Raw genomic sequence first — 113456 nt, 5'->3', positions numbered from 1 at the left:
CTCCCGCTCGGAAGCCGCGATGGGTCGGACGATGTCAATTAGACTTCGGCCGGGTGGCGAAAGCATGGCCGGCGCGCAAGCTTCGCCCACGCAAGGGCGCCGCCAGGCAGAAACGCGTGCTTGGCGGGGCGCTCCTTCTGCAGCCTTGTAGCTGCTACCAATCCGGATTGTTATCGAGCCAGTATGCTTGAAAACAGCCGAATTGGGGCGACAGATCAAGCCGTCGTTTGGCGTCAAATTCCATCTCAGAGAGAGACCACGATGAGCTGTTATCGGTCACATTGGGCACGATGGTGTACCCGTCCTCCACCAACATCAGTCTCATTTCCTGGAAGTGCCTTTTGAAACCGCTCTCAATTTGGCTTCTCGGATACCGTCGACCTTGCAAGCAAGCTCGCCTCAGAATGTCGGAATACATCTGGGTGCTGACAACTCTCACAGTTTCTTCGGAGATTCGCTTGTAAGGTAGGCCTTCCTCGGACCAGCATTCTCCTGCCGACGCTACCAGCATCGCGGCCAACGGGCCTGCCAAAAACCTCTCCACTTGGTCCCTTCCGACCTAGGGTGGTGCATTAGCCGCAGTTAAATATTTATCGGCAATATCATCTTGCGCCAATCGCAAAGGTGTCCCGTAATGGCTCAATAGGGTTGGCACCGCAATTACACTGTCAGCAATGCCGGGTCAAACAACACCACGGCAAATCGGGGGGTAATCGGGGGCCCCGCCGCTTCGCAAATGGAGCGGCGGGTCTTTATGGCTGATTTGAAAGCCGCCTAACCAAAAATGTTGGGTGCTGGGCAACTATATATTTTCCGCAATTTCTGGTGGGAATGTCTGCAAGGCGACCACGGTCGCAATCTGGGCTTACCTCGAAACTGGATCCATCTGGACGGCGCTGGGCTGGACAATCCTTGCCCTAGTCATCCTGCAGGTTGGGTACGTCGGACTAGTCGTTCGCTTGATATTCAGGCAATCATCAGAAGCCGTGGACGCGGGGACGGAGTCGGTCGACCGCACGTCACCGCTGGTGTTCCGGGATTTCTAGGATCTTATGACCTACAAGCCAGAGACCACGACCTGAATCGTCAGCGTCTTCGAGAAGCCGCATTGGCGGACCGTGCTGACCACCAAGGACAAGGCCAAAGCGCTGGCGATGGCAGATCACGCCGAAGCGCTGAGATTTTAGCTGCCCCCTGCCTTGCTGAATACAACCGTGCCATCCTCTTTGCGAACTTCCACAGCTACGATACCGGACTTTCGATCTGCAAAGGTCGCCAGCGCGTGATCTCTTGCGGCTTTCTCGGTATCGAAGGGCGTCATCTCCGCGATGCCCCTTTTCCCGTACCAGATCACCGTGTAGGCCACTGCTGCGGCGCTCCCTCTATAGGCGCTTTGATCTTGCCGGCTAGCAATTCAACGGGTGCATCCAGCCCTTTGACGGCAGCGTGAAGGGCAGCAATAGCCGCCGCCAGATGGTCTTTAGGTTTGCCATTGTCGTTCGCTAGATCGGCGCGTTGAGGCAGCGACATGAGCTAACTATGCGCCTTAGTCGTGGCATCGGTCTATGGCTTTGGCTCGCGACTAGCCTTCCCCACTCGGCGCACTCGCGCCGATGGTCCCGGATATATCTTTCAGCCGACGGAACGTTTGTATCCCGCCCGGTGTTATGACCATGATCCCCCGCACAGGGATCATAAAGGGCCTTGCCCCTCTTGGCCCTAGTTTGTCCGCTGTCTCCCCGGCAGCGGACCCGACGCATTTCCTTAATTTCCGCAGCCCACGGCACTTGCCGGCGCCAGCGATATCAGGAATACATTCCTCGTTGCGGCGAGCCCTTCAATGGAGATCGCCATTCGAGTGGGCCATCGCGTGTAATTCCAGCAGCTTCTCGCATCTTGCCATGTAGTCGCGATTGGTCGGCAGCTTGTAATTATTCCTGGTGAGCTGGATCTGGAAGACGACAAGATCCTGCCAGCGGAACGCGGCTTCGGACGCGGCCAGATAGAACTCCCACATGCGGCAGAAGCGTTCGTCGTAGATGGCTTTGGCCTTGTCGCGATTGGCAGCGAAGCGCTGGCCCCAGTGTTTCAGCGTATCGGCATAATGCACGCGCAGGATTTCCACATCGGTGATGACCAGTCCGGCCTTCTCGATGGCTGGCACCACTTCCGACAGAGCAGGGACATAGCCGCCCGGAAAGATGTGTTTGCGAACGAAGGCGCTAGTTGTCGAAGGAGGGCCGGAACGGCCAACCGTATGAAGGAGGATGACCCCATCCGGGTTCAGCAGTTCTGCGCATTTGGCGAAGAAGGTGTTGTAGTGATTGACACCGACATGTTCGAACATGCCGACCGAGACGACGCGGTCGAAACGCTCGCCAAGTTCCCGGTAGTCCCTGACGTCGAACCGAACGCGACTTGCCAGTCCTTCCGAACGCGCCCGGTCCGTCGCGGCCGCGTGCTGTTCCCTCGACAGCGTCACCCCCAGAACATCCGCCTTGAACGACCTAGCGAGATAAAGAGCAAGCCCGCCCCAGCCGCATCCGATATCGAGCACCTTGAGATCGGGCTCCAGTTGCAGCTTTGCTGCGATGTGGCGTTTCTTGGCCGACTGCGCCTCGTCGAGCGTCATTTCTGGTCTTTGGAAGTACGCGCATGAATACTGCATGTCGTCGTCGAGAAAGAGCCGGTAGAGGTCGACCGAAAGATCGTAGTGAACTGCGACATTGCGGCGTGAACGCCGGGTCGTGTTGATCTGCTGGAAGCGTCGGAACGCGAGCCGCACCCCGTCGATGGCCCTGGTCCAGGCCGTATCGATACCGGCATCGCCGATATTCTGGAAGACGATACGCATCAGTCCAAGTACCCCGCCTTCGGGAATATCGACTTCGCCGCGCATATAGGCTTCCGGCAAGGCGAGCATCGGATCGAAGGTGATTGCCCGCTCGGCCCCGAGGGTCTTGATGTGGATGTGCGCCGGCGCTCCTGTGCCATCACCAAACGAGTCGATCATGCCATTCGGCCCGGAAACACGCAGGCTTCCCTGACGCACCAGACTCTCGAGAACATGACGCAGCAGTATATTCATGACATTCGACCTCACATGTTCTGCCAAGCCGGCCGACTAAACATGCACTCAAGCTAATGGACGCGCAATCCTGAGCCTTGACGTCGTAACAGGAGGACAATCCCCTCCAGGCCGCCGCCGTTCTTATGCACGGCCGGAACCCATCCGGTTTCTAACCGATCTACAACTGGTGATTTTCCCGCCTATTAAAACTGTTCCGAGTGCTATGCGCTCGTGCGCGCTAATAGATTCCTCACATTCGGAACCTGCCACCGGCCGTTCCGTGCTGTCCGAACGCCGCGGTTGTTCAAGGCAGTCGCCACCCCGCGCAGGCTGGTGATGCCGGAGCGACGGATGGAATCGATGACCGGAAGAACAGTCTCAGCGAACCGATCGGCCGTCTGCACTGAGATCTGTCGTCCCTTGGCGGCTGCCTGCGCGTAATTGATTGGGTTGCCAAGTTTCGTTCCGGTCATCTTGCGAGAGGCGAGGGCGGCTTTGGTGCGTTCCGAGATGAGACGCCGCTCTTTCTCGGCGAGCGCCGCATAGAGGTGCAGCATGAACGGGTCGGCATCGGCTCCAAGTTCAGCGACGATCAAAGGAACGCGCTGAACCATGAGACCGGCAATGAAGGCGACGTCGCGTGATAGTCGATCGAGCTTTGCGACAATGACCGGACATTTTGCCTGTCGAGCCTGGGCGAGCGCGGCTGCCAGCTGTGGGCGCCGGTCCAGGGCATCCGAGCCCTTGCCGGTTTCGACCTCGGTAAACTCGTGGCAGACCGCGATGCCTTCGGTTTCGGCGAAGCGGGCGACGGCTGCTCGCTGGGCGTCGATGCCGAGGCCTGATCGACCCTGCCTTTGTGTTGAGACCCGATAGTAGGCTACTGCGGTCGGCATGATGCAAATCCTCCGGGTGTGCAAACTGCAAACCACCGTTTGCAGTTTGCTCAGTCGGCAACAAAAGCCAAGTTCTTTCAACACGATAGCTGGAAATTGCAGCTTTCCGCGTGCATCCCTCACAATAATAGATCGTCGTTCGCGGAACTTTTGCGAGGTCGAGCCCTTCTCCATCTGAACCGTGGAGGAGACCAATGGCAAATCTGGGAAAATTAGCGATCGCTATGCTTGGCGTCCTGGCATACCAAAATCGCGACAAGATCGGCGACATAATCCGTGGAGCGGGAGATCGTAATCCAAACGACCCGCAAGGCGGGATCCTGGATCACCTATCCAAAGGCGTTTCGGGGACGGCCCTCGGCGACATCCTCGACCGGTTCAGAAGTGCAGGGGCGGGATCAAAGGTAGACTCGTGGGTTGGCAGCGGGCCGAACCAACCAATCGAGCCCAAGGACGTGGAAACGGCAATCGACGAAGATACACTCGCTTCCCTTTCGACGCAGACGGGTCTTTCGCGCGATGAGCTGATTGCCAGGATCACAAGAGATCTACCCGAGGCAGTCAACAAGCTTACGCCAAATGGTGAATTGCCAGTAGCTGAGCCGACGCAAGGCTCGGGTGAGACGACCCTGCTCGACGACGTGCCTCCGCGTACGACGCAAGCCAAAAATCCAACCGGTTAGAGCGAAGTCTAGCGTGACAGATCTGCAAGGAGATCTGATAAATCGCACATTCCCCGCGCCAGGGATGAGTGGGCAGGACTACCGCGAGTCCGAAGTAGCGAAAGCAATTGCCGAGTTGGATCTATTGGCCGCTCTACTGGATTCCCGCTGGGTCATTCCGGGGACGTCAATTCGTTTTGGATTGGATGCCTTGGTGGGTCTGGTACCCGTTCTCGGGGATGCAGCAACAGGCCTGGTTTCGGCTTATATCGTTTTGCGAGCCCGAAAATGCGGGGCTGGAAATGGCTTGGTCGCCCGCATGTTAGGCAACGTGCTGTTCGATACGGTCGTGGGAAGCGTTCCTATTCTCGGCTCGATCTTCGACGTATATTTCAAGGCCAATAATCGCAACATCAGGCTGCTTCGCCGTCACCTCCAACGGCAAGGCGCTGCGGTGATGCCTTCCCCAAGGAGGCGTAGTCGCCCTCCTGGATGGGTGGTTTACCGATCAGGGATCGAGCAGGTAGTTACCTGCTGTTCGGAGAGGGCCCTCGGTCATCCATTTCGGTCGCTTGGACTTGCCCGGGACTCTCAATTAACACCCTCGGGCGTGCGCCGACCGGCTCCCATTCGGCCGGCTCAGGCTCAAGAGTGACGGCGCGGTTTGCCCGGAGCGTTTTGGGGTCAGGTGGCGAGATGATGATCCGAGTGATCTTATGCACTGGCTGGCCGCTATGCTCGTTGACGATCGTCTCTTTCCAGCCCATGCGGGTTTTAGCCCAGAAGATCGCCGCGGTGACCGACTGAGGGCCTTCGCCTGTCGCTTTGCGGAACAGGCTTTGCGCCACAGCGGAATTGGCCTTGGTATGGCCAATCCTGAGTTCCTGTCGGTAGTGCTTGCGCAGGGTCTTGGGATCAATACCGATCATGTCGGCAATGCCGGTCTCGGGTACTCCATAGCCGGCCAGGGCTTCGACCTGGCGGCGCGAGGCGTCGTCGGGCTGGTGGGTCGGGCGGGCCATGTCAGGGCTCCAGATCGATGCTGCCGGCGACAATGGCCCCGCTTTCCCCAAAACTCGCGTGTAGGAAGCCATTTCTCGAAGGCGAGGGCATTTGGGCTACCTGAGTGCCCTTTGTAGTTCCTTCCTCGAAATCCCCCGTGTACACGGGGGATTTGGCGAAGCCGCGAATCCGGCTGGGGTCGGGGTCCATCCCCAACCTGAATAGCCACAAACCGCACGTGCTGACGGGACACTCGCGAACCTCGGCCGGTTGACAGCCGGAGCAGTCCAGACATTTTTGGCGTATCGCCTGCAGGATCGCAGTCTTGGTGGTCATGGCCTTGTCTCGATCCGCTCAAGCTTTGCCTCGGCGAAGCTCTGACCGTCGCATTCCAGCACCGCTGCCTGGCCGGTGAAGTCCTGCCAGCGGGTCACGGCGACATCGACATAGGCCGGGTTCAGTTCGATCGCGTGACAGCAGCGGCCGGTCATCTCAGCGCGATGATCGTCGTGCCGGAGCCGCTAAACGGCTCGTAGACGGCTTGGCCGGGCGAGGAGTTGTTCTCGATCGGGCGCCGCATGCATTCGACAGGCTTCTGCGTGCCGTGGCCAGTGTCCGACTTCCGGTGCGGGATGGCCCAGACGGTGGTCTGCTTGCGATCCCCCGCCCAGTGGCCCTTCTTGCCCTTCCTGACGGCGTACCAGGCCGGCTCGTGCTGCCAATGGTAGTCGCCGCGGCCGATGACCAGCCGGGTCTTGTCCCAGATGATCTGGGAGCGAACGGCAAAGCCGCTGGCCTCCAGGCTGGCGGCCACTGTGGCGGCATGAAGGGCGCCATGCCAGACATAGGCAACGTCACCGGGAAATAGCGCCCAGGCCTCGCGCCAGTCGGCACGATCGTCGTTCAACACGGTTCCCTTGGCGAGGTTGGCCCCGTCACCGAAGCGCTCGCGCCAGGCCGGGTCATAGCTGACGCCATATGGTGGATCCGTCACAAGCAGATGCGGCTTCACCCCGGCGAGCACGCGTTCGACGTCAGCGGCGTTGGTGCTGTCGCCGCAGATCAGCCGGTGCTTGCCGAGGATCCAAACGTCGCCGGACAGGGTGGTTGATAGCGCTGGGGTCTCGGGAATGTCGTCCGGGTCAGTCAGTCCTGAATTGCCGGCCCCAGTCAGCACGGCGATCTCCAGATCGTCGAAGCCAGTCAGCGACAGATCGAAGCCAAGTTCGCCGAGATCTGCGAGTTCCAGCCCAAGCAGTTCATTGTCCCAGCCGGCATTGAGCGCCAGCTTGTTGTCGGCAATGACTAGCGCGCGTTTCTGAGCGTCCGTTAGGCCGGCGAGCTTGACGACCGGCACCTCCTGCATGCCGAGCTTCCTTGCCGCCAGCAGCCGTCCATGACCGGCAATGATGCCGTTCGCACCGTCGACCAAGATCGGGTTCGTCCAGCCGAACTCGCGGATCGATGCCGCGATCTGCGCCACCTGCGCATCGCTGTGCGTGCGGGCGTTCTTCGCGAACGGGATCAGAGCCGCGGCAGGACGATACTCCACAAAGAGAATGCCAGGAGGAACGCGGTCACCATCCGGCGGACTGGCGCAGCGAGGCGACGCGGACGGGCCGTTCTCAACAGGCCGAACATGAACTCCGCACCCATCTGTTTGCTGCTCCAACTGCAGGCTCCTGAAATAATCTGATGTCTTCCACCTTACCACGCAGCAACGCCAAAGTATTGATGACGTAAGGCGACATTCCTAGACATCAGGCGACAGGGATATCTCTCAGTGCAGATGATGACGCGCAGTGACAGACAAAACTGTTTTTCTCCCTACGCGTGCGTGTGAAACAAATATGGATCTGTCCGTCATCTCGCGTCATTCCCGTCACCGGGCCAGCGCTCTATCGGTCTAGAGCCAATCTTAGCGGATCGGTTAAGCAGTTAGATAGGAGCGGGTTGCACTCTGCCCTTTTCCAATCTGGGCTGCTAACGCGATGGGGCACATCCGCCTCGGCCGGTTGCCGAAATCCAAATCATGGCGTGCCGTCGTCGGCCTCCTCACCAAAGGCGCTCCGGAAGACAAGATCATTTCGGCGACCACTCGTGCGATAGAGCGTGAGCTCGCATCGGCCGTAACCGATCCGGTTTTCGTCGAAGCAGTCCGGCTGTTATGCCTCATCCCGCAGGCGGCCCGCACAGGAAATTTCGGCGTCGGACTTCGCGAGCTTGGGGTCGACGTTCCCGATCACCCCGAGCTGACCCAGGTGCTTACGGCGGTCGGTCGTCACCTGGACAATCGTACTGCCCGGGCCGGCAGAAGCGACTTTGCCGAACTCCGTGCGCGAACCCGATTTCTGGAGCCGCGCCGACGTGACCGAAGCGCTGACTGATGCGACCGAATTCATGACCGACGATGATGTGGACTTCGAATTCAGTCGGTCGGCTGTGCGCGCGAGGTCATCTATCTTCCTCGATTTCGATCAATCATCGGCCTTCATGGCCGACGAAGTCATCCTGTTCTCCGGGGGACTGGATTCTCTTGCCGGCGTCGTCGAGAAGCTGGCCACAACTGATGCACGCCTGGCGCTCGTGACTCATCGCTCGGCGCAGAAGCGGATGCCTCACCAGGACTGGCTTGCAGCCAGACTGAAGGAGCGCTTCCCCGGACGGATATTATGGATCCCGATCAAAGCGCGCAGGTCGGCAGGAGAGGCGTCCGAGACAACCCAGCGGTCGAGGCCACTGCTGTTTGCCGCGCTCGGCTTTCTCGTCTCGCATATCCTGGACACCAGACAGCTGCTTCTCTTCGAGAACGGTGTGGTCAGCCAGAACCTACCGATCAGCCCCCAGGTGATTGGCTCTCTGGCCACCCGAACGACCCACCCGCTCGTTGTCCACCGCCTCGGTCACCTGCTCCGACTGATGACTGGGGAGCCGTTCGAATTCTCGAATCCATATACTTGGCTCACCAAGACGCAGGTGGTGTCCCGGCTGCGCGATCACGGCGCAACGGACCTGATCGCCGAAAGCGTCAGTTGCAGCGAGGTCCACAACCGCACCGTCGTCAAAACCCATTGTGGCGCCTGCTCGCAATGCATTGACCGCCGCTTTGCCATGATTGCCAACGGGATGGGCGAGTACGATCCGGCCAGCATCTATGAAACCGAGGTTCTGACCGACACGCGAGAAAAGAGCGAGAGCCGGACCATGGCACTGGACTGGACCCGTCACGCTCATTCCCTGGCAAACATGGACGACCTCACGTTCCTCGAAAGATTTGGCAGCGAGATCGGCCGCATCATTGAAGGCTTCCCTGATCAGCCATCCCGCCAAACCGCGCTCAATATCATGGAACTTCAAAGGCGACATGGACAGGCTGTGCAGGAGACGCTTGCCTGGGGCGTCAAGAATTACTCGGCCGAATTGATTGCCGGAGCTCTTCCGGCGACCTCGCTTCTTCGCATGTTTCTGAGTGTGATGAACGGACAAGCGACCATGCCGGACACAGCCACTCTCAAGGATCGCTACGCCATACAAGACCAGGATCTCAAGCAGGCTACGTCAAACAAGCAGAACGGCATCTTTCCGCTGCGGCTCACACTTTCAGGCGAGGAGAAGTCATGTCGCCTGACCGTAGCGGGATTGGGCGAGGTGAAAGGCGTCAATGCCAGCGTCGTGGTTCCCATGAGGCCCGTCCACGATGAAGATGTTGGAGGCGGCCGCGTTGCGAAGGAGTTCAGGTTCACGGCTTCTGGCGCCGTCGCCGCCGCCCTGAATCCAACAAGTCGGTTGTGGAGCAGCGCATTCTGCGCTGCAGGCGCGAACTCGAAGAATTCTACTCTGTGATTGAGGGCGTGCCACCGGCCAAACCACTTCTGATCGAGACCCGCCCCCAAAGAGGTTACCGGCTCGACCCGGAAAGCCGCTTCGTCGAATCAGTTATCACCACGGACTAAGCCCTGACGCGCAGCTCAATCAGGCCCAGTCGGATGGCCTGTCAGGATGCGGACCGGTTTGTCAGGAAGAGAAGGCTTGAGCGACAGCGATTCGGTTTGGGTCTGTCACTGATTGTCATGAAGCGGCCCTCTGGCGTCAGGGACCGATCATAGAAGCACCCGCCGCGCATATCGGAAGATGACCCCATTGAAAACGAGGTCAGCGGACGCGGCACATGACATTGATCAACTCTCACCGTCCAACCGGGCAAAAGCCAGCGGAACATCTCCTCGAGGCCGAACTCGCCGCTCGGTGGCGCTTATCGCAACGAACACTCCAGCGCTGGCGCGGCTCAGGGCAGGGGCCTGGATTCCTCCTGATCGGCAAGCGCGTCCTGTATCGGCTGACCGATATCGAAGCATTCGAGGCAGCGGCCCGCCATATCGAAGGGGGCGGCAAATGAGCTCGCTGCATTCTGATGGGCCAGTTCCGGACCGCCATGCGATCGCCACTCACCTCTCGGTTCTCTTCGACGGGTTGGAGGGATACGCCGCGATCCGTCTCTTCGCCGAAAAGGGAACCCCCTCGCGCCCGCCAAAGACGCCGTTCATCAGGACTGGCGCCGATCTTGTCAATCAGGTCAGCCCCTTGGCAGACGAGGCGCTGCGGGCCGGCGTTGGATTGTTCGTCGTCCCTGGCCTAGTGGACGCGCCGGGCAAGGCGACGGCCAGCGATGTGTCGGCGACGGCCGTCGTGCTCGTAGACCTTGATGAGGGCGACATCGAGGCCAAGGCTGCTCATCTTGCCAACCACCTTGGGGCGCCAACACTCGATGTGCTGTCCGGCGGCCGCACAGAAAACGGAACCTGCAAGAGGCATCTCTACTGGCGGCTCACAGCAGTCGCTCGAGGCGAGCAGCTCGCTGAGGTATGCAGGTTGCGCTCGCTTCTGGCTTCACTGGTCGCCGCGGACCCGGCCTTCGGCAGCGCCCATCAACCAGTGCGGATCGCCGGAAGCGTCCATGGCAAGCATGGCATACTGTCTCCGGTCACCATCAGGGACATCAACGCAAATCGCTATGACCTTTCCAGCCTAATCGAATTGGCTGGCAAGCTTCCTCATTTTCCGGGCCTGCGCACCAAGGAATTTCAACTGCACGAGGGATTCAATGCTGGTCGCCCCTCCGTCACGGAGCTTTTGACGCTTCCGGTTCGGGAGGGAGGTGCCGACGGGATAACCCGCTTCAATGCTGTTTCGACCGTGATCGGACACTTCATCAGGGAGGCTCGGCTATGCAGAATTTCGTTGGCAGAAGCCTGGGACAAGGTCCGGGCATACAACGCCGGGCTGGTCATTCCGCCATGGCCGGAAGAACGGCTAAAGGTCGCGTTCCGTTCTCTCCAGCACAAAGATGGCCTTCGGCATGACTGGCCCAGCAATGTGCCCGGAGCCAATCCCGAGTCGAGCCTTTCGCCGGTCACAGAAGACGCTCTGGCGGATCGTTTCTCGGAACTGAACGCCCCCGACTGGCGGTATGTCGCCGTCTGGAGCGCCTGGCTCAAGTGGGTCGGAACCCGATGGCAGATCGATTCGGCGGACGAGGTCTTCGAAGTAGTACGGCAGATCTGCCGGGCCGCGGCAGTCAGCGCGCAGGCAGCCGATATTCGACGCATTTGCAGCGATCGGACCATCAGGGCCGTCGAGCGGATAGCCAGGAGCGATCCACGCCACACGGCCCTTCCGGAAGAGTTCGATGCCGACACGATGGTGCTGAATACGCCGGCAGGAGTGGTAGATCTTCGGACGGGAGAGATCGGACCTCACCAGCGTGGAGCAACGATGACGCGACAGACCGCAGCGTCGCCCGGCAGGAACTGCCCCATATGGGAAGAATTCCTCGACGAGATCACAGGTGGCGATCCCGTCCTCCTCGCCTATCTCGCCCGTGTCGCGGGTTACTGCCTCAGCGGCGACACCTCGGAACAGGTTTTCTTTTTCCTTCACGGCGCGGGGGCCAACGGCAAGTCGGTCTTCCTGTCGGTCCTCGCAGATGTGTTGGGAGACTATGGCGTCACGGCTCCGCTCGAAACCTTCATGGCCGGGAGGGGGGAGCGTCACCCAACAGATCTCGCAGGGCTGAGAGGCGCACGCCTGGTCACGGTCAACGAGACCGAAAGTGGCCGGGCATGGGCGGAAAGTCGCATCAAGTCGATTACCGGTGGGGACAAGCTGCGCGTGCGCTTCATGCACCGCGATTTTTTCGAGTTCCAGCCCACATTCAAACTCCTCATCGCCGGCAATCATCGTCCCCGCCTTTCAAGTGTTGGCGAGGCCATGCGGCGGCGCCTCCACCTGGTGCCCTTCGAGGTGACGATCCCGCCCGAGCGCCGGGACAGGCAGCTGCTGTTAAAGCTGAAGGCAGAGCGCGACGGCATCTTGGGTTGGATGCTGGAAGGTTGCGCTGACTGGTTCAGGATTGGGCTTGCACCGCCTGCGTCTGTTGTCGACGCGGCGCACGAGTATTTCGAAGACGAAGATGTCATCGGCCAGTGGATCGACCAGGAGTGTCACCTCGATCCTTCCAAGGCATCTGCTGCATCGGCTCTCTTCATGAGCTGGTCCACCTGGGCAGATCGCAACGGAGCGGAGCGCGGGTCACAGCGAGAGCTTGGAGAAGCCCTCAAGGCCCGAGGCTTCGAGTCCAAGCGATCGGCAAGGTCGCGAGGGTGGCAGGGTATAGTTCCGATGCGTGTCCCTGCAACGTCTCGGGGAGACGCGGCATGAATCCGATCTCGCCCGACCGGCTTACCGCGGCCGAGCGCCTGGCCGAACTAGGCACCATCCTGGCGGCCGGCGTCAGGCGTCTGCGAGCACGACAGTCAAGCAGACAATCTGGCGAGCGGGAGAATAGTTTCGTGGACTTCACCGCCAACCAGAGCGGTCATGCAGTCGAACTCGAACCGGCGGAGAATGGGGCATGACGGACGCAGTGATCGGCAGGCTGGCAGCGATTAGGACCATGGACATCGTTGCCCTGAAGGGGATGTGGCGCGACCTGTTTGCAGCGGAGCCGCCGCCCTACAATCGCAAGTTCCTGGAGAGCAGGCTGGCCTACCGGGTGCAGGAACTCGCCTATGGCGGGCTGAAGCCGGAGACGCTGAAGCGACTGGCCGCACTGGCCGAGGATCTGGAGCCCCGCTCGGGGGGCACCCGCTCTGATAACCGACCTGTCGCCGGCACCAGGCTGATGCGTGAATGGCAGGGCGTCGAGCATTGCGCGACGGTCCTGGCCGACAGTTACGAATATCAAGGTCGTCCCTACAAATCGCTCTCGGCCATCGCTCGCGCGATCACCGGCACGCGATGGAACGGCTGGTTGTTCTTTGGCCTGCGCAGTCAGAAGGGAGCAGGCCGATGAAAGCCGCGGCCCCGACGTCGAAGCCGATCGTGCGAAAACTCCGGTGCGCGGTTTATACGCGCAAGTCCTCGGAAGAGGGGCTCGACATGGAGTTCAACTCGTTGGACGCCCAGCGCGAGTCCTGCGAAGCCTATGTAGCGAGCCAGCGGTCCGAGGGCTGGGTGCTGGTGCCGGATCGATACGACGATGCGGCATCTCCGGCGCCACGCTGGAGCGGCCCTGCCTGAAGCGGCTGCTGCGCGATGTCGAAGCCGGTTTGGTCGATGTCGTTGTCGTCTACAAGATCGACCGGCTGTCTCGCTCGCTGATGGATTTTTCCAAGCTGGTCGATGTGTTCGACGCCAACGACGTGACCTTCGTCTCGGTTACCCAGTCATTCAGCACCACGACCTCAATGGGCCGGCTGACATTGAACATCCTGCTTTCCTTCGCGCAGTTCGAGCGCGAGGTGATCGGAGAGCGCATCAGGGACAAGTTCGCTGCATCCAGGCGAAAGGGCATGTGGATGGGTGGCAACGTGCCATTCGGCTACCGGGTCGAGAATCGGAAGCTGCTTATCCAGGATGAAGAGGCTGCCATTGTCCGCTCGATCTTCGAACGATTCCTGCAGATAGGTTCCGCGACCATTTTGGCACGAACCCTGAATGCGGAGGGCCTCAGGCGCAAGAATGGGAAGTCGTTCGACAAAGGCCTTCTCTACAAGCTGCTCAGCAACCGGGTGTATATCGGCGAGGCCGTGCACAAGGGCACGAGCTATCCCGGCGAGCACCAGCCGCTCATCTCGCAGGATCTCTGGGACAATGTCCGCTCGATCATCGCAGAGCCACCGCGCAAGCGGGCAGGGCACTGCCGCAGGCAGACGCCGGCATTGCTCAGAGGCCTGATCTTTGCTCCCAGCGGCTGTGCCATGACGCCGGCCCACACGCGCAAGAAGGGGCGGCTGTACAGGTACTACGTCACCACCAGCGTGCAGAAGCTCGGGCCGGAAAGCTGCTCGGTACGGCGCCTGCCTGCCGGCGAGATCGAGGCCGCAGTGATCGATCAGGTCCGCGTCCTGCTGCGCTCACCAGAGATGATTGTGAAGACCTGGGCGACCGCGCGCGAGGACGGCGACGAGATCAACGAGACCGAGGTGCGCGACGCCCTGGTTCAGTTCGATGCTCTTTGGGAGGAACTCTTTCCCGCCGAGCAGGCGCGCATCATCCAGCTGCTGGTCGAGCGCATCGACGTCGATGTAGGCGGCATCACCATCCGCCTTCGCACCGAAGGCATAGCCAGCGTCATCGCCGAGCTTTGGGAACGACCAAACCTTGGATAGGGCAGCATGAAGAACAACCGCGAGATCAGCCGCGATGGTTGTTTGCTAACGGTCTCCATTCCAATGGCGATCCGCAAGCGTGGCGGTCGCAAACTTGTCGTCACTCCGGCTGGAGCAGAGGCTTGGGCACCGTCGCGCCCGCGCATCGACAACACGCTGCTGAGAGCCCTCGTCCAGGCATTCCACTGGCAACATAAGCTGGAATCAGGGCAACACGCGACGATCAGCGAACTCGCTGAGGCTCAGAAACTCGACCGGTCGTTCGTCTCCACATGCTTCGACTGACGCTCTTGGCGCCGGACCTGGTTGAGGCAATCCTCGACGGGCGACAGCCTCGGACGATGCAATTGCAGCCGCTGGTGCGCGGGTTTCCCGTTGAGTGGGAGCGCCAACGGCGCAGCGCCTGCGAAGGTCTGGTTTTAACCCAACGGTGATCCTCATTGTCCGCGTTGCGAATGGCAGCAATGCGCCTATGTCGGCCGTTGAGGTCAGCTTTGCCAATCCTGACAGCAGACATTGCCGACGGCCACGCGGGAAGGCTTCGATGCATGGCAGAAACATAGAAGCCTCCCGGCTTCAGAGGGCATGAGAGACGAATATTCTCCAAAATCCTAACGAACAGTAGCCCGCATCGACGTTCGCCTTGCGGCTTGTGATATCCTCTCCAGGAGGATAGCATTAAGCTATGAGCGATCTGCCACACATCCACGAAACTCATCCTGATATCGTCAAGCGTCTGAAGCGGGCCGATGGCCATCTCAAGGGCGTGATCGAAATGATCGAAGCGGGCCGGCCCTGCCTCGACATCGCCCAGCAGCTTCATGCTGTAGAGAAGGCCATCTCGCAGGCTAAGAAGACGCTGATCCAGGATCACCTCAACCATTGCCTTGAAGACGTCGTCGGGCCGCTGGCGCGCGAGCAGCGCCGCTCGATCGACGAATTCAAAGACATCACGAAGTACCTGTGAGAAGCGCCATGCTGGACAAGGTACGTGACTGGTTCGGCTTCGGTCCGATGACACTAGGGTTCGGCGGCCATGGTCACGATCATAGTGATGCCGGTGGCCATGGCCACACGCACGGCGTCATCGATCCGACAATCGCGACGACCGACCGGGGTATCTGGGCGATCAAATGGTCATTCGTCATATTGGTCATCACCGCAGCCCTCCAGCTCGTGGTTGTGTTCATCTCGGGCAGCGTGGCGTTGCTGGCCGACACGATCCACAATGTCGGCGACGCGGTCACCGCCATTCCGCTGTGGATCGCCTTCATGCTGGCCCGCGGCAAACCGAGTAAGACCTTTACCTACGGCCTCGGTCGGGTCGAGGATCTGGCCGGGATCATCATTGTTCTCATCATCCTGTTCAGCGCCATCGTTGCCGGCTACGAGGCGATTGACCGGCTGATAAACCCCAGGCCGATCGCATTTCTGGGCTGGGTCGCCGTCGCCGGCCTCATAGGCTTCATCGGCAACGAACTCGTCGCGGTGTTCCGTATCCGAGTTGGCCGCGAGATCAACAGCGCAGCGCTGATCGCCGACGGTTACCATGCGCGCACCGATGGCTTTACCAGCCTGGCGGTTGTGCTGGGCGCCATCGGTGTCTGGTTGGGCTTCCCTCTTGCTGACCCGATCATCGGGTTGTTGATCACAGTGGCCATCTTCGCGATCGTCTGGCAGTCTTCGAAGGCGGTGCTGACGCGCATGCTCGATGGCGTCGAGCCCGGCATCGTTGATGAAATCCATCATGCTGCCGAGCATGTGCAGGGCATCGAGCGGGTTCGTAGTGTGCAGGCGCGCTGGATCGGCCACCGCCTGCATGCAGACGTTGCCATCAGCGTGCCGAACACGGCGACGGCCACAGAGATCATGAGTGTGACCGAAGCCCTTAAATCGGAACTGTTCGAACACCTGCCGGCCTTGGCGGAAGCGAATATTCGACTGGAAAGTTCAGTCGGTCCTGGTGCAGGGCGCGCGGAAACTGCGCATGCTGAACAACACGCGCCGGAGCCCTTCAAGGTTGCCTGCGATCTGGCTACCGGGACTTTGGAGATCGTCGACACGCCTGCCGGGGAACGAATGCGCCTCACGGTCGATCAACATGCTGATGATTTGATGACGGCCACCGTGATTATTGACCGCTTCGGCGGTCCGGAGACGCTGCCCCTGCAATCTGTCGCCGGCGATCACCATCGTCTTGAGAGCACCGTGGCCCCGGCTGAGCCTCACGAGTTTCAAGCGAAGCTGATCCTGGTAGCCAAAGACCGACAGCAGGAAGTGCCGTTCAAGATAGACGGGAGCAGACGGAGCGGCTGATCGAACAGCTGAAGCGGATCGCCGATGTACTAGAAGACAAGAACCTGGCCAAGGTCCAAGACAGTGTCGGGGAACTGGCCGAAAGGTCGATCCTGGGCCTAAAAGCCGCCCGCACCCAAGAGGTACCATGGCACTCGTGTGCCGCCAACGCTCACGGTCCATCAAAGCGCGGAAGAGCGTCCTGGCGTGGTCCGCCCAACGCTCTTCTGCGAGCTTGGTTTCTCTCACCGATGTTCTGAAGGCATTGCTGCCTGCTCTGCGACGTCACCAACGTTCGGCTTTGGGGTACGAGAATGCCGAACCCGAGCGGTGGCTTGCCGCCAATATTGAGCCGACACGAGGTGTCGCCCGCCAGATAGTAGGCGAGGCAGAAACACCTTCGGTCCCGGGTGGTTAGATGGGCTGGGCTGGACGGTCATGGCGCTCTCTGGGCCACTGCACGATTCCGCAACAGCGCACGATTTTCGAATTCTCTTTCACGCATCCCTTGCAGCCAGGTAGCAGGCGGTCATTCTCTAGGAAGAGCCGGCCAGGCGCTTCATAGTTTGCGATACCAATCGGCGATGTTCCAAGTCTCGGAATCCCAAGACGTGGGATCATATCCGCCTATGTCATGGGCAATTCCGGAGGTGTCGGCCCAGTGGACGAGCGGGATCATAGCGAAATCGTGGACTAGGAGATCGTTCATCTCGATGAAAATCTCCTGCCGCTTTTGCGGGTCCATTTCGATCGTTGATCGCTCGTAGAGCGCGTCATAGGCGCCGTTGCAATATCGGCTAATGTTCTTGCTCGACCAGCCGTTCTTCACCTGGGCGATCTCCGAGCAGATCCACGCGCTCATCTCCGCGCCAGGGTCCGGCACTTTATTCCCGTGAGCATATTCCTCCATGTCGGCATAAAACTGTCGGCTGGTGTTGGTCGTTTCGTTGGTGGAGCTAAAGAATACGCTGCTGTCGATCGTCTTCTTCTCGACATGGACGCCCAATGATTCGAGGGCTTGGCTCACAATCTCTTGCGTCTCTTGTCGGACCGGATTTACTGAGGTTTGATAGACGACGCTGAGTTCAATGCCGTTCTTGTCGCGAATCCCGTTCTTGTCGCTGTCCACCCAGCTGGCATCGTCGAGTAGTTCCGCCGCCTTGCTCAGGTCGAACTTGTAACTGGTGTGTTGGGAACTGTAGCGCGTCGGCGCTACGAGCAGATTGCTCGCTGGCTGACCGGTGCGTCCATAAAGTGCCGCGATCTTGTCCCGATCTACCGCATAAGCAAACGCTTCCCGAACGAGCTTGTCGCTGAAGAATGGATTGGCGAACTGCGTGCTCGAACGCTCGCCATCGGCGGTTTCCTTGTTGGGGTCGGAGAAGTTAAGCGCAATTCGTTCGACGTAGGCGCCGAACAGCGGTACGACCTTTCCAACCCCTTTGGCTTCCATCTCCTTCAAGGTCTCGTCGTCCACCTGTAGGTTCCATGAATAGTCAACGACGCCGTCGCGCAAGACGGCCTTTGCGGCGACAGTTGCATCCCCGCCGCCCTGAAGAGTTACACGCTTGAAATGACGCTTTCCGGCGTCGCGATAAAACGGGTTCGGCTCGTAGAAGATCTTGATCGTGTTGACGACATCCTCGCCTATCACCAATACGTCCTCTTTCCGAAATTCCTTGGCGATGTAGGGCCCCGTGCCGACAGGTGCGAAGTTCGCCGGAGCCGCGGCGGCATTCGAATTGTTGTAAGCAGCGAAGACATGTTCCGGCAAGATCATGCCTCTTACGCCGACAAAGGGTACCGCCCAGGCCGGGTTTGATCGCTTGAACGTCACCTTAACCGTCAAGTCGTCCAGCGCTTCGACATTGTCGACAATCTTGTAGTTGTCCCCGCTCGTGGACTCGACATCGGGGTTTGTGATGTACCGGTAGGTGAAGACCACGTCCTTCGCTGTAAACGGCTCACCATCCGACCACTTGACGCCTTGCTTCAGCTTCCAGACAACTGATTTGCCATCGACCGCAACCTCGCCATTCTCCAGGGTCGGTACTTCGGCCGCCAGGAACAGCACAAGATTCCCTTTTCGGTCGAAACTCGCGAGCGGCTCATAACTTATGCGACTTGGTATTTGGTCCTTGCCCCCATCGGCAAAGTGTGGGTTCAGAGTCGTCGGGGCCTGCCACAACAGGAGCCGCAGTGTATCCCTGTCCAGTTGGTCCGACCTCGCCGGGCCGGCTGAGGCGACGAGCACCATCAAAAGGGCGGCGGCGGAAACCAGATGAACGCTCGATCGCACGATCGAACCTACAGAAAGCGTCGGCTTCATATTCTCCCTCCACTTGCTCTGGCCCGACCAAGCCGGACCACACGCCACAACCCATGAGTTGTCCGCCGATGACCGGCCCAACCAGCTGCAATTGACACATGCGCCTTCCCACTCGCTAGGTTCGAGAAGGGCGTATTGGAGCCGCCTGGGTGAAAGGCGGCTTTTCGCCGTGTTCCGCTGGCCCCTGCTTTTCTGTCAGGTTGCACAGCGTGTGACTTCGCCGACGCGCCCTCCCTGAAGCCCTGTCGACTCATTATACGCTCAAGAAGGCGCCAATCCGCAAGAGGAAGGCTAAGCGGCAAACCGTCATGGCGCAAAAGCGGATGCTAGCCGTCTCCCCCACCTCTCACAGCGTCGCGTCGCCGAAGGTCTGGTCCTCCACGGGGAGAGGCTCGCTGGGGGAGCACTTTGCGAAACGCCCGACTGGGGCATGCTACGGCGACATCAAAGTCCATCCGCCCTGACCGCTAATCGCCCGGATAGCGCGCACAGGCAGTATCGGCCGCTGGCGCAATGGGGGCCGCTGCATGCCCGGCTGCTGGACCGCAACAGACGCCAGCTCCGGGGGGCGCCGAGCGTGGCTTTTGAAACGGCCCAGTTGCGCTAAGAGCTGCCACTCTTTCTCCGGCGAACTACCGCGTTCGAGTGGGCTTCAGGTGCAGCCTCAATAGATGTTGCCAAGAGCTCGCATTGGGATCAACTTGCGCCGTGGTGGAGTAAGGAAGGGGCCCGCAGGCGGCTTCAGAACTGCGGCTGGAATAGGGTGGGAGGAGCAAATGCAAGAAGTATCCCAGCGGCGGGTAGCGTCGCCGCACGCGTTGAATTCGATACGCCCGTTGTTCTTGGCGATAGTCGCGGCTCTCCTTGTCAATGTCCCCCAACATGCACTGCCGGCGGAGTTGAGCAACGAAACGCTCAGATTGTTTTTGTGGCAAGCGCCAAGCACCCTCAACCCGCATTTGGCACCCGGCATCAAGGATCAGACTGCCAGTCGCATAGTCTATGAGCCGCTGGCGAGTTTTGATATCGGGGGCAACCTGGTTCCCTTTCTGGCCGCCGAGATTCCGTCGATCGAGAATGGGCAGGTCGCTCCCGACGGTAGGTCGGTGACGTGGAAGCTGAGGCCGGATGTCAAATGGTCCGACGGCGTACCCTTCACGGCGAAGGATGTCCTGTTCACTTACGCCTATATCGTCGACAAGGACGTAGGTTCGTCGAGCGCCGGCTCGTACAAGTCGGTCGAGAAGGTCGAAGCGCTTGACGACCTGACGGTGAAGGTCACGTTCAAGAACGTCAATCCCGCATGGTCACTTCCCTTTGTCGGCGTGCAGGGGATGATTATCCCGGAACACGTATTTGCTCCATACAACAACAAGAACGCCGCCGACGCTCCAGTCAACCTGGCGCCGGTAGGTACGGGCCCTTACCGACTCAAGGAATTCCGCACGGAGGATGTTCTGCTCATTGGCGAAGATGTCGTCAACACGGTCAAGATTATCTTCGAGCCAAACCCGGAATATCGCGATCGTGACGGCCTGGAATTCAAGGAGGTGACGCTGCAAGGCGGAGGCGACGCCAGAACCGCGGCCAATGCCGTGTTGAGCGAAGGGATCGTCGACTACGCTTGGAACCTCCAGGTGGGCGAGGCCGATCTAGAAAGGCTTGAAACTAAAGGCGTCGGGAAGGTCGTCCTGTACTGGGGGTCCTATGTTGAGCGCGTCATGCTCAACTTCACCGATCCCGGCAGGGAGACGGCCGATGGTGAACGCTCGAGCACGCAGTTCCCTCATCTGATCTTGACTGACAGGCGTGTTCGGCAGGCCCTGGCCGCCGCGATCGACCGCCAGAAAATTGCCGAGCTTTACGGTAGAACCGGCCGCCCCTCGGCTAACCTCCTGGTGGCGCCGGCCCCCTTCGTTTCGCAAAATACGAAATGGGAATTCAATCTGGACAAGGCTCGCGCGTTGCTCGACGAGGCTGGCTGGCGGGACAGCGACGGCGACACCATTCGCGACAAGGGTGGTGTCTCGCTAACGTTGGCGTTTCAGACGAGTCTGAACACGGTGCGCGAGGCAACCCAGGAAATTATCAAGGGTGACCTCGCCGCGATTGGAGTTCGGATGGAAAGCAAGTTGATCGACTCCAGCATTTTCCTGGGATCGACCCCGGATAATACCAACACCAGGCGACATTTTTATTCCGACATCGAGGAATTTGCCTATGGAGGCAAGAGCCCTGACCCTGGCAGCTACATGGTCGGTTGGACCTGCGCCGAAGCAGCCCAGAAGCAGAACAACTGGTCGGGGTCGAATTGGGCCCGCTATTGCAACGCTGACTATGATGCGCTGTTCCAGGCGTCGGCGACCGAGGTCGACCCGGAGAAACGCCGCGGACTCTTTGTTGCGATGAACGATCTGTTGATCAGCGACGCCGCGGTCGTTCCGCTGGTCGAGTGGGCGTATGTTTCAGGCTTGGGTAACGATATTGTCGGCTACGATCCCACGCCTTGGGATGCCGAAACGTGGAATATCGCGAACTGGCATCGTAAGAAGTGAGCAGCCGGGCCCGGAGGAGGTAGAGGGCATGACCTCTGAGGATCCGGTGATTGCAAAGAGTCACTCAGTGTACCTTGCCCCCTGGCAGAAGCTGACTCAAGCTGTCGCGCCGGCCTTAAGAAAGCTCAACATTGGCGGAAAGCTGACCGTTGGCTTTGGTATTCTTGTTGCGCTGATGCTGCTCGTCGTCGGGTTGAACTATCTGGGCAGCATAGAAGCCGTCCTCAACATAAACAGAACGACCAATTTGAGCGCACCGAGCGCGGTTGCATCGGCACGGGCGCAAGCGAATCTGCTGCGCATGCTGGGCGAAGTCAGGGGCTACCTGGCCCTGGGCGATGAATCTTATCGGGACGGCTACCGCGCGGCCAATGAAGCGTTCCTGTCTGACATGCATGAACTAGACGTTCTGTTGCGCGCAAAAGGCGAGTCGGTGGCCATCACCGGGAGCAGCAGTGCTGAGCTGGGCATGCAGGAAATCGCCGAGCAATTCTCGGCATGGCAACCACTGCCCGAGCAACTCTTCGACCTGCGCGATGATCAGCTGCGCAGAGAGCCGGCGCTCAAGATTCTTGTGATGGATGCCAACCCGCTCATCGGCAATATCGTGGCGTCGGCCAAGGGGGTGATGCTGGCCCAGCAAAACAAGGAGCCAAGCCCAGCAAACACGGCGCTTCTCGTCGAGTTGGCGTCGTTTCAGACCTCTTTTTACGCAATGGTAGCCGGATTGCGCGGCTACGTGACAACCGGAAGGGACAGTTTCAAATACGAGTACGAAGCCAACCTGACCATCAACGAAACGGCATGGTCCGACATCGCCAAGAGCAGCACAGTACTTTCGCGCAACCAGAATGCATTGATCGAAAAGATCACCAAAAGCCGCGCCGCTTTCCTGGAGCTTCCAGCTCGTATGTTCGAGGCGGTGGAAGGCGAGCATGCCCGTGAGGATCTTTATCTTTTCCGCACGCAAGCTGTCCCGATCGCCGAAAGAATGCTTGCACTATTGGACAAGGTTGCCACCCAGGAGCAGCGGCGCCTGCAGATCGATCTTGGGAGCGGGAGGGACCAGCTCGAAGGAGCACAAAGGATAATACTGTCCGTCGGCGCAGCGGCGGTCCTGCTGGGGTTGCTCCTTGGCTTGATATTTCGAGAGAGTATTGCCGGACCCGTGCAGCGATTGACGAATGTGGCTGATCGGGTGCGCAGGGGCGATCTTGCAGCGCGCGCGCAGATCGAATCTGGAGACGAGATCGGAACACTGGCAACGACGTTCAACAGCATGACCGTGCAGCTGGGTGCGAATCTCGGAGATCTGGAGAACCGTCGCAAGGAGCAGGAGAATCTGGCCCGGCGATTTCGCCGTCAAAGCGATTATCTGGGTGCCTTGCACGACACCTCGCTCGGCCTTATCGCTAGGCTGGACCTCGCAGAACTTTTATCGGACCTTACGGCTCGAGCTGCTCAATTGCTCGGGACTGAGCATGGCTACGTTTATCTCGTTGACGAGTCGGGTGAGGCTCTCGAACGTAGGGTCGGGGTGGGCGTGTACACAACCCACATCGGACAGAAGCTAAGCAGGAGTGAGGGAGTGGCTGGTGCGGTTTGGCATACAGGGGAAGCGCTTCTGATCAATGATTATCAAAACTGGTCTGGGCGCGCCGCCGCGGCGGCTCAGCTGGACGTCACTATCAGGGCAATCATGGGCGTGCCACTCAAGTCTGGCGAGATGGTCGTCGGAGTGCTTGGAATTGCGTATGACGACGCTTCCGCTCTCGAATTCGGTGAGGAAGAGGTCGAGCTGTTGAAGCGTTTCGGACAACTCGCCTCGATCGCATTGGAGAACGCCCGGCTGCACATGGCAACGGGGGCGGCCAAGCAGCTAGCAGAGGAGGCGAGCAAACGTGTGGGCGAGCAAAACCGGATGCTCGAATCCTTGTCCAGCAAGCTGTCGAAATATCTTTCTCCGCAGGTTTACGCGTCCATCTTCTCGGGCAGACAGAATGTCGAGATATCATCGAAGCGAAAGAAGCTCACGGTGTTTTTTTCGGACATCGCTGATTTTACCTCAACGACCGACAAGCTCGAGTCAGAAGAATTGACGGGGTTGCTCAATCATTATCTGACCGAGATGACGAAGATCGCGCTAGAGCACGGCGCAACGGTCGACAAGTACATTGGCGACGCTATCTTGGCGTTTTTCGGCGATCCCGAGTCAAAGGGTACCAAGGAAGATGCGCTTGCATGCGTTAGGATGGCGATCGCGATGCAGAGGCGAATGCAGGGGCTGCACGCAGAATGGGCCAACGCTGGCGCCGAACTGCCGTTCCAACTCCGCATGGGCATCAATACCGGCTACTGCACTGTCGGCAATTTCGGCAGTGAGGATCGGATGGACTACACGATTATTGGCGGCGAAGTGAATCTTGCGTCGCGCCTTCAGGCACATGCCGATCTGGGAGGCATTCTGCTGGCGCATGAAACCTATGCACTCGTCAAAGATGAAATAGAGGCTGAAGAACTGCCGCCCTTGGCCATCAAGGGCTTCTCACATCTCGTGCCATCCTATCGGGTGCTTGGCATCCGCGAAGATCAACCCAGTGGCGCCGGAGTGGTTTGCCACATCCAGAAGGGACTTCGGCTTGAGGTTGATGTCGCCACCCTGGATAGCGATAGTCGAGCTGAAGCAATCAAGTTGCTCGAGGAAGCTATAGAGACACTGCGGAAGTGACTTTCCGGGGGGAGCATGGCCACCCTCTCCAATGTGTGGTCGATGGCTTAACCGGCGATCGGCCTGGATGCCTGAAGACCCAGTTCGCTGAAAATGGGATCGTGGCACAATTTCGGCGGGCCGGAAGCGGGCTTTCCAGATGTTCGCTTTTTCACACTTTAGCCACGCTGCCGTCGTGCAGTGGCAATGACCGGTTCGGGTCAGATCAAGTCGATGCGCGCGACGAGCCTGAAGGTCCGCTTCTAAAAATCCGAGCCTCAAAGCTGCCCGACTGCTTCCGGCCCAAAAGTGGCTTGGCGATGTCCGTAGCTGGCGCAAGCCGGACAGCGAGCGACGACTTTAGTTGTGGTCTTTCTTGACAGGCGAGCGAGCTCGCCGGCTCGGCCGCCTATGCCGTCGCGGAGATGTTCCGCTGGCCAGAGGGACTGGATCGGCGTCCCGGCGAGGCCAAGGCTTTCTATGCCACGATTGCCGCAGCGACCCTCGGCAGCGTCGCTCTCAGCTTCACCGCACTCGATCCAATCCGCGCGCTCTACTGGACAGCGGTCATCAATGGCATACTTGCGGTCCCACTGATGGCAATCATGGTGATGATGGCTAGTAGCCCGCGCGTCATGGGAAGGCTGACCGCCCCGCGGTGGATGGTCGTGGTCGGATGGCTTGCGGTGCTGATCATGGCTCTGGCCACGATCGGGTTCTTCGTGCTCTAAGCACCCAGGTCGCAGCGAAAAGAGGTTCGTGGCGCCTGTTCCATGGGCTATAATGCGGTCAATTGCTGTTGCGAAGCATTGAGGTACCGGCATGCCGGGTTGGCTCGTATCGATCGTCCTTATGAATGTCTCTTCCGCTGTCGGAGGGACATCGTGAACGTCCTGATTGTCTATGGAACGACTGAAGGGCAGACGGGGAAAATTGCCGCACGGACGGCAACGCATATTCGCGAGCGCGGGCACCAAGTCGAGCTGCTAGATAGCGCAGCGCTCGCATCCGATTTGAAGCTTGGACACTTCGACGCGTTCGTCATTGCCGCGTCTGTCCACCAGGAGCACCACCAGGAAACCGTCACGAACTTCGTATTTGCGCATCACGAACTGCTGAACACTAAGCCTGCGGCCCTCATATCCGTCAGTCTGTCGGCGGCGTTGCAAGACCAAAAGACGGAAGCTCAAAAATATGTGGATCGCTTCGTCTCCGTGACAGGGTGGCGACCACGCATGACCCTCCTTCTCGGGGGTGCTTTGCGCTTCACCAAGTACGATTACTTTCAGGAGCAGTTCGTCAAATTCGTGGTCATGAAGACCGGCGATCCGGGCCCCGAGCGCGATCACGAATTCACTGACTGGAACGCACTCGCTAACTTCGCTGATCGATTTCTTGAGACGGCCGGCTAAACAAGGAGGCGCCTGAGTCCGCGCAGCGCTTGCATCGGCGCACCCTTCGCCGTCTTTGCCGGCGTGGCGCATGGAATATGGCGTATAGTAGCCCCCGCGAGCGATCGCGAATCCAGTGGAAGCAAGAAGTCCGCTTCAGCGGCATCGAGATGCACAGAGCGAAGCTGGCTCTTTCACCAGGGGAGTCCCGTGATCATCAGTGAGATGACCGCCCAAGAATGCAGGATGCACCTGGCCGCGAGCCGGGTCGGGCGCCTCGCTTGCGTAAGAGACGGGATGCCGTACGTCGTGCCAATCAGCTTCGTTTACGAGGGCGGCCACATCTACAGCTTCTCCCTGATTGGTCACAAGGTCTGGGCGATGCGGGGACATCCTCAGGTTTGCTTCGAAGTCGACGAGATTCGCAGCCCTCGCAGCTGGTGCAGTGTCATTGCCTTCGGTCGTTACGAAGAACTCTCCGAAGCGGGCCCCCGGCAGAATGAGCGCGACCATGCATGGTCGCTGTTGCAGAAAGCGCGACCCAACTGGTGGGAACCTGGCAGCGAGACGCCTCACTCCGGAGGCGCTGAATTTCGTCGCGACCGCCATGCGGCTCAACCCGAACTATCCAAGCCACTACGTTCTCGCTCGTGGATTGGCGCTTTTTGCAATGGGCGATCTGAAACAAGCGGCTGAGGTGTTCGGAGAAGGCGTCAGCCGAAACCCAGACGCAACTGCGCTCTTTCTACCTCTCAGTTCCGTGCTGGCGCAGCTCGGTCGCCGAGAAGAAGCGAGGCAAATGCTACTGAAGTTCCGACCGGGTGTAGGCCAGAAAGGGCTCGAAAACCTTCCCGACACCTTACACCTCTCGTTCAAATGGGATCATGAACATGCAAGCGTCCGGCAGGGCCTGAATGACGGTGTCCGTGTCGCTGCGCTGCCGCTGGACGTCACCATTACGAGCCTGGAAGCAGAGCTTGAGACCGGCAATCCCTTTTCCCAGCAATATGCAGTAAAACGACTGGGCTGGTTTGGAGCTGCGGCAGCACAAGCCGTTCCGGCAGACGGTCGCGAACGTCTGCATTGCGCCGCCATTTGCAGACCTCCACAAGTCTATTCCGGAAGGCCCGCCATCCGCAGCCCGGTCAAATACCGATCGAGATCCTCTCGATTCGCATACGGAGCCTGGGCTGCGTAGCGACTGATCGAGAACTCAGGATTTATCTTCAGCAGTTCGGCGCCTGCCTGCCTCGCATCGTCCGGTCGCCCGAGTCGGGCATAGGTTGCCGCAATAAGCCGGTAGGCAGGTCCTGGCTGCGCTATCCTTTGCAGGTAGTGCATCGCCTCGTTGTAATCGCCCAGCAGGTAGTAGCCCGCACCTATGTCCCAGAGGTACCAATCGGGCGGGTTCGGGTTTAGCCGCACAGCCATCTTCCCGACCTCAATGGCCTCTTCAGGTCTCCCTGCATAACCAAGCATGTCGCACATGTCGGCGAGCAGATCGGGGTGGTTCGGACTGATTGTTCGCGCCCGCTCATAACAGGCTATCGACTTTGCGTGGTCCCGCTTCCAAAGATGAATCAACCCTAACATCCAGTGACAGTCGGCGTCGTTCGGGTCCAACGTAGTCGCGGTCGTCGCAGCATCCAGTGCCCGAGCGAGCGCGGCGTCGGGGTCGGATGCCTCACCCCATTTGAGCCTGCGGATATCCAGCCACGCGAGCTCGATATATCCCCGCGCGTATTCGGGGTCCGCCTCGATGGCCGATAAGAACATGTTTCGCGCTCGCAGGCGGTCGCTGCGGTGGAAGCTCCTTCCCAGCTGTCGTCCCCGGAGGCAGTAGTCATAGGCATCCAGGTTTGTCGGCGGCTTGGTCAATGCATGGTGATGTTCATGCTCCTCGACCTTGATTTTCAAGGCCGCAGTTATGCTTCGGGCCAATTCGTCCTGAACTGCAAAGACATCGTTCAACTCAAAATCATATTTATCGCTCCACAACACCTCCCCCGAGGGGCTCGTTAGCTGAGTCGTAGCCCGGGCGCGATTGCCTGACCGGCGCACGCTTCCCTCGAGCAGAAACGTCGGATTGGCCCGAGGCGTTCTGTGTTCGGATTGTGGCCGCCCGATGCGCGAAGCTCCTGATACGACCACTGTCCCGGAGACGCGCAAGAGAGCTGTCACGACGTCCTCGGTAAGACCATCTGAGAAATATTGTTGCGTGGGGTCACCGCTCATGTTGACGAAGGGCAGGACGGTAACCGCGGGCCGGTGGCTGCCTTTGGAGAACGTATCGTTCATCCGCGGGAGCTTCCCATGGAGCGAGAGGCTGTAAACCCTCAAAGGTCGCGCTATGTTTTTGACCTGATGCTCACCCCGATCGTCGTACGTGTATCGCAGCTTGTCTCGGACCTCCTCGTAGACTTTGGCCGACACGCAAATGCCGCCCGGGTCCGCCAATTGCTCGAGACGCGCCGCTACGTTCACGCCGTCTCCGTAGATGTCTCCGTCTGGCTCGATCATGACGTCACCGAGATTGATGCCGATTCGAAGCTGAAGCATCTCCGCGGTGAGGGAACCTTGGAGCTCTACTGCGCACCGGACCGCCTCCACGGGGCTCGAAAACTCGGCTAGGAGCCCGTCGCCGGTCGTCTTGAACACACGTCCCCGATGCTCGGCCAGCTTGGGTTCGATCAGATCGTGCCGAAGACTTTTTATCCTGGCGAGCGTGCCCTCGTCGTCCCGGCCCATCAGACTCGAGTAGCCGACCACGTCCGCTGCGAGAATCGCTGCAAGACGCCTTTCAACCTTCTGGTCGGCAGAATTGGTCATCTCAGCTCCGAGAACCGAGGTATTTGTAGGACCAAACGTTGACGACTCGGAGGGGCTTCGTCCAGTGCCTATTTCGCGAACCCTTGAAGCTCGCAGTTGCCAGGAGTGCCCCGCTAACTATGCGACATGATCAGAGCGTCGCTCCCGCTGCGGCGGCTGCGCTTGCGGTTAGGCGCCTTAACGCCCGCGTAGGGCCAGATGCTGACCTTCGCGAAAGTCAGCTTCGCGCCGCATCTCGGCCATTGGGCGCCGAATTTGGCGACCTCGAAAGCCGACGTTTAACCGGCACTTCTATATATACTTTCCGATATCTGCCTCATTCACCGCTCGAACAGGCGCCAGATCATCCTCGTTTGGGGTCATCCTCCCATTTCTATTCGGGAAGGCCTGCCTTTCGGAGCGCCGACGCAAATCCCTCCATCAGTTGCGGGCGCGTAAGTTCCATTCGAACGAAGCTGCCTATCGTCCAGCCCGGGGCCACCTCCAAGAGACGTGCAGCGGCGGCCCGGGCTGCTTCGAGGCGGCCGAGGTTCACATAACTGGCGACAACGGTTGCATGTAGTAGGCTGAAACCTGCGTTCGACTGAACCGCCAAGCTCGCGTAGCGGGCTGCTTCCGCGAATTGACCTTCAAACCATTTCACCCAAGCCAGAGCCAGATAGGAATGGTAATTCAGGGGATCAAACGGACTAAGCCGCAGCGCCTTCAGGGCATCTTCGTGAGCCCGCTCGTAGCGTTCTCCAAACATGTGCACCAAGGCGCTAAAACCGAAGGCAAGCGCCGAATTGGCGTTCATTTTTAGTGCACGGTCGAGCGCGCTGATCGCGCTCTCATAGTCGTGGGTAATGTTGGCGTGCACGAAGGCCCCAATGCACAACGCCTGTGGATCGTCGGCACCGAGGCTGAGGGCGATGTTGGCGTGCTTAAGCGCGGCGGCTCTGTCCTCGGGATGGAAGCCACCGCGAAGGAAGCGCTGTTCATGCCCCCAAGCGGCATATCCATGTGCAGCAGCGTAGTTGGGGTCGAGGCTTAGGGCCTCATTGAGCAGGCGCAGCGCTTCGGTAGTGTCGCTGGGCGAATTTGCGTAAACATAAGGCATCGCTCGCAGGTAGAAATCGTAAGCGTCCAGTCTGTCCGGCCGCTTGCAACGAGCACGCTCTATCTCAGCGCGCCGGATATTAGGCTCCATCGCCCCGACGATGCTCTCCGTCAGCCTATCCTGTAGATCGAAGACGTCTTCTACGGCTCCCTCGAACTTGTCAGCCCAGACGTGTGTTGCATCCGTCCCTTCGACTAGCTGTCCGGTGATGCGCAGCCGGTTCGCCGCCCTGCGGACGCTTCCTTCCAGTACGTAGCGCACTCCGAGTTCCTTGGCGACATGGCGGATATCGGTCATCTTACCCTTGTAAGCAAAGGTGGAATTTCTGGCGATGACGAACATCCCCGGAATCTTTGACAGGCTTGTGATCAAGTCTTCGACAAGCCCATCGGCAAAATACTCTTGCTCGGGGTCGCCGCTCATGTTGGTAAAGGGCAACACCGCGACGGACGGCCTGTTCGGCAGCGATGGCGGAGGAGCCGCCGAAATCGTAGATTGGTGGTTGTCCAAAACGACGCGATAGGCGGGGATCGGTTCGGCGATATTCTTGACCAGCTGATCACCCATCGCTTGGAATCCGAATGCTAGCTTCTTCTCAACCTCCCGCGCGACTTTGCCGGAGACGCAGATGCCGCCGGGCTCCGCAAGTTGCTGTAGCCTTGCGGCGATATTCACGCCCTCGCCGTAGCGATCCTTTCCGTCGACGATCACCTCACCAAGATTGACTCCAATTCGAACCTGCATACGTTCGCCATCGGTGACATTTGCATTGCGCTCCGCCAGACCGCGCTGGAGCGATACGGCGCATTCCACCGCGTCGACCACGCTGCCAAATTCGGCAAGTAGACCGTCGCCCATGAGCTTGAAGATGCGCCCATGCCGCTTGGCAATTTCTGGCTCGAATAATTCCTTTCGCCCCGCAATCATTCGGCCGAACGTTCCTTCTTCGTCACGCTCCATAAGCGCCGAATAGCCGACCACATCAGCCGCTAGAATGGCCGCGAGCTTGCGCTCCATGAAGGAACCTCCCCTCAGTCGGAACCGAGTGGTGGGAAGAGTAGCACATAGGGTCCCGATGCCGCTAACCACTGATGGGCCAGTCGAGTAAGGGTTAGGGTTTGAGCCGGGTTCAAAACCCGATGCGAGCCTCGCCGGTTCTGATCCAAAGCCGAAATTTGGTGGGCATATGTAGGACGGCCGTTTCGCGCCAGAAGTGGACATCAGTTCTGGTGTGGCCGCGACAGTGTTGTTGCAGCACAGGTCTGTTAACATCACATGGGTTTTTCGAGAGGTGTCGTATGCCGAGAGCGCGAGGCCGAATGGCGCTGACCGCAGATTTGGTCGCGCGCGCCTATCGGGCGATTGAGAACACCGGCCCGGCCCAGGATATGGTTCGGAATACCGAAACCGAGTGGAATGCCACCGTTCGGGAGATGCTGGCGTCGCGTCCTGCAGGACAGGATGTGTGGATCTTCGCCTATGGCTCACTTCTCTGGAAGCCGGCTGTGGAGCATGTGGAGCAGCGTTCTAGCGTCGTGCGGGGGTGGCACCGTTCATTCTGCATTCGCATGAAAGATTGGCGCGGAACCCTCGACCAGCCGGGCCTCATGATGGGGCTCGACAGGGGTGGGCAGTGCAAGGGGATGGTTCTGCGGCTGGCCGAGGATACCGTTGAAGACCAGCTCGGAAAACTTGTTCGGCGCGAAATGCCCGTGAGACCCTCCAGCAAGCCGTCCACCCAAACCTCGCGATGGGTGCAGGTTCAAACGGCCCAAGGGGGCTTTCGAGCACTTGCCTTCGTCGTCAGTCGAAAGGGGGTCAACTATGTGGGAGGCCTTACGCCGGATGAGACGGCCGGTATTTTGGCTAAAGCATGTGGTCACGGAGGGTCGTGCGCCGAATATCTCTACAACACAGTCTCGCAATTGGAGGCTTTAGGCATTCGGGATCGCAACTTGTGGCACTTGCAGTCGCTTGTCGCAGACAAGCTTGTTTCATTGCATCCGTGACGGGGCCGCTGGCGGGCCTACAACCGGCCGGGGTTAGCACTGAAAGGCCGCGCAACTACCACCTTTACCGAACCACCAGCCGTCCGGTAAGGGTCGACACCTGCCGAAGCGCGTGAACGGCTGGTTTGAAGAAACGCCATGAATGTCGGGAAATGGCGCAGTCGAGGCAAAACCCGCGTCAGTTCCTCATCAGGCCAATGACAGCTCCGAGTGACCAGTTCGGGTCGTGAGCTGAATGGCTGCTTTTGCCAACTAGATGCTCGAAAGCCGCCGATCTGCTTCCGGGGCAAAACACGACGTCCCAGTAGTTGCGATGTCCGTAGTTGGCGCAAGCCGGACCTAGCGAGCGACGACTTAGTTGTGGTCCTTCTTGACAGGCGAGCGAACCGCAAAACCGCCCCCAGCAAGGCCGGCGCTAAGGCATTGATATTGCTGTTGTCAAAACCTGGGGATTTTTGGAGCTACTCCCCAGCTTCGGAGAATGATGGGCATTCAGAGAGCAATTTGCACGCTCACGCGCGGCGGCACTCCCCAGCTTTTGGCCACACACCCTGCAAACGCTGGGCTTCAGAGCGCCTGCCAGCGGAGCAGAGAATTGTTTGGACTGTGAGGGTGGTAGAGGGAGAGGAGCCGGGATCCAACCTTCTCCGCAGGATTCAATGCAATTGCAGTTTGTGCGTGGGTTTCCCGTTGAGTGGGAGCGCCAACGACGCAATCGCGGCTAATGCTGAAGGTCTGATTTTGACCCCATCCGCGACACCTCGATTAAGTCGATAAACGGCTGCTTCCTTTGCGTATGCGACAATGATCGCGTACATTCAGACAGCCTGTGCGACAGGATTGCACGAAGGGGGAGCAAATGGAAAAGGGGTTCACTCGGCGTAGCGCCATGATCAACTGGGTGGCTCTCACCGCCGCCTTCGTCATCACTGGGGCATTCGCGATAGCACCTTCGGCAAAGGCAGAAGAGCAGATCGAATCGATCACCTGGGCGCTGCCCAGCATCCCCGACACGCTCTTCGTTCCGCATGCCTGGACGACGTATACTGGCGCGATCATGTCGCTCGTCCAGGAAGGGCCGCTAGCCTTCGGCGACGATCTCGCTCTCGAACCCGCATCGGCCGACAAGTGGGAGCAGATCGATCCGACGACGATCAAGTATCACCTGCGGAGCGGCGTAAAATTCGGTGACGGAAGTCCGTTCACGGCTGACGATATCCTCGCCACCTTCAAGTATCACATGAACCCGGCTTCCGGCTCGCAGCTCGCCTCCTTCTACAGTTCGGTGGCGACTGTCGAGGCGACGGCTCCCGATGAGGTGACCGTCAAATTGAAGGCGCCGAATGTCCAGTTCGCCTACACGGCCGCTCACATGGCGGGTTTCGTCTTCAAGAAAGAACAGCTCGCAGACAAGAACATCGGAACGCCTGAGGTTCTGCCGCTGGGGACTGGCCCCTACAAGCTTGTTGAATTCGTCCCGACAGATCATGTCATCCTCGAAGCGCGCGACGATTACTGGGGGCCGAAGCCAGTGGTGAAACGGATCACCTTCCAGGCGATCCCAGATCGGCAGGCCCGGCTGCTGGCCATGCAGAGCGGCGACATCGACGGCACCTTCGATCTCGCCATCTCCGACGTCGACCAGTGGAGGGCGCTAAGCAACGTCGATATTGTCACCAAGCCGTCGCTCGGCGTGTTCGCGCTCACTCTCGATCACTCGACGCCGCCGTTCGACGATATCCATGTGCGCCGTGCCGTAGCCTATGCCGTCGACCGGGAAGGCCTGGTCAAGGCGCTCCTCAAGGGCAACGGCGAGGCGGCGACGGCATTGAACCCGCCCGAGATATGGTCCGGAGTTCTAACTCCTGACGAGGTCCGCGCGTTCTACGCTACCTTGCCGAGCTACCCATTTGATCTGACAAAGGCGAAAGCCGAGCTGGCACAATCCGGCCATCCGGACGGCTTTGACATCACCATTCCCGCATCAACCGACGATCCCTACATGGTCAACATCATGCAGTCGGTGGTGGAAAACCTGAAGCAGATCGGCATCCGTGCAAGCATCCAGCAGATGGATAACAACACCTGGCTCGCGCAGTACTTTCGGCATGAGAATCTTGGCATGCAGATCTCGGCGTACTATCCGGACTTTGCCGATGCGGCCAACTATCCCTACCTGTTCTTCTCGAGTGCGACGGCAGTGAAGGAGGGCATGAACGCATCGAACTTCAAGAACGACGAAGTCGATGCCTTCCTGAAGATCGCCAACGAAAACGCCGACCCCAAGGCGCGCGCCGATGCACTGAAGGGCGTGTTCAAGATCGCCAACGAGGACGTCTCGCTCGTGCCGATCTTCTGGCCCGCCTCGGCGATGGCGATCAACAACAAGTACAGGCTCACCGGCTACACCGCCTTCTGGTACAGCATCCCGTGGGCGATCAGAGGTTTTGGCTTAAAGTAAGGGATCGCGGGGCCGCTTGGCCATGGCCATTCTCATCGTTTTCGCATCGACCGGCGCTTGCGCGCGCGTGCGTCAGCCCGTGAATCGCTGAAGGTGTCGGCCGATGGACTTTTTTGAAGCGAGTCTCGCACGACTTCATCAACTGCGCTTTCCTTCGGATCTGTCCTTCACCCGCGATGGCACGGCGGTCGTTGCAGCTGTTCGCCCCGCCGCGCACGAGCTGCGGCAATCCCCGCAGAGCCGCATTTGGCGCTTTTCACTCGATGGAGCAGAAGCGGTGCAGTTGACCAACGGGCCGGGCGGCGACGGCCTGCCGCATCTGTCGCCGGTCGACGGGACGCTGGCGTTTGTTTCCGATCGGGCTTTGCAAGGAAGAATGTCGCTGTTCCTCAAGGACGATCACGGCGAGCGGCCAGTAGGGGAACTCGCCGGCACCATCGAGGACATGAGGTGGGCGCCGGATGGTCGGAGCCTCATTGTCATGGCCGCGGATCGCGGCCTCGACGGTGGCGCGACCAATGGTGCGCAGCGCCTGACCTGGGGAGAGCCCGAGGATCCCGCGGTGACGAGCCCGGCGAATGCGCGGCGCCGTTTGTTCCGCGTCAGGGTCGACGACGGGTCGACGGTCGAGGTCGGGCCGTCCAAGTTCAGCGTCTGGGAATTCGAACTTGTCGGCGATGATGCCGCCCTTGCAGTCGTCTCCGTCGACCCGAGCGAGCGCGGCTGGTATCACGCCGAACTGACCAGGATCGATCTTGCGACAGGTGCCGCGACGATCCTGCACCGCGCGCGCTGGCAGCTCCTGGCCCCCGCGGCAGATCCGAGCGGCAAGCGCATCGCCTTCCTTGATGGGTGGTCCAGCGACCGTGGCCTCGTCGCCAGCGAAATCAGCATCCTCGACATCGCCACAGGCAAGATCATCACCGTCGCCCCGGGCGGCATGTCGAGCATTACGTCGATGAAGTGGCGCGACGACGACAGCCTCTGGTTCACCGGCTGGTCGCGGCTCGGCTCCGTCTATGGCGTCACACATCTCGACGGCAGCGTCGAATGGATGACGCAAGAAGACGCGATCATCGGCACGAGGACCTTCAGCGCTGGCATAACGACCGCGCCCGACATTAAGGGGTTCGCGGCGGTGCGCGAGAGCGACGGTGCGCCGCCTGAAATAGTATTCAAGTCCGGCGCGAAGGCTTCCGCATGGTCGGTGGTCTCCAATCTGAACCGCGACGTGGCTAGGGACTTCAACGCCTACCCGGAGGTCCGCGCCGTTGCCTGGAAAGGGGCAGATGGCGTAGAACTGGAGGGGCTGGTGCTGCTGCCACGCGACGGCGCCAAGGGGCCGAGGCCGACCATCGTGGACATCCACGGCGGCCCGAGCTGGGCGGTCAGGCATGCCTACAATCCGGGTGACGCGCTGCCGTTCGCGACCGCCGGTTACGCCGTCTTCCTTCCCAACTACCGTGGCAATGTTGGCTGGGGCAAGGCGTTCGGCATGCTGAATGTCGGCGACCCGGCGGGGGCCGAGTTTCAAGATATCCTCGCCGGCCTCGACAGATGTGTCACAGCGGGGATTAGCGACCCCGACCGGCTCGGCATCACCGGCGCCAGCTACGGCGGCTATCTTACGGCCTGGGCGGTCGCAACGACTAACCGGTTCAAGGCCGCGGTGATGGTCTCCGGCTTCGCCAACCAACTCTCAAGCCACTATTCCTGCAACCACGACTTCCATGCTTTCATCAACGGCGGGCCGCTGTCTGAGGAGCGCTTTCGCCGCGTAGCGGTCGACCGCTCAGCCATCACGCGGCTCGACAGACCCACGACGCCGACATTGATTATGCATGGCGAGGGCGATCGATGCACTCCGCTCGGCCAGGCGCAGGAGTTATATGCGGCGCTACTCGAGCGCGGCGTCGAGTCCGAGCTGGTCGTCTACCCGCGCGAAGGCCACGGCCTGCGCGAGCGCGACCATCAGCTCGACGCATGGCGCCGCATGATCGGCTGGTTCGACCGCTACCTCGGGTCGCCCCGGTGACCGGCTCGGGAGTTGTCGTCTTCGTCATGCGGCGGTTCGCCGTGGCGGTCCCACTCCTCCTCATAATATCCTTCGGCGTCTTCGCGCTGGTCCACATCGCACCCGGCGATCCGGTGCGTTCCCTGCTCGGCGCGCGCGCGTCAGACCCGGCAACGCTTGCCGCCATCCGCGAGCACTATCACTTGGACGATCCATTCCTCATTCAATACTTCAAATGGCTATCGAAGGTGGTCCAAGGCGATCTGGGTGTCTCCATCCTGGGCAATCGGGCGGTGACGAGCACCATCGCCGATCGGCTCGGTGTAACCATCTTCCTGAGCTTGATGAGTGCTGTTCTCGTTCTCGGCCTTGGCGTCGTGCTTGGAGCGGTCGGTGCTTTCCGCCGCGGCACGCGGCTCGACCGGGCGGTTGTCATGTTCGGGGTGTTCGGCATCAGCTCACCGGCCTTCGTCACCGGCATTTTCCTTCTCTATTTCTTCGGCGCCCTGTTGCACTGGTTCCCGATCTTCGGTCCGGGGACCGGATTCCTCAACCGTGCTTGGCACCTGACGCTTCCGGCGCTTGCGCTTGCGATCTCGGTCATGGCCATAGTCATCAAGATCACGCGCGCGGCGATGATCGAGGAGCTGGACCGGGACTACGTCACCTTTGCGCGGGCACGCGGGCTGAGTTCGCGGCGCATCACATTCGCCTATGTGCTCAGGAACGCTCTCATTCCCGTGGTCACGGCCGCTGGGCTCATCGTCGTCGGGATCGTCTCCGGCGCGATCTACGTCGAGGTCACCTTTTCCTTGCCAGGTCTCGGCGCTTTGACGATCGATGCGGTACAGAAGCGCGACATCCCGACGATCCAGGGCACCACGCTGCTCTTTTCTGTCTTCGTCGTGCTGGTCAACCTGGCGACCGACGTGATCTACATGCTGATCGACCCGCGCATCCGCTTCGGCAGGGTCGAGTCATGAGCGCCCCAGCCATCAACGAGACGCGAAAGACGAAGCTGCCGCAGCGCCTGCCGATCGTCATTCTCATTGCTGTGCTGATTATCGCGGTGGTGGTGAGCTGCGCCGTCCTTGGGGAAGGGATAGCCCCTTATTCGCCCTTCCTCCAGCGTCTCGGGGTCGGCGATACGCCGCCTTCCGCCGCCCACATCGCGGGGACGGACCTTCTTGGCCGCGATGTCCTGTCGCGCGTGATCTACGGGGCAAGAACTGCCTTGGTCGGCCCGGTCGTCGTCGCCGGCGGAGCTTTCGCGATCGCGACCCTGCTTGGCCTTCTTTCGGGCTATCTCGGCGGCCTGGTCGATTCGGCGATCATGCGCTGGGTGGATTTCATGTTAGCGTTGCCGGGACCGCTCGTGGCGATCGTCGTCGTCGGCGTGGCAGGTGGCGGATACTGGACCGCCGTGTTCGTTCTGGTCGTCCTCTTCACGGCCCCCGATACGCGCATCGTTCGGAGCGCGGTCCTTGAGCAGCGGCCGCTTCCCTATATCGACGCCGCCCGCACGCTCGGCATCTCGAAGACCCGTATTCTGTTCGTCCACATCCTTCCCAACGTGCTGCCGATCATTTTGGCCTATGTCGTCCTCGACTTCGCCTTCGCGCTTGTCAATCTCGCCGGGCTGTCGTTCCTCGGCCTTGGCGTTGAACCGGGGACCCCCGACTGGGGTCGAATGCTGTTCGAGAACCGCAATATCCTTTTCTCCAATCCGGTTGCGCTGCTCCTGCCCGCGGGAATGATCATCCTTACTGCGGTCAGCATGAACCTCATCGGCGACTGGCTGCTCGAGCGGTTTGCAAAGTGAACACACACGTAGCGAGCACTGGTCACGAGAATCCGCTCCTCAGGGTCGAGGGGCTAGCAATCTCACACGGCGCGGTGCCCATCACGACGCCCTTGAGCATCGCAGTCGAGCGGGGCGAGACCATTGCGATCGTCGGCGAATCGGGATCCGGAAAATCGCTCACCGCACGAGCGATCGCCGGCATATTGCCGCCGGGCATAAATGCCACGGGAACCGTCACGCTGGACGGCATTTCCCTGATGGGTCTCTCCGAGACGGAACTCCGCAAGATCCGCGGGTTTCGCGTGTCGATGCTTATGCAGGATCCGTTCACGATGCTGAATCCGCTCATGCGAGGCGGCGACCACATCGACGAGATGCTGCGCGGCCGGCCTGAATTCGCCTCGCGCGCGCCGCGTGCGGCAGAGGTGAAACGCCGCCTGGCGGAAGTCGGCATCGTCGAAGACGATGTAGCCCGCCGCATGCCATTCCAGCTGTCGGGCGGCATGTGCCAGCGCGTGGCGCTTGCCGCAGCCCTTGCTCGCGACCCGGAGCTGCTCATCGCCGACGAGCCTTCGACGGCGCTCGACGTAACGACTCAGGCCGAGATCATCAGGCTGCTGCGACGTATCCAGCGCGAGCGGCACATGAGCCTGATCCTCATTACCCACAACCTGAGGCTGGCATTCTCGACCTGCGAGCGCATCTATGTGCTCTATGCCGGCTCGCTGCTCGAAGTCGGCGACGCAGCCGCTGTCGAGCGCCAGCCGTACCATCCTTACACCCTGGGACTTTTGCTGTCGGAACCGCCGGCCGATATTCGCGTGCCGCGGCTCGTCGCGATCCGGGGCTCCGTGCCCCAAGCGGCCGATGTAGTCGGCCGATGCGGGTTCGCCGACCGCTGCGACTGGGCGAAGCAGATTTGCCGCGCCGGCAAGCCGCCGCTGGTCGCCCGCGATATCGGCCGGCTCACCGCATGCGTTCGCCAGGACGAGATTCAGTGCGAGCTCGATGCGCTGCGCACGGCGGCGCTCTGCGCGGCGCCGGCAACGCCGCGCCGTGACGAGACCGAGGGGGCGCTCGTCCGCATCGACGCGCTCGTCAAGACGTTCGACGGTCCTCGGGGCCATCCGATCTGTGCGGTGAAGCACGTATCGCTGCGCATCATGCCCGGTGAAAGCGTCGGCCTTGTCGGCGAATCCGGCTCGGGCAAGACCACGCTCGGGCGCTGCCTTGTCGGCCTCGAAACGCCGACTGCAGGCGACATCCGCATCGACGGCATCGCGGCAGCAGATTTCGGCGCCATGGCGAAGGCCGACCGCGCTCGTGTTCGCCGGACCATCCAGATGATCTTTCAGGATCCGTATTCGACACTCAATCCGAGGCACAGCGTCGGCCAGGCACTCAGCGAGGCGCTGCGGGCCTCCGCGGGCGCAGCCAGCGCGTCGACGCCGGAGCGGATAGCGGCGCTGCTGGCCGATGTCGGTTTGTCCGCCGCGTACGCCACGCGCCGGCCGGCGTCGCTCTCGGGCGGCGAGCGCCAGCGGGTCGCCATCGCGCGCGCGCTTGCCGTCAAACCAGCGATCCTCGTCTGCGACGAACCGGTATCAGCCCTCGACGTCTCGGTGCAGGCGCAAGTGCTCAACCTCTTCAAGCGTCTGCAGGCTGAGCACGGGTTGTCATATCTCTTCATCACCCACGACCTTGCCGTCGTCCGCCAGATCGCCGAGCGCATCTATGTCCTCTATCTTGGCGAGATCGTCGAGGAGGGACCGACGGAGCGGGTTATCGATGACCCGCAGCACCCCTATACGCGACGCCTCGTAGAATCGATCCCCCGTTCAGCCAACCAACATGCGCCGTGACGGGGCCTGCGAAGAGCTTGGGAAAGACGTCCTCGATGGCCGAAAGAGCCATCTCCACTCGACTCAACCGCATCAAACGGGCACCCTTGTGGATGTTCATTGAGCCCCTCCGGTGGGTGCTGAAGCTAGGCAATTCCAGTCTCCTCTGTCTGGTCCGCATGAACAACCATTGGGACGCTCACAGCTAGAGCGCGCCAGAAGCGAGTGCTATGGTCACCGAGAGTTACCCAACGGAAGGCCTGAGATGAAGTCTGGCGTCCTCGGACCCCTCGAAGTTAGAGCCGACCATGGCGTGCAGGCGCAAGCGATCCTGGGCCAGGGCGCAGCGTTCCAACCCGAAACGCCGGCGAGGCCGGGGGCGGCTTCCTCGGCTCCGGCTAGGCCGGCCGCGCCGGAGGCGCGGGAGCCAAGGCCGGACGCCCGCAAGACGGTCACGATCCTCTTCACCGACATCGTCGATTCCTCGCGGCTCAGCCTCTCCCTCGATCCCGAAGCGCTCCGCAATATGCTCACCCGATACTTCGGCGACCTGAGCGCCGTCATTCAGCGGCATGGCGGAACCGTGGACAAGTACATTGGGGACGCGATCATGGCTGTGTTCGGCGTGCCGCTCCTCCACGAAGACGACGCGCTGCGGGCCGTGCGGGCGGCCGTGGAGATGCGCGACACACTCGCCATCCTCAACCATGAGCTCGAAGCCGGTTGGGGAGTCCGCCTTATGAACCGAATCGGCATCAACACCGGCGAGGTGATCGCCGGCAACCAAACGCAGGGGTATTCGTCTCTCGCTGGAGAGGCCGTCATAGTCGCGAAGCGCCTCGAGGAGGCAGCGACGGCGAATGAGATCCTGATAGGGGAGTCGACGTACAAGCTCGTGCGCGATGCGGTCGTCGTCGAGCCGAGTGGGCCGCGCACACTCAAGCACGGCGCGACCATCCGCGCCCTCGTCGTGATAGAAGTCCTCGCTTACGCTCCCGGAATTGCGCGCCGCTTCGACTCGCCTTTCGTCGGGCGCGAACTCCAACGAGCCTTGCTCGAGACCGTCTTCCGAAATGCGGTCGATGACAGGACCTGTCGCCTGGTCACCATTCTCGCCGACGCGGGTGTGGGAAAGTCGCGGCTCGTACGGGAGTTCACGAGCGACCTTGCCGAGGATGTCACGGTCTTGCACGGCCGCTGTCTACCTTATGGCGAGGGCATCACCTATTGGCCGCTGGCCGAAATCGTGCGGGAGCTCACGCGCGCGGATGGACCGGACTCCCGCGAGCAGCTTGCAGCGGTGATCGGGGCGCGACTGGCAGGCGACGAGAAGGCCGGGCTGATTGCCGAGCGTGTGACCGGGGCGCTCGGGCTTGGCGGCGCGGGACAAGGGACAACCGAGGAGACCGCCTGGGCCGTCCGGAGGCTGTTTGAGGCGCTCGCGCGAGCTGGGCCGCTCGTCGTCGTGGTGGACGACATCCATTGGGCCGAGCCGACGTTCCTTGACTTGGTCGAGCACGTCGCCGACTTCTCACGCGATTTTCCTATCGTGATCATCTGCATAGCGCGGCCGGAGCTCTTCGACACGCGTCCTGGCTGGGGGACCGGCAAACGCAACGCGACGTCGATCGTCCTCGAGCGGCTCAGCGACGCGGAATGCCGTGAGCTGATCTCCAACCTGCTTGGCCGTGCGCCGCTGGCGCCGGCGGTCGAATCGAGGATCTCCAGCGCGGCCGAGGGCAACGCGCTCTTCGCCGAGGAACTCGTGGCGATGCTCGTCGACGATGCGTTGCTCAGGCGCGCGCCCGACAGCTGGGTCGCCACGTCGGACCTCGCCGAGCTGCCCGTTCCCTCGACGATCAACGCGCTTCTCGCTGCCCGTCTCGAGGGCCTCCCTTCCGTCGAGCGAGCCATCCTGACGGCCGCAGCGGTCGAGGGCACAGTATTCCATCGGAGCGCCGTCAGCGAGCTCGCCGGCCCCGGGCTCGACGCACTTGAGGATGGTTTGCTCGCGCTCGTCCACCGGGATCTGATCCGCCCGGAGGCGCCGTCGTTCCCCGGCGAGAAAGCCTATTGCTTCCGTCACGTCCTGATCCGAGACGCCGCGTATCGCTCCCTGCCGAAGAACGCGCGCGCCGACCTGCACGAGCGCTTCGCCGCGTGGCTCGAGCTAACGGCCGCGGACCGGCTACGCGAGTTCGAGCAGATTGTCGGCTATCACCTCGAACAGGCCTTTCAGTACCGTGTCGCGCTCGGCCCGCGTGACGCGCACGCGGCCTCGCTTGCCGCCCGGGCTTGCGAACGGCTCGAGGCGGCCGGGCGGCGGGCGCTTGTCCGCAGCGACCTGCCGGCGGCGATCAGCCTGCTCGAGCGGGTTTCCCGGCTGCTTCCCACCGATGATCCAAAGCGGATCGCGCTGTTGGCCGAGCTCGGCGCCGCGCTGATTGAAAGCGGCCGGCTGGACGATGCCGGGCGCGTGCTGGATGAGGCGGAGCGGCTGGCTATCGCCACTGACGACCAGCGCATGGCAGCGCATGTGCTCGTCCAGCGGCACTTCCTCCGGGTCCTCCTCGGCGAAGAAGGCGGGCTGGAGGATGCGGCACGGGCGGCGGCCAAGATGATCCCGGTCTTCGAGCGTTTCGGGGACGACCTGGGCCTGTGCCGCGCACGGCGGCTCCAGGCGTGGTTATTTTTTAACGGGGCTCGCGGCGAGGCGGCCGCCGCGGCGTGGGAGCGCGCGGCTGCCCACGCGCGACGGGCAGGGGCTCGGCATGAGTACCACGAGATTCTCACGTGGATCGCGTCCGCGCTCTGGTTCGGCCCCACCCCGGCCGCCGAGGGCATCCGTCGTTGCGAGGCGATGCGTGCAGAGGTGCGTGAAAGCCCGCAGTCCGAGGCAGCGATTCTGCGCCAGCTCGCATGCCTCAACGCGATTGTCGGCCGCTTCCCGATTGCACGCGAGCTGATCGCAACGAGCAACGCCACCTACGCCGATCTCGGCCTCACGCTCTACGTGGCGTCCTCCGAGCACGAGGCCGTCGTCGAGCTGCTCGCCGGGAACCCCGCTGCGGCCGAGAAGAGCGCGCGCTCGGCGTATCGCGCGCTCGAGGAGATGGGCGAGCGCGCCTTCCGCTCCACGATGGCCGCATCGCTTGCCGCGGTGATCCTCGAACAGGGACGCGACGAGGAGGCCGAAGACTTCGCTAAGCTCAGCGCCCAGCTGGCTGCGAGCGGCGACCTGGTGACACAGATCCTCTGGCGTCGCGTGCGTGCACGCGTGCTCGCCCGGCGGGCAGAGATCGAGGCGGCGGAGGCGCTGGCGCGCGAGGCAGTAGCGATCGCCGAGGCGACGGACTTCATCAACGACCGGGCCGATGCACTGATCGACCTGTCGCGCGTGCTCAAGGCCTCCCGCCGCGGCAACGAGGCGGTCGAGGCCGCGTCCCGAGCGCTGCATCTCTACGAGCTGAAGGGAAACGTGGTTGCCGCGGCCGCGACCCAACTCCGCCTAGGTAAACTCGCCAAAATGTGACTGCGTAGGCGGCAAGGGGGTACCGCCGCACCTCCTTTGTGGACCGCCCGGGATGTAATGCCAACAGACTTGACAGGTGTGGCATGATTTAACCGGCACAAGCGCACGTTTCCTTCTGTTCGATGAACAGCCGCTTCTTGATCGTGTTTCATTCCGAACCCAAGTCCGACTCCCGACGGAGCTCAAGGGCTGCCTTTGGGTCGCTTCTGCCGCGTGACTTAGGCACCACTCACTTCTTTCGCGGGAACACTTGCTCCCTAGAGTTCCCGGCTTGCACTTCCCCGAGTTTCGTGTTGGCTCTTTTAATCGCCTCCACCGTCCCAACCTGCAACGTCTCAAGGAGCTTGATCTGGTTCTGGAGTTCCTCCTCAAGTTTCTTGTCGACTTCCTTGTTGGCGGCCATTTCATTCTCCATCCAATCATTGAGGCGCAAACAGACGCCTACGTCACTTCCATGCGGGGCGGGTTCCTCGCTCGCCAGGTTTCCGCGAACTACTAATACAGATCGATGGGGTCGAGCCACCAGGCTTGCTTGAAAGCGCCCGTGTTATCCCGATAAGCTACGAGAGCAATTCCCAAAGCCAACCCGGGCTGGAAACTTCCGACTTTCCACCCCGGCGGGATTCCGTCAGCAGTCCAGCGCCCCGGCGCCCAACCTGACCACTGAGTGGTCCTTTGACTGGCGCCCGTGCTGTCCTGCACAACCCAAGCCTCGAGCCACAGGGGTGTCCAGCCTTTTTGGGGAAATGTCACCCCCATGTCGTCTGTCAACGGACCCTGCGGCCACTCGACCGCCTTCGAGCCGGCGTTTATGTTTTGAGAATCATCCCAATTGTGTGGCATGACATATCTCCAATCGCTTGAACAAGAGATCGTACGGCTCGTCGACTATATCATTTTTTGCGGCGCGATCCCACCAGGGAAAGCCCGGATGGTGTCACCCGACGGTCAGAGCGTCTTTTCCACTTCTGCGGCCGGTACAACAGCCTTTTCCGCGTCCGGTTCTGCTATCTTCTCCATAGTGTTTATGCTCACATGCGGCCACCGGATCGGTCCCGGCAGTCCGTCTCGCCGCGTAAAGAAATCCAGCAGCACGATCTGCAGATACTGCATGATAAGGCGCGGATTGCCGTAAGTATCGGTCTCTTCCAGTTCGTAAATCCAGAACGTCGATATCATCTCCGCGGCATTGGCCTGCCTGACTATAAACGGGATATTGACGATGCCACCCGTTTCGACCCTGGTGCTGACCTCTAGCTTCGTCGTCCACTTCACGGTGCCCGGTATGGCGCCGACCAGAAGCTTGTGCGGTTCCGTCGGATCAAAGACTCCCTTGAATGGATTTGCGTGGAAGTGAGCGTATGGGGCCAGATATGGGTTAGTGAGAGTCTGGTTGACACCAATTGGCAGCCCGTTGATCGCCGGAATCTTGGGCGGCGCGACCGACCGAGTGCCTGCGCCAAGGGCAAGCAGGGAATCGCCGTGCGGTATCGTACCCAACCGCGAAATATTGCAGTGCGGCTCGGCTTGATTGGTCATGAAGAGCCATAGACCAGGCTCATGGTGAATGGTGGTGTCCCGCCCGCCCTGTAGACCGCTAGCGGGAAAATCGTCAGCAGCGATCTGCTCGATCCGCTGCTCGTAGTCGAGCGCTACCACAATCTGGTCTGTATTAAAAGAAGGAGAGCCGCGCTGGATGCCACGGTTCTTGACCCCTTTGTCCACGAGAGTGAACTTCAACACTTCATTATATTGGTTCACCAGAAGCCGATAGTCTATGCCGCTCATGTCGGATACAAACGGAAGTGCGATTGCGTTCCAACCACGACCGATCAAGTCAGGCACGTTGCTCCAAGTCCCTGGAAGCACCTGAAGTACACCGAGATCGGGATCCTTGGGTCGCGAAAGTTCAATATGCCGAGATTGATACTTGAGTTGTTCTACTCTTTCAGTTGAGATCATCGCTGCCCTCAAAGAAATCTATACGCCCTTTAGAATAAGGCTATCTCTGGTGAAATATATCCAATGGTGAAGGCCCCAACTCATTTTCTGCAATAATAGGTGACCAATAGATGAAAATTTGAGGAGGTCTTACCTTGCGAAGCACGAACCATCCTGCTCGCAAAGCACCTACATGTAGGACTTCAGTTTGCCCCGGCACTCACCAATCGCAAAAACGAAGCAAACCTCTGCGCCTAGGCAGAAGATTGTATAATATACAAGGACTTTAGCCCAATTTCAAGTAAATATTGTCGATCCGTCTACCGCTTCGGTAGGCAGAGGTCTTTCTGTATCTGACTTCGAGCGAGAAGTAGACACTCAACACACTAAAGACAGTAGGTAACCATGAAAAATTGCGACCGCGTAATACCATGGGTGATGCGCTGACTGAAGAGATCGCGGTCCTTCGTTGCATTTCGTTTCGAGAAGCACCAACACGATCTGAGCAGATTTTTTGCAGCTGCGACCTGTCGCCCCACGGTCCGATGCCTTTACTACTGGCTATGTCTGCTTTCGAGATGCGATTGCCAAGGTCCCCTCGTGATCCGATCCGGGATCTGCATGGTCTTTCCGTGGAAAGGTAGCTTCGGGGTCATGGGCGTGAGTTCGGCTGAGCGCGAAAGAGCTTCCGCTAATGAGATGGATCGGCTGCTTCCCCGGCGGGTTAGTTTGCAAAGACTGTTGCCCGCGAAGACAGGGGCCGGTAGCGTCGGCGCGGGGGAACCGGCGTTGGCACCAATCCAACCAATCCGACGAACCCCAGCATCGCGTCCAATCCCATCGGCTCTCGGCCACCAACGGTCATTAGCGAACGTTCCACGGAGTTGCCCGGTTTAGTTCCGCCGAAGTGGCGCCCTCTGCTTGGTGCAGCAGATCGTCCATGGCCCGACGTTTCGATCCTTCGCGAGGCTTTCCTAAATTATCCATTACTGCCCGCCGAATTCGCTCTCGGTTTGATTTCGATACCCGTCGCCTCGATCGCCCTACGAACGGCTTTCTCGAGTTGAGACACGGCATTTTCAAGGGCTTTGATGGAGGGCTGCTTTCGCCTGTCTTGGCCCTCACGCAATACGAAGTGGTAGCGGATTTGAACGTAGTCGCCCCTCTTCGTGCTGGACCGGATGAAGTCTTCCACATCCTTGCCCACAGAAAGGCCTAGGGCGGTGCTGTCATTGAGCATGGCAACAAAATTATGGCTATAGCGTCGGATCTCCTCGGGGTTCCTGCCGCCGAGCCGAAGGAAGCTGCGAAGGTAATTCCCGAGCGCCTGGAAATAGAGGAGACGCAGGGGATGATCGGAAAACCGGAAGTGCCAGTCACTGGCAGACTTCAGAAAGTCTGCGCTCACGTGGTAGGATTCGGCCAAAAGGTAGATGCCGTAAGGCGATACTCCGGCTCCGTAGACTTTTCGCTCTGACATTGCCCCTCTTGCCCGTTATTTCAGCAAAGGGTTTCGCAAGCTTTCCCGTCACCGTCACGGTCCAACTTTCGGCCCCATGAACAATTGCTCAGATACCACTGGGCCTCATCGCAAGAGCCAATTTGGGAGCAAGTCCGTCGCGGTTGGCAGGAATAGCTCTCCGCCAATTGCTTGTTGGTGAACCCTAGAGGTTGGCTGACCGCCGGCCCCGGATTGTTCGCGTGCCTGGCGCGCCATTCCCAGGGCGCCTGAAACGTTCCGACCCATATCCCGATCTTTGCCGCCTCGGCTTTCGCCTGCTGCGCGGAGTAGGCTCCGTGGCTATAGCGGGGCCATCCAATGCCTGGCCATGCTCGACCATCCATGACGCGACACTGGCGCCGTCCGCACGCTGGCAATCGCCGACATATCGGCCGTAACGATCCCACGAAACGAACGTGCACTGGACCGGTTTGGAGGCCGATAGGAAGCTATCCAGCGCTTCAGCCGATCGACGGCCGCAAGGATATTCGAAGCCCTTGGCGTCGTCGCAATACTGCCGGGTCTCTGGTGCGTCGATGCCATTGAAACGGATGCGCTGTCCGTGGATCTCGATCGTATCGCCGTCGATGACTGAGGCGACGCCGGCAATCGGTCCCGGGGTTGACCCGATCCAGTGAGAAACGTTCAGGTATGGTGCTTGCTCGCTGTGCTGAAGGACGAACTGCGTCACTAAGGCGACATTGGGGCCATGGTCGCTATGACCAGCCGCTTCGGAACGCCAGCCAGTTGGCGGGCACGCCGCAGCTTAGCGCCAGTCTGTTGGCGCCATTGATCAGACCGATTGTCGTATCGGTACTTGTCCACGCGCTTTTCCCACTGTTCGCAAGAATAGCGATATCAATCGTCCAGCGACACAACCCAGTCTCCACCTTTGTCCTCGAAGTTGTAGGTGTAGCTGTAGTGATTGCACGTCACCGAGAACCCACGAGACATCAAGAACGGGAGCATGGCGGAGATGCTGTCACATCGCCAACCATTGGCTCGGATCATGCCTACGGCCGGCTCTATGAGGGCGGGGAAATTGATACCTCCGCTCTGATTGATGTGGGCGTCAGCCTCGATGGGTGGGCTTTGTGACCAAGCAGATGAGACCGACAATAACATAGCTATGGCGAAGGTGAGTTTCTTCATTGTTACCCCCTAAACTAAGACGGATTAAAGCCAGCTGCCCTCAGTTGCCCGCCGAGTTTCGCTCGAGTAGCGCAAGATACCTTATCGCCGGCACCGCATTTTTTATTCGCGTCCGACCAATCAAGCAGGGCCGTGTTTATCCAACTGCCGGGTGCGCGTGCCACGCCATAGGGAGTTGGTGGCGCCCCGGTTGCAACAGCTGAAGCGGCGGCCGCGCCCTTGCCGTGCGGGGCTCGCTTCCAGCCGCTGACGATCAGACTGTTGTTCATGTACTGATCTTCGGCTATCGCATTGCCGAGAGCGTCACCAAGGCCGGCGCCGGCAACAAAGCCGGGAGATCCAATGGCAATGTAGCCTTGGTCTACGGACCCTTTCTGCATTTCGCACTGAGCATGTGCTACGTCGAAACTAGGCCCGTATCCGATTTGCATGTAGTCGGCTTGGTTGCTTGTTTGGCATCCGCAAAGCAGCGCGGTGGCACCAAGTGCCACAAACAATTTACTTTCATCCCCCCAGCCCTCCCAAGGCCGGAGATTAGCATCTCCTAAAGCGAATATTTTCGCAAGAGACCCCATCTATTCTGGTAAATTTCCGCCCACATGGAGCCTCCAAAAGTATATTCTCGACCACCGCAATAGGTATGCCGGTTATGATTTCTGGGGCTCGCACAATGGCGTCACCGGCATGGCGGCGGCTGGACGCTTGGCCGGTCTAGGACAGCAGCAAACGCTGGCTTGGGGTCAATGCCGACGGCTGATCAAAGCACGTATGAAGCCTACTACTTTATCCACCCATGGCGGGTAATCGGGCGCTGGCGGCGGCGTACCTGACCTTGCCGGTAGTGTCCTACTTCAAGGCTACCGGTGTCCCGATGCCTGACCCGGCAGACGATACCACGACGCTGGCAGCGGCATTCCTCATTGGCGTTTCAGCCAAGTGGATTTCGGACATCCTGTTCGAGATGATCGTCCGGAAGTTCAGGCCGGCGGCTGAAGACTGAGGCGGCACCTTCAAACCACGCTATCGGCGTTCTCTCAGGGGTGACGGTAAATTTTATATTTAGGCTTTATTTGGCGATAAGCCCGATTTGGGTAAAGGCTTTCATTTTGTATGAAATCGGAAATCCATATTCTACCGTCATAGATAGCCATGTGTCCAGAAAGATGCCCATCTATTCCCTGTATAACTACAACGTCTCCAGCAATTGGCATGGTTGTATTTGTCTCAGCAAATCCAGCGTTTGTTAGATTCCGTCCGTAATCTTTCGCGTCACCAGTTGGAACCAACGTTATGCCGCCACGCTCAATTGCCTCCCTTACAGATTTTGCACAATGACTTTTGCCATGGCTTCCACCAGCACCAGCACGATCTCGTGCAAAGGAAATAGCTTTATTTTTATCCCAAGGCATAATAATGCTCCGGTAAGCGGTATGAGCCTAGAGTAATTTACCCCAATACCGGCCCTTTGAAAATCGGACACCGCGCAGGGCGGCGGCCATCGCTTACCACCGCCGCGCTGAGCGTCATCCCTCGTTTGTAGTTCGCAACCAATCCCCTCTGCCGCTCGTTTACTGTCGCAGAAGGTGAAGTTCTGATCCTGCTCGGCAGTCACTTCCCGAGCACCCACACAACTTCCCGCCATCGTTTCCCGGTGGCGGGCTCTTTTGTGTTTTAGACGCAACCAATATTTCCGCAGAAAGTTACCTCTCCGCCAGCTAATGTCCCTCTGCTGGCGACTTTGGAGCCCGTCACCTTTTACCCAAGGTGGCGGGCTTTTTGCGTTCATGGCCCGAGATCGGGCTGCCCAATTGTGTTTTGACTATTTGGCTGCTCGGGCGCGTAGAATATCGGGTTCGCCCGGCTGGGGCGGACTAAACTCAGGGAGGATGTTATGAAGATGAATCGACGTAATGCTCTTGCCCTTGGTGCCGCCTCGCTGTCGGCCCCGCTATTGGTTGCAAAGCCCACTCCGGTAGCGGCCAAGGCCTATGGTCCTACTGATGGCAAAGAGATTTTTCCCGGCGTTCGGCTCATCGAACTGGGAACACGGGACTCCCATATCAAGGGGTACAAGACAATCGCCATGGAAGACGTCGTCTATCAGCCAAAGGGCTCCAGCCCGCTGGGGGATGTCATGGCTGACGACATGGTCTGCACGGTCACTGAAGGCGAGTTGGAGGTCACGGCCGGCGAGAAGCAGTTCAAGGCCAAGGAAGGCGACGTATGGAGCTGCGGCAAGGGAAGCACGAAGGAGGCCGCTACGAACAACGGAACAGTGGTTGCAGTTATGCGGGTGATAAACCTGAAGGCTTCATAATCTGCCAGACCACACTCTGGCCACCGCAGACCCTCCCGCTGGCTTCGGCCGGCGGGCCCTTTTCAGCATTTCAGCATCAGCCAACGGAACGGAAACGACCGTACGATATTGAATCAAATTCGATGTTGCGGGGCGTTCTATGCGTAAGCTTGCCAGCGGGGTCCGCCTGGAGTTTATCGAGCCGCTGATGCCGACCTTGGTGGAGAAGCCACCCGAGGGCGATGGCTGGTCCCACGAAGTCAAGTTCGATGGCTACCGCTCTCAAATTATCAGGGATGCCGGCGGCGTGCGCATCTTCACTCGGCGCGGACTGGACTGGACGTCGAAATACCGCGACCTGGCAAAGGCTGCCGCCGGACTGGAGACTGAAGGCGCCATAATCGACGGCGAGATCATCGTTCTGAACGACGCTGGCCTGTCTGACTTCGGCGAGTTGCGGAAAGCAATCACCCGCCGGCAACATGACCTTTATTTCGTTGCCTTCGACCTGCTGCACCTCAACGGCCACGATCTGCGCGACATGGCCTGTGAGGAACGCCGCGAGATCCTGTCCAGCATGATCGAGCCGGGCGGGCGTATTCAGTTCAGCGAGGCTCTGCCAGGCGATGCAGCCAGCATATTTCACCTGGTCGACAAGGCTGGACTGGAAGGCATGGTTTCCAAGCGGCGGGACAGCAAATACCGCAGCGGTCCGTCAACGAACTGGTTGAAGGCGAAATGCTACACGATCGACGAATACGAGCTGCTCGGCGTCGAGCGCGAGGCGGGCAAGCCGGCTTTCGCCCTGATGGCAGAGCGTGGCACCGGGCGCTATGTCGGCAGCGCCTTCATCACCTTGAACCGCGAGATGCGCGAACGGCTCTGGCAACGCGTCCAGGAGCGCGTAGGCGCCGCGCCGAGGGGCATGAAGCGGACAGCCCCGCAATGGGTCAAGCCGGGGCTGATCGGCCGCGTAAAGCACCTGCGGCGAGGAAGACCTTCGTCATGCCTCGCTGCAGGATTTCCGGGAAGAGGATTAGCCATGCCGATCAGACGAAAAGCTGTGGATGCCGGGATTTTTGATCCTGCCGAATTGGCCTTGCTGGGCCGTGGCTCGGGATCGCCACAGGCACCGGCGGCTTCAGCCCTGTTTGTAGCCGGCGGTAACCTCGTCTTTGTGGGCGGCGAAGGCTGCAAGGACCTCTGCCTTCTCGGGCTTCGGAACCTTGAAGTGGTCCAGGGTCCGCCCGAGTTCCGCTGCGACCTCATCGAACTCTGCGGGAGAGATCCGCAAGTCCCGGTGGGCCTCTTCAAGACCGAGCGGCGTCGTGCCGGGCTTGGTGGCGACGAACTTGAAGGGGCCACCGGAAACGTCGCAGACCCACAGCGTGCGCATGAACTTGAGGCCGGGCAGCCTGCCAAGGTTCTTGGTGTGCCATTTCCGCAGCTGTGGGTTCTTGGACTTCTGGCCGACTATGGGGTTTTTCACGACTGCATCGCTAAAGTGGTCCACCACCGCTGCGATGGCGAACACGCCTCCCAGCCGCTCGTAAAGACTTTTCTCAGGCGTGGTTTGCTTGGCCTGCGCTTGCGCGTTGTCTGCAGCCAATACGGCCGTCGATGCGGCGGCTACCGCCAGCCCTGCGACGACGCTTCGTCTTGTGAAAGAGGTCGAAACAGCCGTTTTCATCTCTGGGTTCCTTCGAGTTGAGCCAGAGCAAGCCGCAGCCTGTCTGGCGGCTTCAATGAAGTATGTTCCTACTTTGCCTTAACCCGGCACTGTCTGAGGAATTAACGAAGCCTCCGCCCGAATTATTCCGATTAATCGCATTCCCGCCGTCGAGATGTGTCAACGAGGAAGACCCACGCCACGCTTCGCTGCTGGATTTCGGGGAGGAGGAGGAAAATGGTTGCGCCCAAAAAGGACCAGGAGCGCGTGGGATATGCCTCGCTCTACGGCGCGCAGGCCCGCAAGGAAGGTGGGGAGCGCGTCGTGCCGGCGTGTTCTGGCACGAATACGCAGACGCATGGCTGCAGGGCTTCGATGGTGAGCCTATAACCGGTGGCGGGAAGACCAAGCCCATAGGCGAACAGATGGACGCGGAGATCGACGAAGCTGGCGTCAGTAGGTCTTAAAGCCGCTTGCCGTCGCGTATCATGGGGCGCACGATTGCCAACTCTGCCTCCGTTTTTATCTCTTTCTGGGTCATGTTGTCGGCGGCAATGAGCCGCTTCAATGACCGCAGGATCTCGCCGCGTGTCCAGCCGACCTCAAGCATGCAATCGACAATGGCTTGAAAGCCGGGCTCAATGGCCTCCTGGCATTCGATCGATCGATCTTGATATTCCTCCTGGTGCCTAGGCGGGTTGATCATTCGTCATTCCATGTGTCGGGCACGTCGCCGTTGGTGAAAAGCACGGTCGGAGGGCCATAGTGTCCTAGCGCTGGATAGGCATCACGGCTCCACGCTATGACGCCCACATGTTGCCCGGCAAGCGCCTTCGCCGTGCAGATCGAAGGGATCACGCCGAAGGTGAAGAGGCGCTAGCCGCCCACAGAAGCGAGGACAATGGAATGAGCAGACATGTATTTGCCGTCCTGACGAATCCTGTCGAGGGACGCGAGCCCGAGTTCAATGCGTGGTATGATCGCCACCTGCATGACATTCTGAGGCTGCCAGGGCTAGTTTCGGCCCAGCGTTTCCAGCTTAGCCGTAACGGGGTCGGCGAAGCCCGGTTGAGATTCATCACCGCAGGAGCCGCTCCTGGTCCAGGAGGCGCCGGTCAGCGACGACTGGCTGCACGAAATCAAATATGACGGCTTCCGCACTCAGATCATCCTCGATTGGGCAGGCGCCCGCGCATTTACCAAGAACGGCACGATTGGTCCAAGCGACACGGTGGTTGAAGGGCAAATGAACTACGCACTATCCATTGTCAGTGGCGTGCGACCGAAAGACCAGATCGAAGCTACTCTGGGCATCCAGATGGCCGCCATCCACCTGGCTACGATGAATGCAGCCGCCAACATGGGGGCCGCTAAAACATGGGAACTGAGAGAATCCCAAGAGCGGACATTGAACCGCCTCGCGCGAACGTTTGTGGCCCAGGTCGAGGCCCTGAAGCGCTACCGCAGCACAGGCAATCGTCGGCAACGTCGCTCACGGGGGTGGGGTGGAGCAAGAAAAATGATCGATAACCCCATGAACCGCGCGCCTCGTTGCACAGCTCGCAGTAAGCGGACTGGAGTTGGCTGCAAGGCGTTTCTGGCCAGTGATCGACGCGGTCGAAAAGCTTCCGGCAAAATCCTTCATCGTTGATGGCGAGATGATCGCACCGGAACCGGACGGCACCCCGAATTTCCATCAAATGCACTCGCGCATGACCTATAACGCCGAACTGATGGCCTTCGTCGCGTTCGACATCATGCACCTAGACGGCCAAGATTTGCGCCCATTGCCAGCGATCGCAAGGCCAAGCTCTGGAATCTCGTCAAGCCGGCACAGGGGTCATCCAGTATTCCGAGCATGTCGAGGGGGGCGGTGCAGCATTCTTCCAGGCGGTCGAGAAAATGGGCCTAGAGGGCATGGTCTCGAAGAGACGCGGCAGCCCTTACCGCAGCGGACCGTCTGATTCCTGGGTCAAAACCAAGTGCTGGGAAGTTGGCGACTTTCAATTGCTCGGCTTGAAACGAGAGCCTGGCAAGCAGACTGTCGGGCTCATGGCACGGGAGGGGAAATATGCCGGGCCGGCTACCATCGCTCTTACCAAGCAAATGCGGGAACGACTGCTGCAACGTGTGCAGAAGGGCCGAGCGGCGCCGCAGGGGCTACCTAGTGCTGTCACGAGTTCAGACGTGGAATGGTTGAAGCCCGGCATCACTGCCCGCGTCCGGTATCTGAGGGGCGAGGCTAAACTGAGCCACGCTTCGCTACAGGATTTTCGGGACGAGGATTAGCTATGCCTATCAGACGAAAGCTGTGGATGCCGGGATTTTTGATCCTGCCGAATTGGCCTTGCTGGGGCGGGTTTTCGAGCAGCTCAAACTCGCTCACCCGTCAGCTGATGCGCAGGACAGACTGGCCTCTCGGATCATCACCAACTATATGGCCGGCATAGTCGATGAACCGGAGCTGATTTCGCTTTCACGGCAGCCTTTGGGCCGCTAGTCATCACGCGGTCTCGCCTTCGCCCTGTCCGCTGGCGTCGTACTGGCGCTGGCGGGGTGGCCTGTGTGTAGACGGCTCGGCTGCCGCACAGCTATGGGTGACACAGGGGACAGCAACCGGGCCTTCCGGGAATGGAGAACCCGGCCGCCAAAATATGCGCTCAAGCTAATGGAAGCGCAATCCGCAGCGCCCCTATCGGGCCTCGCAGCTTGGATGAGTCTGTGCTAAATAAGGAATTGCGCGCTTGGAATCTCTATCCCACCAGCGCGCCTCTTAAGCGCCGGCCGCCGAGCCTTCGATCTTCCGGTAAGCCGGCGCCCTTTTCATACCCAACAATAGCCAGGCGAGCGCATCAGGCGCGCTATGCGCATTGTCGAGTAAGATGGCAGGAAATGCCGCGCATCGCATTTATGAGCAATAGCTAATGTGATATACGCGTATGTTGAGGGGCTCTGCCATGAGACATTCGCAAAGGCGTATTGCCGTCCTAGTGGGCCTTGTTGTTTCTTTTGATGCTGAGGCCCATGATTGGTACAGCGGTAAATCCGACCCCGTTCTTCATGCCAAATGCTGCGGAAACCGCGATTGCCATCCGATCGATTCCAGCGACGTGAGGGCGACTAAGGACGGCTATTTCGTAAAACAGCCTCAACCCTACTCTCGGAACGATCCGCCGATAGGGGAGTGGTTTATCCCGCGAGGGCGCGTCCAAGCAGCCCCGGACGAGCGGTTTCATATCTGCGAGTCTTTGTCGCCAACGTTTCGTGTCGGCAGACTTAGGATGCGCTGGACGTGCTTCTTCGTGCCGATGACCACAGGTTCAATCGCGCTGCGTCGCTAGGTCGTGCATCACGATGCCGGGGTGGCGGACTAGGGAGCCGATCGCATGGCCGAGAATGCCGAAGGCAACCTACATCGTAAGCGTTTTCGAGAAGCCGCATTGGCGCACAGTGTTGACCACGAAGGACAAAGGCCAAAGGCGTTCGCTTTAGCCAAAGAGATCGGCGACAAGGTGCGGATCGAGGAGATTACGCCGAAGGGCGCTGACTGCGACAAAATTAACCATGCAAACGAGTAGATTGAAGCGCGAAGATCCGCAATGCGTGATCGGGAACTACGCCTGACTAGATGCGTTGCATGAAAATGCCTGCTCTTCCTGCAGGCGAGAGCGGGAGGTTTGTATGGATCGGCGATCCTTCTTGACAGCAATGTTTGGCATTGCAGGGGCAGCGGCCTTTGCAAGCGCAGTTCGGCCTATCGACGCAGTGGCGGGTGTTCCAGGCGCTCGAAGCGGCATTCTCGATGAACTCGAGGCGCCAGAGGCCGAGACCTTCGACAACGAAGGTACCCCGGCAGAAGTGGATCAGGTCTACTATCGGCGCTACCACCGCCGCTATTACCGCCGCTACCACCGCCGGGGATGGAGAAGGGTGTGCCGTAGTTATTGGCGACATGGTCGTCGGCGCGTCCGATGCTACCGCAGGCGTGCTTGGGGCATGTATCGGTATTAGCAACTAGCCCGTGACTTCTAACGATGGGCAGCGGCCCGAAATCGAGTCCCTGATCGATGAAAAGCCCGCCCGGAGCGACCTGTGGCGGGCTTTTTGGAGCGGCTACTGAAGCGCTGACGGGAGCGGATTTTTATCGGCGCGGCACAGCGGCTTGAGTCGCAGGTGGTTTTTGGTGGAACCACTGAGCATCTTCACCGTTCTCTCCCAATGGCGGTCATCATTGGAGCGTTGCTTACTGTCGCTGGCGTTGTGTACATTGCCAGCGCGGTTCTATGGCGCGGGCGACTGAGCGATCCGGTGCCTTCTGCTGCTAGGCCTGATCGCCCAACGCCAAATCTCGCAACCCCAGGTCCGACACTTGAGCCGCGTCGGCGCGGCCTCGGTTTTCTTGGCCTGTCGCACAACTGGCCAGGCCTGCTGATGATGGGGATCGGGTTCATCCTGCTGTTGTCGGCAGCGGTCCTCTGAAGGGCAGCCTACGCCCATCCGTCTCGCTTTCCTCATAGATCATCCGCACCGGCAGATAAGCATTCGTTTCCAGCCACTCCCGCAGCACGATCTGAATGAGGTCCGACCGGCCGATCTTCATCTCGGCGGCGATTGAGTTTAAAGCGTCTTCCGCCGGCGGCTCCAGGGGCACGCCAGCGACGTTCCTGAGCACCAAGGCAGCGCGCCGAAGGACGATCTGGAGATCGGCCCGCGACTTGGATGGCGGGCGCCCTTGGGCGGGGGCGTTGGGAGTAAGGCGCCGGGCAGTCCGCCGCTTGACCAACCTAGCAGGCGGGCCGCTGGCCCGTGTGGTGGGATTACGGGAGCGGAAGTTTTCGAAACGGTCCCTTTCCAATACGTCGATAGGGCGCATAAAATGCTCGGCGATGTGTAGGTTGACCCTCGCTCTCGCCGTCGTGCTCACCTGTAGCACCGTGTCCGCAGCAGAGCATTGGTTTGCTCATGACGGCGACACGCTGTGGCATGACAAGAATCGGGTTCAGTTGCTCGGTATCGATGCCTACTTTCGCAGGCGTGTTTTGATGCCGCTGACAAGATCTGGCCCTGTGGCAGGTATGCGCGTGACCACATTCGCCATCTCATCGCTACGGGGGATGTATCCTGCACCATCGAAGGCAAGGATCGCTATGACAACGATGTCGGGGTCTGCTTCGTGGGAGGCATCGATCTCGGACGCGACCTCGTGAAACACGGATTGGCAGTCGCCGACAAACAAACGCCTCGATACCTTGCCGAAGAGCGAGAAGCCGGATTGCGAAACGTAACTTGTGGGCAGGGAACTTTATCGATCCCGGCGAATATAGACCGGGTGGACGCCGATAGGTGCTCCTCTGCGGGCGAGAGGAAGAACGCGTGAAAAAGCCAAAGGTGTTGGTGCTCGAAGATGAGATCATTATCGGCATGGATATCGAGGCTTTCCTTTGGGACGAAGGCTTCGAGGTAATGCTGACCACAGACTGCGATGTCGCAATTCAATGGCTGTCCGCTGAGACGCCCGACGTGGCAATTCTAGACGTCCAGCTGAAAAATGGGGTGTGCACGCCCTGGCGAAAAAGCTGGTGACAAAAAATATCCCGTTCATCGTTCACACCGGAGCCGGCATCGAAGGCCGTGACCAGGTTTTCCGGAAGGGAGTGCTTATGGTCAAGCCGGTCGGGCATTCCGATTTGGCCGACGCTATAAAGGCGCTGCTGGCGCCTACAACCAATAAACCTCGAGTTCGGTAGTCTGGCGCCTACAACCAATAAACCTCGAGATCGGTAGTTCCCGCCTATAAAAGCAGTTTCGACAAAACCGGCTGCTATTGCTGACGCGCCAAGATGTTGCGAACGTTCGACACCTGCCAGTGCCCATTATCAAGTCGGAAAGCTGCTACCGGACGAAGCTTCTGCTGACGCACCGGCGCAATCTGAAAGCCAAGTTCCTCGATCTCGAGAACGCCATTCGCCATTCGCTGAAGGCATTCGGCATCCGACTGGGCAAGGTCGGGCGAGGGGCTTTCGAGCAGGCTGTGCGCACCGCGGTGGCGGAGGATCCACTTTCCTCCGAGCTGATGGACGCCATGCTGTCGGCGCGCGCAGCGCTGTGGAGGCAGTATTGCCGGCTGCATGATCTGGTCGTCAAAATGGTGGCACGCAGCGAACTGTGTCGACGCTTCATGGCCATCCCCGGCGTCGGCCCCGTCACAGCACTTTCGTTCATGACGGCCATTGACGATCCGTCGCGCTTCCGCCGCTCACGCGACGTCGCGGCCTACTTCGGACTGACCTCGCGGCGCTGGCAGTCGGGCCTCGATCGACGTTCAGGGTCGCATACGAAGGCCGGCGACGCGGACGTGCGACGCTCGCTTTACGAGGCGGCGTCGGGGTTGATGACGCGCTTCAAGGGCAGGGACAAGGTCAAGAACTGGGGCCAAGCGATCGCCAAACGCTCCTGCCACCGCAAGGCCTGTGTCGCCGTGGCGCGCAAGCTGGCGGTGATCATGCACGCGATCTGGACCGACGGAACGTTCTATGTCGGCGATCCGGCGGCAAGCCAGGCGGATGCCGGCCGGCGTGCCCATGACAAGGCCCGCAAGCTGCTCGGAGCGCATCGATGAACAAGAGGACCGACAGTTGAAACGCATGGCGCCGGCACGCTGACGGGTGCCACCTGACACAAGAGAGATCCGCTCCGACGGATGAGGACCGATGCAGACCAGGAACGACGGAACGCACGTTATCTTGCCTGCGGCCGCGCCGATCGCGAGACGGCCGGACCGCGCCGGATTGCCTGTGATGATGCTCCGTCAGCCTGATGGAAAAGTGCGCCACGACGGTTCCCGTGCTGCAAATAAGCAGCGCTGCTACGCCGTCGCAGAGCGCGGAAGACTGCACGGCGCATCGGAACTCAACGCAAGAGTACGGGATCGTGGTCTAGAGCATAGAATGGTGTATTATCGTAGTTTGGAAGAGGAACGACGATGGATAGAAAGTCGCGAAAAATACGACCGATTAAGACGGCGAGATAAAAGGCCGCGAGGTGCGGGCTGTGGCGGTCGTGTTATTCCAATAGGTTATTCCCAGTTTTCGCGAGGTGCGGGTTCTCCTTGCACCTCCCACAATTGTCGATTTTCTTTCTTCGTCAGTAGCTTAGTGCGATGTGTGGCCGCCCGGCTGGCCTTTGTGGGGGCTGAGCCGAAAGGGAGGGCGTGGTCAAAGACTGTTCTTGAGGTAGCCGCTCGTCGGTAGATAAAGAGCTGTTGAATAGACGACGTTAGAACCTCGCCGACCTAGCCTGAGGTGGCCCGCGATCGGCGAACGGCTCGCTGCAGCAGAGGAGGCTTCACCTCGGCCTATAGGGCGAACCTCGCCAGCGTCGGCCTTAGGATGGCGGCCGAGCGCAGGCTTGTCGGCTGGCGCCATCCTCCGCACGGCGATGCACAGGCTCACGGCTCCAATGGAAGCGCCCGGTCGCGACAAGCCGGCGCCCAAGTCGAAGTTTCGGTAGGGCGGTCGGGCGCGGCATCCTGTCGGAGATGCAGGCGATGTGTATCGCCGAGCCACACAGGCTCTCGACTGCTTGGGTCTGTTCATCCTGACACGAATGCGCAAACCATCGTGTTACCGTCTAGTGGCTTACGTCACTGGCCTGATCGCCATCAACGCAAATGGGAGAGTTTGTCACGTCTAGGATCAACCGCCGCGCCCTGCTCCTCCACTCGGGCAGCGCAGTCGTCGGTTACGGCAACGGCGCTCGGCGCAGAGCCGTCGAGCCGAGACTCAGAGCCGTCCAATTATCTGCGAGCGCTGATTGAGGCCCACAAGACAGCCTATACTGAGTTCGGCAAAGCCTTGCACGAGATAGGCGGTGGCAGCGGCGACCCCGCTAGAGCCAGCCGGGAAGAGGAGAGGGCGCTGCTCGCCATCTGCGGCTATCCTGCCGTTAGGGAAGGCGATCGCTTGGCCAAGGCGCGATATCTTTTAGAGATCGAGGCGCGCGGCGAACTCGACCTCGCAGAGCATATGCAAGCCGTTCTCCGATCGACGATGTTGAAGGGTTGATGTGACCGGCGCGCGGATGGTCAGGTAATGAATGTCTGGTATGCGCCTCATGCACGAACCCGCTTCGCGGGAGGGTCGCCTCGACCTGAGATGGCGCGACAGGCATTTGACTTGAGCGGGTAGAGGCGTCGATCTGACCATGGAGTTCCCTTCAACGAGAGGAACTCGCCATGGCTACCCTGTCGACCGATGCACCAATCTCTCCGCTTCGCCAGCGCATGCAGCACGACATGCTCATGCGTGGCCTGGGCTCCCATACCCAGCAGGACTACGTTCGTCACGTCCGGCGCTTCGCTGTGTTCCTTGGCCGCTCGCCCGACACTGCGACGGCTGAGGACATCCGTCGATTCCAGCTGCATCAGCATGAGAGCAGCGTCGGCCCAGCGACGATCAATGGCGCGGTCTCAGCATTGCGGTTCCTGTTCCTCGTGACGCTGAAGCGGCGAGATCTGGCGCGTGCGCTGGTAATCATGAGGTATCAGCGCAAGCTGCCCGACGTGCTGAGCGTGGAGGAAGCGGCGCGGCTGCTCGAAGCCGCACCAGGCATCAAGTACAAGGCCGCACTCGGCGTCGCCTATGGCGCGGGCTCGTCGCGGCAATTGCACCGCGCGGTCCAGGAGGCAGCCGAAGTCGCCGGCATCCGCAAACGCGTCAGCCCGCACACGCTGCGCCACAGCTTCGCCACCCACCTGCTCGAACAGGATGTCGACATCCGCGTCATCCAGGTGCTGCTTGGCCACAGCAAGCTCGATACGACCGCGCTCTACACCAAGGTCTCGACGCGGACGATCCATGCGGTCGCAGGGCCGCTCGACCGGCTGATGGCACTGATGGAGGGCAAGACGCCGCCTGGCTGAGCCGTGCGCGCCTCGATCGAGGTCGCCGACATCTTCCGCGCAGCAGGGCCTGCCTACCGGGCCGCCCATGCAGGTCACATGAGCCTCGCCCAACTCAAGGTCATGTCGGCGATCGAGCATTGCCGCACCGCAGCCCTTGGCGGTCACGTCGAGGCCTGCGAGGACTGCGGCCAGTGGCGGATCGCCTACAACTCCTGCCGCAACCGGCACTGTCCGAAGTGCCAGGGTGCGGCGGCGCGGACTTGGCTTGCCGAGCGCGAGGCCGACCTCCTGCCGCTCGGCTACTTCCACGTCGTGTTCACGTTGCCCGCCGAGGTCGCCGACATCGCGTTCCAGAACAAGGCGCTCGTCTACGACTTGCTGTTCAAGGCGGCGTCGGAGACGATGCTGACCATCGCGGCGGATCGCAAGCACCTCGGAGCCAGGATCGGCATCACCGCGGTCCTCCACACCTGGGGCTCGGCGATGACCCACCATCCGCACGTGCACATGATCGTGGCGGGCGGCGGCATCTCGCCGGACAGGAGCCGCTGGATCTCGTCCCGGCCGGCCTTCCTTCTTCCGGTTCGAGTGCTCGGCAAGCTGTTCCGCCGGCTGTCCCTCGCCCGGCTGGTCGCTCTGCACGATGCCGGCCGGCTCGGCTTCTTCGGCGCCCTTGCTCGTCTCGCCGAGCGGCGGGCATTCCTGCGCCACCTTGCTCCCGTCCGGAAGAAGCGCTGGGTGGTCTACGCCAAGGCGCCGTTCGCCGGACCGGAGGCAGGGCTCGCCTACCTGTCGCGCTACACCCACCGGGTCGCGATCTCGAACCGTCGTCTGTTCGCCTTCAACGCGAGCGGCGTCACCTTCCGCTATAAGGACTACCGTCGCGATGACGCCGACCGGCAGCAGGTCACTCGCGACCGGCGAGTTCATCCGCCGCTTCCTGCTCCATGTCCTGCCGCGTGGCTTCCATCGCATCCGGCACTACGGCCTGCTCGCCGGCTCCGCCCGCAAGGCCAGCCTCGCGCTGGCGCGCGAACTCCTGGACGTCGCCGCGCCACCCGACCCCGGCGACTCCGAAGAACCGAACGGCTTCCGCCTGCCATGCCCCTGCTGCGGCGGACGCATGATCGTCATCGAGACGTTCGAACGCTGGAGGCAGCCCCGCGGACCGCCGCACGCGACGGCACCGAACCGGGAGAACGCCCCATGACCCGGCATGGCATGGTCCAGACATCAGCTGCAGGCGTTGCGCCTCCGGCAACGGGCCTGTCCGCGTTGTTCGCGATGATCGGCACCGCCACGATCGCACCCGGTCGAGTGACGGGCCGACTGTCTCACGCCGAGGTGCAACGAAGTGGCCTGACAGCTCCCAATCCGGTGCATTCGGGCAAAGCCCCAGCCTTCGACGACATCAGCCGCAGATCGAAATCCCCATAGTCCCGGATCGTGGCCCGCGGGTTCCTGCATGAGAGGCTTTCGTACGCCTGCCGGCACCCGAAACCCTTCACCATGTCGGTCATTGCGGACTGTTGTGCAGAAGCAGACGCCAGAATTGCTTCGAATTGTCCGAGAGTGTGAAATGGGACTTTTACAGTGAGACCGGGGCCACGAAAAATGCCGCGTCCTTTGGGATGCGGCATTGTTTTGGTGTCCCCCTCATGCCACTGGCAAGGAATAGCCCAACGGCGCAACGGTCTTCATGGAGTGCGCGTCGGTGGCTTATGGACCAGCTCACCGTGTCCAAAAAACGGAGGCAGATGGCAGAGCGCGATGTGCCCCCGCGCGACCGTTCCTCCTCACGCCCGACCTGCCACGAACCCGCCTTGAAGCGGGTTTTGTTAGATGATGCTCTGCAACATAATGAAGGGCGATTTCTTCGCCTCGCCTCTTCTCATCTGCGAGAGGTACATATCGAAGTTATGGACGATGCAGACCCTGAATTTCCGCTTTGCGAAGCCCTTTAGCGCCTTACTTGAGGTCGCGGTCAGATATCCCAGTGTTATCAGCGAGGGCGGGCAGTGGTCGTCAGGGGGCAGGCCGGCCTTCAGCTTTTTCAGCCTTGCAGGAGAGATTTCGTGCACAATCCCGATGACTGGGCGAGCAGCATCGGGTACACGACAAGCTTCTTGACTTCCGCGAACGTCGCCAGTGCCTTGTTATCAAGCGCTACCCATTTTTGCTTCGGTTTGGATTTCGGCACCTGGTCGTCGCCTGTAACGACGGCCACGTCGACGACGTAGACCGCCTCATCTTTATGGCCACCCATTACCGACAGGTTGGAGTGTATCTCGTATAGCTCGGCACCCTTTACGCACCTGAACCATGAGAAATTGTACGGATAACCGCGAGACGACAGCTTGGCGGCGAACAGTCCGTTGATAGCGTTCTCAACCGTGACGGTGTACCCAGCCAACCGGTAATGCTCGGTCGCCATGGTAAGGACGCCCAGCTCAAGAAGCGCCGTCTCCCTGACAGCCAGGTGCTGGAATTGAACCGAATGCTTGTTGATGAAGGCTTTAAGCTCTTTCTCGATCTGTGAGACGTTCAATCTTGCCTCGCAAACATTCTAGCCGCCACATCACTCAAACTGGTGGTTTCCGCAACGAGGTCGGCGATATCGAGCTGAGCGATGAGCTTGTAGAGTTCCTGACGGAGGTTCCTCCCCTCCACAAATGCCGAGGAGTCCTGGCTTATTTCATCTCGACCTATACGGAATCCAGGCGTTTGGGGAGCCCCGTCTAAACCATCAGGTGTGCGCGTTGCCACGCTGATGCAGTCATTCATGATCCAGTATTGGCTGTTTACGTTCGACCAGATCCTACGGATGGCGACGATGAGCAGAAATTGGTCAAGTCTGTCGCCGCTGATTTCGACGCGGGCGTCTCTCGCAATATCAGGAACGACCGCAGCAACGGCATCGACGTAGCCATTGACGCCCTCCCGCAGTGAATACGGAAGTCTTTCAGTCATGCTCGATATTTGTCGGTTTGGCATTAGCTCCCCAAGGCGCAGCAAGTTGCTGGAGGCGGACTACTATCACACAAGTCGGTTTTACCGTCATCCAGCACCGCGTATGAACCACCGCCCCACAGTGTCAGGAACTCTTGTGCCTCTCTGTTCTCCAGCAGACCGGTGAAGGCCAGCATGTCGAGGGTGGCGGGTATGAGCCGCATCAGTTGCCGTAAATGATGACCTGGGTGAACACGCCATCGACGAAGCCGGACTGGAACCCCACCTCCCAGCGTGGTCTTATCCCCATGCGTCCGCGGATGTATGCGGGGCAGCCTTCATGCGCGTCTCAATCTGCAGCTTCCGCTTGGCAATCAACTCGTTCGAGAAGCCGATGGGCAAAAGGCCAGCTTCAGCGCGTTCCCGCTCGGTCAGGGTTAAGACCTCGTCGCGGGTGTAGAGGTTGCCGTTGCCGGCGATGAACATGATCCCGTCCGGCATCATGTTGGCGAGATCCATGCACTCATCCATGTACTTATGGGTCCGGTGCTGGACAGCCCTTCTCGGAAAATTCAGGGTATTTCGACAGCCAGGTGTAGACTGTATCTTCGCAAGGCATCTCCTCGATGGCGCCAATCTTGCGCACGGAAGCCCCTTTTATGATTTCTACGCAGATGGCGTCGGCCAGCTCAGGGAAATAGTCCGTTGGGCGCCCTCGCGGCGCAGTGTCGGCTACAGCGACCAAATTGCTTTTCGAGCGTCCCTGTTTAGTCCCTTGGATTATAGGGCCGACCGGAATTGGCTGGCAAGGATTAAGGCAGCACTAGCTGTCCTTCTTCCCCCTTATAGCGGCCACGATCTGCACGACCATATTCACGATCTGCGGGTCAATCTGTGAAGAGTCCAGTGAGGAAAAGGTGGATGTCCGATCGATATTCCAGTGCTGGAACACTTTTCTCGGATTTCGACGGTGGTGGCCTTGTTCCCATAAGCACGCAAGAAGAACCGCCCGAATTGAATCGCATGAATCCGGTCTGACGACTTAAGGGATTCGCTCATATACGATTTGCCGAGCGAATAGGCATATCTAGCTAGCGCCGCTAGAATGGCGATTGCGATGACGTTGAGTAGAGAGACGGAGATCGCACGTGGATAGTCCGGCGAGGCGGTTTGCGTATTGATAACTGAGTACGCTAGGTAGGCAGTCGTCGCCAGTCCAAGGACCAGGCTTCCATATCCTATCAAATACCAGTTTTGGGCGGAGTTCTTGTGCGTCTTCTCGTAGTCCTGTTGCGTTTTGATGGCATCATCAACAAAGTCCGCCAAGTTGACCTGAACGGCCTGCTGAATTTCCTTCAATTCGACTTCTTGCGCGGCTCTCCGGCCCTCGAACGCCGAGATGGCCTGCTCGATTTGTGGCAGCAATTGCTGCGGCTCTTGCTCGCGAGCGAAAATGACCTGTATGTCCTGAACAATCGTCGGAAGCGCTAGGTCGCCCAGGACGATTGGGAGAATCAGCATTTTGCCCGACGTTTCAGCGTAAGCGCGGGCGGTGCCTAGCTCCATCATCGGGTATTGTGAGTGCATCGTGCTCCGCGAAATGAGGATGATGAACACCTCGGCGGCCTTTAGTCCTTCGTTGAGTTCGGCTCTCCAGTTGATGCCGGCAGTAAGCTTCGTTCCTTCAACCGTTATCTGATGACCTTCGGCACGAAGCGCCATCATCAGCCCTTGGGCAAACTCATCATCCGGCGTAGTGTAAGAGACATATATTTTAGACATGTCGGCCCCCGTCCCTTTGGCACTCTTACACGATTGGTTCGTCAAATGAAGCAATGGGATGTGTTCATTTCACATGCCTCGGAAGATAAAGAGGCGTTCGTTGAACCGCTAGTAATCGCCTTAAGAAGCGTGGGGCTTCAAGTTTGGTACGACAAATTCACCTTGAAGTTGGGCGACTCTCTTTCGCAAAGCATCGATCTAGGCTTGGTGCAAAGCGAATATGGCATCGTCGTCATCAGCCCCGCGTTCCTGTCGAAGCCTTGGCCGGCGTATGAGCTTGCCGGGCTGGTCACACGGGAGATCGGGGCACGCAAGGTCATTCTCCCTATCTGGCATCATGTGACCCGTGATGACGTTTTGAACCGCAGTCCCACGCTGGCAGACAAGCTCGCCGTTAACACCGCACATTCCTCCCCAAAAGATATCGCGATGCAGATTCTTCAGGTAGTTCGGCCGGACCTTTATGCAGGTACAGATCGCGCGGCTTTGATCGCACGAATGGACGGGACGGCACTTCGCAATATAGAGGCGGAGCTTGAGAACATGCGCGACGAACTGCGGGAATTCCTGTGTCCCGACTGTGGCGCCCCTTTAACTGAAAGCATGGAGGTGCCGGTAACGGATGATGATTCCGACAATCTACGAAGCTTTGAATGCGGACGACGTCAGATAGGGAGCGATATAACTGACCCGTGCCCCTCAAGTCCTTCGTTCCCAAAGTTCGATGCCATACCCATTCAAACGTACCGCAACGCCAACCTCTGGTCGGCCCTCGTCGCCCCAGGTGCGGTGCCACGCTTCTGGTTGAATCCGAGCGCTGGGCGAACGGAAGAAGAGGCGATCGCATCGCTTAAGGAACAATATGACCGGCGCGCCAAGAAATACGACAAGGACCGTTGGCGGCGCGAGCAAGCCATGATTGATGGCTACGAGAGCCAGAGGGATCAAGAGGATTAGCCCATGCCGCCTGCCATGGGTGGCAAGCGGCATGAAGCTTCGTCATTCGCCAAACGGGGCGGTGACCAAGATTGTAACGAGCGCTGTCAGCGCAGTCCCGAGGACATAAAAGAGTCCAGGGTTCGAAGGCGGATAGCGGATCATCCAATAGCAAATTACCACGACCAACGTGGCCGAGGCGGCAGTATGGAGAGGCATAAATAGCTCCGATCTGGGTTGGAGCAGGTTCGGGCTGCGACGCGCGAGTGCCTGCCCCAACCCATTGCAAGGGTTGAAACTGGCCTCGGCGGCGTCCTCATTGACCGTTTTTACGCGGCTCGCACTGCCTAGGTTTATTCACCAGAATATGGCCGGCTATCGATGCGATGTGCGGGCATTCCTGGCAAATATCTCGCAAATGGGCAACTTAACGAGCTGTTTCGGGAGACGAGGAAACCCGGCTCACGTTACCCTTGCGTGAAATCGTAGCATGGACCTAGGAACAGGTTACTGCACTGTCAAGGCGATTACGGAAGGCCGGGCAGATAGGCCTTCGAACCGCCGATCCAGTCTGCAGATCAGCAACAGCACGCCGACGGCCGCAGCCACGGTCAACGACACGAAGCTGCAAAGGATGACGGCGTCGTTCATTTCGCACCCACGCGCTTGACTGCCCGCCGATCGCCCGCCTTCGGCTTCCAGCCTGACCAATAGTGCAGCCGGTGCTTGCCTTGTCCCGAGCTGTTGGGAATCTCGATAAAAGTGGTTTGCATACAAACATTTCGACAGCGGCGTGTCGGGATGTCGAAAATCACACTGGCGAAGGCGCACGCGGTGGACGGTCACCGTGGATGGGAGCAGTCATTACGCCCAAGAGGTTGGCGCGACGTCTGGTCAACTTGCACCGGCGCCGTAGCAGTTAGACAGCGGAAATCTGGGAGACGTAGTCCGGGGTTCTGGTCATTTCCCATCCACTCGACGGGCAAGCCGAACGCCCGGTCCCCCTCCATTCTGTGAAATGAATTCGATCCCTGCGGCCTCTAATGCCTTGGCCAACGCTTCAAGCGTTGTTTGTCTAGGTATCGTTTGAGAACTCTCAATTCTGGCAAGCGTACGAACTGTCAAACCGGATGCGTTTGCCAAGTCGTCTCTTGTCCAATCGATCAATGCTCGTGCTGCGCGAACCTGCTGAGGCAGTATGTCCCTTTTCATGACATTCAACTTGCTAAAAGTCACAAAAAGTGACATTAATGATGACTGCACACGGCCGCACAGGTGCTCGTCACACCGGCACGACCTGACCACGCCTAAGCTTCTGGGAGCTCGGATCATGGCTGATTCCGACAATAGCACGACTTTGCCTTTCGTCACCCGCAGGAAGGTGCTTGCGGGAACAGCAACCGCAATGGCGGCGACGCAGGCTACATCGTTTGCTCGCATCGACTTGGAGGGTGCCATTGATCCTGCGGTGGCGGTGTGGAAACAATGGCAGGCGGCTTGGGAAGAGGCTGAACGGCTTTGCAATCAGCAGCAGCGGCTGGAGAGGGTACTTATCGAGACCGTTGGCTTCCCTTGCACAACAGTTACCTTGTCCGATGGAGAGAGCGTGACAGTTCACTCCGTTGAAGCCCTCCAGGAATTGCTCGGTGTTCGTCCGGCCAACACAGTGGCCCGCACCCAGGCTGAAGCTGAAATCGTAGCCAATCAGGCGCGCTGGGATGCCGCCGCTAGGGAGATTGGTTATTCGACAGCCTTTCTTGTTGAGCGCGAAGCTGGCGAGCGGGCGAAGGAATTACTCGAAGCCTTATCCCACGTTCCTGCAACGTCGCTCGCCGGTATAGCCGCCAAGCTAAATGCAGCGCTTAGGGAAGGGGAGTATTCGCTACATGACAGTGAGCCCCCGTGGCCACAGATCCGCTCGGCCTTAGACGATATAACTCGGATTAGAGAGCAGAAAATCTCGAGCTGAACTTCGGCAATAAGGTACCGAAATCGCGATCATTCGTCGGTTTGGTGATCTTCGCGGGGCTTACCGAGACAAACTCTCTACACATGGAGCGACTGATGCAGTTCCGAAAAGCATTTGCGGAGCCAGGGCGCCGCAGCGTCTTCAACGCACCGGTAAACGATGGAATCGAGAGTGGCCCGCACCCTGCTGATCAATATGTGGGCAGGCAGATCGCCGCGGTTCGCGTGCAGTCGGACGTATCGCAGGCCCAGCTTGCCCGATCTATAGGCATCAGTTTTCAGCAGCTTCAAAAATATGAGAACGCTAGAAACCGCGTGAGCGCTTCCATGCTCTACGAGATCGCTAGTTCACTAGGTGTTCCGGTCGGCCGCTTCTTCGAAGGCCTGCCGGGCAATGAGACCGATCGTGGTCCTCCTCCGCTGCCGGTCGACGAACGCATCAATTTTATTGCCAGCGCGGAAGGTCGACGTCTGATTGAAAGGCTTGTGCATCTCCATCCGCGAGTGCGAGGTCGGGTGTCGTCTTTAATCGCAGCATTAGGAGAGGAACTGGCAGTCATCGACCGAAAGCAGGAGAGCGCAAGGTCCAGCGAGCTCCTGCCGGTCGAATGCAGGCCGGCTTGACCGGCAGTTATGGCAAAGCTCAACGAGTTCCCTTCGACGGCTGGAATGGCGAAGTTCGTGCTGTCGCTTCGATCCGCACCGCCAAGGAGGGGATGGTCGAGCGAGTGTTTCCCGAAGAGACCTCGACAACGGCTACATCGCCGCAGGCACGGAGAAAGTGGCCCTGTCGTTGCCTATGGCGATGATGGGAGCGTTGCATGAAAAAAGCTTCCGAACGCATCCCAAGTTCCTGCCATAGGCTTGCCAGCAGCACGGCTGCAGCCCGTGCGATCTAGATTCGCCAGTTCGGCGACTATCCGATTTCCGCGCCGAAGGGTCCCAAGTGCACGATCGAAGGGGTGTGCCCCTTTTATCGCCGGTCGTGTTAGTGATGCTCGGCTTCGTGAAGTCGGCACGACACAGACGCGATGGTGGATTGCTGCGCGAAACCGCCCCAGCGGTAACGCCGGAGGAGCTTCGCACAGCCATGCTTAAGTTTGTCGAAGCACTCGCCATCGCCGATGCCAGAGGCGATCATCTCAAATCCGTCGGCGCTTCGGCTGGCCGAAATGCTGCCATGGATGCAGATCGCTGCAAGAAGAAGGCTTCCGACACATGAGGCGGGCCGCTGTCTACGCACGCTTTTCGACCGAGCTGCAGAACGAAAAATCCACTGAAGACCAGATTGCGCTGTGCCGTGCTTACGCAGCGCGCAACGGTCTGGCTGTCGTTGCGGTCTACGAGGACAAGGCGCGCTCCGGCTCATCTATATTGGGTCGCGACGCGCTGATGCGCCTGATGGAAGCTGCGGGCCAGAACGCGTTCGACATCGTCGTCGTCGAGGCGCTCGATCGCCTATCGCGCGACATGGCGGATCTCGCAGGTCTTCACAAACGTCTCTCTTTTCTCGACATTGAAATCCAGGCTGTTCATGACGGTATCGCCGATGCGGTGCTCATTGGTATTCGTGGACTTGTCGGTCAGATGCAGAGGGAGGATGGCGCAAAGAAAGTCCGTCGGGGTATGGCTGGAGTCGTCCGTGATGGACGTCATGCCGGAGGCCGGGCCTATGGCTATCGACCGGTCTTGGGCCATCCTGGCGAACTCGAGATCGTCCAAGAGGAGGCAGACGTTATCCGGCGTATTTTTGCCGCTTATTCGGCCGGTCGCGCTCCACGTGACCTAGCCGGTGACCTCAACCGGGATGGGATAGCGCCACCGCGGGGGATACGGTGGAACGGTTCCACCATCAACGGAAATGCACAGCGCGGCGTAGGTCTGCTCTTCAACGAGCTCTATGTCGGTCGGATCGTCTGGAACAAGGTCCGAATGGTGAAGAACCCCGATACTGGCAAGCGTGTCTCCAGGCCAAATCCAAAGGACCAATGGCAGACGAAAGAAGTTGCGCATTTGCGCATCATCGAAGACGAAACTTGGCACAAGGCGCAGGCTCGCAAAGCAGTGAGGGTGAACGCAACCTCTCATGTCAAGCGTCGGCCAGCTCACCTGTTGTCCGGTCTGCTCCGCTGCGGCGTTTGCGGTTCAGGTCTGTCGGTTCACGATCGTGATAAGACAGGCAAGACGCGTATTCGGTGCTCGGCAGTTCGAGAAAGCGGGAGCTGCTCCAATCGGCGCATCATCTATCTGCCCGAGATCGAAAAGGCGGTCCTTGATGGCATGCGCGACCAACTAAAAGCCCCCGACCTCATCGAGGCATACATCCGCAGATACAACCAAGAGCGCCGAGAATTGTCCGCACAGGCGAATGCGATGCGCACAGCGCTGCAAGGCAAGCGCGATCGGATAGAAGGCGAACGGCAGCGCACGATCGATCTTGTGATCAGGAGCGTCATTGCTGAAGAGGATGCCAAGCAGCGTATTGCAGAACTCAAGACGCAGCTTTCCGAGGTAGAGGCACAGCTCTCCGGTCTCGATGAGCCGCCGTCACCCGTAGCTCTCCACCCTGCGACCTTGCAGCGTTACATCGAAACCGTCGACGGCCTTTCAAAGGCGTTGGCCGACCACGCAACTGCTGCTGACGACCGTGGCCCGCTGATCCAAAACCTTCGAGGACTTGTTCATAGTGTCACCGTGCACCCCAAGCGGGCACGTGAGGGCTTCGAAATAGAGGTCAAGGGCAAGCTTGCCGCCCTTATAGGCGGGGCCGCATTTCCCAATGCACGGTATACTGAAAAGCCCACCGGACTAGGCAGCCGCTTCAACGCTGCCGTTACGTACGATAGTGGGTTGGAAGTGGTAGCGGGAGACCGTTCTCTCCGTTTTCAACACTGCCACCGATCCTCTTTGAACTCAGGGTCCCTGCATAGCGTCAGCGGCTTGACGGCAAACCTGTTCAAGGTGTTCAGCTGACCAACTTGACCATCGGTTATATGCCGGGGGGGCAAGGCTTGGGATCACGAAGACAGTTGTGCCATCTGCCATCACCTTTACAGGATCGCCGGGTTTCTCGGGAGGTTTCGGCAAGGTGCACCCTAGAACCCGCCCTAGCTCCTTGGCCGTGTCACTTCCATGGGCGATAATGACGCGAGGTTTGATGAGGCGAAACAAGGTCTCGAATATCTCCCGACCTTGGTTCGCACCACCAGCATTCAATGGCTTTTTGAGATCGGCGCTCATTGGGGTCGAGTAGCAAATCACGTTGGTTTCGAGGACGTCTGTCACCCCATTTCTGCCCAACATGGCCACAAGATCATCAGTGTGACGGCGCGTGGGTGATGGTTTGTCGGTAAGACGATCATAGAGCTGTCGGCAAGTCTCAGACCCACGATTGAATAGTGCGTCCAAATAGCGGGCATGCGACCCAACCGCGCCGATGTCAAAACCGTTGCGCTGGTTCTTGCCCACGGTGAACAATCTTGCAGAGGCTGGGGACGTTAGAGATGTCATCCAAGGCCGAGGATATTGACCGTTTATAGGTTGCGTCAGCGTTCTGACCGCCGCCTCTAACTGGTCCGATTTCTGGATCAAACTCAACGAGTGGTTCATTGTGGGGACATGGGGACAGTTCGAGTTTGGCGGTTTATAGGCGTCCACAAAAATATAGCGTATTCAGCGAGTTGACCTTTAGATCACCGTCCGCACTCTCTAGTCAACCTTAGTGTCTTTTGCGTGAGAATGGAGGCCGGGGGCCGTGAGAGACATCTGAAATGGCCAGAAGACAGCGACTGTGTCCCCGGAGCCTATTCCGCGCTCTTCGCGTCTGCCGCCAACAGGGTCCGGTTGAGTTCCTCAAGCGCGGCACGGATACCCGATGCGTTGTCGAGCAGTTCCCAGACAGTCAGGAACGTGCCGTCGGTCTTCTTGGCGTAGGCGGTCTTCGGCGTCTCGCGGAAAACGGTGGCGGGAACCGCGTTCACGACCTTCTGCACGAAGCCACGGGTGAGGTCTTTGATCCCGTAGGTGTAGCCCATATCGACGGTGCCGTTGGCGTTGATGACGAAGACGAGCACTCGAAATTCGCCAACTGTCATGCGGACGATGATTGTCTTCTTGACCTCCCAGCGGACCTGAAGGTCCTCACAGCCAGCCAGGAAGGCTACGAGGCGGTCCGATGTTCCGGGCACTCTCGCATCGAGGGCCGCGAATATCTCGTCCTCAGACAGCGTCGTGGGCTTTTCTGACCGTGTAGTGGGGGCAGGTGGAACAATCGACACACGACCGTCGTCTATCTGCACAATGCCACGTACGATGTTGGTAGTTCGCAACGGGATTGAAGGCACGACGATGCGCTGATCAGTCCCCGGCAGATCGTGGATGGAGAGCTGGACCAGCACCAGCGCGAAGTGCAGCCCTGCATGTTGCTGTAGAAACTCGGTCAGCCCTTCCACGTTCTCGGTGATGCCATCGCCAAGGATCACCAGCAGGCATCGACCACGCCGCAGGTTTCTGCTCACGGCGTCGATGAAGCGTGGTTCGTCCAGCGCGCTCTCTGTTTCTTCGTCGCCTGAGTTAGCATGAGCGTAGAGGCTGAAACTCGGTTCGTTTCGAGCCTTTCGTATAGCCGTTTGCAGGTCCTCGTATGTCAGCAACTGTAGGTCCTTGGCATAGTCGATAATCTGGGCAATGACCTCGCGTCGGGCCTCGACGTTTCGCCATAGCTTGCATTCGACCGCGACGAGATCGCCGCGCGGTGTCACCAGCAGATTGTCCAGATACCCAGACGCGAGTGGGAGTTCCATGCAGACCGCCGCCAGCGGTGTGAACACGGGTTCGACTTCGGCCACAGGAAGCACCGTAGGACAGTGATGGACAAGCTCCTGCACGAAGCGTTCGTCATAGCCGCTCGCTTCGCGTGAACGCATCTCTCGGCGAGGCAATGGCATTGCAGTCGCGGGGGAAGTTGTAACTAGCAAGGGGGTCGCTGTGCGGCGCATAATGTTTCCCAAAAAGACTATGCAGGTTCTAAATTGTAGGTCGAGCAACAGTGGCGGCATAGAAAATCAAAACAGCCGAGACTTTGATAGTGGCTTTCACCGTGCCTGCGTGTCTGCGCCTAAAACCCGCTCGGAAATAAGTAAATAATGCTCGCATGCTCGGCTCTAGTCTGCCATGCCTGATGGTGGGAAACAGGTTGTGGTCCTCCCTTGAAACAGGGAGTTCGGAACATGTCTTTTCCTCTTTTCGATGCGGGTAGCTCGACGTTCCAGGCGCTCGCATCCGACCACAAAGCTCCATCCGTCGAACCTCTCAGCGTGTCGCTGTGGCTCGCGATGAGCGCACTGCAAAAAGGCATCCGCCGGGGTGACATTGATCTAGCCACCCGTGCTGCCGCGACCCTACTGAAAGCCGATCCGGCGAAGCTGTGGCGTCGTCTCTCGGGGATAGTGTTCGAGGACATCGGCCTCGCCAATCTTGATGCTGTTAAGCTGGTCATGGCTACCACGGCTGGCAAGAACTTCCGTCGTGACTTTGGCGGGGAGCACAGAGTGGCCAGTCTGGTTGTATCCCGCATGTGCGAGGCCAAAAAATGTCGGGCCGTTGACGATCTGCTGATAGCCATTTCCCATCATCACGAGGTTGAAGCTCTCCGGCGCGACATTGCGCACGAAACTCTCACGGAGCATCTTTCCCGCGTCGAAGGGAGTGGTGCCCTTCTTGGGGCTTCCCTGGCCGCGCTACACGCGTCCGGCACACGATGGAATGGACAGGTCGCGGGAGCCGCCACCAATCCCAAGGCACTGTTCGCCGCGATGCGCTCCGCTGGCATCGACCACGACATTGTTGTGCTGGGCGAGCAGGGTTGGAAACGGACGCGGGAGGCATTGCCTATTCTGCTGCCACTCGTCAGTCGCGCCCGTCCTGGCGGGGTACTTCCCGTCGCCGATGATGAGTTTCCGCCGGTCATAATTGCCAGGAACGGAGTGCCTACTTATTGCCTCGACGGGTTCAGCCACGAGGGTAAGGCGGCGCTCGCACGGTTTCTCCGCCGTGACAGGGCGAGCACCCGCTGGCTGCGTAAGCATGTCCGCGCCGAGCGCCGTGTGGCGATTTTGCATGGCGCGATCTTCCGCGTTGAAGGCGGACTGGTTCGGCAGCGTGTCCAATGGCCATGCGCCGCCACGCTGAGACGGTTAGCCGACAGCGGGTATCACGGCTTGAACTTGGCCGACCCCGCTGGGTTTCTCGACATGGTTCGCGCCGACCTCCCCACGCTGGACGAGGTTCGCTATGATGTTCGCTGAGCGCCACACCGACACCGAAAACCTCCCGTGCGTCCCGGCGAGCCACGACATGTTGCCAGCGGCGCTGCCTGACGATGTGCAGCGCCTCGTCACCGCCTCGCTGGCCGATGCGAGCAAGAGGGCCTACCGGCTGGACGTTGCGCATTTCGAGGCTACCGGCAGGCAGCTCCCCGCGACCCCGGAAACGGTCGCGGCGTATCTGGCCGAGGGCGCACAGACGTATGTTGTGGCGACGCTTCAGCGGCGGCTGGCTTCGATCAGCAAAGCCCATCGTGCGATCAGTGCGGACGACCCGACCAAGAGCGAATTGGTGCGCGCGACATTGCGCGGTGTGCGCCGGACCCTCGGGGTCAAGCAACGGCAGGCACAAGCCCTTCTCCGCGATGATCTATTCGCCATCCTCGACCGGCTCGGAGACCGTAAGAAGGATGTTAGGGACCGCGCCGTGCTGTTGTTGGGTTGGGCCTGTGCTTTGCGTCGTTCCGAATTGGTTGCGTTGGATGTGGAAGACATCGTGTTCACGGGCCAAGGCGCTCTGGTCACGATCAAGCGCAGCAAGACCGATCAAGAGGGGGCAGGACGTGAAATTGCTATGCCCTACGGACGTACGCGCCATTGTCCTATCGCCGCCCTGAAACGCTGGCTGAAGGTCGCGGGGATCGAGACCGGCGCGATCTTCCTTGGCATGGACAAGCACGGCCACACTCTTCCCGAGCGCATATCCGGGGAGGCCGTGAGCGATGTGGTTAAGCTTCGTGTCGGTGCAGCCGGCTACGATCCTGCCATCTTCTCCGCTCACTCCCTACGCAGCGGCTTTGCGACCTCCGCAGCGATGGCAGGCGCGACAAGCTATAAGATCAGGCAGGTGACGGGGCACCGCAGCGAGGCCGGTCTTGCGCCCTACCTGCGTACCGTCGATTTGTTCGAGGACAGCGCAGCGGCTCGACTGATTTAAAGGAATTACCCCTTAATTGGCCCGACGCGTTTAAGGATTTCACTGACGATGCGCGCCAGCTCTTTCGGGCTGGCTGTCGGCTCCGAAAGTGCGGCAAGCTCTTGATCAGTGGGCCGAATAGCATTTGCACCCTTTGCGACAAGTGTTGAGCCAAGAAGCCCTGCTGAAATTTGAGCAGCCGCGCCTCCGGTGGCTCCGACGGGGAGCAAGAAGCATCCCGCGTTTTCGGCAAGCTTAGCTTCTTCCAGAACACCATCTGCTACGCCGCCCGGCTTTTGACCTCCTACAAAGACCACGACACCGGATAGGCGAGAAAGTTCCTGTCTCAAACTGGTCCACTGGTCCTTGTCGGCCTTTCCCTTGCCGAACGGTTGAGGAAACGGCCTCGCGATCAGCCGTCTCTCAACATCCCAAGTTCCCGCTTCTCTCATCTGATCTAGAAAACCTGCGATTGATGCCGGTCCCACAAGAAAACCGGACCCGCTGACCAGCGTCCGCCCTAGCTTCGCGATTTCACGCCCGATCCTGCTCGCAGTCTCGTATGAGCGCGCTGCCTCTGTGCCAGCGTCATCTAGCGGCCAGCTTCCGCTGACCCATACTCGGTGGGCGGCCACCTCACGTTCAATTTCTTGGAGCAAATCTGGCACTTCGTCATAGCTGTCGATTTCGACCGCCACTAATCCGTATCGCCTCAGGTCCTTGGCCCAAAGCTTGTGTTGCGCGAGCCGTGCGGCGTGTTCCGCCTCGGTATCGAAGTCTTCTCTTTGTGGCGGCCTCACAATCGCGAAATGCTCGGGTGGGGCTTCTGTGAAGCTCTCCCGCATTAACGACAGCACGTGACGGATGTTAGGGTCTGTTAGGCTCAAACCAACGAAAAGCATCGACATGCTCGTCAGGTGAGCCTGTAGAAGCGGCAGGAACGCGCCACGACGCTTTCGGAAGAGTTCGTAGTCGTCTGTCGAAATAACTACATCGTCCAGACGGTCAATCGAGCCGTGCATCTTGTAGAGGCGTGTTGCGCCCGGCGTAATCCTGAGTGCTAAGTCACTGGCAGCAGAAACGACGTCCAGGGGACGCCGGATTGATGCGAATGCTCGCTCGATAAGCCTATCGTAATTTGTTGTCCAAATATGCCGCGTGGGTAGACGCGCAATAGTTTCCAAAACTGATGGGACCGGATGGTCAACGCCAATTTGCTCCTTAATCACGGAACGAACCCGTGTTGCGCCGCCGCTCTCTTGGATACTCCATTGAGCAAGCGCCGAAAGATCATGCACGTCTGTAGAACGCACCCCCAGCTCATCCCCAATTTCACGCAACAGTGTTGCCCAAGAGGGGTAGCCTGCACCCATAGAGACGCCTGCGCCGATGAAGACACAGCCCGCATCGTCGATGAGTGCAGAGGGAAACTCTCTTAGGAGCCTCCTCTTGGCGCTGGCGGCCATCCTCTATCGGCCAGCAGCGCGAGCTGCCTGCTCGATCCAAGCGCCAAGACTTGCGTGATCTCGATAGTCGTAAACAAGCGCCCCCGCACTCGCCAGAAGTGGCGGTACCGTGCCGCGCACATCGGTCAGTCCGTGGCGGTCCTTCAAGCCGTGGATGTGAACGCCTAGTATGCCGTTGCGTCGTGCAAGGGACTGCCTGATTTCATAGTTGATGAACTTGCGGCCTGCGGTTGCGCCGCCGATGCAGATGACGGTGACGCTGGTGTTCTCCAGTGCATTGTCGATCATTCGCTGGATAACGGCGTCCCCCTTCTTTTTTGCTTCCTCCCAGAGCGACGCGTCGTGGAAGCCAGCAGCGGCGCTGCCAACTACTTCGCCGATGTTTCGTATTTGATTTACACGCCAAACGTCGCGTTGGTAGTGAAAACTAAAAAAGACCCGTCTCGCCATTTTCTACCCCTGTCTTGCGAACGTATAATTTTGCTTGCAATCATTGTCTTGTACAACCCTGCCGGTTCGTCTTCCCCAAGGTTTTCAACCGGGATAACTTCAATTATCGAGAGCCATAATCGGGTGTCGGAAAGCGCCTAAGTGGCGGATTTTGGAAGCCTTTTGCGAAGCTGTGATTGATCTCGTGGTCAGTAGCTGGGCGGCGGGTCAGAATTTGTCCTTGGCCCGGCAGCTACAGCCCCCGATTTGTCAATAGTTTGAAACGGCGACATGGTCAGTCGCAATGCTACGACCTTCCTGCTTTGAGGGCGACAAGTCCACTTGACTGCCTCTCACGTGGAGCGCTCATATTAGGGTAAGCTTGTGGACGTAGCGGAAAGCCGGGGGATTGTCATGTCAAGGAGGTTGCCTATCAGCGACGCAACTTGGAAGCAGCTTACGGAATGCAATCGCGTGGCAGTTAAGCAAGGCTGGGCATCGCCCGGAGTGTTTGCGACCGGCGTCGGCCCTGAATATGATCCCACAAGCAACTTGGCATTGCTGTACGTCGGAAAGAGCGCGGGGCCGCTAGGCACGCTCGTAGGTTCAAACGCCAATCAGACTACGAGCGGTGCCGCGTCTACGAAGTGGATGGTCGAAAAGAGAAATAAGTCATCCTTCTGGCAAATGGTCGATCTCATCGATCCGTCTCGCCGTCGCATCGCTTGGACAAACATTTGCAAGATGGACGAGGTAGGCGGTTCAAGGCCGCCGCCAGCGTATCGATGGCCCGCTATTGCAGAGCCTCACTTGCAGGCGTTGAAAGAGGAGATTTCATCACTCGCCCCCCGCGTCATCCTCTTCGCAACTTCCGGGTATTGCGGGGCAACGATTGCTTCATTGCTGGAAGACCTTGGTTACAAAGGTCGGGCGCTTAGGTTTCGCGACGGCCACACTAGGCTAACTGCCACGTCCGAAGGGGCGGTCGCCATCGAGACGCGCCATCCTCAGGGCTGGGCCACGTCCGAGCGAAACCGCGTAGTCGATTTGGCAAGAAAACTCCTGCTTCGATCATGAGCAAGCGACAATCATCTATGTTGGAGCCAGGATGGCGTCGGCGAGCGTGAATGCTGCAAGGCGCTGACCACCAAGCTGGAAGCGCGGTCCGCACGTGCTCGACCGAAGTGATGGAATAAGGGCGGCGGTAAGCCGGTGGAGAGGGCGATGGCGGCAAAGCTGCTTGATTGGAGCACGGACGTCAGAGATGCGATTGCAAGGCTCGGCAAACCTGGCCTTGTGTTCCCCTTCTCGAAGGCAGCTCCACTCGTTGACTACCTAGCGTCGAGGATGGTCGTGCCACGTTCTGAACTGCTCGACCGAGCTATGCAAATCAATGGATCGGACGCCGAGAACTTTCTCGCCTCCACTCTTGCTAACGTGACCATGGCCATTCATCACAAGGGTGCAGTGCCCGATCCAGGCGGATGGTATTTTCACGATGCCGACTTGGATATGTACGTATTGGATCGTGGGTTCTCGGCTGCTTGGCGATCCGCCCGGTCGTGATGGTCCAATTCAGCAAAACGGCAAGAGCCATCCCCTATTAGCCAGCCGAAGGGAGGGCTTCTGAGAGCCGGTGGCATTCAAACCGCTCTGTATCATTTGCCTGTGCAGGGTCGGGGTGCAAGACAAGATAGTCGATCCTGAGATGTCGGCTCAGTTCACGTTGAATATCGCAGAATTGGACCCACCTAGAAGCGCGGGGACCGACCGCCCACTTAGCCCAAAACTGCAGTGGGGCGACTATGAAATTGCGGGTGGTAGCAAGGGCGTGTGTGCATCGTCCGGTCGCCATCGCCTCAGCGCTGATGGTTTCAAGGTTGTCGCGAACAACAGCTGCGTAGGCAAGCAATTCCAGAAGTGCAATGACCGGGTTCTCATTGCTGCGCCCAACCTTCAACTCGACCAGCCCGAAGTCCCCGTCGCAAATTCCGACGAGATCGATCTTTCCAATTCCTGCATCGGAACGTACCGCCTTAAGGGGGAATTGATAGTCAATGAGCTGTAGCAGCTTCCCGTCAGGAAGGCGCATGGTCCCTTGCTTGTAGAGCCGTCTCGCCAGCCACTCTTCCTCACGGTTGGACGCACCCTGAGTTCGGCCCTTACCGGCGTGGGAAACGAAATATGGCTGCTGGCGGAAAGGCCCGCGTTGAACATCGTAGGCATTCTTGAGCTGTGCCGCGCTCAGGCTTGCAGCCATGTCACTCGATAGACGCGCCAGGCGAAGGTAATCTAGCAACGTCGAAGGGATTTCTTCCGCATCGGTCATAGGGCGTTCGCCGTGGATAATTTCTGCGACGATAACATGACATCCCGGTGCTGACCTCCGATACACCTTTCATATCGGAGCCTAGAAAACACCTTACGAACGTTCCGCTGTGACGGACTTGTACGATCTAAGTGCCTCCAACTCGCACCTCCATCAATGTGGTAGCTGGGCTCCCTTTGACAGTCATTGGGCGGTGGCGATAACTGGGCATTCGTGGGGAATTGCCCGATACCGGCCTTCAAATTCAAGATATTGGACACTTCGCCCCGTCCAGTATTTGCACGAGAGCACCGGCCAATTTTCTGTCGCCGGAATTTCAAGGGTAGGTTGGCCGGTTGGGCTGGTGAAGAACTGAGCATTTCCGCCCTGCCAGCGGTTCTGACCGATCAGTATCCACCTGCCGCCCAATACCAAGAATAGCTCAAAGCCTATAAATAGAGCGACACACCAGCTTACGGCAGCTTTGATAGGGCGCTCTCTATTCCAGAGCCTCATTTGATTGTCCCCCCGAGTTGCAACCAAATTCGGAACAATTCCTGTTACGATCCTATCCGTTCCGAAATTCGTGAGCCTGTTCTAGCAGGGATCGCAGCAAATCGTGATGCTTCTTCACATCGCCCTTGTTCAGCCGTAGCCGAAAAGTACCCGCGTCGCCGGGATCAAATCCCATGGCGTCGATACCTGTTTCCTCGATCTGCTTCTCGACCTCGCTGGACGGGGGAAGTCTTATCCCGAGCTGGAGATTGCCTCTCTTCCTGGGCTTCATATAGATGAAGTTGTTGGCCCGGTCGTTCGCAGCAAGACCAATGTAGAACTTGTTGTATTTCAGCTGCAAATCAGGCTGGAACTCGTGAACGATCTTCAAAATTTCGTCCGCCATGGCGACGGTCTCCTTCGATCCGCGCTCGTTCTCCCAATAAGCGCGGTCGGCAGGAACTGCTGCGGCGTCTTCGTCCTCGTCTATCAAGCCGCGCTTCAGCTCGTTGAGCACTGTGGTGAACACCAGCAAGATGTCGTCCCCGATCCTGACTGCCTGCATCTTGATCGCTATCAGGGGGACTGTGCCATTGAAGAGCGCAAGCACGCTCAAAAATCGGGACGTTATGTCTTCGGCAACAATGACGGCGCAATGCTCATATTGTGGATACCGTCTCCTCTCGATATCCCAATACTCAATGGTGCGGATGATGTGGGTTTCGTCAGTGGCGCCAAGCTGCAACTCAAGCTCGTAACGCCTAAGGGTATCAGGGTCCTGCAGGAGCAAGTCCAACCTTCCCGCCCCCGGTTGCCTGCGTTCTTGGTCTCGGAGGACAAGGTTCCCTAAACCAAGAATAGATGGATCGTCTGCAATCCTTGCCTGCACCCATTTCTCCCCAAAATCTGGATGGGCTCTCAGCAAGATGTTCTCACCTTTGACATATTTGAGCATGTGCCCCCCAACTCTTTGGCGTCTGCAAGGGCAGTTCTACCAAGGAACTTGAGGTAACATCTAGTGCCCTACGCTTAGGTCCACTTCACTGCGATAGGCTTCTTGTGCAGGCGTTCACCGTCTGCGCGGTCAGGCGGTCCGGTGATTGGCGGATTTTGAGGCGTGTCGCGATGCTTTCATAGGCACCGTGGTGAGTAGCTGGAACCAGTGGTCAGAATTTGTCTTTCGCGCGACGTTGGGCAGCTACAGCCCCCGAAATGCTAGCCTAGGCAGTCTGCTCGCCAAGGCAGCTCTGGTGTGAAATCAATTTCACAGATCGCCTTAGGCGGTTGGTTCGCTTGCAGGCGGCAACGGGCCACGCACAAGTCTTTCGACTAGGCGCTTGAGTTCGGAAGGTGTCGTGTGACCGCCGACGATCTCATGATAACTGATCCCAGCCCGTCGAAGGGCTTCCTTTTTGACGGCATCACGTGCCGCAGCCGTTCCTTGGTGATGCGCATAGCCTTGGTATTCGAGCACATGGCGCGGCCGACAGTTTTCATCGACCAGCAGCAAGTCCACTCGCTTCGAGTTGATGCAGCTGTAGGCATCCGCGTCCGGACTGCGGAGAATTTCGCCCAGCGACACTTGGGCCATCACCTGCCATCCCGGATTGCAGTTGATCACCATACGATCAAGCTCCTTGAAGACACGGACCTCGCTCTTGTTGAGGAGCGGCTGAATGGTGAATTGTGCTGCCATCACAATCCGCAGCTGATCTGCGGGATCAGTTATTTTCGGCGGCGCTGGAACAGGCTTAGGGACGGACCACAGGCCGCCAAGGATGTCGTCGCTCCCACCTCGACGGTTATCTATCGCCCACCGCCAACGGTTTTTGGCCTTCCATGCCTGCCTTCGCTTCATTGATAAAAAACGCTCGAAGGCCATGCCCAAGAAAACACCTGCCAACAGAATGCCAAAAAGTGGAGAGATTTGCTGCAGTTGCTCACTAACTTCGGGAGACATGCAAGTAAGAACCCCATTGGCGCCAGATCGAGACTATAGCAGTAATGAGGTGAGCGATAGGCGATGGCCCGCGCGGCTCCGCTTGCGCTGGGCCACAGGCAAACAGGAGTTTCTTGAAATGCTAAACCCTCTGGATGGCGCTTCAACCAGCATCGGAACGGCTGCGCCGAGACGATATACGACCAAGCAAATGGGGGACGCTTGTGAAATGATTGTTGCCGCAGAACTCACCTTAGCTGGCATCCCCGCCTTAAAAGTTCCCGACAATTGGCCCGGCTACGATGTGATCGCGCAACCCTTTGATCGGCCAGCGCAACGTGTCTCGGTGAAGTCGCGGACATTTAAGCGCGGTGCTGGCGCGTATGTCGGCTACAACGACTATGACCAGTTCGACTGGCTCGCGATTGTTCTGCTGCCCGCCGAGCAAGTCACAACACGCGCAATCTATCTCATTCCCCGACCCATAGCCGAGGGGTTGGCGAGACGTGACAAGGCCACCAGTAAGACGGCTGCGGAACGCTATTTTCGTGTCGATCAAGTCCCTGAACTGTTTTCAGAATGGAAGGCCAATTTCGAATTGGCGACGACAGTCCGCAAAGATTGCTCGCCTGCGAGCCTCCTCGAAGTTGGAGGCTTTGAATGACAGCGCAATGGCTCGTAGTCTCTGGTCGGCGCCGTCTCTGGCCTGCGCAGATAAGGCGCACCCCTTGCTTCAGACCCGTGTCGAAAGGGCTGATTGCTTTAGCGCGGCGCATAGTGCTGCCTGCCGTCCGATAGCGGCTCGCTGGTGCGGCGTGAAGCACAGTTCGTTGAGTAGCGCGTCCACCAATTCCTTCGGTTCTAGCAAAGGGTCGAAGACCCTTTTGCTCCCCCAAGCGAACATGTCACCCGGCACAATGGCTTGAACGGCAAGTTCCAATCGAGAGAGATCGCTCCACAAATTGGTTGGCACGACTACGTAGGATGCGCGGCAATAGCGGCGCACGAATTCTGTTCGAAGTCGCTTTGCCTCAACTGCATCGGAGCTCTGGTCCCGTTTACTTCGCCACATTCGCCCCGTGTTGTAGGCGTGGGAAAACTTGTGACTTCGCCCTTCCGACCCGGTCACATGGCGGCTGAAAATGCGTCCGTGGAAGCCGTTCTTGTCGCCTTTAGTGATGCCAATGTAGCGTATATCCCCGAAGTGGTCGCGTAACGCGTAGATGCCATGTTCGCGGGGCAGTGCATCAAGTCGGCTCGGGTTTTGCTCGATCAACTCGTTCAGGACCTCGCTAGCATTTAACATGGTCCGCTACCGCTAGCTCTGTAGCAGCCAAGCGTGGGCTTCTGCCTTACTGTAGAATGCCGCGTCATCTGGCGTTTGTTTCCTGACGCCCTGCACGTGCAAAAACTCTTTGCCACGGTAGAGAGTTACCCATTGGCCATCCGGTTGTTGGATTTCTGACTGCCAAAGTTCGCGGTCACCGTTTGAGTTGATCAATTTTCGATTTCTTTCGCGCATCGGGTTCCCTTGATGTGGTCTATGGCGATGTGGGGATGGTTCTATTCAATCGTCAATTAGGCCGACCCATAATCCACCATGATGATGCATGGGCAATGGCCCCGGTCGTCCTGCAACCGCTGAGGCGGCTGACCGCAAATCATACTGACCGGAGTTGAGGGCGCGCTGCCGTCGCCATCTCGTTTACCAGCGCCCTGACTTGTTTAACCGAAAGCCAAGGCTGGCGGCGATGGATCATCCGATGACAATTTGCGCAGACTAATGCGAGATCGCTCAAGGCTGTTTTATCGCCCTCACGTAGAGTATGCAGCGGACGGACGTGATGTACCTCGATGAAGCCATCACCATGGGGGCCATATCGGTCTCCAAAGGAAAGGTCGCATGCTTCGCAACGAAGCTCGTTCGTCTCATCGAGCGCTTTTTGCTTTCGTGCTTCTACCAGCTTTCTGTTGCGCTCTCTTCGTTGGTGCAGGACAGTTAGCAGGCGGCCTTCTTCGGCTTCCGCCATGTAACCTAGTTCCGTTTGGGCTTCACTTAGGGTTCCCGCTACGATGGCAGCCCGAATAGCGGACGCGACGGCGTGCAGTCGCCCGGAAGATTGCGAAAACTCATTCCAGACCAGCTCTTCCTGTCGCCCACCATGGCTCAGGCCGGAATTGCCTACGGCAGCGAATGCAGGATCAAAGCGGCGAAAGTTCATGACCTTCATATAGACGCCATTCGGGTTGCGGAATTGGCCGTCGCCCGAAACACCGAGGATCGCGGCCAGCTTGTTTAGCTCTTCCGACAGCTTGGCGATCTTGCTGCTGGTCTTGCCCGGTGGAGAGGCAGGGTTCTCCATATAGAAATCGAGCGCCAGGATCAGCTCATCACGGGACCAAGTCGGATTGCGCGGCTTTGCTTCTGTGGAGCGCACGACAAAGCCGAGATTGCCCAGCACGTGCGCAACAGTGTTTTCACCACCTGAGAAATCGATTGAGCGCAGTGGCATAGGTTGCCCGGGAATATAGCCATGAGCCGCTCCAGCAATGGCTTTTGAGTGATATTCACGATCTCCAACGACCAGAAAGTACTTGCGGGCCTTGCCGAAGCCATACTTTTCCAAAAAGCGCTCGGGACCGATCTGGTCGTACTCGGCTATGGCCAACTCAACGGCTGAACGGGTCAGATCAGACAGGCTCATGTGCTCCCCCTAAGATTTGCCGAGCAAAACTGTATGGCAGTGACACTGGCTCGGCGCTGAGAAACGTGACCGGGTTTGCTGTCAGTTTCAAGATATGTCAGCTGGACGGTGGAGTTGGCGAACAACCGTTGGTCCGCTATTCTTCAATGGAAGAGCGGGGGGAGCGGCTGAACATCGCGTCGGATCATTGGGTCGGTGTACGCCGTCAAGTGCTCGAGCGCGACGGCTATCGATGCGTATCATGTGGTTGCGAACTCAAATCGCGCGAGGCAGATGTCCATCACCTGCTCCCGCGATCTATGGGCGGCTCAGATGAACTATCGAACCTAGTCACGCTCTGCGACGGATGTCACGCCAGCCATCATCCAAATCTTGCTGGAGGATTGGCCCGTCGCGCGTTGGAACGATGGGCTGTTGCAATTGCGCGCTGGCTTGACCGAGAGGGTGCAATCTCGGAAGCGAGCGGCAACTTTGGCCCGGCGCTTCGGCTGTTTGGCTTGCAGCGTTTTCGGAGCGGGCAGTTGCCTATCGTTTTGGCCGCGTTAGCCGGAAACTCGGTGCTGGTCGTCAGCCCGACGGGATCGGGCAAAACGCTTTGCTTCCAACTCCCAGCCGTTCTCCGGCGTGGGCTGTCGATAGTCGTTTCCCCGCTAAAGACGCTCATGTCGGAGCAAGTTTCCGATCTACTCAAAAAGAAAGTCCCCGCCACGTTCATCAACAGCGACCTCAGCGGCGAGGAGAAACAGGCACGTTTTTCGCTGTTGGCGCGCAACGCCGTAAAGCTGCTTTACATTGCGCCGGAGCGGTTCTTTGTCCGCAACCAGGATGAGCGTGAGCGACTGAAACGGAGTGTACCCACATTTCTGGTTGTGGACGAAGCGCACTGCATAGACCAGTGGGGCCGGGACTTTCGGCCAGAGTATGGGCGCTTGCGTGAGGTCCGCGAGAAGCTGGGGTCCCCGCCAGTTCTTGCATTCACGGCAACCGCAGGACGCGAGATGCAGCAGCGTATTCTGGCATCGCTAGGAATTCCCGACGCAACGGTCTTCGTCCGCGATGTTGATCGGCCAAACATCGCTTTCCTGAGATTGAGGTGTCCGCCTGACCAGCGGGGTGAGGAAATCGCAGCGCTGTTGCGGCTTCCACAACTCAGGGGCCAGAATGCAATGATCTTTGTGCCATCGGTTCGGGTCGGCGAAGAGCTACAAATTGCCCTTGCCGGGATGGGGATCGAAATCCCCCTCTATCACTCTCGACTTGGCACGGCATGGGACCGCCAAGAACTGGTAAAACGCTTCGTTGGTCAGAGCAAACCGGCGGTCGAACAGATAATTTGCACCAACGCATTCGGCATGGGCCTCGACATTCCGAACGTTCGCCTGGTCATCCATTGGCAACAGTCGGCTTCGGTAGAAGACTTGCTGCAGGAATTTGGGCGAGCTGGTCGGGATGGCAAGCCTTCAGTATCGGCGATTTTCCACGACGGTCAGAGATCGAGCCGTGATGCCAATCGACTAAAATTCATGGCTGAGAAGACAGTAGAAGGGTCCGGTCTTGATCAAGGGGACCGCGAAGCAATGCTCGAACAACGCTGTCGTCAGATCGATCAAGTTGCGGACATGCTTCGCTCTGCCTCCTGCTTCCGTCGCTCTATCACAAGCTATTTTGAGGGTGACAAAGCCATGAGAAGGCCACCCGTTTCGGAACGCATACTCGAATGGGTGTTCGCCGGGCGGGTCAAAAAGGTGCGGCTGACGGCTTGCTGCGATTGCTGCAATGCGGAAGAAATCAAGAAGCGAGGCAAATACGGCTATGTAGCCAGAATTGTCGGGGGCTAGGTCAGTTGGATGCCGGACATGATGTCGGACAGGGAAATCTCAGGCATCAAGGCCAACCTGTTTCCGGCAAGCCACGGCGCGATATCAGATTGGCATTCGTTCCCATGGCACCGCGACAGAAACCGCGGCAATCGCGCCCAAACGGACAAGCCCCACTCCTCACAGGCGCTGGCAATCGACGTCTTCGGGACAATCAAGATGAGCGTAGACCGCGACGAAATATTAGGCGCAATCGCCCGAACATGCGGCCTTCCCGACAGTGGTGCTTGGTCCGTGGAATTAGAGTGGTCCGCTCCCAAGGAATTATTGGGCGAAGTGAGCGCGACGCAAGTTGATGCAATAGCGTTTGGGGAGCGCTCCATCATTGTAATCGAAGCCAAGTTCACAGAACCCGGTGGTCGTTGCAGCCAAACCAAACCACTCGCTGCCGGGGCAAATCGGGGTATTCGACAGTGCAATGGTAGCTATGTTGTGCAGAGGAACGCAGTCAATGACAGGGTCGCCCGCTGTGCATTGACCGCTAAGGGTATCCGATATTGGGAGAGCATCCCCGAAATTTTTGGCATCGATGCCACCGAGGATTTGATCCCGTGTCCTTTCGTGCTGGACGATTTTCAATGGATGCGAAACGCGGTGGTAGCTCACCGTCTCGAAAGGACCCACGGCAAGCCAGCCATTGCGGTTGCGGCTTTCGCAGACGGCATGGATTTTCCGACCGCAAAAAAAGTTCGGACGGGGGGGCTGGGCCAACCTTCCAGGAGCGGAATTTCAACGGTAGTGCCGCTATCCTATCAGTCGATAATTTCCATCGCGCGTTCTGTCTCGAGGCACCCAGGGCTGTGGGAGGCCCTGGCCGTCTGGGTGACACAGAAAATTGAGACGGCTGAAGGCATGTTCAATCACCCATGACCAGGCAACTGAATTCCGACGAACTCGGGGAGCACGGCGAAGGCCTCTTCCCGTCGCTCTGCACTCCATTTGGTCTCGTCGTGAACAAATCGATGCGAGACCGAACCGGTTGGGACTATCGGGTCGAGTTCCCTAATAAATATCTGGACACAAAAACCTATCCAGACAAAAGACCGGCTCTGCCGGCATACAACTTTCAAGTGAAATCGATGTGGGCAGATAGGAAGAGTTTTTCTGCCCACTTGCTATCAATGGAGCGTCTGGCAAAAACTGCCGAACCCTCTTTCATATTTGTGATGAAATTTCGCTCTGACCTCTCTGTTGAGAAAGCATTTTTGATACATCTTGGGGATGGGCCGCTCAACCAAGTATTGAAGAGATTGACTGCGGAGAGCACCAAGGGAAAGCCGATAAGAAGCCAGAAGGTGACCTTCACAGAAGGAACTGACTGGTATGATGTGCCCATGGAGCCGCATGCATTTTTCGCACGTGTTCAGGAGTTATCCCAAGCCTACGCTGCGGGCGGCGATTATGCAGAGGCGAAGCGCAAGCAAATTGAAACTGCAGGCTATTCAGATAGTCCTGTTCAAATCAAAGTCACCATTCAGGGAAAAGACGGGAAGGAACTGATTGACGGCTTCCTGGGGTTGGCACCCCTGCATGTCACTTCGTTCTCGACTATTGAGGAGAGATTTGGCTTTCAGAGGCCATTTGGGCCGCAATTTTCGGGTCCTGGCATAATGTCATTCAAGCCAACAGGGGGACCCAAGTGCAAGATTTTCCTTCGGTACACCCGCAACGGAGTGCCTGTAGTGAGGGAAGGCCATTTGATAATTCCACCTGTCAAGTCTGCTTCGCGGTTCCTTGTGGCTTTGCATCCCGTCACCCTCGATATCAACCTTGCTGGTACTCTCAATTTTACTGTTGCCGACCTTAACTCGGAGGTGAAATCGCTGTCATGGTGGAAGGAGGTTGCACGAGCGCTTGACATACTTTTCTCGGATCAATTCTGCTTTGACTTATACGCCCACGACGGGACGAAGCTTTTTGGAGTTGAAATCTTCGCCAACACGAATGCTAACCAAGCCTTTGCTGATTGGCTTCGAGTCTTATTGCGCGCGGTAAATCGAATGTTGAGCGTGATCGACCGGGTTGGAATGTCAGACATCGAATTCTGTATTTCTGATATCGAAATGGCTGATGCACACGTCGCCCGCTGTGTCGCCCTGGTAGATGAAATCGGCACCCTCTTCACACTAAAACTCGATGATCTGACGGAACGCTCTGAAGACCTCATTGGCGAGCCAATGACTGGAATTGTAGCTCAATCACTCCGTCTAGGTAGCGCCGAACTCATGTATTGCTCGGTCACGGAGATGACCATGATACGAGATCAGGCGGGACAGCACGTCTTGCAGGCGACAACGACAAAGCAAGGATTTCTAGAAGGTGCTGGCAGCGACACTTTAGAGAGTTATGCGCGTAGCTGTGCGAGACACGTCGGTGCCCAGTACTTGATTGTTTGGGGATAATGGCATGAATTCGGCGAGTATCCCTGGCGGCCCCCATCATTCTCGAAACGCGTCGGATTTTTTTTAATAGGCGGCATGGCGTTCGGAGGCGAAAAGGGCGGCAAATGGGCATCAAGATCGTGGTGGCGGTGACAGATGGCGACTGGTTCACCCAGCTGTGTCGCCTACCCGATCTTGCCGAGGTCAACTTTTGGTCGCCATCTCCAAAAGCCTTCCGAGCATTGCAACCTGGCGAGTTGTTCTTGTTCAAGCTCCACGCCCCAATCAACATGATTGTTGGCGGCGGTGTCTTTGCCTCCGCGACCATCATGCCCCTGTCGCTTGCATGGGAAGCATTCGGGAACGCGAACGGCGTCCTCAGCCTTACAGAGATGCGGTCTCGCATCTTGCGCTACCGCAAAGTCGATCCGGCGACGGCAGGCCCGATAGAAATAGGATGCCGCATCCTCACACAGCCTTTCTTTCTCCCAGAAAGTCAGTGGTTCTCTCCGCCCGCATCGTGGTCACCGAACATCGTCAGCCTCCGTGGCTATGATACTGCGGAACCAGAAGGGAAAGCGCTATGGGAGGCCGCACAGGCCGCTATGACCCATTTGGTTGATCCACATTTCCTTGCGGAGGAGCAGGCACGTTACGGGCAACCGACGTTGATCCGTCCGCGTCTCGGTCAGGGGGCCTTTCGACTGGTCGTAACGGACCTATATGGCAGGCGCTGCGCGATCACGAAGGAGCGCACCCTCCCGGCCTTAGAAGCCGCCCATATACGGCCATACGCGGATGGCGGGGAGCATTCCCCAAGCAATGGCATCCTCATGCGCCGCGACATCCACAGCCTCTTTGACCAAGGTTATGTAACGGTCACATCTGATCACCGTTTCGAGGTCAGCCGCCGTATCCGGGAAGAGTTCGAGAACGGGCGGCATTACTACGAACTACACGGTTCAGAGATTACGCTGCCTGCGAGCCAAGCTGCGCAACCGGACGCTGCCGCCCTTCGATGGCACAATGAGGGCCGATACTTAGGCTAGGAGTGCTGGCGGATTGGGGCGGCATCAAGCGCCGTTGCCCAGGCACGCTGACAATCCTCTACCGTTTGGAACACGACAGCTCTAAAGGTCGTCCGTTCGAAGAAGTGAATAAACCACACGGAATGCAAACCTTCTTCCCCGACCACAGGAAGGTAGTGGTACTCGAAGATATCGGATTGGACATGACCATAAGAAAAGCCGTCCGACACTACGTCTAAGAGTTCTGGCCCTCGCAACACGTCCGCGATGACCTGAGCGTCATGGACCGGCCAAGGTAAGCCGTGGTGTCTAGCTAAGCCCCGAACGATCTTTCGCACGCTTTTTAGAACGCGCGGATCGTTAGCTGGATAGATCATATGATCGGTCGAGCCTGAGACGGGCCTCATGATGGCATATACATCCTGAGCGCGCCTCAACCCATCGCGTCGCCTAAGGCTGCCGGTGATCTTCGTTTCCCAAAGTTCTTTCACCGCCTGATTTGACTGCCCGGCGAGAGCGAGGACGAACCTGAGATGGACGTCGTCATCCGTGGTTCCGTTGTTACATTCCGAACACGCCGCGATGACAATCCAGTGGGTTTTGCCCCGTCTCCTCGTGGGTGCGTAAAGGTTCTTTGGAACGACATGCTCCTCCGTGGTCAGGCGGCGTTTGCCACACAGACCACAACGAGTTCTCTGCCGCTTTGTGGGTTTCGTTGGACGCACGTTTGTTCTCATGGGCTTCCGCTGTTCCGACACCACCCGTACAGTGATTATTCAGGACGACCGTCGCAAGGGGGAAGTCCGCCGAACAAGCCAAAGCCAAAGACGCCCTCTTTGTCTGCCGGACGCCACGATCTTCATCCCGACGTCGAAACGTCTCCATGGGCTTTTAAACCCTTTCGAATGCGCTTTTGACGGTCCAACCCGACCCGTTTTCAGGTCTTGTTTCTAAGAGCCGCTTCGATGACGCCTTTGATCCATTGAAGATCATTTTCGGATAGAGCGGCCAAGCGTGTTGTCAGCTCTAGCAGCGGACCGCGCCGCAAAGCTCCTGACGGGATTTCAGGGCTGAATAGCTCGGCGGGATCAACCCCCAGCGCGGCTGCAATCTTTTCGATCATCGGGAAACGAGCGCCCGTAGCACCGACCTCGATCTTGGAGATCGTGTCGATGCTGACGCCAGCCCTTTCGGCCAGTTGTTCTTGTGTGTATCCGGCGCGTTTGCGGTGCGCCATTACCAGCCGTCCGAACCGCTTCCGAAGGTCTTCCATCCGCTTCTCCACACCGTCAGGTGTAGAGGCGGCTGACCGCTCGCTTTAGGGGCGGTTGCCTTTAGTTTTCTAAGAACTTGCAATCTGTTTGCAAGAAACCGCAAGTCAGCTACTATTTTGCTGGGGTTTAGCAATTCAGCATATAGGCCGGTTGGGTTTGCGCATCGTTGGCATTCCCGGTGTTTCGTCGGAGAGGGACATGGGCGGGCTATCTATTGGGCAGTTCCTGGTCCTGCTGGCTCTCGTAGCGTTGGCAATCAAAGCACTGGCCAAGCCAGACGTCGCCCGGAAACTGTTTGTCATCGTAGCGGTGGGCTCGGCAGGGCCATTAGCCTTTGTAGCGACCAACTTAGTCGGGAAGCACTTGGCCGGACGTCAGTCTGCCCCGAATAGCGACACAACCAATGCCGACATAACTGACCTATCGGGCGAAGCGGACGCGAATGCCGGGCCACATGTTGAGCCTCCGAAACCCTCAGACCCACAACTGTCGAGCAATGGTAAGAAAAAATATAACTATTTGAAGCAGCAAGCGCTCTATGACGTGCCAGCCTGTCAATTTCCAGACGATTACGGCAAATACCAGAACCTGATCTCTGCCGGTCGCAGCGATCTGGCATTCCAATTACAGGACTGCTACGTGATCCCACACGGGACAGAAGTCGTTCAGGTCGATACAATTGGAAAAAAGATGAAGCAGGTGATCTTGGAAACAGATAGCCAGACCCTCCAGCTTTGGTCCGGTTATGATCTTTTCAAAAACGCACTTACCCGGGCACAAGACGAGGCTTGTAAGTCTGGTGATCAGCCCTGCCGCGATGAGATCGCTGCCCAATTCGAACCTGAGTAAACGCCGCCCCTTGCGTCATCGGCATACTCTTTTCTCGCGCCTTGCATGTATGTTGGAGCCGTGTGAAATCAATTTCACTTCTTCAGTCCGGGCAATAGGCGCTGCGTCCGCCAATGCACAGGCGGTGGCCAACTGGAGTGGCTACTTCCTGCCTCATCATAGTGGATTTGACTTCCCGGGCATCCTGAGTAGCCTTAAGTCATGCCCGCATCACGGAGGATCAGTGGCACCCTGCGCTGCTGAGCCTCCGCGACCTCCCCAGCGTCAATTTTGCCGCGTGGAGGACAATTGTGAAAAAGAACAAGTCAACGTTCGGAGTGCCCGGGCTGCTTGCGCAGCTCCGAAATTCAGTCGATGGGCAATGGCCGGCAGCACTATTGCTTTACCGCGTTGTGTACCGTTGGGCCAATGTCGCAAACAAGCTCGAACGGTTGGGCCGTGAATGGATCGCGATGTCCCGCGAGAACTGGGCGCGAGAGGCCGGGTTATCCGTTAGCGAGATGAAGAACAGGGCGCTACCACATCTGCGCAAATATCAATTCATCAAAATCCGAGCGATGAAGCTTGGCGACGTAAAGCTGCTCTGGATCAGTCTCGATGTTGATGAGCTGGAGAAATGGCAAACACCCTGGGACATGTATGAGCCTCAGCTCAATGGAGCTAAAGTGATTGGCGCGAAGAAGGTGCCTTCCTATCCATACAAGAAGAAACCGAAGGGAGGCGAGAACGTCGATTTCGAGGGAAAGTAGACGAATTGCATTCGTCTCGGCATAAGCCGATGTCGGGACCGTCTCGACGGGTTGACGATCTTCTTCTGAGAAGAGTGCAACATATCAGAGTGGAAAGAGATGATCTCACACTGTGGAGGTCTGTCAAACGACCTCTACAGTCTCTCCCGAAAACTTCGTGTTTCGGGAAAGTGAGGTGCTCCGCTTACGCTCCGTAAAAGGAAGTCGGGAGAAGGATGAAAGTCATGAAACACATTCCCGGATAAAGAAAAAGCGCGCCGCGAGTTTGACTTCCAGGCTCGTGAGTGCTGGCATTGAACCGCTTGTGGAGTAAGTGCTCGACCGCCAATGGCGGTGAGCCGTCGGACCGGGAGGACACCCGGCAAGCACCTAGCAACTGCATGCTCGCATGCATCTTTAGGTGAGCCGACAAGTGCCCCTTATTCTCAACAAGCGGCGGAAGACGATCCGTCAAGATGACTATCAACATGCGGGCCAGGACCGCGACAAAGTGGTGAGCTTCCCGGCGACTACGACGCCACTCGACCCGCTGGACCGACTGGTTGTTTTCCTCGCGAAGCGGATAGCGGAACAGGATCACCGGATTGCACAAGGGGAGGGCCAATCATGCGAGCGGTGATCTACAGTCGCTATAGCACTGACTTGCAGAATGACCGCTCGATTGAGGATCAAGTCGCACTTTGCACGGCCTATGCGGATCGCCATGGCTACCAGATCGTTGGCCGCTTTGAGGATCGTGCTGTGTCTGGCGCGTCTCTGCACGGTCGAAAGGTCTTTGACCTGCTCGCGGCTGCGGAACAACGACAGTTCGATGTCGTCCTGACCGAGGCATTTGATAGGCTGGCACGCGATACAGCGGACAGTCTGTTCATACTCAAGCACCTCGACTTTCTCGGGGTAAAGCTTGTGTCGGTGAACCAAGGTCAAGCGGAGACCGTCAATCTGGTGATCCACGGCCTGATGGGTCAACTCCAGCGGGAGGAGGGAGCGAGAAAGGTTCGCCGAGGCATGGCCGGGGTCGTGCGGGAAGGGCGAAACCCCGGTGGGCGACCCTATGCCTACCGCCCGGTTGCCGGGCAGGTGGGACGTTTAGAAGTCGTGGAGGAGGAAGCTGCTGTCGTTCGTCGCATCTACGCCGAGTTCCTTGCCGGGAACTCCTCCCGAACCATTGCGCACGGCCTCAACCGCGACAGCGTGCCGCCGCCTCGTCGCAGCCTGTGGAATGCGTCCACTATTCACGGCAACGCCAAGCGCGGCATCGGCATCTTGAACAACACCATCTATGACGGTCGCCTGACATGGAACAAGCTCAGGATGGAAAAGAACCCTGACACGGGCAAGCGTGTGTCACGTGAGAACCCATTTGATCAGCGGCAAGAGGTTGAGGTCGCTGATCTCCGCATTCTGGACGCGGGCGTATTTGAAGCGGCTAGAGTACGCCGCGAGGCTACAAGGAAGCCGCGACCCGAGATGCACCGCCGACCCAAGCGACTGTTGTCGGGCCTGCTTCGCTGCGGCGTTTGCGGGTCAGGTATGTCCACCTCAGGAAAGGACAAATCCTCTCGTGTTCGTATTCGGTGCTCCGCGCACAGAGAGAGCGGCAACTGCCCTGATGCCAAGACCTGCTATCTCGACAGCGTAGAGGAGTTGGTAGTGGGTGCTCTGATTGAAGAGCTGCGGGAGCCTCGCAAGGTTACTCTCTTCATCGAGACCTATGTGGCCGAACGCAAGCGTCTGGTCGCGTCATCACAGCGCAACCGTTCGACGCTGGGAGCCAAGCTCGCACGGGTTCAGCGGGAGACCGACCGATTAGTAGATTTCGTAGCGAAGGGTCTCTTTTCGGAGGAGGAGGTTCAGAAACAGCTTCCCGCGCTGCGGGCAGAGAAACAGCTTTTGCAGCAGGAACTGGAGAGCGTTCCACACGAGGTCGAGACAGTCGTGCTACATCAACGGGCGTTGTCCCAGTTTGAGGTCAAGCTCGCTCGCCTGCGGGACGAACTCCAGCGAGGGATCGATGACGGCAACAGCGAGGGAGCAGCCGCTATCCGGGAACTGGTGGATAGCGTCACAGTCTACCCGAACCGAAAGGGCGGCGTGAGCGTCAGCATTCGCGGGAAACTGGATGCTTTGGTGGGAGCAAGAGGCTTTGGAAACCTCGGTGTTGTTAATGGTGGCAGCGGAGGACCGTTCGCTCCGCCTTCAACATTGGGCACCGGCCACTCTGTCGGTGGGAACGGTGGTAGCGGGAGAGGGACTTGAACCCCCGACCCCAGGATTATGATTCCCGTGCTCTAACCAACTGAGCTACCCCGCCAGGGCGGCGAAAGGCCCGAAATCCGCCTCAAATCGAAAGGCATGTCGAGGGGCGTTCGCCAAGGTCGCGCGGATATAAGGTTGGGAGGGTGAGCCTGTCAAGCTTCGAAGCAACCGGCGCGCCGGCTTATTGTCATTGTCGAAAAGCTTTGCCGCGCAGACATTTGGTTGCTGCCGCCGGGGTTGAGTTCGTAGGGGCACGTCGCTATGTCTCGGCCACGAGTTTTAAGAGTTGAAACAGATGAAACCGCGCATTGCAGTCCTCGGTTGCGGATACTGGGGCAGCAACCACATCCGCACCCTCAAGGCGCTCGGCGCGCTGCACGCGGTCTCCGACGCCAACCGGGCTCGCGCCGAAGGCTTCGCCAGCGAGCAGGACTGCCTGGCGATCGAGCCCGACCAGCTCTTCGTCCGTGACGATATCGACGCCATAGTCATGGCGTTGCCGCCGCAATTCCATGCCGACCTTGCGGTGCGCGCCGCCGAGAGCGGCAAGGATGTGCTGGTGGAAAAGCCGATTGCGCTGACGGTGCCGGACGCCGAGCGCGCTGTGCAGGCGGCCAAGGACAATGGCCGCGTCTTCATGGTCGGCCATGTCTTGCGTTTCCATCCGGCCTTCGAGACGCTGAAGGGGCTGATCGACAAGGGCGAACTCGGCGAAGTCCGCTACATCCATTCGCATCGGCTCGGCCTCGGCAAGTTCCACACCGAGAACGACGCGCTGTGGGACTTGGCGCCGCATGATTTGTCGATGATCCTGGCGATCACCGGCACCGAGCCGATCGAGGTGCGCGGCGAGGGCGCTGCCCTGCTCGACAATCTCAGCGACTTCGCGCATCTGCACATGCGCTTTCCCAACGGCCTGCGCAGCCATCTCTTCACCTCGCGGCTCAATCCCTATCGCGAGCGGCGGCTGACCGTGGTCGGAACCAAAGCGATGGCGGTGTTCGACGACGTCGAACCATGGGAACGCAAGCTAGCCGTCTACCGCCACGCCGTGTGGCAGGACAGCGGCCAATGGGCTTTCACCACCAATGAGCCGTCCTATGTCGCGGTTGCACAAGGCATGCCGCTGACGCGTGAGCTGGAGCATTTCATCCAGTGCATCGAAACGCGGGCCGAGCCGCGCACCAGTGGCGAGGAAGCGATCAGGGTGCTGCGCATCCTGACCGCGGGAACGGTCACGCATACCACGCCCAATTCCTGAGAGCCGTTTGGACTCCATCATTCGCCGGAGCGAATTTCGAAACAGTCGCTGAGCGGGTAGTGGATTACTCGGCGGGGATCTGCGCCGGCCTGGCGGCAAGCCGGGTCAGCATGGCCTCGGCCTCGGCGCCACGCTCCGAACGCTCGATGAAGCCGCCGCCGAACACGCGTGCTTCGTTGCCGTCATCGGAATAGAGCACGCAGGCCTGCCCAGGCGCGATGCCGGACTCGCCGTCGACCAGTTCCACCCATGTGGCGCCAGCGCGGTGATGCAGCACGGCCGGGCGGGGCGGGCGTGTCGAGCGGACCTTGGCGAACAGCTCCAGGCCACCGGCGGGGACATCGGCCAGCGGCCCGTCGCCCAGCCAGTTCATGTTGCGCAGATAGATCTTGTGCGTCTCCAGCGCCTCGCGCGGGCCGACCACGACGCGGGCGCGGTCGGCGTCGAGATGGACAACGTAAAGTGGCTCGCCGGAAGCGATGCCGATGCCGCGGCGCTGGCCGATCGTGTAGCGCAGGATGCCCTCGTGGCGGCCGAGCACGCGGCCGTCGATGTGGACGATGTCACCCGGATTGGCGGCAGTCGGCTTCAGCTTGGCGATGATATCGGAATATTTGCCCTGCGGCACGAAGCAGATGTCCTGGCTGTCCTGCTTGGCGGCAACCGTCAGCCCCATCTCCTCGGCGATGGCGCGAACCTGCGGCTTCGACAGGCCACCGAGCGGGAAGCGCAGATAGTCGATCTGCGCCTGCGTGGTGGCGAACAGGAAATAGCTCTGGTCGCGGTCGGCGTCGACCGGCCGGTAGAGCGCGCGGTGGGCGCCATTGGCGCCGGAGCGGATATAGTGGCCGGTGGCCAGCGCATCGGCGCCAAGCTCCTTGGCGGTGGCCAGAAGATCGGCGAACTTCACTGTCTGGTTGCAGGAAACGCAGGGGATCGGCGTCTCGCCGGCGACGTAGCTCTCAGCAAAGGGGTCAATGACCGCCTTGCGGAAGCGCTCCTCGTAGTCGAGCACATAGTGGGGAATGCCGAGCGTCTCCGACACCCGCCGGGCATCGTCGATGTCCTGCCCGGCGCAGCAGGAGCCGGCCCGGTGCGTTGCCGCACCATGGTCGTAGAGCTGCAAGGTGACGCCGACGACGTCATAGCCCTCGCGCTTCAACAGGCCGGCGACGACCGATGAATCAACACCGCCCGACATGGCGACGACGATGCGGGTGTTTTCGGGACGTCCGGGAAGATCGAGGCTGTTCATGGTTCTTTCGTTCTGAGCGGCGCCTGAATGCCAATGACGCGAATATAGGTCAAGCCTTACGGCTACGCCAGCTTGCAGGGCCGATCGACAGGCAGCGACCGGTTCCGGCGAATGGAGAGATTTTTCCGCGCCGCTGCTGCGCTTCCCTGCTGATGTTTCAAATGCCGACGAAAAGACTAACGCGGCGTTCATGATCCTTACCTAGTCATTAGGGTCTGCTTAGGCAATTTTTAAAGCTGTGGCGGTAACGTGGCGGGGATTGGGTCTTTGAGTTTTTTGTAGAGAGTACGATGACCGATCTGGTTAGACCGAGAGTCAAATATGTTATCGGGCCTGACGGCAGCCCTCTTACGATTGCCGATCTGCCGCCGACGAATACACGTCGCTGGGTTATCCGGCGCAAGGCGGAAGTGGTTGCGGCGGTGCGCGGCGGGCTTTTGAGCCTTGAAGAGGCATGCCAGCGCTACAAGCTAACGACCGAGGAATTCCTGTCCTGGCAGGCGTCGATCGACGAATATGGCCTTGCCGGGCTGCGCACCACGCGCATCCAGCAATATCGGCACTAGAGCCGCTCAGAATAAAGATCAAAGGGCGCGGCACTCCGCGCCCTTTTTGTTTTCGAAGCGCGTCTTTTCGCGCTCAGGCCGTCAGCACCACTTTGCCGATCGCTTGGTGGCAAGAAAGGCGTGCGCCGCACCTGCCTGCTCGAGCGGGAAGCTTTTCGCCACATGGACGGCGAGCTTTTTGGCATCGATCAACCGGGCGAGTTCCAGCAAGCCTTCGCGATCGGGTACCACGGACATGCGCTCGACCCTTATGTCGCGCGCACTGGCCTGCGCCCTGGTGGTGTCGTGCACGTTCAGCAAAGACACCAGCACCCCGCCGTTCCTGACCACCTTTAGCGAACGATCGGCATGGTCGCCGCCAATGGGCTCCAGCACGAGATCGATGTCGCCAACCGTGTCGGCGAAATCGCTCTTGGTGTAGTCGAGAACCTCATCGGCGCCGAGCGAGCGGACGAAATCGAGCTTTTGCGGGCTGGCGGTGGCGATGACGTAGGCGCCGCGCGCCTTGGCGATCTGCACCGCCAGATGGCCAACGCCGCCGGCTGCCGCGTGGATCAGCACGCGCTGGCCCGGTTTCAGCCCGCCATGGCGGACCAGACCTTGCCAGGCGGTGAGGCCGGCCAGCGGCAATGCGCCTGCCTGGATGTGGTCGGCACCCTTCGGCTTCAGCGCGATTTCATCGGCTGGCACAGCCACCAGTTCGGCGTAAGCGGCGGCCTGCTTGGGGAAGCGCGGCATGCCGAACACCTCGTCGCCGATCTTGAAGCCGGTGACGCCGGCGCCCAGCGCCTCGACTGTTCCCGAGATATCCCAGCCCAGGATGAAGGGCGGTTCGCCGAGCAGAGGGTAATAGCCGGCGCGGACGGAGCCATCGACCGGATTGATGCCAGCCGCCTTGACACGGACCAGCACCTCGCCGGCCTTTGGTTTGGGGTCAGGCCGATTGGCAATGACAAGGACGTCAGGTCCGCCGACGGAATTCTGGATAACGGCACGCATGGGATGTCTCCTACTTGGTTGGTGCCACTATCATTTGGATAGTAATAGTCTCTTGTCTAGTATGTACCTTAATGATACATAGCTACCTCATGGATAGTGAAGACGAGTCTCCATTCGGCTATGATGCATACCGGCGGACGTGTGCTTCGCACACCGTGCTCGAGATGCTGGCCAGCAAATGGGTCTATCTAGTGGTTTGCGCGCTGCGCAAAGGCCGGTTGCGCAATGGTGAGCTTGCCCGCAAGCTCGAAGGCATCACGCCGAAGATGCTGACGCAGACATTGCGCGTGCTCGAGCGCGACGGTCTGGTGCGGCGCGAGATATTCCCGGTCATTCCGCCGCGCGTCGAGTATGAATTGACCGAGCTTGGCCAGAACCTGGCGGGACTGCTCAACCAGATCAGGTCGTGGTCGGAACAGCATGCGCCGGACATCAAGGAGGCCAGGGCGCGGGCGACTGGTGAAAATGAAGGCGACTGGGCCGCCTAGCTTCAATCGAGTCTTTCCGTCCGACAAAGGCCGGAAGCAGAATTTTGCGCTCGTCGGCAAGCGCCGACGTCGCGGACAGGCCGGACTTCAGCCGATCATGGCGCTGCGGCCGCCGACCTCGGCCTCGCGAATCTTGGTATCGCGCGATTCGAGCATCTCAGCCTTGGAAAGCTCCGCTTCAGCTTCGCCGAGTAATGATTCGGCAGTGCTTCGCTGGTGGGCGAGGTCGCTTTGCGAATTTCTGAGGTTGTCGCGCCGTAAACGCGCCGCCTTGGCAAAGGTCGGATAGGCAAAATGGTTGATGTCGGTGATGCCGGCTTTCTTTTCTTCGGCGGTGATTTGAAGCTCCAGTTCGACGGCCATGCGTTCGAACTCGGCGATCATCATGTCGAGCTGCAGCAACTGCCGCCGCTTCTCATTCACCTGAAACTGTTTCAGCCGAACGAGGTTTTCACGTGACTTCATGATTCGGTACTCCCGGAAACGCACACCCGCACATATCGTCCAAACCGCCTGGAAAGGCCCAAGCCTTGCCCGTGTCCACCGGCTTTCCCCGAACTATAGGAAACAAAACCCTAAAGTTTTTTGCCGGCGGTAACCATTCGTTTACGGGCATTGTTAATCATACGGCTCAGGACTTAAGGCCGGGTAAAAATTCCGGCCGCCGATGCGGGAGCCGCGTCAATGAGTCTCTGGAGTCGCTTAGTCCAGGTTGTTAATGTGTTGCATTAGGAATTTGGTTCTGGGATTCGTTATTAGATTCAAGAGGGTGTAGAAAGAGGTTAAAAAATCTGGTACCGTAGTGGACGGGAAATTAGGTTTTGTTAACCATTTGATGGCAGCCTCTGCACAAGGCAACCACTGCTCCGGGTCCGGACGGGTCGTGAAATGGTCCGGCAGCAGAAAAGGGGAATGAAATGCGAGTTCTGCTGATAGAAGATGACAGTGCAACCGCACAAAGCATCGAACTGATGCTGAAATCGGAAAGTTTTAATGTCTACACGACCGATCTCGGTGAAGAGGGTGTCGATCTAGGCAAGCTCTACGACTACGACATCATCCTTCTCGATCTCAACCTGCCCGACATGTCGGGCTATGAAGTCTTGAGAACGCTTCGCCTGTCCAAGGTGAAAACGCCGATCCTCATCCTCTCCGGCATGGCCGGCATCGAGGACAAGGTACGCGGCCTCGGCTTCGGCGCCGACGACTACATGACCAAGCCGTTCCACAAGGATGAGCTGGTCGCCCGCATTCATGCCATCGTGCGGCGCTCCAAGGGCCATGCCCAGTCGGTCATCACCACGGGCGACCTTGTGGTCAACCTCGACGCCAAGACCGTTGAAGTCGGCGGCCAGCGCGTGCACCTCACCGGCAAGGAATATCAGATGCTGGAGCTGCTCTCGCTACGCAAGGGCACCACACTGACCAAGGAAATGTTCCTCAACCACCTTTATGGCGGCATGGACGAGCCCGAGCTGAAGATCATCGACGTCTTCATCTGCAAGCTGCGCAAGAAGCTCGACGCGGCATCCGGCGGCCAGAACTACATCGAGACGGTCTGGGGTCGTGGCTATGTGCTTCGCGAACCGGAAGACATCCGCGTCAGCGCCTGAGCGCGAGCAACGCCCGAACTTTTCTTCGACAAAAAACCCGGCTCCGGCCGGGTTTTTTGCATGGTGGGCTAATATCTTTTTGTTTTAACGCAATTTTTGGACGGAAAAACGCTACACATTTTTCCTGGAAGATTGCTCCAGGCCGCCCGAATCAGGCGGCGATTTTCAAGGTGCGAAAACGCTCGAGCAGTTGCGGCCGATTGAACGGCTTCAGGAGATAGCCCTGGGCGCCGGCGCGCTTGGCCCGCATGATCGAAGCGATATCAAGCTCGACCAGCGAAATCAGGATCTGCGGCCGTACAGGGCTCTCCATGGCGCGCACGCGGCGGATGAGATCGACCGCCGCCACGTCCGGCAAGGCGCCGTCGACGACGATGATGTCGGGCATGTCGGCAGCGCACATCTCCAGCGCGTCAAGCCCGCTGGCCGCCTCGATGACAACCATGTCCGAGCCGCCCAGGATGCGTTTTGCAACCTTCCTGATGACGCTTGAATCGTCGACGAACATGCAGCGTTTCATTTCCGGGTCCTCTTGCCTGTTGGCAATCCGGTGGCGTCGGGGCATCTGAAAGGCACCATAGGCCGATCTGGTAAAGAAGCCGAAAAGCGTTTAGGTAAAATTTTTGCAAAGATGCCGTTTGCGGGCTGTTCTTAGCGATGCTTCGGCGCGACCAGCCCGGTGAAGCTCATCCGACTCGATCGAAGCGCCGCCGTGGGTATTGCGGATCGAAATACTTCGCTTCTTTAGGGAATTGGCGTGAATTCAGGCGGCTGAAAGCACGATTTCTTCCGGGGTCGCGTGGATCGAGATGGTCATGTTGGCTTCGCGCGCCAGGAGCAGCGTGTAATAGGGCTGCACGGAATGCGCGTCGATCGGTTCCTCAGGCTTGTGGCCGGAATGCAGTTCGAGGAATTTCGGCGGCACGCGCAGCATCGGGCCGCTCGCCGCAAGCGCGAAACGCGGCTCGGTTTCGAGGTTTTCCAGCGTCACGGAAAGCTTGCCGCCGCGTGGAATGGCGGCGTTGGCGACGAGGAGAAGGTTGAGCAGCAGCTTGACCTTGTTCTTGGGCAGCAGCGCGCGGGTCCCGTTCCAGCTCAGTTCCGGCTTCTCGTTCTTGAGGAAGGCGATGGCGACGGCTTCGGCATCGCCGGTATCGATCAGCATGCCGGCCGACCCGGCGGCGCCGAAAGCGATGCGGGCGAACTGCAGGCGGGCAGAAGCGTTGCGGGCGCTCTGGCGGATCAGCTTCATGGCGTCCTCGTCGGCGCCGCCTTCGTCGAGCAGTTCGAGCCCGTTGTTGATCGCGCCGACCGGCGAGATGATGTCGTGGCACACCCGGCTGCACAAAAGTGCCGCCAGATCGGGTGCGGAAAGGGCAAACAGATCGGCCATCGGTGAAAATCCCTGCAAAATTTCATAACTCATGGCCGAGCGATCGATTCGTCGCCTGCCCACACGAATCACGTACTCTCCTCGGGCATTCTGAATACACAGCGCCCGTGCGTGCGGCAACAAATCCAAAATTGTGGTGGCAGATGGCGTGTTCACACAGGCTGCCGACCCCACCTGAGCGTCCCAAATAGCCTTTGAACCGCCATGTTCATGTGGGAGCTTAATGGTTGAAAAAGGATTACGGCATAGTTTGCCCGTAACAGTTACCCTTAACGGCCGGCTAGAAGAGCCGTACGGGGTTTGAGGCGTCGGCGAAAGTGCTCCCTGACGGAGATTGGAAGCATGTTTTCCCGATTCTGCGACCGGACTTTTTTCCGTGTCATCCCAGACCGGACTTTTGTCCGTGTCGTATCAATGGCGATAGCGCTCATGGGCGTTCTCGTCTTCTCAACTTCGGCCCTGCGGGCCCAGGAATACACCGCTCAGGAGATTGTCGATTCCGGGCACAAGTTCTTCGGCGCGACGTCGGGCGGGCTGGCCACGGTTATCGAGAAGATTTTTGCTTCCTACGGCCTGCCCAATGGCTATCTGCTGGGCGAAGAGGGCTCGGGCGCGCTGATCGGCGGGCTGACCTATGGCGAAGGCACGCTCTACACCAAGAATGCCGGCGATCACAAAGTGTTCTGGCAAGGCCCGTCGCTCGGCTGGGATTTCGGCGGCGAGGGGTCGCGGGTGATGATGCTGGTCTACAATCTCGACGATGTGAGCAACCTCTACAACCGCTATGGCGGCGTCGCCGGTTCGGCCTATGTGGTTGCCGGCGTCGGCTTCAACGTGCTGAAGAACAACAATGTGCTTTTGGTGCCGATCCGCACCGGCGTCGGTGCTCGGCTCGGCGTCAATCTCGGCTATCTGAAGCTCACCGAACGCGCCACGTGGAATCCGTTCTGAGCTAATCCCGTTCCGTTGCGGCAAAGCCTTGCCGCAACGCTGGATTTCCGCCATGTCAACGTGGCACAGTCCAGTCTTAGCGGTTGCCGTCCACAACGGGTAGTCACTTGGTCCAATCGGTCCTGTTCTTCGTCCTCGGCTTTCTCTGCGCCGGCTTCCTGGCGCTTATGATTGCTCCGGCCATATGGCGCCGCGCCGTCGCCCTGACGCGCAAGCGCATCGAAGCCTCGATACCTCTGACGCAAACCGAGATCCTGGCGGACAAGGATCGCGTTCGCGCCGAGTACGCCATGTCGACGCGCCGTCTCGAAATCAGCGTCAAGGCGTTGCGCGAGAAGGTGGCCGAACAGCTCGTCGAGATCAGCCGCGGCCACGAGGCGATGAAGGGCCTGGCGATCGAGCGCATGGAGAAGAACCAGGTACTGAGCGAACTGGGGGCCACGAGCGAAATGCTGCGTCGGCGCGAGGAAGAGCTGCACCGTCTGTCGGACCTGCTCAAGGAAACAGAGCGCAAGCTGGAGAAGCGCGCGCTCGAGCTTGAAAAGCTGGAGAGCATGTATGACGACGCCAGCTTCTCCTCCAGCAGCCGACAGATCGAGCTCGTGGCGCGCGAATCCGAGATGCAGAAACTCGCCAGCGACATTGCGTTGCTGCGCGGCCAGCGCAAGGAGGCGGACAGGCGCGGCCAGGAGATCGCGGCCGAAAGCAAGGCTGCGCGCGATGCCCTGAAAGCCGAGAAGAAAAAGACCGCCGAACTCGACAAGAAGGTCGAACGGCTGCTGGCCACTCTTGCCGATCGCGAGGACAAGCTCGAGCGCCGCGAAAAGGAACTGGCGCGGCTGCGAGAAAAATCGAAAGCCGAGGACAGTACGCCGACCCTGCGGCTGGTCGGCAAGAGCGGCGATGTCGCCAAGAGCGATGACGTCGACAAGGCAATCGCCAAGCTCGACAGCGACCGTGAGCGGCTCGAGGCGAGGTTGACGGCGCTGGCGCACGAGAACAAGCAGCTGAAGGCGGATCTCACCGCGCTGGTCGTGCCCAACCCCGCGGATGACAGCTCCGCCTTGCGCGAGCAGATGAACGAACTGGCAGCGGAGGTCGTCCATCTGACGGCCAAGCTCGAGGGACCTGATTCGCCGATCGCCAAGGCTTTGGCCGTACCGTCGGATGCACGCTCCGGCAATGTTGAGCGCAGTCTTGCAGATCGCGTGCGGGCGCTGCAGGAGGCGGACGCGGCAAGCTGAAATCAGTTCCTGTTTGCCGAGAAGTGATGCAGCGCGATGGCCGACGCCGCCGCCACGTTCAGGCTGTCGAAGCCCTCCGACATGGTGATCCGCACCGTCTGCAGGCGCGCGAGCAGGCTTTCGGGCAGGCCTTCGCCCTCGGTGCCGAGATAGAGCGCAAGGCGCTCGCACCGCCGCGCATCGCGAATGTCGGTCTGCCCGCTCGGTGACAGCGCAAACTGGCCATAACCGCGGCGGTCAAGTGTTGCAGTGAAGCCGGCGGCGTCGGTGAACGACGCGAAGGGAATTTTGAGTGCCGCGCCGACGGAAACCCGGATCGCCTTGCGGTAGAGCGGATCGCAGCATGTCGCATCCATGAGCACAGCATCGGCGCCAAAGGCGGCGGCGTTGCGAAAGATCGAACCCATATTGTCATGGTTGGCGATGCCGACAAGCACCACGACCAGCGCCCGGGCCGGCAAGGCATCGAGCAGGGTCTCGGCCGACCGCGGCGCCCCCTTGCGGCCTATGGCCAGGATGCCGCGATGCATATGAAACCCGGCGATCGCATCCATCACCGCGCCGGTGGCGACATAGACCGGTAGGTCCGCCGGCGCCTTGCGCAGGATGTCCTCGAGCCCGGCCAGCCGGTTTTCCAGGAGCAGCACCGATTCGGCGCCAAAACGCCCAGCCGAGAGCAGCAGGTCGAGCACCACCTTGCCTTCGGCGACGAAGCGGCCTTGCCGCCCGGCGAGGTCACGCTCGCGGATATCGAGATAGGCGGCAACGCGCGGGTCTTGCGGGTCGTCGATGCGAATGGGATCCATGCATTCCTCGTGGTCACCGCAGCGGCCCGAAAATCCGCATGGACTGCCGGCGCTCGCCGTTGGCTGGGAACCACGATGCAACAATTCAGGACGATCAGCTACTCTGTGCACGCGGATGGACGCACATCGCCCTGAAAGCGTCGCGAGGTAAGTGGGCTACAGGACGCTCAGGTTCCGGCGCGGCGCAAACGGTGCGCCATCTGGGAGAGGTCCTCCTTGCCGCTGCCGAAAATGCCGTCCAGCATGCCGAGCAGTTCGCGCACGGCATCTGATTTGCAGGAATAGTAGATCATCTGCCGGTCGCGGCGGGTGTCGACAAGGTCGAGCGCCCGCAACTTGGCCAGATGCTGCGACAGGGCGGATTGACTGAGCATCACCTTCTCGGCGATGGAGCCGACCGACATTTCACCGTCGATCAGATGGCTCATGATCAACAGCCGCTTCTCATTGCCCATCAGCATGAGAAATTCGGCTGCCGATCCGGCATTTGCGATTAGCTTAGACGAGACCATCGATCCCCCATGCTTGTTGATCATCCTGACGCCATGGGGGCAATGGCATCTGATTCCAAAAACTCAGTTGCGTATGGCCGCTGCGATTCAGCGTCACTGACAAAAGGTAGAGCATTTCCTTCAAATCTCAAGTGTTGCTTTTTATGTAATGTAATTAAGCCCAGTCTCCGCGTCGGCCGCGGCCCGCCCGTTTCTGGCCATTTCGACCAAAACAGGCCGCAATTCGCGTGCCGCCTGCAAAGTTTGGGGGAAGAAAACCCGGCAAACATCGTCACCCGACACCAGATCCATACCATCGGCATCGAATCCGGCAATAATCCAGCCGTTGCCGGACACTTTCGCGAAATGCTGTGCATAAACCGCAATCGCGTCGAGATGGTCGGCGTTCATGTGGTCGATGGCGGATTGTTCTGTCGCCGCCAGTTCCTCGACGATCGGGCCGCTGGTAAGCAGATCCGATCGGTCGAGATGATAGGCCTTGCCGAAGCCGCCGTTGAGGCTGGCGCGTTGCGGCTCGAGGCGGAAGATCGAAAAGTCGCCGAGACCGGCGTAGAGTTTCGCCTTGGGATTGCGGTTGAGATAACGGCGCTCGCAACGGGCGTTCTCGCTCGATCCGCGCTCAAGCCGTTTCGCCTGGCAGACCAGTGACAGGCGCGGGTGCGCCAGCGGGTCGCCCTTGCCGGGTTCGCCAAGCAACAGGCAACAGCGGGCATCGGCAAGCAGCGCGCCGGTGTGCGCCGAGAGCATCGACACCAGGATCAGCGGCGCGCCGTCGATGTCGGTGGCCACGCCGACCCTGCTGGCCAGCGGCCAACCTGTCCCAGGTTCGAGCACTGCCAGCGCACCAAAGCGGGCGCTGCGCAGAAGCGTCTTGGCCAATCGGATCGCCTCGGCATCCGTCTCGCGGATCACGTCCTTCCTCGGTTCGTCCAAAGGCATCACCACAATAAGTTGATCTTCCTTCTCCGCTTATCTGCCAAACAAACCGGATTTGACAAGGTCGTCAATCTCGTTTTTCGAAAACCCGAAACGTTCAAGCACTGTCGACGGGACGAGATCGTTGTCGGCGGGCTTGGTCGCAACTGTCGGCCGCGAGCCGGAGAAACGCGGCGCCGGGGCCGGGCGCGCAAATCCACCCGCCGCTACAAAGGCGTTGCGCGCCCGATTTTGTGGGTGATGCTTCGCCTCCTGAAGCGACAGGACGGGGGCAACGCAGGCATCGGTTTGGGCAAACAGCCGGTCCCAGTCGTCGCGCGATTTCTGCCGGACCCGATCGGCAATGGCTGCGCGCATTTGCGGCCACAGTGCCTTGTCGTACTGGCCGCGTACAAAGCGCTCGTCGAGCGGCAGCAGACTGGCGAATTCGGCGAAGAATTGCGGCTCGAGGCAGCCGATGGCGACATGGCGTCCGTCTGATGTCTCATAGGTGTCGTAGAAGGGGGCGCCGGAATCGAGCAGGTTCGCGCCGCGCCGGTCGTTCCACAAGCCGGCCGCCATGAGGGCATGCACGGGTGCCGCCAGCATCGAGGCGCCTTCGACCATCGCGGCGTCGATGACCTCGCCCTTGCCCGTGCGCGAGCGTTGGAAAAGGGCGGCCAGCACGCCGGCGACCAGCATCATGGCGCCGCCAGCGTAGTCGGCGACGAGGTTGAGCGGCGGGACAGGACGGCCGCCGGCGTGGCCAACTGCATGCAGCAGGCCCGAATAGGCAACGTAGGTGATGTCATGGCCGGCGCGGCCCGCGAGCGGCCCGTCCTGGCCGAAGCCGGTCATGCGGCCGTAGATCAGCGCTGGATTGCGTGCCAGCACCGCTTCCGGGCCGAGCGCCAGCCGCTCCATGACGCCGGGGCGAAACCCTTCGAGCAACATGTCCGCCTTTTCGGCAAGGCGCAGCATCAGATCGGTGTCTTCCCGGTGCTTCAAGTCGAGGCGCAGGATGGCGCGGCCGTGACGGTCGAGGTTGTATTCATCCGGCAGCGACGGGAGCGGCCGGCTTGTCCCTGCCCGTTCGATGCGCAGCACTTCGGCGCCCATCTCCGACAGCATCAGGCCGGCCAGCGGCACGGGGCCGAGCCCGGCCATCTCGATCACCTTCAGTCCGGCAAGCGGACCAGTTTTTCCGGCAACTGACAAGCCGGCGCTCATGACGCGGTTATTTCGGCGCCATGCGAATGGCGCCGTCGAGACGAATGGTCTCGCCATTCAGCATCTGGTTTTCGATGATGTGGAGAGCAAGCGCCGCATATTCGGATGGTTCGCCCAAGCGGGACGGGAAGGGCACGGCGGCGCCCAGCGAATCCTGCACCTCTTGCGGCATGCCGGCCATCATCGGAGTCTTGAAGATGCCGGGCGCGATGGTGCAGACACGGATGCCGGAACGGGCGAGATCGCGCGCCACCGGCAGCGTCATGCCGACGACGCCGCCCTTGGAGGCTGCATAGGCGGCCTGGCCGATCTGGCCGTCATAGGCGGCGACCGAGGCGGTGTTGACGATGACGCCCCGCTCGCCGCCTTGCAGCGGATCGAGCTTCGCGGCGCGGTCGGCGACGAGGCGGATCATGTTGAACGTGCCGATCAGATTGACCTCGATCACCTTGCGGTACTGATCGAGCGGATGCGGACCATCCTTGCCAATCGTCTTCACGCCAATGGCGATGCCGGCGCAATTGACCAGGATACGCGGCTCGCCAAGCCCGGCCGCGACCTCGGCGAGAGCGGCAGTTCCACTGTCGGCATTGCTGACGTCGCACTGGACGGCAATACCGCCGATCTCGGCCGCGACCTTCACCGCGCGATCAATACCGACATCGAAGATGGCGACGCGGGCGCCTTTGGCGGCCAGCGCGCGTGCCGTTGCCTCGCCAAGACCGGAGCCGCCGCCGGTAATGATCGCTATCTGGCCATTCGGGTTCATGCCGACATCCTTTGATCTCAGGGACAGTGGGACCGATCAGGCGCCAGATCGGCGGGGAAGGTCAAGCCATCGCCGCCATATGCTCGGCAACCCTGGCCTGATCGGCGTGGCAGACCTCGCCCGAAAGCCTGGCGACCGCGCCCGGCGCGATCTCGTGCGACAGCAACCGGTCGAGATCGACGGGGCGGGGCATCGAGATCTGGCCGCGCGGAATGCGCTTGAAACCGAGCGGTCCGTAGTAGGGTTCGTCACCAACCAGCATCACGGCAGGCGCGCCGGCCTTGGCGGCCGCCTCCAGCGCGATCGCCACCAGCCGGCGGCCGATGCCGAGGTTCTTGAAGGCTGGCCGCACCGCAAGCGGCCCGAGCATCAGGGCGCGGCCGGCACCGGCAGCGATGCGGGTCATGCGCACCGAAGCGACGACGAGGTCGCCGTCGACGGCGACGAACGACAGCGAGCGTTCGTGCCCGCCCGCCTCGCGGATCTTGTAGGCGGCCAGCACGAAGCGGCCGGGTCCGAAGGCTTCGTCGTTGATGGCTTCGATCTGGAGGTCATGCGCCGGGGTTTCCGGCAGGTATTTCACGTCGGCAAGGCTCATGGTCTTTGCGTTCCGATAGGAGGAAAGGTTTGCTGCAAACGGCAGCATTCGCCAGTCAGCGCTTCATCAAGCGCGGGCGCCCTTTCGTCGTCGGTCAAACCGGATCAAAGCAAAGTCGAACATGCGGATTGTCCGCTAGCATCAATTTCCTGCCGCTGCAATCGGCGGCTTGATGGTCCACCCGACCGCTTGACGGTCTGTTCAGCGCCAGGTGATTCCACGGCGTGGCTTCGTGCCCTACATGGGAAGCAAGCAGGAAAGGACATGCGATGGGATTGCTGGTCGAAGGCAAATGGCAGGACCGCTGGTATGACACCAAGGTCAGCGGAGGCAAGTTCGTGCGGGTGCAATCGCAGTGGCGCGACTGGATCACCCGCGACGGGACGCCTGCCGAGGGCCGCAGCCGCGGCTTCAAAGCGGAGCCCGGCCGCTACCATCTCTATGTCTCGCTCGCTTGCCCGTGGGCGCACCGGACGCTGATCTTTCGCGCGCTGAAGAAGCTGGAAGGCATCATTTCGGTGTCGGTGGTGCATCATTTCATGGGCGCCAACGGCTGGACGTTCGTGGCGCAGGATGGCGCGACCGGCGACACGCTCTACGGCCTCGATTTTCTGCACCAGATTTACACCAAGGCCGACCCTGCCTATTCCGGCCGCGTGACGGTGCCGGTGCTGTGGGATAAAAAGGAGCAGACCATCGTCTCCAACGAATCCTCCGAGATCATCCGGATGCTGAATTCGGCCTTCGACGAATGGGGCGATGCCAGCCTCGATTTCTACCCCAAGGCGCTGCGCGGCGAGATCGATGCGATCAACGCGCTGGTCTATCCCGCCGTCAACAATGGCGTCTATCGCGCCGGCTTCGCCACCACGCAAGCCGCCTATGAAGAAGCGTTCGGCGAGCTGTTCGCGGCGCTCGACACGTTGGAAGACCGCCTCTCAAGGCAACGTTTTTTGGTGGGCGATCGCATCACTGAAGCCGACTGGCGGCTGTTCACCACTCTGGTGCGCTTCGACCCGGTCTATGTCGGCCATTTCAAATGCAATCTGCGCCGCATCGCCGACTACCCGAACCTGTCCAACTATCTGCGCGACCTCTACCAGGTGCCTGACGTCGCCGGGACCGTGAACCTCAATCACATCAAGTCGCATTATTACGGCAGCCACGAGACGATCAACCCGACACGAATCGTGCCGGTAGGGCCGGAACTGGACTATGACGCGCGGCATGACCGGGGACGGTTCAAGAAGGCGGCGTGATCTACCAGTAGGGCGAGGGCTGCGCGCCGCCAAAAACCTCGGCGATCCGCTGTAGCGTCGCTGGTGTCGTGCCTTCCGGCAAACGGTCCAGGGGAAAGAAGCCGGACTCGGCGATCTCGTGGTCCGGCAGCTTCGGCGCCGTCTGGCTGAAATGCTCGATCAGATAGAAACCGACATGGTCGCGCCTGCTGGCGCCACGGTTGAAATGCATCGACCTCAGCGCCGGCGGTGACGTCAGTGCGATGTTGCCTTCCTCGGCCAGTTCGCGCGCCAGTGCCTCACCAAGCGTCTCGCCAACTTCGACGCCGCCGCCAGGAAGCTGCCAGCCGGGCACATAAGTGTGGCGAATGAGGAAGACGGAATTGGACGCCGTGTCGTGGACCAGACCGCGCACGCCAAGCGTCATCGGCCGGCGCAGCACGAAATAGAAATGGAACAACTGAGCCCGGACGCCCGCCCAACCGGTCTGGCGGAAGGTCTTCTCCGGATCAGTCTCCATCAGGTGGCAAACCGTGGGTGGAAAGCAGGCAGCGCGTCGCATATGAAGGATGGATGTTCAAGCTTGCGCATATTTCCGATGTCCATCTGGGGCCGCTCCCCGATGTATCCTATCGCGATCTCGCCTCCAAGCGCGTGCTCGGCTACGTCAACTGGCAGCGCAACCGCCGCCGCCACATGCATGATGCCGTCATCGACGCGATCGTCGCCGACATCAAGGCGAACACGCCTGACCACCTCGCCGTCACCGGCGACCTGGTCAATCTGGCGCTCGACGGCGAGATCGAGATGGCCAAGCACTGGCTGGAGACGCTGGGATCGCCGCAGGATGTCTCGGTCGTTCCTGGAAACCACGATGCCTATGTGCCCGGCGCCTTCGACAAGGTCTGCCGGTCCTGGGCGGCGTGGATGAGTGGCGACGGTGTCAACACGCCGGTCGACCGCAACGCGTTCCCCTATCTGCGCGTGCGCGGCGATGTCGCGCTGATCGGCATCTCGACAGCGCGTGCCACGGCGCCGTTCATGGCCAACGGCTTCTTCATGGAGGGGCAGGCGAAACGGCTTGGCAAGCTGCTCGACACCACGGCCGCGCAAGGGCTGTTTCGCGCGATCATGATCCATCATCCGCCGGTGCGCGGCGCGGTCTCGCAGCACAAGCGGCTGTTCGGCATTGCCCGCTTCCACAAGATCATTCGCCGCCATGGCGCCGAGCTTGTCCTGCACGGCCATTCGCATCTGCCGTCGCTGTTCTTCATAGGCAACCGGGGCGCCAAGGTTCCTGTGGTCGGCGTTGCTGCCGCCGGCCAGGCGCCGGGCGGCAAGCACCCGGCGGCGCAGTACAATCTGTTCGACATCGACGGGGAAAAAGGCAGTTGGCGGATCCGCCTAACACGGCGCGGCCTGACCGGGCCGTCCATACCGCCATCCGATCTGCAGACGCTGGAGCTTGGTGCGGAGGCCGGCGCGGCTATGGCCGCACGTTGAGAACCATGGCCACGATGCGGTCCCATAACAGGATGACCGACACCACAAGTCCGACCAGAGCGCCGGCGGCGACCAGGCCAAGGCCGGACAGAAACGCCGACCAGGTCCTGCTGCGCGTCTTCGAGCGCAGTGGCGGTTCGGCTTCCGGCACATCGGCGCGTTTCATGCCGGCGACGGCCAGCTCGACCCCGCCTTCCATCATCCTCTGACGCTCGACGATCCGCTCGGCAACATAGCGCGTCACCTGATCAGCAACGGGCTTCATATCGGTCGATTCGGCAAGCACCACCCGGCCGATGCGGGTGTCCCTGAGAAAGCGATAGGTGCGGCGATCGCGCCCCATGGCGACATGGCTGACGGCGTCGATCCACAGGCGCGGCTGCAAGCCGGACGAGACGACAAAGTCGAAATTGTCCATGTCGGCGGGAACATCGGCAAAAACCGGCGCCAGTTCGGCGGCAAGCAGTTCGAGGCGCATGCGATGGGCTTCGCGCATGTCGACGACGACGTCGTCGCGGTCGGCGAAGGCATTCTTCACATCACGGACGGCATCGGACAGTTTCCTCGACTGATCGATGGTCTTCTCGCCTGCTTCCTTCATCGGCGTTCGCCTCGCGGGTTTGGTTAACACGGGGTTAACACAGCCGCCGGTAAAATGCACTGGCGAGAGCAACGGGATCGAGGCGTGTTCAGCAGGCGGTTGTGCGCGAAAAAAGGTCAGCTGGCAGCAGCGGCGAATTTCTGACGCTGCGGCCTGGTGCGCCTGTTGCTGTTGCGGCGAATGATCTCGGCGACGAGGTCCGGTGCTTCCTCGGCCAGCATATGGCCGACGTCCAGCACATGGTGGACATGAAAA

107 protein-coding genes, 1 tRNA gene and 5 pseudogenes (1 of these 113 only partly in view) are annotated in these 113456 nt (G+C 59.5%); 63 read left to right on the top strand and 50 right to left on the bottom strand.

The window, feature by feature from the left end; genetic code table 11:
• Positions 1-1183: 1183 nt before the first annotated feature.
• The 3 genes from HNQ71_RS22555 to HNQ71_RS22545 all read right to left on the bottom strand — a co-directional run bounded on the left by HNQ71_RS22555 (position 1184) and on the right by HNQ71_RS22545 (position 3966).
• Positions 1184-1366, bottom strand: a complete 183-nt coding sequence (locus tag HNQ71_RS22555) for a hypothetical protein (RefSeq protein ID WP_184874814.1) — start codon at positions 1364-1366, stop codon at positions 1184-1186.
• A gap of 471 nt (positions 1367-1837) precedes the next feature.
• Positions 1838-3088 carry a cyclopropane fatty acid synthase gene (locus HNQ71_RS22550; RefSeq protein WP_184874813.1) on the bottom strand — a complete coding sequence of 417 codons (1251 nt, stop codon included), beginning with the start codon at positions 3086-3088 and terminating at the stop codon, positions 1838-1840.
• A 203-nt stretch (positions 3089-3291) separates the two neighbouring features.
• Positions 3292-3966: a recombinase family protein gene (locus HNQ71_RS22545; protein WP_184874812.1), complete on the bottom strand. Its 675-nt coding sequence runs from the start codon at positions 3964-3966 to the stop codon at positions 3292-3294.
• Positions 3967-4160: 194 nt separating this feature from the next.
• On the opposite strand from HNQ71_RS22545, the gene HNQ71_RS22540 reads away from it, so the two are divergent.
• The gene (locus HNQ71_RS22540) at positions 4161-4649 is read left to right on the top strand and encodes a YidB family protein (protein ID WP_184874811.1); all 489 of its coding nucleotides are present in this window, start codon (positions 4161-4163) and stop codon (positions 4647-4649) included.
• 64 nt (positions 4650-4713) lie between these two features.
• Positions 4714-5052: pseudogene (locus HNQ71_RS22535) on the top strand (DUF4112 domain-containing protein); the annotation flags it as partial.
• Between the two features lie 103 nt (positions 5053-5155).
• On the opposite strand, the gene HNQ71_RS22530 reads toward HNQ71_RS22535, so the two are convergent.
• The 3 genes from HNQ71_RS22530 to HNQ71_RS22525 all read right to left on the bottom strand — a co-directional run bounded on the left by HNQ71_RS22530 (position 5156) and on the right by HNQ71_RS22525 (position 7182).
• Entirely contained in the window at positions 5156-5650 is a 495-nt protein-coding gene (locus tag HNQ71_RS22530; RefSeq protein ID WP_246461870.1) for a hypothetical protein, read from the bottom strand.
• A 312-nt stretch (positions 5651-5962) separates the two neighbouring features.
• On the bottom strand, positions 5963-6121 hold the full coding sequence (locus HNQ71_RS35720) for a hypothetical protein (protein ID WP_343068215.1): 159 nt from the start codon (positions 6119-6121) through the stop codon (positions 5963-5965).
• Positions 6118-7182: a site-specific DNA-methyltransferase gene (locus tag HNQ71_RS22525; protein WP_343068214.1), complete on the bottom strand. Its 1065-nt coding sequence runs from the start codon at positions 7180-7182 to the stop codon at positions 6118-6120. The genes HNQ71_RS35720 and HNQ71_RS22525 overlap by 4 nt, the downstream gene beginning before the upstream one ends.
• 439 nt (positions 7183-7621) lie before the next feature.
• Here HNQ71_RS22525 and HNQ71_RS22520 point away from each other — a divergent pair, with 439 nt between their 5' ends.
• The 11 genes from HNQ71_RS22520 to HNQ71_RS22475 all read left to right on the top strand — a co-directional run bounded on the left by HNQ71_RS22520 (position 7622) and on the right by HNQ71_RS22475 (position 16615).
• Positions 7622-8017: a hypothetical protein gene (locus tag HNQ71_RS22520; RefSeq protein WP_184874810.1), complete on the top strand. Its 396-nt coding sequence runs from the start codon at positions 7622-7624 to the stop codon at positions 8015-8017.
• Positions 7998-9473 (top strand): 7-cyano-7-deazaguanine synthase, encoded by a 1476-nt coding sequence (locus HNQ71_RS34970; RefSeq protein ID WP_184874809.1) that lies wholly within the window; start codon positions 7998-8000, stop codon positions 9471-9473. Before HNQ71_RS22520 ends, HNQ71_RS34970 begins: the two co-directional genes overlap by 20 nt.
• Before the next feature lie 325 nt (positions 9474-9798).
• Positions 9799-10026 (top strand): helix-turn-helix transcriptional regulator, encoded by a 228-nt coding sequence (locus tag HNQ71_RS22510; RefSeq protein WP_184874808.1) that lies wholly within the window; start codon positions 9799-9801, stop codon positions 10024-10026.
• On the top strand, positions 10023-12347 hold the full coding sequence (locus HNQ71_RS22505; RefSeq protein WP_184874807.1) for a phage/plasmid primase, P4 family: 2325 nt from the start codon (positions 10023-10025) through the stop codon (positions 12345-12347). Before HNQ71_RS22510 ends, HNQ71_RS22505 begins: the two co-directional genes overlap by 4 nt.
• On the top strand, positions 12344-12544 hold the full coding sequence (locus tag HNQ71_RS22500) for a hypothetical protein (RefSeq protein WP_184874806.1): 201 nt from the start codon (positions 12344-12346) through the stop codon (positions 12542-12544). Before HNQ71_RS22505 ends, HNQ71_RS22500 begins: the two co-directional genes overlap by 4 nt.
• Positions 12541-12981, top strand: a complete 441-nt coding sequence (locus HNQ71_RS22495) for a DUF2924 domain-containing protein (protein ID WP_184874805.1) — start codon at positions 12541-12543, stop codon at positions 12979-12981. Before HNQ71_RS22500 ends, HNQ71_RS22495 begins: the two co-directional genes overlap by 4 nt.
• A complete protein-coding gene (locus HNQ71_RS35715; RefSeq protein ID WP_343068219.1) occupies positions 12978-13208 on the top strand; it encodes a hypothetical protein in 231 nt (76 codons plus the stop codon). Before HNQ71_RS22495 ends, HNQ71_RS35715 begins: the two co-directional genes overlap by 4 nt.
• Positions 13103-14299: a recombinase family protein gene (locus HNQ71_RS22490; protein WP_343068218.1), complete on the top strand. Its 1197-nt coding sequence runs from the start codon at positions 13103-13105 to the stop codon at positions 14297-14299. Before HNQ71_RS35715 ends, HNQ71_RS22490 begins: the two co-directional genes overlap by 106 nt.
• A 6-nt stretch (positions 14300-14305) precedes the next feature.
• Positions 14306-14584 carry a hypothetical protein gene (locus tag HNQ71_RS22485; RefSeq protein WP_246461810.1) on the top strand — a complete coding sequence of 93 codons (279 nt, stop codon included), beginning with the start codon at positions 14306-14308 and terminating at the stop codon, positions 14582-14584.
• A 400-nt stretch (positions 14585-14984) separates the two neighbouring features.
• Positions 14985-15266, top strand: a complete 282-nt coding sequence (locus tag HNQ71_RS22480) for a metal-sensing transcriptional repressor (RefSeq protein WP_184874804.1) — start codon at positions 14985-14987, stop codon at positions 15264-15266.
• An 8-nt stretch (positions 15267-15274) separates the two neighbouring features.
• Entirely contained in the window at positions 15275-16615 is a 1341-nt protein-coding gene (locus HNQ71_RS22475) for a cation diffusion facilitator family transporter (protein ID WP_184874803.1), read from the top strand.
• A 538-nt stretch (positions 16616-17153) separates the two neighbouring features.
• On the opposite strand, the gene HNQ71_RS22470 is transcribed toward HNQ71_RS22475, so the two are convergent.
• Positions 17154-18923 carry a peptide ABC transporter substrate-binding protein gene (locus tag HNQ71_RS22470; RefSeq protein ID WP_184874802.1) on the bottom strand — a complete coding sequence of 590 codons (1770 nt, stop codon included), beginning with the start codon at positions 18921-18923 and terminating at the stop codon, positions 17154-17156.
• Positions 18924-19699: 776 nt separating this feature from the next.
• Here HNQ71_RS22470 and HNQ71_RS22465 point away from each other — a divergent pair.
• The 6 genes and pseudogenes from HNQ71_RS22465 (at position 19700) to HNQ71_RS22440 (ending at position 26774) form a co-directional block, all read left to right on the top strand.
• Complete coding sequence (locus tag HNQ71_RS22465) at positions 19700-21478, top strand: peptide ABC transporter substrate-binding protein (protein WP_184874801.1); 1779 nt, start codon at positions 19700-19702, stop codon at positions 21476-21478.
• Between the two features lie 28 nt (positions 21479-21506).
• Positions 21507-24206 (top strand): adenylate/guanylate cyclase domain-containing protein, encoded by a 2700-nt coding sequence (locus HNQ71_RS22460; RefSeq protein WP_184874800.1) that lies wholly within the window; start codon positions 21507-21509, stop codon positions 24204-24206.
• A 383-nt stretch (positions 24207-24589) separates the two neighbouring features.
• A pseudogene (locus tag HNQ71_RS22455) lies at positions 24590-24916 on the top strand (divalent metal cation transporter); the annotation flags it as partial.
• A gap of 153 nt (positions 24917-25069) precedes the next feature.
• Positions 25070-25597, top strand: coding sequence for a flavodoxin domain-containing protein (locus HNQ71_RS22450; protein ID WP_184874798.1), 528 nt, complete (start codon positions 25070-25072; stop codon positions 25595-25597).
• Between the two features lie 204 nt (positions 25598-25801).
• A pseudogene (locus tag HNQ71_RS35855) lies at positions 25802-26074 on the top strand (pyridoxamine 5'-phosphate oxidase family protein); the annotation flags it as partial.
• A 1-nt stretch (position 26075) separates the two neighbouring features.
• Positions 26076-26774, top strand: coding sequence for a tetratricopeptide repeat protein (locus tag HNQ71_RS22440; RefSeq protein WP_246461807.1), 699 nt, complete (start codon positions 26076-26078; stop codon positions 26772-26774).
• Here HNQ71_RS22440 and HNQ71_RS22435 read toward each other — a convergent pair.
• Both HNQ71_RS22435 and HNQ71_RS22430 read right to left on the bottom strand, forming a co-directional pair.
• Positions 26690-28405 carry an adenylate/guanylate cyclase domain-containing protein gene (locus HNQ71_RS22435; RefSeq protein WP_184874795.1) on the bottom strand — a complete coding sequence of 572 codons (1716 nt, stop codon included), beginning with the start codon at positions 28403-28405 and terminating at the stop codon, positions 26690-26692. The genes HNQ71_RS22440 and HNQ71_RS22435 overlap by 85 nt on opposite strands.
• 373 nt (positions 28406-28778) lie before the next feature.
• Positions 28779-30521 carry an adenylate/guanylate cyclase domain-containing protein gene (locus HNQ71_RS22430; protein ID WP_184874794.1) on the bottom strand — a complete coding sequence of 581 codons (1743 nt, stop codon included), beginning with the start codon at positions 30519-30521 and terminating at the stop codon, positions 28779-28781.
• A gap of 302 nt (positions 30522-30823) precedes the next feature.
• Between HNQ71_RS22430 and HNQ71_RS22425 the strand changes: the two genes are divergently transcribed.
• The 7 genes from HNQ71_RS22425 to HNQ71_RS22395 all read left to right on the top strand — a co-directional run bounded on the left by HNQ71_RS22425 (position 30824) and on the right by HNQ71_RS22395 (position 43165).
• Entirely contained in the window at positions 30824-31513 is a 690-nt protein-coding gene (locus HNQ71_RS22425) for a gamma-glutamylcyclotransferase (protein ID WP_246461797.1), read from the top strand.
• Between the two features lie 859 nt (positions 31514-32372).
• Positions 32373-33974 carry an ABC transporter substrate-binding protein gene (locus HNQ71_RS22420; protein ID WP_184874792.1) on the top strand — a complete coding sequence of 534 codons (1602 nt, stop codon included), beginning with the start codon at positions 32373-32375 and terminating at the stop codon, positions 33972-33974.
• 277 nt (positions 33975-34251) lie between these two features.
• The gene (locus tag HNQ71_RS22415) at positions 34252-36009 is read left to right on the top strand and encodes a prolyl oligopeptidase family serine peptidase (RefSeq protein ID WP_184874791.1); all 1758 of its coding nucleotides are present in this window, start codon (positions 34252-34254) and stop codon (positions 36007-36009) included.
• Positions 35958-36971 (top strand): ABC transporter permease, encoded by a 1014-nt coding sequence (locus HNQ71_RS22410; protein WP_210333993.1) that lies wholly within the window; start codon positions 35958-35960, stop codon positions 36969-36971. Before HNQ71_RS22415 ends, HNQ71_RS22410 begins: the two co-directional genes overlap by 52 nt.
• The gene (locus HNQ71_RS22405; protein WP_184874789.1) at positions 36968-37810 is read left to right on the top strand and encodes an ABC transporter permease; all 843 of its coding nucleotides are present in this window, start codon (positions 36968-36970) and stop codon (positions 37808-37810) included. Before HNQ71_RS22410 ends, HNQ71_RS22405 begins: the two co-directional genes overlap by 4 nt.
• A complete protein-coding gene (locus HNQ71_RS22400; protein WP_184874788.1) occupies positions 37807-39654 on the top strand; it encodes a dipeptide ABC transporter ATP-binding protein in 1848 nt (615 codons plus the stop codon). Before HNQ71_RS22405 ends, HNQ71_RS22400 begins: the two co-directional genes overlap by 4 nt.
• 244 nt (positions 39655-39898) lie before the next feature.
• Positions 39899-43165: an ATP-binding protein gene (locus HNQ71_RS22395; protein ID WP_184874787.1), complete on the top strand. Its 3267-nt coding sequence runs from the start codon at positions 39899-39901 to the stop codon at positions 43163-43165.
• A 229-nt stretch (positions 43166-43394) separates the two neighbouring features.
• Here HNQ71_RS22395 and HNQ71_RS22390 read toward each other — a convergent pair whose 3' ends face one another.
• The 7 genes from HNQ71_RS22390 to HNQ71_RS22365 form a co-directional block, all read right to left on the bottom strand.
• On the bottom strand, positions 43395-43568 hold the full coding sequence (locus tag HNQ71_RS22390; RefSeq protein WP_184874786.1) for a hypothetical protein: 174 nt from the start codon (positions 43566-43568) through the stop codon (positions 43395-43397).
• 545 nt (positions 43569-44113) lie between these two features.
• Entirely contained in the window at positions 44114-45127 is a 1014-nt protein-coding gene (locus tag HNQ71_RS22385; RefSeq protein WP_184874785.1) for a heme-binding protein, read from the bottom strand.
• A 958-nt stretch (positions 45128-46085) separates the two neighbouring features.
• Entirely contained in the window at positions 46086-46586 is a 501-nt protein-coding gene (locus tag HNQ71_RS22380) for a hypothetical protein (protein WP_184874784.1), read from the bottom strand.
• Between the two features lie 20 nt (positions 46587-46606).
• The gene (locus HNQ71_RS35850; RefSeq protein ID WP_425492253.1) at positions 46607-46753 is read right to left on the bottom strand and encodes an excalibur calcium-binding domain-containing protein; all 147 of its coding nucleotides are present in this window, start codon (positions 46751-46753) and stop codon (positions 46607-46609) included.
• A gap of 17 nt (positions 46754-46770) precedes the next feature.
• Complete coding sequence (locus tag HNQ71_RS34965) at positions 46771-47298, bottom strand: thermonuclease family protein (RefSeq protein ID WP_343068212.1); 528 nt, start codon at positions 47296-47298, stop codon at positions 46771-46773.
• Positions 47299-47465: 167 nt separating this feature from the next.
• Positions 47466-47759 carry a hypothetical protein gene (locus tag HNQ71_RS22370; RefSeq protein ID WP_184874783.1) on the bottom strand — a complete coding sequence of 98 codons (294 nt, stop codon included), beginning with the start codon at positions 47757-47759 and terminating at the stop codon, positions 47466-47468.
• A 14-nt stretch (positions 47760-47773) separates the two neighbouring features.
• On the bottom strand, positions 47774-48256 hold the full coding sequence (locus HNQ71_RS22365) for a hypothetical protein (protein ID WP_184874782.1): 483 nt from the start codon (positions 48254-48256) through the stop codon (positions 47774-47776).
• Positions 48257-48630: 374 nt separating this feature from the next.
• On the opposite strand from HNQ71_RS22365, the gene HNQ71_RS22360 reads away from it, so the two are divergent.
• Complete coding sequence (locus tag HNQ71_RS22360) at positions 48631-48759, top strand: hypothetical protein (protein ID WP_343068211.1); 129 nt, start codon at positions 48631-48633, stop codon at positions 48757-48759.
• A gap of 34 nt (positions 48760-48793) precedes the next feature.
• On the opposite strand, the gene HNQ71_RS22355 is transcribed toward HNQ71_RS22360, so the two are convergent.
• A complete protein-coding gene (locus tag HNQ71_RS22355) occupies positions 48794-49168 on the bottom strand; it encodes a CHAP domain-containing protein (RefSeq protein ID WP_184874781.1) in 375 nt (124 codons plus the stop codon).
• Between the two features lie 482 nt (positions 49169-49650).
• Here HNQ71_RS22355 and HNQ71_RS22350 point away from each other — a divergent pair, with 482 nt between their 5' ends.
• Both HNQ71_RS22350 and HNQ71_RS22345 read left to right on the top strand, forming a co-directional pair.
• Positions 49651-50076 carry a hypothetical protein gene (locus tag HNQ71_RS22350; protein WP_184874780.1) on the top strand — a complete coding sequence of 142 codons (426 nt, stop codon included), beginning with the start codon at positions 49651-49653 and terminating at the stop codon, positions 50074-50076.
• A gap of 139 nt (positions 50077-50215) precedes the next feature.
• Positions 50216-51095, top strand: a pseudogene (locus tag HNQ71_RS22345) (ATP-dependent DNA ligase).
• 101 nt (positions 51096-51196) lie between these two features.
• Here HNQ71_RS22345 and HNQ71_RS22340 read toward each other — a convergent pair.
• Complete coding sequence (locus HNQ71_RS22340) at positions 51197-51745, bottom strand: group I truncated hemoglobin (protein ID WP_184874779.1); 549 nt, start codon at positions 51743-51745, stop codon at positions 51197-51199.
• 216 nt (positions 51746-51961) lie between these two features.
• On the opposite strand from HNQ71_RS22340, the gene HNQ71_RS22335 reads away from it, so the two are divergent.
• Positions 51962-52114 (top strand): hypothetical protein, encoded by a 153-nt coding sequence (locus HNQ71_RS22335; RefSeq protein ID WP_246461793.1) that lies wholly within the window; start codon positions 51962-51964, stop codon positions 52112-52114.
• A gap of 73 nt (positions 52115-52187) precedes the next feature.
• Here HNQ71_RS22335 and HNQ71_RS22330 read toward each other — a convergent pair whose 3' ends face one another.
• Positions 52188-52430, bottom strand: a complete 243-nt coding sequence (locus tag HNQ71_RS22330) for a hypothetical protein (RefSeq protein ID WP_184874778.1) — start codon at positions 52428-52430, stop codon at positions 52188-52190.
• 540 nt (positions 52431-52970) lie between these two features.
• Here HNQ71_RS22330 and HNQ71_RS22325 point away from each other — a divergent pair.
• The 3 genes from HNQ71_RS22325 to HNQ71_RS22315 all read left to right on the top strand — a co-directional run bounded on the left by HNQ71_RS22325 (position 52971) and on the right by HNQ71_RS22315 (position 55302).
• Positions 52971-53375, top strand: a complete 405-nt coding sequence (locus HNQ71_RS22325) for a hypothetical protein (protein WP_184874777.1) — start codon at positions 52971-52973, stop codon at positions 53373-53375.
• Positions 53376-54035: 660 nt separating this feature from the next.
• The gene (locus HNQ71_RS22320; RefSeq protein ID WP_210334016.1) at positions 54036-54224 is read left to right on the top strand and encodes a hypothetical protein; all 189 of its coding nucleotides are present in this window, start codon (positions 54036-54038) and stop codon (positions 54222-54224) included.
• 886 nt (positions 54225-55110) lie between these two features.
• Complete coding sequence (locus HNQ71_RS22315; RefSeq protein ID WP_246461791.1) at positions 55111-55302, top strand: hypothetical protein; 192 nt, start codon at positions 55111-55113, stop codon at positions 55300-55302.
• A gap of 869 nt (positions 55303-56171) precedes the next feature.
• On the opposite strand, the gene HNQ71_RS22310 is transcribed toward HNQ71_RS22315, so the two are convergent.
• Complete coding sequence (locus HNQ71_RS22310; protein ID WP_343068210.1) at positions 56172-56399, bottom strand: hypothetical protein; 228 nt, start codon at positions 56397-56399, stop codon at positions 56172-56174.
• A 381-nt stretch (positions 56400-56780) separates the two neighbouring features.
• Here HNQ71_RS22310 and HNQ71_RS35845 point away from each other — a divergent pair, with 381 nt between their 5' ends.
• The 5 genes and pseudogenes from HNQ71_RS35845 (at position 56781) to HNQ71_RS22285 (ending at position 61836) form a co-directional block, all read left to right on the top strand.
• A complete protein-coding gene (locus tag HNQ71_RS35845; RefSeq protein WP_184874880.1) occupies positions 56781-57101 on the top strand; it encodes a thermonuclease family protein in 321 nt (106 codons plus the stop codon).
• A complete protein-coding gene (locus HNQ71_RS22300; RefSeq protein ID WP_184874776.1) occupies positions 57098-57307 on the top strand; it encodes a response regulator in 210 nt (69 codons plus the stop codon). Before HNQ71_RS35845 ends, HNQ71_RS22300 begins: the two co-directional genes overlap by 4 nt.
• 283 nt (positions 57308-57590) lie before the next feature.
• A complete protein-coding gene (locus tag HNQ71_RS22295; protein WP_425492251.1) occupies positions 57591-58343 on the top strand; it encodes an IS110 family RNA-guided transposase in 753 nt (250 codons plus the stop codon).
• 1614 nt (positions 58344-59957) lie between these two features.
• Positions 59958-60644 carry a tyrosine-type recombinase/integrase gene (locus tag HNQ71_RS22290; RefSeq protein ID WP_184874775.1) on the top strand — a complete coding sequence of 229 codons (687 nt, stop codon included), beginning with the start codon at positions 59958-59960 and terminating at the stop codon, positions 60642-60644.
• 3 nt (positions 60645-60647) lie between these two features.
• A pseudogene (locus tag HNQ71_RS22285) lies at positions 60648-61836 on the top strand (IS91 family transposase).
• Positions 61837-62679: 843 nt separating this feature from the next.
• Here HNQ71_RS22285 and HNQ71_RS22280 read toward each other — a convergent pair.
• The 5 genes from HNQ71_RS22280 to HNQ71_RS22265 form a co-directional block, all read right to left on the bottom strand.
• Positions 62680-63174: a hypothetical protein gene (locus HNQ71_RS22280; protein ID WP_184874774.1), complete on the bottom strand. Its 495-nt coding sequence runs from the start codon at positions 63172-63174 to the stop codon at positions 62680-62682.
• Positions 63171-63596: a hypothetical protein gene (locus HNQ71_RS22275; RefSeq protein ID WP_184874773.1), complete on the bottom strand. Its 426-nt coding sequence runs from the start codon at positions 63594-63596 to the stop codon at positions 63171-63173. Before HNQ71_RS22275 ends, HNQ71_RS22280 begins: the two co-directional genes overlap by 4 nt.
• Before the next feature lie 279 nt (positions 63597-63875).
• Positions 63876-64094, bottom strand: a complete 219-nt coding sequence (locus HNQ71_RS22270; protein ID WP_184874772.1) for a hypothetical protein — start codon at positions 64092-64094, stop codon at positions 63876-63878.
• Positions 64095-64110: 16 nt separating this feature from the next.
• Positions 64111-64320, bottom strand: coding sequence for a terminase small subunit-like protein (locus HNQ71_RS35840; RefSeq protein WP_425492250.1), 210 nt, complete (start codon positions 64318-64320; stop codon positions 64111-64113).
• Positions 64321-64448: 128 nt separating this feature from the next.
• Positions 64449-65357: a toll/interleukin-1 receptor domain-containing protein gene (locus tag HNQ71_RS22265; protein ID WP_184874771.1), complete on the bottom strand. Its 909-nt coding sequence runs from the start codon at positions 65355-65357 to the stop codon at positions 64449-64451.
• A gap of 45 nt (positions 65358-65402) precedes the next feature.
• On the opposite strand from HNQ71_RS22265, the gene HNQ71_RS22260 reads away from it, so the two are divergent.
• Positions 65403-66314: a toll/interleukin-1 receptor domain-containing protein gene (locus HNQ71_RS22260; protein WP_210333992.1), complete on the top strand. Its 912-nt coding sequence runs from the start codon at positions 65403-65405 to the stop codon at positions 66312-66314.
• Positions 66315-67253: 939 nt separating this feature from the next.
• On the opposite strand, the gene HNQ71_RS22255 is transcribed toward HNQ71_RS22260, so the two are convergent.
• Positions 67254-67505 carry a helix-turn-helix domain-containing protein gene (locus HNQ71_RS22255; protein ID WP_184874879.1) on the bottom strand — a complete coding sequence of 84 codons (252 nt, stop codon included), beginning with the start codon at positions 67503-67505 and terminating at the stop codon, positions 67254-67256.
• A gap of 118 nt (positions 67506-67623) precedes the next feature.
• On the opposite strand from HNQ71_RS22255, the gene HNQ71_RS22250 reads away from it, so the two are divergent.
• From HNQ71_RS22250 to HNQ71_RS22240, 4 genes are all read left to right on the top strand, one after another.
• The gene (locus tag HNQ71_RS22250; RefSeq protein WP_184874769.1) at positions 67624-68262 is read left to right on the top strand and encodes a hypothetical protein; all 639 of its coding nucleotides are present in this window, start codon (positions 67624-67626) and stop codon (positions 68260-68262) included.
• 95 nt (positions 68263-68357) lie between these two features.
• A complete protein-coding gene (locus HNQ71_RS22245) occupies positions 68358-68885 on the top strand; it encodes a helix-turn-helix domain-containing protein (RefSeq protein ID WP_184874768.1) in 528 nt (175 codons plus the stop codon).
• Positions 68886-69351: 466 nt separating this feature from the next.
• Positions 69352-69483 carry a hypothetical protein gene (locus HNQ71_RS35550; protein ID WP_281391397.1) on the top strand — a complete coding sequence of 44 codons (132 nt, stop codon included), beginning with the start codon at positions 69352-69354 and terminating at the stop codon, positions 69481-69483.
• Entirely contained in the window at positions 69480-71234 is a 1755-nt protein-coding gene (locus tag HNQ71_RS22240) for a recombinase family protein (RefSeq protein ID WP_184874767.1), read from the top strand. Before HNQ71_RS35550 ends, HNQ71_RS22240 begins: the two co-directional genes overlap by 4 nt.
• Positions 71235-72064: 830 nt before the next feature.
• Here the strand turns inward: HNQ71_RS22240 and HNQ71_RS22235 are convergent.
• Positions 72065-73186 (bottom strand): hypothetical protein, encoded by a 1122-nt coding sequence (locus HNQ71_RS22235; RefSeq protein ID WP_184874766.1) that lies wholly within the window; start codon positions 73184-73186, stop codon positions 72065-72067.
• 303 nt (positions 73187-73489) lie between these two features.
• Here HNQ71_RS22235 and HNQ71_RS22230 point away from each other — a divergent pair, with 303 nt between their 5' ends.
• Positions 73490-74566 (top strand): hypothetical protein, encoded by a 1077-nt coding sequence (locus HNQ71_RS22230; protein ID WP_184874765.1) that lies wholly within the window; start codon positions 73490-73492, stop codon positions 74564-74566.
• Positions 74553-75521 (top strand): site-specific integrase, encoded by a 969-nt coding sequence (locus HNQ71_RS22225; RefSeq protein WP_184874764.1) that lies wholly within the window; start codon positions 74553-74555, stop codon positions 75519-75521. The genes HNQ71_RS22230 and HNQ71_RS22225 overlap by 14 nt, the downstream gene beginning before the upstream one ends.
• A gap of 5 nt (positions 75522-75526) precedes the next feature.
• On the opposite strand, the gene HNQ71_RS22220 is transcribed toward HNQ71_RS22225, so the two are convergent.
• Entirely contained in the window at positions 75527-76966 is a 1440-nt protein-coding gene (locus HNQ71_RS22220; protein WP_184874763.1) for an SIR2 family protein, read from the bottom strand.
• 3 nt (positions 76967-76969) lie between these two features.
• Positions 76970-77416: a TIR domain-containing protein gene (locus HNQ71_RS22215; protein WP_184874762.1), complete on the bottom strand. Its 447-nt coding sequence runs from the start codon at positions 77414-77416 to the stop codon at positions 76970-76972.
• A 1203-nt stretch (positions 77417-78619) separates the two neighbouring features.
• Between HNQ71_RS22215 and HNQ71_RS22210 the strand changes: the two genes are divergently transcribed.
• Complete coding sequence (locus HNQ71_RS22210) at positions 78620-78961, top strand: hypothetical protein (RefSeq protein ID WP_184874761.1); 342 nt, start codon at positions 78620-78622, stop codon at positions 78959-78961.
• 37 nt (positions 78962-78998) lie between these two features.
• Here HNQ71_RS22210 and HNQ71_RS22205 read toward each other — a convergent pair whose 3' ends face one another.
• The 3 genes from HNQ71_RS22205 to HNQ71_RS22195 all read right to left on the bottom strand — a co-directional run bounded on the left by HNQ71_RS22205 (position 78999) and on the right by HNQ71_RS22195 (position 82158).
• Positions 78999-79724, bottom strand: a complete 726-nt coding sequence (locus HNQ71_RS22205; protein ID WP_184874760.1) for a hypothetical protein — start codon at positions 79722-79724, stop codon at positions 78999-79001.
• Positions 79725-80271: 547 nt separating this feature from the next.
• Positions 80272-81153 (bottom strand): hypothetical protein, encoded by an 882-nt coding sequence (locus HNQ71_RS22200; RefSeq protein ID WP_184874759.1) that lies wholly within the window; start codon positions 81151-81153, stop codon positions 80272-80274.
• Positions 81154-81474: 321 nt separating this feature from the next.
• The gene (locus HNQ71_RS22195; RefSeq protein WP_184874758.1) at positions 81475-82158 is read right to left on the bottom strand and encodes a DUF2726 domain-containing protein; all 684 of its coding nucleotides are present in this window, start codon (positions 82156-82158) and stop codon (positions 81475-81477) included.
• Between the two features lie 118 nt (positions 82159-82276).
• Between HNQ71_RS22195 and HNQ71_RS22190 the strand changes: the two genes are divergently transcribed.
• Positions 82277-82801, top strand: coding sequence for a PDDEXK-like family protein (locus tag HNQ71_RS22190; RefSeq protein WP_184874757.1), 525 nt, complete (start codon positions 82277-82279; stop codon positions 82799-82801).
• 69 nt (positions 82802-82870) lie between these two features.
• Here the strand turns inward: HNQ71_RS22190 and HNQ71_RS22185 are convergent, their stop codons facing one another.
• Together HNQ71_RS22185 and HNQ71_RS22180 are read right to left on the bottom strand one after the other, a co-directional pair.
• Positions 82871-83443 carry a hypothetical protein gene (locus HNQ71_RS22185; RefSeq protein WP_184874756.1) on the bottom strand — a complete coding sequence of 191 codons (573 nt, stop codon included), beginning with the start codon at positions 83441-83443 and terminating at the stop codon, positions 82871-82873.
• Positions 83444-83798: 355 nt separating this feature from the next.
• Positions 83799-84842, bottom strand: coding sequence for an HNH endonuclease (locus HNQ71_RS22180; RefSeq protein ID WP_210333991.1), 1044 nt, complete (start codon positions 84840-84842; stop codon positions 83799-83801).
• Positions 84843-84970: 128 nt separating this feature from the next.
• Between HNQ71_RS22180 and HNQ71_RS22175 the strand changes: the two genes are divergently transcribed.
• From HNQ71_RS22175 to HNQ71_RS22160, 4 genes are all read left to right on the top strand, one after another.
• Positions 84971-86680, top strand: coding sequence for a RecQ family ATP-dependent DNA helicase (locus HNQ71_RS22175; RefSeq protein ID WP_246461789.1), 1710 nt, complete (start codon positions 84971-84973; stop codon positions 86678-86680).
• Between the two features lie 9 nt (positions 86681-86689).
• A complete protein-coding gene (locus HNQ71_RS22170; RefSeq protein ID WP_246461788.1) occupies positions 86690-87589 on the top strand; it encodes a PGN_0703 family putative restriction endonuclease in 900 nt (299 codons plus the stop codon).
• Entirely contained in the window at positions 87586-89121 is a 1536-nt protein-coding gene (locus HNQ71_RS22165) for a hypothetical protein (RefSeq protein WP_184874755.1), read from the top strand. Before HNQ71_RS22170 ends, HNQ71_RS22165 begins: the two co-directional genes overlap by 4 nt.
• A gap of 104 nt (positions 89122-89225) precedes the next feature.
• A complete protein-coding gene (locus tag HNQ71_RS22160) occupies positions 89226-90149 on the top strand; it encodes an HNH endonuclease (RefSeq protein ID WP_184874754.1) in 924 nt (307 codons plus the stop codon).
• A 916-nt stretch (positions 90150-91065) separates the two neighbouring features.
• Here the strand turns inward: HNQ71_RS22160 and HNQ71_RS22155 are convergent.
• Positions 91066-91401, bottom strand: a complete 336-nt coding sequence (locus HNQ71_RS22155; protein ID WP_184874753.1) for a helix-turn-helix domain-containing protein — start codon at positions 91399-91401, stop codon at positions 91066-91068.
• Positions 91402-91600: 199 nt separating this feature from the next.
• On the opposite strand from HNQ71_RS22155, the gene HNQ71_RS22150 reads away from it, so the two are divergent.
• The 3 genes from HNQ71_RS22150 to HNQ71_RS22140 all read left to right on the top strand — a co-directional run bounded on the left by HNQ71_RS22150 (position 91601) and on the right by HNQ71_RS22140 (position 95259).
• A complete protein-coding gene (locus tag HNQ71_RS22150) occupies positions 91601-92251 on the top strand; it encodes a hypothetical protein (protein ID WP_184874752.1) in 651 nt (216 codons plus the stop codon).
• A 290-nt stretch (positions 92252-92541) separates the two neighbouring features.
• Positions 92542-93000, top strand: coding sequence for a hypothetical protein (locus HNQ71_RS22145; protein WP_184874751.1), 459 nt, complete (start codon positions 92542-92544; stop codon positions 92998-93000).
• Positions 93001-93606: 606 nt separating this feature from the next.
• Complete coding sequence (locus HNQ71_RS22140) at positions 93607-95259, top strand: recombinase family protein (RefSeq protein ID WP_184874750.1); 1653 nt, start codon at positions 93607-93609, stop codon at positions 95257-95259.
• Here HNQ71_RS22140 and HNQ71_RS22135 read toward each other — a convergent pair.
• Positions 95238-95314: transfer RNA gene (locus HNQ71_RS22135), tRNA-Met, on the bottom strand. The two genes, HNQ71_RS22140 and HNQ71_RS22135, sit on opposite strands and share 22 nt — an antisense overlap.
• Before the next feature lie 240 nt (positions 95315-95554).
• Between HNQ71_RS22135 and HNQ71_RS22130 the strand changes: the two genes are divergently transcribed.
• Positions 95555-96520, top strand: coding sequence for a Gfo/Idh/MocA family protein (locus HNQ71_RS22130; protein WP_184874749.1), 966 nt, complete (start codon positions 95555-95557; stop codon positions 96518-96520).
• A 64-nt stretch (positions 96521-96584) separates the two neighbouring features.
• Here HNQ71_RS22130 and mnmA read toward each other — a convergent pair whose 3' ends face one another.
• Positions 96585-97775, bottom strand: coding sequence for a tRNA 2-thiouridine(34) synthase MnmA (mnmA, locus tag HNQ71_RS22125; RefSeq protein ID WP_184874748.1), 1191 nt, complete (start codon positions 97773-97775; stop codon positions 96585-96587).
• 290 nt (positions 97776-98065) lie between these two features.
• Here mnmA and sciP point away from each other — a divergent pair, with 290 nt between their 5' ends.
• Entirely contained in the window at positions 98066-98341 is a 276-nt protein-coding gene (gene sciP / locus HNQ71_RS22120) for a CtrA inhibitor SciP (protein ID WP_006203587.1), read from the top strand.
• An 81-nt stretch (positions 98342-98422) separates the two neighbouring features.
• On the opposite strand, the gene HNQ71_RS22115 is transcribed toward sciP, so the two are convergent.
• Positions 98423-99340 (bottom strand): NADP-dependent oxidoreductase, encoded by a 918-nt coding sequence (locus HNQ71_RS22115; RefSeq protein ID WP_184874747.1) that lies wholly within the window; start codon positions 99338-99340, stop codon positions 98423-98425.
• An 89-nt stretch (positions 99341-99429) separates the two neighbouring features.
• On the opposite strand from HNQ71_RS22115, the gene HNQ71_RS22110 reads away from it, so the two are divergent.
• Complete coding sequence (locus HNQ71_RS22110) at positions 99430-99828, top strand: winged helix-turn-helix transcriptional regulator (protein WP_184874746.1); 399 nt, start codon at positions 99430-99432, stop codon at positions 99826-99828.
• An 87-nt stretch (positions 99829-99915) separates the two neighbouring features.
• On the opposite strand, the gene HNQ71_RS22105 is transcribed toward HNQ71_RS22110, so the two are convergent.
• The gene (locus HNQ71_RS22105) at positions 99916-100293 is read right to left on the bottom strand and encodes a flagellar export protein FliJ (protein ID WP_095090783.1); all 378 of its coding nucleotides are present in this window, start codon (positions 100291-100293) and stop codon (positions 99916-99918) included.
• Between the two features lie 452 nt (positions 100294-100745).
• Here HNQ71_RS22105 and ctrA point away from each other — a divergent pair, with 452 nt between their 5' ends.
• A complete protein-coding gene (ctrA, locus tag HNQ71_RS22100) occupies positions 100746-101441 on the top strand; it encodes a response regulator transcription factor CtrA (RefSeq protein WP_006203583.1) in 696 nt (231 codons plus the stop codon).
• A 151-nt stretch (positions 101442-101592) separates the two neighbouring features.
• Here the strand turns inward: ctrA and HNQ71_RS22095 are convergent, their stop codons facing one another.
• Entirely contained in the window at positions 101593-101961 is a 369-nt protein-coding gene (locus tag HNQ71_RS22095) for a response regulator (RefSeq protein WP_184874745.1), read from the bottom strand.
• A gap of 243 nt (positions 101962-102204) precedes the next feature.
• A complete protein-coding gene (gene chpT, locus HNQ71_RS22090; protein WP_095091686.1) occupies positions 102205-102834 on the bottom strand; it encodes a histidine phosphotransferase ChpT in 630 nt (209 codons plus the stop codon).
• Between the two features lie 414 nt (positions 102835-103248).
• On the opposite strand from chpT, the gene HNQ71_RS22085 reads away from it, so the two are divergent.
• Positions 103249-103785: a DUF1134 domain-containing protein gene (locus tag HNQ71_RS22085; RefSeq protein ID WP_246461785.1), complete on the top strand. Its 537-nt coding sequence runs from the start codon at positions 103249-103251 to the stop codon at positions 103783-103785.
• Between the two features lie 107 nt (positions 103786-103892).
• Positions 103893-105029: a coiled-coil domain-containing protein gene (locus tag HNQ71_RS22080; RefSeq protein WP_184874743.1), complete on the top strand. Its 1137-nt coding sequence runs from the start codon at positions 103893-103895 to the stop codon at positions 105027-105029.
• Positions 105030-105031: 2 nt separating this feature from the next.
• On the opposite strand, the gene HNQ71_RS22075 is transcribed toward HNQ71_RS22080, so the two are convergent.
• Together HNQ71_RS22075 and HNQ71_RS22070 are read right to left on the bottom strand one after the other, a co-directional pair.
• The gene (locus tag HNQ71_RS22075) at positions 105032-105835 is read right to left on the bottom strand and encodes a TrmH family RNA methyltransferase (RefSeq protein ID WP_184874742.1); all 804 of its coding nucleotides are present in this window, start codon (positions 105833-105835) and stop codon (positions 105032-105034) included.
• A gap of 167 nt (positions 105836-106002) precedes the next feature.
• Entirely contained in the window at positions 106003-106347 is a 345-nt protein-coding gene (locus HNQ71_RS22070) for an ArsR/SmtB family transcription factor (RefSeq protein ID WP_095091687.1), read from the bottom strand.
• Here HNQ71_RS22070 and HNQ71_RS22065 point away from each other — a divergent pair.
• Positions 106262-106447, top strand: coding sequence for a hypothetical protein (locus HNQ71_RS22065; RefSeq protein WP_184874886.1), 186 nt, complete (start codon positions 106262-106264; stop codon positions 106445-106447). The two genes, HNQ71_RS22070 and HNQ71_RS22065, sit on opposite strands and share 86 nt — an antisense overlap.
• Before the next feature lie 41 nt (positions 106448-106488).
• Here HNQ71_RS22065 and HNQ71_RS22060 read toward each other — a convergent pair whose 3' ends face one another.
• The 4 genes from HNQ71_RS22060 to HNQ71_RS22045 all read right to left on the bottom strand — a co-directional run bounded on the left by HNQ71_RS22060 (position 106489) and on the right by HNQ71_RS22045 (position 109859).
• Positions 106489-107286 carry a HugZ family pyridoxamine 5'-phosphate oxidase gene (locus HNQ71_RS22060; protein WP_184874875.1) on the bottom strand — a complete coding sequence of 266 codons (798 nt, stop codon included), beginning with the start codon at positions 107284-107286 and terminating at the stop codon, positions 106489-106491.
• A gap of 30 nt (positions 107287-107316) precedes the next feature.
• The gene (locus HNQ71_RS22055) at positions 107317-108492 is read right to left on the bottom strand and encodes a CaiB/BaiF CoA transferase family protein (protein WP_184874741.1); all 1176 of its coding nucleotides are present in this window, start codon (positions 108490-108492) and stop codon (positions 107317-107319) included.
• Positions 108493-108499: 7 nt separating this feature from the next.
• Positions 108500-109261: a 3-hydroxyacyl-CoA dehydrogenase gene (locus HNQ71_RS22050; protein WP_184874740.1), complete on the bottom strand. Its 762-nt coding sequence runs from the start codon at positions 109259-109261 to the stop codon at positions 108500-108502.
• Between the two features lie 61 nt (positions 109262-109322).
• A complete protein-coding gene (locus tag HNQ71_RS22045) occupies positions 109323-109859 on the bottom strand; it encodes a GNAT family N-acetyltransferase (RefSeq protein WP_184874739.1) in 537 nt (178 codons plus the stop codon).
• Between the two features lie 269 nt (positions 109860-110128).
• Here HNQ71_RS22045 and HNQ71_RS22040 point away from each other — a divergent pair, with 269 nt between their 5' ends.
• The gene (locus tag HNQ71_RS22040) at positions 110129-111118 is read left to right on the top strand and encodes a glutathione S-transferase family protein (protein ID WP_184874738.1); all 990 of its coding nucleotides are present in this window, start codon (positions 110129-110131) and stop codon (positions 111116-111118) included.
• Position 111119: 1 nt separating this feature from the next.
• On the opposite strand, the gene HNQ71_RS22035 is transcribed toward HNQ71_RS22040, so the two are convergent.
• Positions 111120-111617: an NUDIX domain-containing protein gene (locus HNQ71_RS22035; protein WP_184874737.1), complete on the bottom strand. Its 498-nt coding sequence runs from the start codon at positions 111615-111617 to the stop codon at positions 111120-111122.
• Positions 111618-111670: 53 nt separating this feature from the next.
• Here HNQ71_RS22035 and HNQ71_RS22030 point away from each other — a divergent pair, with 53 nt between their 5' ends.
• Positions 111671-112600 (top strand): metallophosphoesterase family protein, encoded by a 930-nt coding sequence (locus HNQ71_RS22030; protein ID WP_184874736.1) that lies wholly within the window; start codon positions 111671-111673, stop codon positions 112598-112600.
• Here HNQ71_RS22030 and HNQ71_RS22025 read toward each other — a convergent pair.
• Positions 112584-113201, bottom strand: coding sequence for a hypothetical protein (locus tag HNQ71_RS22025; protein WP_184874735.1), 618 nt, complete (start codon positions 113199-113201; stop codon positions 112584-112586). The two genes, HNQ71_RS22030 and HNQ71_RS22025, sit on opposite strands and share 17 nt — an antisense overlap.
• Before the next feature lie 116 nt (positions 113202-113317).
• A protein-coding gene (locus tag HNQ71_RS22020; protein WP_184874734.1) for an alpha/beta fold hydrolase crosses the window boundary here: on the bottom strand, positions 113318-113456 show its end. The gene runs 665 nt beyond the window's last position; only the last 139 of its 804 coding nucleotides appear in the window; its start codon lies off the right edge, out of view — the gene reads right to left on this strand; the stop codon is at positions 113318-113320.

The organism is Mesorhizobium sangaii (assembly GCF_014207355.1).
Classification (GTDB): Bacteria; Pseudomonadota; Alphaproteobacteria; order Rhizobiales; family Rhizobiaceae; genus Mesorhizobium; species Mesorhizobium sangaii.
This window is presented reverse-complemented; position numbering and strand designations above follow the sequence as displayed.

Coding starts and splice junctions, on each gene's coding strand:
- HNQ71_RS22235 (WP_184874766.1), bottom strand. CDS start 73,186: ATGCGTTCACGCGAAGCGAGCGGCTATGACGAACGCTTCGTGCAGGAG.
- HNQ71_RS22500 (WP_184874806.1), top strand. CDS start 12,344: ATGAATCCGATCTCGCCCGACCGGCTTACCGCGGCCGAGCGCCTGGCC.
- HNQ71_RS22070 (WP_095091687.1), bottom strand. CDS start 106,347: ATGGTCTCGTCTAAGCTAATCGCAAATGCCGGATCGGCAGCCGAATTT.
- HNQ71_RS22225 (WP_184874764.1), top strand. CDS start 74,553: ATGATGTTCGCTGAGCGCCACACCGACACCGAAAACCTCCCGTGCGTC.
- HNQ71_RS22065 (WP_184874886.1), top strand. CDS start 106,262: ATGATCAACAGCCGCTTCTCATTGCCCATCAGCATGAGAAATTCGGCT.
- HNQ71_RS22035 (WP_184874737.1), bottom strand. CDS start 111,617: ATGGAGACTGATCCGGAGAAGACCTTCCGCCAGACCGGTTGGGCGGGC.
- HNQ71_RS22055 (WP_184874741.1), bottom strand. CDS start 108,492: ATGAGCGCCGGCTTGTCAGTTGCCGGAAAAACTGGTCCGCTTGCCGGA.
- HNQ71_RS22270 (WP_184874772.1), bottom strand. CDS start 64,094: ATGGATCTCGCCAACATGATGCCGGACGGGATCATGTTCATCGCCGGC.
- HNQ71_RS22395 (WP_184874787.1), top strand. CDS start 39,899: ATGAAGTCTGGCGTCCTCGGACCCCTCGAAGTTAGAGCCGACCATGGC.
- HNQ71_RS22110 (WP_184874746.1), top strand. CDS start 99,430: ATGGATAGTGAAGACGAGTCTCCATTCGGCTATGATGCATACCGGCGG.
- ctrA (WP_006203583.1), top strand. CDS start 100,746: ATGCGAGTTCTGCTGATAGAAGATGACAGTGCAACCGCACAAAGCATC.
- HNQ71_RS35715 (WP_343068219.1), top strand. CDS start 12,978: ATGAAAGCCGCGGCCCCGACGTCGAAGCCGATCGTGCGAAAACTCCGG.
- HNQ71_RS22360 (WP_343068211.1), top strand. CDS start 48,631: ATGCCTGACCCGGCAGACGATACCACGACGCTGGCAGCGGCATTCCTC.
- HNQ71_RS22075 (WP_184874742.1), bottom strand. CDS start 105,835: ATGGATCCCATTCGCATCGACGACCCGCAAGACCCGCGCGTTGCCGCC.
- HNQ71_RS22025 (WP_184874735.1), bottom strand. CDS start 113,201: ATGAAGGAAGCAGGCGAGAAGACCATCGATCAGTCGAGGAAACTGTCC.
- HNQ71_RS22130 (WP_184874749.1), top strand. CDS start 95,555: ATGAAACCGCGCATTGCAGTCCTCGGTTGCGGATACTGGGGCAGCAAC.
- sciP (WP_006203587.1), top strand. CDS start 98,066: ATGACCGATCTGGTTAGACCGAGAGTCAAATATGTTATCGGGCCTGAC.
- HNQ71_RS22150 (WP_184874752.1), top strand. CDS start 91,601: ATGGGCGGGCTATCTATTGGGCAGTTCCTGGTCCTGCTGGCTCTCGTA.
- HNQ71_RS22275 (WP_184874773.1), bottom strand. CDS start 63,596: ATGACTGAAAGACTTCCGTATTCACTGCGGGAGGGCGTCAATGGCTAC.
- HNQ71_RS22420 (WP_184874792.1), top strand. CDS start 32,373: ATGGAAAAGGGGTTCACTCGGCGTAGCGCCATGATCAACTGGGTGGCT.
- HNQ71_RS22325 (WP_184874777.1), top strand. CDS start 52,971: ATGAACTACGCACTATCCATTGTCAGTGGCGTGCGACCGAAAGACCAG.
- HNQ71_RS22205 (WP_184874760.1), bottom strand. CDS start 79,724: ATGACCGATGCGGAAGAAATCCCTTCGACGTTGCTAGATTACCTTCGC.
- HNQ71_RS22220 (WP_184874763.1), bottom strand. CDS start 76,966: ATGGCCGCCAGCGCCAAGAGGAGGCTCCTAAGAGAGTTTCCCTCTGCA.
- HNQ71_RS22050 (WP_184874740.1), bottom strand. CDS start 109,261: ATGAACCCGAATGGCCAGATAGCGATCATTACCGGCGGCGGCTCCGGT.
- HNQ71_RS22185 (WP_184874756.1), bottom strand. CDS start 83,443: ATGTTAAATGCTAGCGAGGTCCTGAACGAGTTGATCGAGCAAAACCCG.
- HNQ71_RS22115 (WP_184874747.1), bottom strand. CDS start 99,340: ATGCGTGCCGTTATCCAGAATTCCGTCGGCGGACCTGACGTCCTTGTC.
- HNQ71_RS22330 (WP_184874778.1), bottom strand. CDS start 52,430: ATGATCAACCCGCCTAGGCACCAGGAGGAATATCAAGATCGATCGATC.
- HNQ71_RS22480 (WP_184874804.1), top strand. CDS start 14,985: ATGAGCGATCTGCCACACATCCACGAAACTCATCCTGATATCGTCAAG.
- HNQ71_RS22405 (WP_184874789.1), top strand. CDS start 36,968: ATGAGCGCCCCAGCCATCAACGAGACGCGAAAGACGAAGCTGCCGCAG.
- HNQ71_RS22245 (WP_184874768.1), top strand. CDS start 68,358: ATGCAGTTCCGAAAAGCATTTGCGGAGCCAGGGCGCCGCAGCGTCTTC.
- HNQ71_RS22250 (WP_184874769.1), top strand. CDS start 67,624: ATGGCTGATTCCGACAATAGCACGACTTTGCCTTTCGTCACCCGCAGG.
- HNQ71_RS22540 (WP_184874811.1), top strand. CDS start 4,161: ATGGCAAATCTGGGAAAATTAGCGATCGCTATGCTTGGCGTCCTGGCA.
- HNQ71_RS22315 (WP_246461791.1), top strand. CDS start 55,111: ATGGCCGAGAATGCCGAAGGCAACCTACATCGTAAGCGTTTTCGAGAA.
- HNQ71_RS22040 (WP_184874738.1), top strand. CDS start 110,129: ATGGGATTGCTGGTCGAAGGCAAATGGCAGGACCGCTGGTATGACACC.
- HNQ71_RS22550 (WP_184874813.1), bottom strand. CDS start 3,088: ATGAATATACTGCTGCGTCATGTTCTCGAGAGTCTGGTGCGTCAGGGA.
- HNQ71_RS22290 (WP_184874775.1), top strand. CDS start 59,958: ATGGCTACCCTGTCGACCGATGCACCAATCTCTCCGCTTCGCCAGCGC.
- HNQ71_RS22180 (WP_210333991.1), bottom strand. CDS start 84,842: ATGAGCCTGTCTGATCTGACCCGTTCAGCCGTTGAGTTGGCCATAGCC.
- HNQ71_RS22105 (WP_095090783.1), bottom strand. CDS start 100,293: ATGAAGTCACGTGAAAACCTCGTTCGGCTGAAACAGTTTCAGGTGAAT.
- HNQ71_RS22530 (WP_246461870.1), bottom strand. CDS start 5,650: ATGGCCCGCCCGACCCACCAGCCCGACGACGCCTCGCGCCGCCAGGTC.
- HNQ71_RS22160 (WP_184874754.1), top strand. CDS start 89,226: ATGGGCATCAAGATCGTGGTGGCGGTGACAGATGGCGACTGGTTCACC.
- HNQ71_RS22340 (WP_184874779.1), bottom strand. CDS start 51,745: ATGAAAACGGCTGTTTCGACCTCTTTCACAAGACGAAGCGTCGTCGCA.
- HNQ71_RS35550 (WP_281391397.1), top strand. CDS start 69,352: ATGCTTAAGTTTGTCGAAGCACTCGCCATCGCCGATGCCAGAGGCGAT.
- HNQ71_RS22265 (WP_184874771.1), bottom strand. CDS start 65,357: ATGTCTAAAATATATGTCTCTTACACTACGCCGGATGATGAGTTTGCC.
- HNQ71_RS22425 (WP_246461797.1), top strand. CDS start 30,824: ATGGCGCTGACCGCAGATTTGGTCGCGCGCGCCTATCGGGCGATTGAG.
- HNQ71_RS22260 (WP_210333992.1), top strand. CDS start 65,403: ATGAAGCAATGGGATGTGTTCATTTCACATGCCTCGGAAGATAAAGAG.
- chpT (WP_095091686.1), bottom strand. CDS start 102,834: ATGGCCGATCTGTTTGCCCTTTCCGCACCCGATCTGGCGGCACTTTTG.
- HNQ71_RS22430 (WP_184874794.1), bottom strand. CDS start 30,521: ATGGAGCGCAAGCTCGCGGCCATTCTAGCGGCTGATGTGGTCGGCTAT.
- mnmA (WP_184874748.1), bottom strand. CDS start 97,775: ATGAACAGCCTCGATCTTCCCGGACGTCCCGAAAACACCCGCATCGTC.
- HNQ71_RS22440 (WP_246461807.1), top strand. CDS start 26,076: ATGAGCGCGACCATGCATGGTCGCTGTTGCAGAAAGCGCGACCCAACT.
- HNQ71_RS22045 (WP_184874739.1), bottom strand. CDS start 109,859: ATGAGCCTTGCCGACGTGAAATACCTGCCGGAAACCCCGGCGCATGAC.
- HNQ71_RS22495 (WP_184874805.1), top strand. CDS start 12,541: ATGACGGACGCAGTGATCGGCAGGCTGGCAGCGATTAGGACCATGGAC.
- HNQ71_RS22190 (WP_184874757.1), top strand. CDS start 82,277: ATGCTAAACCCTCTGGATGGCGCTTCAACCAGCATCGGAACGGCTGCG.
- HNQ71_RS22465 (WP_184874801.1), top strand. CDS start 19,700: ATGCAAGAAGTATCCCAGCGGCGGGTAGCGTCGCCGCACGCGTTGAAT.
- HNQ71_RS22165 (WP_184874755.1), top strand. CDS start 87,586: ATGACCAGGCAACTGAATTCCGACGAACTCGGGGAGCACGGCGAAGGC.
- HNQ71_RS22255 (WP_184874879.1), bottom strand. CDS start 67,505: ATGAAAAGGGACATACTGCCTCAGCAGGTTCGCGCAGCACGAGCATTG.
- HNQ71_RS22230 (WP_184874765.1), top strand. CDS start 73,490: ATGTCTTTTCCTCTTTTCGATGCGGGTAGCTCGACGTTCCAGGCGCTC.
- HNQ71_RS22475 (WP_184874803.1), top strand. CDS start 15,275: ATGCTGGACAAGGTACGTGACTGGTTCGGCTTCGGTCCGATGACACTA.
- HNQ71_RS22380 (WP_184874784.1), bottom strand. CDS start 46,586: ATGTCAGAGCGAAAAGTCTACGGAGCCGGAGTATCGCCTTACGGCATC.
- HNQ71_RS22240 (WP_184874767.1), top strand. CDS start 69,480: ATGAGGCGGGCCGCTGTCTACGCACGCTTTTCGACCGAGCTGCAGAAC.
- HNQ71_RS22085 (WP_246461785.1), top strand. CDS start 103,249: ATGGCGATAGCGCTCATGGGCGTTCTCGTCTTCTCAACTTCGGCCCTG.
- HNQ71_RS22170 (WP_246461788.1), top strand. CDS start 86,690: ATGCCGGACATGATGTCGGACAGGGAAATCTCAGGCATCAAGGCCAAC.
- HNQ71_RS22095 (WP_184874745.1), bottom strand. CDS start 101,961: ATGAAACGCTGCATGTTCGTCGACGATTCAAGCGTCATCAGGAAGGTT.
- HNQ71_RS22505 (WP_184874807.1), top strand. CDS start 10,023: ATGAGCTCGCTGCATTCTGATGGGCCAGTTCCGGACCGCCATGCGATC.
- HNQ71_RS22350 (WP_184874780.1), top strand. CDS start 49,651: ATGAAGATGAATCGACGTAATGCTCTTGCCCTTGGTGCCGCCTCGCTG.
- HNQ71_RS22410 (WP_210333993.1), top strand. CDS start 35,958: ATGGCGCCGCATGATCGGCTGGTTCGACCGCTACCTCGGGTCGCCCCG.
- HNQ71_RS22355 (WP_184874781.1), bottom strand. CDS start 49,168: ATGCCTTGGGATAAAAATAAAGCTATTTCCTTTGCACGAGATCGTGCT.
- HNQ71_RS22435 (WP_184874795.1), bottom strand. CDS start 28,405: ATGACCAATTCTGCCGACCAGAAGGTTGAAAGGCGTCTTGCAGCGATT.
- HNQ71_RS22470 (WP_184874802.1), bottom strand. CDS start 18,923: ATGAAGCCGACGCTTTCTGTAGGTTCGATCGTGCGATCGAGCGTTCAT.
- HNQ71_RS22215 (WP_184874762.1), bottom strand. CDS start 77,416: ATGGCGAGACGGGTCTTTTTTAGTTTTCACTACCAACGCGACGTTTGG.
- HNQ71_RS22155 (WP_184874753.1), bottom strand. CDS start 91,401: ATGGAAGACCTTCGGAAGCGGTTCGGACGGCTGGTAATGGCGCACCGC.
- HNQ71_RS22390 (WP_184874786.1), bottom strand. CDS start 43,568: ATGGCCGCCAACAAGGAAGTCGACAAGAAACTTGAGGAGGAACTCCAG.
- HNQ71_RS22510 (WP_184874808.1), top strand. CDS start 9,799: ATGACATTGATCAACTCTCACCGTCCAACCGGGCAAAAGCCAGCGGAA.
- HNQ71_RS22060 (WP_184874875.1), bottom strand. CDS start 107,286: ATGCCTTTGGACGAACCGAGGAAGGACGTGATCCGCGAGACGGATGCC.
- HNQ71_RS22195 (WP_184874758.1), bottom strand. CDS start 82,158: ATGTCTCCCGAAGTTAGTGAGCAACTGCAGCAAATCTCTCCACTTTTT.
- HNQ71_RS22460 (WP_184874800.1), top strand. CDS start 21,507: ATGACCTCTGAGGATCCGGTGATTGCAAAGAGTCACTCAGTGTACCTT.
- HNQ71_RS22200 (WP_184874759.1), bottom strand. CDS start 81,153: ATGCTCAAATATGTCAAAGGTGAGAACATCTTGCTGAGAGCCCATCCA.
- HNQ71_RS22520 (WP_184874810.1), top strand. CDS start 7,622: ATGGGGCACATCCGCCTCGGCCGGTTGCCGAAATCCAAATCATGGCGT.
- HNQ71_RS35720 (WP_343068215.1), bottom strand. CDS start 6,121: ATGACCGGCCGCTGCTGTCACGCGATCGAACTGAACCCGGCCTATGTC.
- HNQ71_RS22545 (WP_184874812.1), bottom strand. CDS start 3,966: ATGCCGACCGCAGTAGCCTACTATCGGGTCTCAACACAAAGGCAGGGT.
- HNQ71_RS22370 (WP_184874783.1), bottom strand. CDS start 47,759: ATGAAGAAACTCACCTTCGCCATAGCTATGTTATTGTCGGTCTCATCT.
- HNQ71_RS22335 (WP_246461793.1), top strand. CDS start 51,962: ATGGTTGCGCCCAAAAAGGACCAGGAGCGCGTGGGATATGCCTCGCTC.
- HNQ71_RS22210 (WP_184874761.1), top strand. CDS start 78,620: ATGGCGGCAAAGCTGCTTGATTGGAGCACGGACGTCAGAGATGCGATT.
- HNQ71_RS22030 (WP_184874736.1), top strand. CDS start 111,671: ATGTTCAAGCTTGCGCATATTTCCGATGTCCATCTGGGGCCGCTCCCC.
- HNQ71_RS22140 (WP_184874750.1), top strand. CDS start 93,607: ATGCGAGCGGTGATCTACAGTCGCTATAGCACTGACTTGCAGAATGAC.
- HNQ71_RS22485 (WP_246461810.1), top strand. CDS start 14,306: ATGAAGAACAACCGCGAGATCAGCCGCGATGGTTGTTTGCTAACGGTC.
- HNQ71_RS22385 (WP_184874785.1), bottom strand. CDS start 45,127: ATGATCTCAACTGAAAGAGTAGAACAACTCAAGTATCAATCTCGGCAT.